Annotated in this window: 110 protein-coding genes and 3 pseudogenes (2 of these 113 cut by a window edge); 45 read left to right on the forward strand and 68 right to left on the reverse strand. The window is 71.6% G+C overall.

What is annotated here, in order from left to right:
• The 4 genes in view from ACQPZW_RS39315 to ACQPZW_RS39330 are tightly spaced (at most 51 nt apart) and all read left to right on the forward strand, a layout consistent with a single transcriptional unit that may run on beyond the window.
• Window positions 1–69: the 3' portion of an urease subunit alpha gene (locus tag ACQPZW_RS39315; RefSeq protein ID WP_433791101.1), read on the forward strand. The gene continues 1,650 nt to the left of window position 1, outside the view; the window shows 69 of its 1,719 coding nt (coding positions 1,651–1,719); the start codon falls outside the window, past its left edge; the stop codon is at window positions 67–69.
• A gap of 51 nt (window positions 70–120) precedes the next feature.
• On the forward strand, window positions 121–765 hold the full coding sequence (locus ACQPZW_RS39320; RefSeq protein ID WP_433791102.1) for an urease accessory protein UreF: 645 nt from the start codon (window positions 121–123) through the stop codon (window positions 763–765).
• A 40-nt stretch (window positions 766–805) separates the two neighbouring features.
• Window positions 806–1,504: an urease accessory protein UreG gene (gene ureG / locus ACQPZW_RS39325; protein WP_433791103.1), complete on the forward strand. Its 699-nt coding sequence runs from the start codon at window positions 806–808 to the stop codon at window positions 1,502–1,504.
• A 1-nt stretch (window position 1,505) separates the two neighbouring features.
• Entirely contained in the window at window positions 1,506–2,252 is a 747-nt protein-coding gene (locus tag ACQPZW_RS39330) for an urease accessory protein UreD (RefSeq protein WP_433791104.1), read from the forward strand.
• 122 nt (window positions 2,253–2,374) lie between these two features.
• Here the strand turns inward: ACQPZW_RS39330 and ACQPZW_RS39335 are convergent, their stop codons facing one another.
• The 8 genes and pseudogenes from ACQPZW_RS39335 to ACQPZW_RS39370 all read right to left on the reverse strand — a co-directional run bounded on the left by ACQPZW_RS39335 (window position 2,375) and on the right by ACQPZW_RS39370 (window position 12,902).
• Window positions 2,375–3,277 carry a sigma-70 family RNA polymerase sigma factor gene (locus tag ACQPZW_RS39335; RefSeq protein WP_433791105.1) on the reverse strand — a complete coding sequence of 301 codons (903 nt, stop codon included), beginning with the start codon at window positions 3,275–3,277 and terminating at the stop codon, window positions 2,375–2,377.
• 210 nt (window positions 3,278–3,487) lie between these two features.
• Window positions 3,488–3,742 carry a hypothetical protein gene (locus tag ACQPZW_RS39340; RefSeq protein WP_433791106.1) on the reverse strand — a complete coding sequence of 85 codons (255 nt, stop codon included), beginning with the start codon at window positions 3,740–3,742 and terminating at the stop codon, window positions 3,488–3,490.
• 245 nt (window positions 3,743–3,987) lie between these two features.
• Window positions 3,988–5,964, reverse strand: coding sequence for a protein kinase domain-containing protein (locus tag ACQPZW_RS39345; protein ID WP_433791107.1), 1,977 nt, complete (start codon window positions 5,962–5,964; stop codon window positions 3,988–3,990).
• 362 nt (window positions 5,965–6,326) lie between these two features.
• The gene (gene cphA, locus ACQPZW_RS39350) at window positions 6,327–9,056 is read right to left on the reverse strand and encodes a cyanophycin synthetase (RefSeq protein WP_433791108.1); all 2,730 of its coding nucleotides are present in this window, start codon (window positions 9,054–9,056) and stop codon (window positions 6,327–6,329) included.
• Complete coding sequence (locus ACQPZW_RS39355; protein ID WP_433791109.1) at window positions 9,053–9,859, reverse strand: cyanophycinase; 807 nt, start codon at window positions 9,857–9,859, stop codon at window positions 9,053–9,055. Before ACQPZW_RS39355 ends, cphA begins: the two co-directional genes overlap by 4 nt.
• A 54-nt stretch (window positions 9,860–9,913) precedes the next feature.
• Window positions 9,914–10,843, reverse strand: a complete 930-nt coding sequence (locus ACQPZW_RS39360) for an acyl-ACP desaturase (protein ID WP_433791110.1) — start codon at window positions 10,841–10,843, stop codon at window positions 9,914–9,916.
• Window positions 10,844–10,880: 37 nt separating this feature from the next.
• A pseudogene (gene hisS, locus ACQPZW_RS39365) lies at window positions 10,881–12,190 on the reverse strand (histidine--tRNA ligase).
• Window positions 12,191–12,203: 13 nt separating this feature from the next.
• Complete coding sequence (locus tag ACQPZW_RS39370) at window positions 12,204–12,902, reverse strand: MBL fold metallo-hydrolase (protein WP_433791111.1); 699 nt, start codon at window positions 12,900–12,902, stop codon at window positions 12,204–12,206.
• A 189-nt stretch (window positions 12,903–13,091) separates the two neighbouring features.
• Between ACQPZW_RS39370 and ACQPZW_RS39375 the strand changes: the two genes are divergently transcribed.
• Both ACQPZW_RS39375 and ACQPZW_RS39380 read left to right on the forward strand, forming a co-directional pair.
• The gene (locus ACQPZW_RS39375; protein ID WP_433791112.1) at window positions 13,092–13,973 is read left to right on the forward strand and encodes a peptidylprolyl isomerase; all 882 of its coding nucleotides are present in this window, start codon (window positions 13,092–13,094) and stop codon (window positions 13,971–13,973) included.
• A gap of 20 nt (window positions 13,974–13,993) precedes the next feature.
• Window positions 13,994–14,890: a peptidylprolyl isomerase gene (locus ACQPZW_RS39380; protein WP_433791113.1), complete on the forward strand. Its 897-nt coding sequence runs from the start codon at window positions 13,994–13,996 to the stop codon at window positions 14,888–14,890.
• Window positions 14,891–15,032: 142 nt separating this feature from the next.
• Here the strand turns inward: ACQPZW_RS39380 and ACQPZW_RS39385 are convergent, their stop codons facing one another.
• The 8 genes from ACQPZW_RS39385 to ruvC form a co-directional block, all read right to left on the reverse strand.
• The gene (locus ACQPZW_RS39385; RefSeq protein WP_433791114.1) at window positions 15,033–17,429 is read right to left on the reverse strand and encodes a RelA/SpoT family protein; all 2,397 of its coding nucleotides are present in this window, start codon (window positions 17,427–17,429) and stop codon (window positions 15,033–15,035) included.
• 134 nt (window positions 17,430–17,563) lie between these two features.
• Window positions 17,564–18,082, reverse strand: coding sequence for an adenine phosphoribosyltransferase (locus ACQPZW_RS39390; protein ID WP_433797749.1), 519 nt, complete (start codon window positions 18,080–18,082; stop codon window positions 17,564–17,566).
• A gap of 114 nt (window positions 18,083–18,196) precedes the next feature.
• On the reverse strand, window positions 18,197–19,366 hold the full coding sequence (secF, locus tag ACQPZW_RS39395; protein ID WP_433791115.1) for a protein translocase subunit SecF: 1,170 nt from the start codon (window positions 19,364–19,366) through the stop codon (window positions 18,197–18,199).
• Window position 19,367: 1 nt separating this feature from the next.
• Window positions 19,368–21,275 (reverse strand): protein translocase subunit SecD, encoded by a 1,908-nt coding sequence (gene secD, locus ACQPZW_RS39400; RefSeq protein ID WP_433791117.1) that lies wholly within the window; start codon window positions 21,273–21,275, stop codon window positions 19,368–19,370.
• Between the two features lie 161 nt (window positions 21,276–21,436).
• Window positions 21,437–21,829, reverse strand: a complete 393-nt coding sequence (gene yajC / locus ACQPZW_RS39405) for a preprotein translocase subunit YajC (protein WP_433791119.1) — start codon at window positions 21,827–21,829, stop codon at window positions 21,437–21,439.
• Between the two features lie 156 nt (window positions 21,830–21,985).
• A complete protein-coding gene (ruvB, locus tag ACQPZW_RS39410) occupies window positions 21,986–23,035 on the reverse strand; it encodes a Holliday junction branch migration DNA helicase RuvB (RefSeq protein ID WP_433791120.1) in 1,050 nt (349 codons plus the stop codon).
• Window positions 23,032–23,634 carry a Holliday junction branch migration protein RuvA gene (ruvA, locus tag ACQPZW_RS39415; protein ID WP_433791121.1) on the reverse strand — a complete coding sequence of 201 codons (603 nt, stop codon included), beginning with the start codon at window positions 23,632–23,634 and terminating at the stop codon, window positions 23,032–23,034. Before ruvA ends, ruvB begins: the two co-directional genes overlap by 4 nt.
• On the reverse strand, window positions 23,631–24,161 hold the full coding sequence (ruvC, locus tag ACQPZW_RS39420; protein WP_433791122.1) for a crossover junction endodeoxyribonuclease RuvC: 531 nt from the start codon (window positions 24,159–24,161) through the stop codon (window positions 23,631–23,633). The genes ruvA and ruvC overlap by 4 nt, the downstream gene beginning before the upstream one ends.
• A 101-nt stretch (window positions 24,162–24,262) precedes the next feature.
• Here ruvC and ACQPZW_RS39425 point away from each other — a divergent pair, with 101 nt between their 5' ends.
• Window positions 24,263–24,781, forward strand: a complete 519-nt coding sequence (locus tag ACQPZW_RS39425) for a hypothetical protein (protein WP_433791124.1) — start codon at window positions 24,263–24,265, stop codon at window positions 24,779–24,781.
• A 51-nt stretch (window positions 24,782–24,832) separates the two neighbouring features.
• Here ACQPZW_RS39425 and ACQPZW_RS39430 read toward each other — a convergent pair whose 3' ends face one another.
• Both ACQPZW_RS39430 and pdxT read right to left on the reverse strand, forming a co-directional pair.
• Window positions 24,833–25,585, reverse strand: a complete 753-nt coding sequence (locus ACQPZW_RS39430) for a YebC/PmpR family DNA-binding transcriptional regulator (protein WP_433791125.1) — start codon at window positions 25,583–25,585, stop codon at window positions 24,833–24,835.
• Window positions 25,586–25,603: 18 nt separating this feature from the next.
• Window positions 25,604–26,200, reverse strand: a complete 597-nt coding sequence (gene pdxT, locus ACQPZW_RS39435; protein ID WP_433791126.1) for a pyridoxal 5'-phosphate synthase glutaminase subunit PdxT — start codon at window positions 26,198–26,200, stop codon at window positions 25,604–25,606.
• Between the two features lie 147 nt (window positions 26,201–26,347).
• Between pdxT and pdxS the strand changes: the two are divergent.
• Window positions 26,348–27,242, forward strand: a pseudogene (gene pdxS, locus ACQPZW_RS39440) (pyridoxal 5'-phosphate synthase lyase subunit PdxS).
• A 1,067-nt stretch (window positions 27,243–28,309) separates the two neighbouring features.
• Here pdxS and ACQPZW_RS39445 read toward each other — a convergent pair.
• Genes ACQPZW_RS39445 through pgsA form a run of 4 tightly spaced genes read right to left on the reverse strand, consistent with a single transcriptional unit; the run spans window position 28,310 to window position 31,520 of the window.
• Entirely contained in the window at window positions 28,310–28,861 is a 552-nt protein-coding gene (locus tag ACQPZW_RS39445) for a hypothetical protein (RefSeq protein ID WP_433791127.1), read from the reverse strand.
• Between the two features lie 30 nt (window positions 28,862–28,891).
• Complete coding sequence (locus tag ACQPZW_RS39450) at window positions 28,892–30,028, reverse strand: glycosyltransferase family 4 protein (RefSeq protein WP_433791128.1); 1,137 nt, start codon at window positions 30,026–30,028, stop codon at window positions 28,892–28,894.
• Window positions 30,029–30,036: 8 nt separating this feature from the next.
• On the reverse strand, window positions 30,037–30,903 hold the full coding sequence (locus tag ACQPZW_RS39455; RefSeq protein WP_433791129.1) for a phosphatidylinositol mannoside acyltransferase: 867 nt from the start codon (window positions 30,901–30,903) through the stop codon (window positions 30,037–30,039).
• Complete coding sequence (gene pgsA, locus ACQPZW_RS39460) at window positions 30,900–31,520, reverse strand: phosphatidylinositol phosphate synthase (RefSeq protein ID WP_433791130.1); 621 nt, start codon at window positions 31,518–31,520, stop codon at window positions 30,900–30,902. The genes ACQPZW_RS39455 and pgsA overlap by 4 nt, the downstream gene beginning before the upstream one ends.
• 176 nt (window positions 31,521–31,696) lie before the next feature.
• Between pgsA and ACQPZW_RS39465 the strand changes: the two genes are divergently transcribed.
• The gene (locus ACQPZW_RS39465) at window positions 31,697–33,859 is read left to right on the forward strand and encodes an elongation factor G-like protein EF-G2 (protein ID WP_433791131.1); all 2,163 of its coding nucleotides are present in this window, start codon (window positions 31,697–31,699) and stop codon (window positions 33,857–33,859) included.
• On the opposite strand, the gene ACQPZW_RS39470 is transcribed toward ACQPZW_RS39465, so the two are convergent.
• Window positions 33,860–35,029 carry an FAD-dependent monooxygenase gene (locus tag ACQPZW_RS39470; protein ID WP_433791132.1) on the reverse strand — a complete coding sequence of 390 codons (1,170 nt, stop codon included), beginning with the start codon at window positions 35,027–35,029 and terminating at the stop codon, window positions 33,860–33,862.
• Between the two features lie 53 nt (window positions 35,030–35,082).
• Here ACQPZW_RS39470 and ACQPZW_RS39475 point away from each other — a divergent pair, with 53 nt between their 5' ends.
• On the forward strand, window positions 35,083–35,688 hold the full coding sequence (locus ACQPZW_RS39475) for a TetR/AcrR family transcriptional regulator (RefSeq protein WP_433791133.1): 606 nt from the start codon (window positions 35,083–35,085) through the stop codon (window positions 35,686–35,688).
• Here the strand turns inward: ACQPZW_RS39475 and ACQPZW_RS39480 are convergent.
• From ACQPZW_RS39480 to ACQPZW_RS39490, 3 genes are read right to left on the reverse strand one after another with little or no spacing between them, the layout of a single operon-like run.
• Entirely contained in the window at window positions 35,641–36,171 is a 531-nt protein-coding gene (locus tag ACQPZW_RS39480) for an HIT family protein (protein WP_433791134.1), read from the reverse strand. The two genes, ACQPZW_RS39475 and ACQPZW_RS39480, sit on opposite strands and share 48 nt — an antisense overlap.
• Before the next feature lie 60 nt (window positions 36,172–36,231).
• Window positions 36,232–38,229 carry a threonine--tRNA ligase gene (gene thrS / locus ACQPZW_RS39485; protein WP_433791135.1) on the reverse strand — a complete coding sequence of 666 codons (1,998 nt, stop codon included), beginning with the start codon at window positions 38,227–38,229 and terminating at the stop codon, window positions 36,232–36,234.
• Window positions 38,230–38,267: 38 nt separating this feature from the next.
• Window positions 38,268–39,194 carry an ADP-ribosylglycohydrolase family protein gene (locus tag ACQPZW_RS39490; protein WP_433791136.1) on the reverse strand — a complete coding sequence of 309 codons (927 nt, stop codon included), beginning with the start codon at window positions 39,192–39,194 and terminating at the stop codon, window positions 38,268–38,270.
• Window positions 39,195–39,290: 96 nt separating this feature from the next.
• On the opposite strand from ACQPZW_RS39490, the gene ACQPZW_RS39495 reads away from it, so the two are divergent.
• The 4 genes and pseudogenes from ACQPZW_RS39495 to ACQPZW_RS39510 all read left to right on the forward strand — a co-directional run bounded on the left by ACQPZW_RS39495 (window position 39,291) and on the right by ACQPZW_RS39510 (window position 44,029).
• Window positions 39,291–39,980 (forward strand): response regulator transcription factor, encoded by a 690-nt coding sequence (locus tag ACQPZW_RS39495; RefSeq protein WP_043525920.1) that lies wholly within the window; start codon window positions 39,291–39,293, stop codon window positions 39,978–39,980.
• A 2-nt stretch (window positions 39,981–39,982) separates the two neighbouring features.
• Window positions 39,983–41,403, forward strand: a pseudogene (locus tag ACQPZW_RS39500) (HAMP domain-containing sensor histidine kinase).
• A gap of 344 nt (window positions 41,404–41,747) precedes the next feature.
• A complete protein-coding gene (locus ACQPZW_RS39505; RefSeq protein ID WP_433791137.1) occupies window positions 41,748–43,868 on the forward strand; it encodes an RICIN domain-containing protein in 2,121 nt (706 codons plus the stop codon).
• 14 nt (window positions 43,869–43,882) lie between these two features.
• A complete protein-coding gene (locus ACQPZW_RS39510) occupies window positions 43,883–44,029 on the forward strand; it encodes a hypothetical protein (RefSeq protein ID WP_433791138.1) in 147 nt (48 codons plus the stop codon).
• On the opposite strand, the gene ACQPZW_RS39515 is transcribed toward ACQPZW_RS39510, so the two are convergent.
• Window positions 44,020–45,042 (reverse strand): adenosine deaminase, encoded by a 1,023-nt coding sequence (locus tag ACQPZW_RS39515; RefSeq protein WP_433791139.1) that lies wholly within the window; start codon window positions 45,040–45,042, stop codon window positions 44,020–44,022. The two genes, ACQPZW_RS39510 and ACQPZW_RS39515, sit on opposite strands and share 10 nt — an antisense overlap.
• Before the next feature lie 11 nt (window positions 45,043–45,053).
• Window positions 45,054–45,797, reverse strand: coding sequence for a methyltransferase domain-containing protein (locus tag ACQPZW_RS39520; protein WP_433791140.1), 744 nt, complete (start codon window positions 45,795–45,797; stop codon window positions 45,054–45,056).
• A 64-nt stretch (window positions 45,798–45,861) separates the two neighbouring features.
• Here ACQPZW_RS39520 and ACQPZW_RS39525 point away from each other — a divergent pair, with 64 nt between their 5' ends.
• Together ACQPZW_RS39525 and ACQPZW_RS39530 are read left to right on the forward strand one after the other, a co-directional pair.
• Entirely contained in the window at window positions 45,862–46,839 is a 978-nt protein-coding gene (locus ACQPZW_RS39525) for an aldo/keto reductase (protein ID WP_433791141.1), read from the forward strand.
• The gene (locus tag ACQPZW_RS39530) at window positions 46,833–47,063 is read left to right on the forward strand and encodes a hypothetical protein (RefSeq protein ID WP_433791142.1); all 231 of its coding nucleotides are present in this window, start codon (window positions 46,833–46,835) and stop codon (window positions 47,061–47,063) included. Before ACQPZW_RS39525 ends, ACQPZW_RS39530 begins: the two co-directional genes overlap by 7 nt.
• A gap of 126 nt (window positions 47,064–47,189) precedes the next feature.
• Here the strand turns inward: ACQPZW_RS39530 and ACQPZW_RS39535 are convergent, their stop codons facing one another.
• From ACQPZW_RS39535 to ACQPZW_RS39565, 7 genes are all read right to left on the reverse strand, one after another.
• The gene (locus ACQPZW_RS39535) at window positions 47,190–47,393 is read right to left on the reverse strand and encodes a cold-shock protein (protein ID WP_011905669.1); all 204 of its coding nucleotides are present in this window, start codon (window positions 47,391–47,393) and stop codon (window positions 47,190–47,192) included.
• 355 nt (window positions 47,394–47,748) lie between these two features.
• Window positions 47,749–48,021 carry a DUF4235 domain-containing protein gene (locus tag ACQPZW_RS39540; RefSeq protein ID WP_433791143.1) on the reverse strand — a complete coding sequence of 91 codons (273 nt, stop codon included), beginning with the start codon at window positions 48,019–48,021 and terminating at the stop codon, window positions 47,749–47,751.
• Window positions 48,021–48,386 carry a DUF3618 domain-containing protein gene (locus ACQPZW_RS39545; protein ID WP_433791144.1) on the reverse strand — a complete coding sequence of 122 codons (366 nt, stop codon included), beginning with the start codon at window positions 48,384–48,386 and terminating at the stop codon, window positions 48,021–48,023. The genes ACQPZW_RS39540 and ACQPZW_RS39545 overlap by 1 nt, the downstream gene beginning before the upstream one ends.
• 63 nt (window positions 48,387–48,449) lie before the next feature.
• Window positions 48,450–48,884, reverse strand: a complete 435-nt coding sequence (locus tag ACQPZW_RS39550) for a phage holin family protein (RefSeq protein ID WP_433797750.1) — start codon at window positions 48,882–48,884, stop codon at window positions 48,450–48,452.
• Window positions 48,885–48,932: 48 nt separating this feature from the next.
• On the reverse strand, window positions 48,933–50,114 hold the full coding sequence (locus ACQPZW_RS39555; RefSeq protein ID WP_433791146.1) for a mechanosensitive ion channel family protein: 1,182 nt from the start codon (window positions 50,112–50,114) through the stop codon (window positions 48,933–48,935).
• A gap of 123 nt (window positions 50,115–50,237) precedes the next feature.
• Entirely contained in the window at window positions 50,238–51,059 is an 822-nt protein-coding gene (locus tag ACQPZW_RS39560) for a DUF1206 domain-containing protein (RefSeq protein ID WP_433791147.1), read from the reverse strand.
• Between the two features lie 44 nt (window positions 51,060–51,103).
• Window positions 51,104–51,430, reverse strand: a complete 327-nt coding sequence (locus ACQPZW_RS39565; RefSeq protein WP_433791148.1) for a hypothetical protein — start codon at window positions 51,428–51,430, stop codon at window positions 51,104–51,106.
• Between the two features lie 42 nt (window positions 51,431–51,472).
• On the opposite strand from ACQPZW_RS39565, the gene ACQPZW_RS39570 reads away from it, so the two are divergent.
• Window positions 51,473–51,760, forward strand: a complete 288-nt coding sequence (locus ACQPZW_RS39570; protein ID WP_433791149.1) for a GNAT family N-acetyltransferase — start codon at window positions 51,473–51,475, stop codon at window positions 51,758–51,760.
• A 74-nt stretch (window positions 51,761–51,834) separates the two neighbouring features.
• Here the strand turns inward: ACQPZW_RS39570 and ACQPZW_RS39575 are convergent, their stop codons facing one another.
• Complete coding sequence (locus ACQPZW_RS39575) at window positions 51,835–53,448, reverse strand: glycoside hydrolase family 3 protein (RefSeq protein WP_433791150.1); 1,614 nt, start codon at window positions 53,446–53,448, stop codon at window positions 51,835–51,837.
• Between the two features lie 121 nt (window positions 53,449–53,569).
• On the opposite strand from ACQPZW_RS39575, the gene ACQPZW_RS39580 reads away from it, so the two are divergent.
• The 4 genes from ACQPZW_RS39580 (at window position 53,570) to ACQPZW_RS39595 (ending at window position 57,542) form a co-directional block, all read left to right on the forward strand.
• On the forward strand, window positions 53,570–53,695 hold the full coding sequence (locus ACQPZW_RS39580) for a hypothetical protein (RefSeq protein ID WP_275413259.1): 126 nt from the start codon (window positions 53,570–53,572) through the stop codon (window positions 53,693–53,695).
• Between the two features lie 15 nt (window positions 53,696–53,710).
• Window positions 53,711–54,661: a TIGR03557 family F420-dependent LLM class oxidoreductase gene (locus tag ACQPZW_RS39585; protein WP_433791151.1), complete on the forward strand. Its 951-nt coding sequence runs from the start codon at window positions 53,711–53,713 to the stop codon at window positions 54,659–54,661.
• A gap of 10 nt (window positions 54,662–54,671) precedes the next feature.
• Window positions 54,672–56,309, forward strand: coding sequence for a RecQ family ATP-dependent DNA helicase (locus tag ACQPZW_RS39590; RefSeq protein ID WP_433791152.1), 1,638 nt, complete (start codon window positions 54,672–54,674; stop codon window positions 56,307–56,309).
• Window positions 56,310–56,387: 78 nt separating this feature from the next.
• The gene (locus ACQPZW_RS39595) at window positions 56,388–57,542 is read left to right on the forward strand and encodes an LCP family protein (protein ID WP_433791153.1); all 1,155 of its coding nucleotides are present in this window, start codon (window positions 56,388–56,390) and stop codon (window positions 57,540–57,542) included.
• A 68-nt stretch (window positions 57,543–57,610) separates the two neighbouring features.
• On the opposite strand, the gene ACQPZW_RS39600 is transcribed toward ACQPZW_RS39595, so the two are convergent.
• On the reverse strand, window positions 57,611–58,285 hold the full coding sequence (locus ACQPZW_RS39600) for an MBL fold metallo-hydrolase (RefSeq protein ID WP_433791154.1): 675 nt from the start codon (window positions 58,283–58,285) through the stop codon (window positions 57,611–57,613).
• Window positions 58,286–58,298: 13 nt separating this feature from the next.
• Window positions 58,299–60,941: an ATP-binding protein gene (locus tag ACQPZW_RS39605; RefSeq protein WP_433791155.1), complete on the reverse strand. Its 2,643-nt coding sequence runs from the start codon at window positions 60,939–60,941 to the stop codon at window positions 58,299–58,301.
• A 96-nt stretch (window positions 60,942–61,037) separates the two neighbouring features.
• Between ACQPZW_RS39605 and ACQPZW_RS39610 the strand changes: the two genes are divergently transcribed.
• A complete protein-coding gene (locus ACQPZW_RS39610) occupies window positions 61,038–62,093 on the forward strand; it encodes a methyltransferase domain-containing protein (RefSeq protein WP_433791157.1) in 1,056 nt (351 codons plus the stop codon).
• Between the two features lie 274 nt (window positions 62,094–62,367).
• Window positions 62,368–62,871 carry a hypothetical protein gene (locus tag ACQPZW_RS39615; protein WP_433791159.1) on the forward strand — a complete coding sequence of 168 codons (504 nt, stop codon included), beginning with the start codon at window positions 62,368–62,370 and terminating at the stop codon, window positions 62,869–62,871.
• 378 nt (window positions 62,872–63,249) lie between these two features.
• Here the strand turns inward: ACQPZW_RS39615 and ACQPZW_RS39620 are convergent, their stop codons facing one another.
• The 7 genes from ACQPZW_RS39620 to ACQPZW_RS39650 form a co-directional block, all read right to left on the reverse strand.
• Window positions 63,250–63,657, reverse strand: a complete 408-nt coding sequence (locus ACQPZW_RS39620; RefSeq protein WP_433791160.1) for a VOC family protein — start codon at window positions 63,655–63,657, stop codon at window positions 63,250–63,252.
• Window positions 63,658–63,684: 27 nt separating this feature from the next.
• On the reverse strand, window positions 63,685–64,476 hold the full coding sequence (locus ACQPZW_RS39625; protein ID WP_433791161.1) for a helix-turn-helix domain-containing protein: 792 nt from the start codon (window positions 64,474–64,476) through the stop codon (window positions 63,685–63,687).
• Window positions 64,477–64,491: 15 nt separating this feature from the next.
• A complete protein-coding gene (locus ACQPZW_RS39630) occupies window positions 64,492–65,118 on the reverse strand; it encodes a response regulator (RefSeq protein ID WP_433791164.1) in 627 nt (208 codons plus the stop codon).
• A complete protein-coding gene (locus ACQPZW_RS39635; protein ID WP_433791165.1) occupies window positions 65,115–66,383 on the reverse strand; it encodes a sensor histidine kinase in 1,269 nt (422 codons plus the stop codon). Before ACQPZW_RS39635 ends, ACQPZW_RS39630 begins: the two co-directional genes overlap by 4 nt.
• A gap of 2 nt (window positions 66,384–66,385) precedes the next feature.
• Window positions 66,386–67,126, reverse strand: coding sequence for an ABC transporter permease (locus tag ACQPZW_RS39640; RefSeq protein ID WP_433791167.1), 741 nt, complete (start codon window positions 67,124–67,126; stop codon window positions 66,386–66,388).
• A 5-nt stretch (window positions 67,127–67,131) separates the two neighbouring features.
• Window positions 67,132–68,025: an ABC transporter ATP-binding protein gene (locus tag ACQPZW_RS39645; protein WP_433791169.1), complete on the reverse strand. Its 894-nt coding sequence runs from the start codon at window positions 68,023–68,025 to the stop codon at window positions 67,132–67,134.
• Window positions 68,026–68,107: 82 nt separating this feature from the next.
• The gene (locus tag ACQPZW_RS39650) at window positions 68,108–69,250 is read right to left on the reverse strand and encodes a glycosyltransferase (RefSeq protein ID WP_433791170.1); all 1,143 of its coding nucleotides are present in this window, start codon (window positions 69,248–69,250) and stop codon (window positions 68,108–68,110) included.
• A gap of 120 nt (window positions 69,251–69,370) precedes the next feature.
• Here ACQPZW_RS39650 and ACQPZW_RS39655 point away from each other — a divergent pair, with 120 nt between their 5' ends.
• Window positions 69,371–69,817 carry an SRPBCC family protein gene (locus ACQPZW_RS39655; RefSeq protein WP_433791171.1) on the forward strand — a complete coding sequence of 149 codons (447 nt, stop codon included), beginning with the start codon at window positions 69,371–69,373 and terminating at the stop codon, window positions 69,815–69,817.
• Here the strand turns inward: ACQPZW_RS39655 and ACQPZW_RS39660 are convergent.
• Both ACQPZW_RS39660 and ACQPZW_RS39665 read right to left on the reverse strand, forming a co-directional pair.
• On the reverse strand, window positions 69,790–70,668 hold the full coding sequence (locus ACQPZW_RS39660; protein ID WP_433791172.1) for a helix-turn-helix domain-containing protein: 879 nt from the start codon (window positions 70,666–70,668) through the stop codon (window positions 69,790–69,792). The two genes, ACQPZW_RS39655 and ACQPZW_RS39660, sit on opposite strands and share 28 nt — an antisense overlap.
• A 36-nt stretch (window positions 70,669–70,704) precedes the next feature.
• On the reverse strand, window positions 70,705–70,938 hold the full coding sequence (locus ACQPZW_RS39665) for a hypothetical protein (protein WP_433791173.1): 234 nt from the start codon (window positions 70,936–70,938) through the stop codon (window positions 70,705–70,707).
• Window positions 70,939–71,133: 195 nt separating this feature from the next.
• Between ACQPZW_RS39665 and ACQPZW_RS39670 the strand changes: the two genes are divergently transcribed.
• Window positions 71,134–71,349, forward strand: a complete 216-nt coding sequence (locus ACQPZW_RS39670) for a hypothetical protein (protein ID WP_433791174.1) — start codon at window positions 71,134–71,136, stop codon at window positions 71,347–71,349.
• Window positions 71,349–71,591, forward strand: coding sequence for a hypothetical protein (locus ACQPZW_RS39675; protein ID WP_433791175.1), 243 nt, complete (start codon window positions 71,349–71,351; stop codon window positions 71,589–71,591). The genes ACQPZW_RS39670 and ACQPZW_RS39675 overlap by 1 nt, the downstream gene beginning before the upstream one ends.
• On the opposite strand, the gene ACQPZW_RS39680 is transcribed toward ACQPZW_RS39675, so the two are convergent.
• Entirely contained in the window at window positions 71,557–73,119 is a 1,563-nt protein-coding gene (locus tag ACQPZW_RS39680) for a phytoene desaturase family protein (RefSeq protein WP_433791177.1), read from the reverse strand. The two genes, ACQPZW_RS39675 and ACQPZW_RS39680, sit on opposite strands and share 35 nt — an antisense overlap.
• Before the next feature lie 81 nt (window positions 73,120–73,200).
• Between ACQPZW_RS39680 and ACQPZW_RS39685 the strand changes: the two genes are divergently transcribed.
• Both ACQPZW_RS39685 and ACQPZW_RS39690 read left to right on the forward strand, forming a co-directional pair.
• Complete coding sequence (locus ACQPZW_RS39685; protein WP_433791178.1) at window positions 73,201–73,665, forward strand: SRPBCC family protein; 465 nt, start codon at window positions 73,201–73,203, stop codon at window positions 73,663–73,665.
• 79 nt (window positions 73,666–73,744) lie between these two features.
• Window positions 73,745–73,933: a hypothetical protein gene (locus tag ACQPZW_RS39690; protein WP_433791179.1), complete on the forward strand. Its 189-nt coding sequence runs from the start codon at window positions 73,745–73,747 to the stop codon at window positions 73,931–73,933.
• A 151-nt stretch (window positions 73,934–74,084) separates the two neighbouring features.
• On the opposite strand, the gene ACQPZW_RS39695 is transcribed toward ACQPZW_RS39690, so the two are convergent.
• Window positions 74,085–75,284 carry a hypothetical protein gene (locus ACQPZW_RS39695; RefSeq protein WP_433791180.1) on the reverse strand — a complete coding sequence of 400 codons (1,200 nt, stop codon included), beginning with the start codon at window positions 75,282–75,284 and terminating at the stop codon, window positions 74,085–74,087.
• Window positions 75,285–75,333: 49 nt separating this feature from the next.
• Between ACQPZW_RS39695 and ACQPZW_RS39700 the strand changes: the two genes are divergently transcribed.
• Entirely contained in the window at window positions 75,334–75,618 is a 285-nt protein-coding gene (locus ACQPZW_RS39700) for a hypothetical protein (RefSeq protein ID WP_433791181.1), read from the forward strand.
• Window positions 75,619–76,044: 426 nt separating this feature from the next.
• Here the strand turns inward: ACQPZW_RS39700 and ACQPZW_RS39705 are convergent, their stop codons facing one another.
• Window positions 76,045–76,500: a hypothetical protein gene (locus ACQPZW_RS39705; protein ID WP_433791182.1), complete on the reverse strand. Its 456-nt coding sequence runs from the start codon at window positions 76,498–76,500 to the stop codon at window positions 76,045–76,047.
• A gap of 394 nt (window positions 76,501–76,894) precedes the next feature.
• Between ACQPZW_RS39705 and ACQPZW_RS39710 the strand changes: the two genes are divergently transcribed.
• Complete coding sequence (locus tag ACQPZW_RS39710) at window positions 76,895–77,251, forward strand: DUF6401 family natural product biosynthesis protein (RefSeq protein ID WP_433791183.1); 357 nt, start codon at window positions 76,895–76,897, stop codon at window positions 77,249–77,251.
• A 164-nt stretch (window positions 77,252–77,415) separates the two neighbouring features.
• Here the strand turns inward: ACQPZW_RS39710 and ACQPZW_RS39715 are convergent, their stop codons facing one another.
• Window positions 77,416–81,390: a mechanosensitive ion channel family protein gene (locus ACQPZW_RS39715; protein ID WP_433791185.1), complete on the reverse strand. Its 3,975-nt coding sequence runs from the start codon at window positions 81,388–81,390 to the stop codon at window positions 77,416–77,418.
• Between the two features lie 530 nt (window positions 81,391–81,920).
• Here ACQPZW_RS39715 and ACQPZW_RS39720 point away from each other — a divergent pair.
• From ACQPZW_RS39720 to ACQPZW_RS39745, 6 genes are all read left to right on the forward strand, one after another.
• The gene (locus tag ACQPZW_RS39720; protein WP_433791186.1) at window positions 81,921–84,083 is read left to right on the forward strand and encodes an ATP-binding SpoIIE family protein phosphatase; all 2,163 of its coding nucleotides are present in this window, start codon (window positions 81,921–81,923) and stop codon (window positions 84,081–84,083) included.
• A complete protein-coding gene (locus ACQPZW_RS39725) occupies window positions 84,080–85,339 on the forward strand; it encodes a cation:proton antiporter (RefSeq protein WP_433791187.1) in 1,260 nt (419 codons plus the stop codon). Before ACQPZW_RS39720 ends, ACQPZW_RS39725 begins: the two co-directional genes overlap by 4 nt.
• A 144-nt stretch (window positions 85,340–85,483) precedes the next feature.
• The gene (locus tag ACQPZW_RS39730) at window positions 85,484–86,200 is read left to right on the forward strand and encodes a VOC family protein (RefSeq protein ID WP_433791188.1); all 717 of its coding nucleotides are present in this window, start codon (window positions 85,484–85,486) and stop codon (window positions 86,198–86,200) included.
• Between the two features lie 156 nt (window positions 86,201–86,356).
• On the forward strand, window positions 86,357–86,560 hold the full coding sequence (locus ACQPZW_RS39735; RefSeq protein WP_433791189.1) for a DUF3072 domain-containing protein: 204 nt from the start codon (window positions 86,357–86,359) through the stop codon (window positions 86,558–86,560).
• 127 nt (window positions 86,561–86,687) lie between these two features.
• A complete protein-coding gene (locus ACQPZW_RS39740) occupies window positions 86,688–86,924 on the forward strand; it encodes a helix-turn-helix domain-containing protein (protein WP_109589537.1) in 237 nt (78 codons plus the stop codon).
• 1 nt (window position 86,925) lies between these two features.
• Entirely contained in the window at window positions 86,926–87,546 is a 621-nt protein-coding gene (locus tag ACQPZW_RS39745) for a Clp protease N-terminal domain-containing protein (RefSeq protein ID WP_433791190.1), read from the forward strand.
• Between the two features lie 6 nt (window positions 87,547–87,552).
• Here ACQPZW_RS39745 and ACQPZW_RS39750 read toward each other — a convergent pair whose 3' ends face one another.
• On the reverse strand, window positions 87,553–88,059 hold the full coding sequence (locus ACQPZW_RS39750) for a GNAT family N-acetyltransferase (protein WP_433791191.1): 507 nt from the start codon (window positions 88,057–88,059) through the stop codon (window positions 87,553–87,555).
• A 66-nt stretch (window positions 88,060–88,125) separates the two neighbouring features.
• Window positions 88,126–88,590 (reverse strand): GNAT family N-acetyltransferase, encoded by a 465-nt coding sequence (locus tag ACQPZW_RS39755; protein WP_433791192.1) that lies wholly within the window; start codon window positions 88,588–88,590, stop codon window positions 88,126–88,128.
• A gap of 62 nt (window positions 88,591–88,652) precedes the next feature.
• On the opposite strand from ACQPZW_RS39755, the gene ACQPZW_RS39760 reads away from it, so the two are divergent.
• Genes ACQPZW_RS39760 through ACQPZW_RS39770 form a run of 3 tightly spaced genes read left to right on the forward strand, consistent with a single transcriptional unit; the run spans window position 88,653 to window position 91,260 of the window.
• Window positions 88,653–89,093: a MarR family winged helix-turn-helix transcriptional regulator gene (locus tag ACQPZW_RS39760; protein ID WP_433791193.1), complete on the forward strand. Its 441-nt coding sequence runs from the start codon at window positions 88,653–88,655 to the stop codon at window positions 89,091–89,093.
• Between the two features lie 5 nt (window positions 89,094–89,098).
• The gene (locus tag ACQPZW_RS39765) at window positions 89,099–90,049 is read left to right on the forward strand and encodes a pirin family protein (protein ID WP_433791194.1); all 951 of its coding nucleotides are present in this window, start codon (window positions 89,099–89,101) and stop codon (window positions 90,047–90,049) included.
• 14 nt (window positions 90,050–90,063) lie between these two features.
• Window positions 90,064–91,260: an aminopeptidase gene (locus ACQPZW_RS39770; RefSeq protein WP_433791196.1), complete on the forward strand. Its 1,197-nt coding sequence runs from the start codon at window positions 90,064–90,066 to the stop codon at window positions 91,258–91,260.
• A gap of 4 nt (window positions 91,261–91,264) precedes the next feature.
• Here ACQPZW_RS39770 and ACQPZW_RS39775 read toward each other — a convergent pair whose 3' ends face one another.
• Window positions 91,265–92,848: a phospholipase D family protein gene (locus tag ACQPZW_RS39775; RefSeq protein ID WP_433797751.1), complete on the reverse strand. Its 1,584-nt coding sequence runs from the start codon at window positions 92,846–92,848 to the stop codon at window positions 91,265–91,267.
• 99 nt (window positions 92,849–92,947) lie between these two features.
• Here ACQPZW_RS39775 and ACQPZW_RS39780 point away from each other — a divergent pair, with 99 nt between their 5' ends.
• A complete protein-coding gene (locus ACQPZW_RS39780) occupies window positions 92,948–93,073 on the forward strand; it encodes a hypothetical protein (protein WP_433791197.1) in 126 nt (41 codons plus the stop codon).
• Window positions 93,074–93,148: 75 nt separating this feature from the next.
• On the opposite strand, the gene ACQPZW_RS39785 is transcribed toward ACQPZW_RS39780, so the two are convergent.
• A complete protein-coding gene (locus ACQPZW_RS39785; protein WP_433791198.1) occupies window positions 93,149–93,712 on the reverse strand; it encodes a class I SAM-dependent methyltransferase in 564 nt (187 codons plus the stop codon).
• A gap of 85 nt (window positions 93,713–93,797) precedes the next feature.
• Here ACQPZW_RS39785 and ACQPZW_RS39790 point away from each other — a divergent pair, with 85 nt between their 5' ends.
• On the forward strand, window positions 93,798–95,051 hold the full coding sequence (locus ACQPZW_RS39790; RefSeq protein ID WP_433791199.1) for a sensor histidine kinase: 1,254 nt from the start codon (window positions 93,798–93,800) through the stop codon (window positions 95,049–95,051).
• A complete protein-coding gene (locus tag ACQPZW_RS39795) occupies window positions 95,048–95,689 on the forward strand; it encodes a response regulator transcription factor (protein ID WP_433791200.1) in 642 nt (213 codons plus the stop codon). The genes ACQPZW_RS39790 and ACQPZW_RS39795 overlap by 4 nt, the downstream gene beginning before the upstream one ends.
• Window positions 95,690–96,015: 326 nt before the next feature.
• On the opposite strand, the gene ACQPZW_RS39800 is transcribed toward ACQPZW_RS39795, so the two are convergent.
• The 4 genes from ACQPZW_RS39800 to allB are packed head-to-tail and all read right to left on the reverse strand — an operon-like array spanning window position 96,016 to window position 100,586.
• On the reverse strand, window positions 96,016–97,125 hold the full coding sequence (locus ACQPZW_RS39800) for a protein-L-isoaspartate O-methyltransferase family protein (protein ID WP_433791201.1): 1,110 nt from the start codon (window positions 97,123–97,125) through the stop codon (window positions 96,016–96,018).
• A gap of 55 nt (window positions 97,126–97,180) precedes the next feature.
• Window positions 97,181–98,308, reverse strand: coding sequence for a phosphotransferase family protein (locus ACQPZW_RS39805; protein ID WP_433791202.1), 1,128 nt, complete (start codon window positions 98,306–98,308; stop codon window positions 97,181–97,183).
• Window positions 98,305–99,276: an allantoicase gene (gene alc / locus ACQPZW_RS39810; RefSeq protein ID WP_433791203.1), complete on the reverse strand. Its 972-nt coding sequence runs from the start codon at window positions 99,274–99,276 to the stop codon at window positions 98,305–98,307. The genes ACQPZW_RS39805 and alc overlap by 4 nt, the downstream gene beginning before the upstream one ends.
• Window positions 99,276–100,586, reverse strand: coding sequence for an allantoinase AllB (allB, locus tag ACQPZW_RS39815; protein ID WP_433791204.1), 1,311 nt, complete (start codon window positions 100,584–100,586; stop codon window positions 99,276–99,278). The genes alc and allB overlap by 1 nt, the downstream gene beginning before the upstream one ends.
• 92 nt (window positions 100,587–100,678) lie before the next feature.
• Here allB and ACQPZW_RS39820 point away from each other — a divergent pair, with 92 nt between their 5' ends.
• Complete coding sequence (locus ACQPZW_RS39820; protein ID WP_433791205.1) at window positions 100,679–101,101, forward strand: glutaredoxin family protein; 423 nt, start codon at window positions 100,679–100,681, stop codon at window positions 101,099–101,101.
• Here the strand turns inward: ACQPZW_RS39820 and ACQPZW_RS39825 are convergent.
• Window positions 101,092–101,334 (reverse strand): hypothetical protein, encoded by a 243-nt coding sequence (locus ACQPZW_RS39825; RefSeq protein WP_433791206.1) that lies wholly within the window; start codon window positions 101,332–101,334, stop codon window positions 101,092–101,094. The genes ACQPZW_RS39820 and ACQPZW_RS39825 overlap by 10 nt on opposite strands.
• Window positions 101,335–101,485: 151 nt before the next feature.
• Here ACQPZW_RS39825 and ACQPZW_RS39830 point away from each other — a divergent pair, with 151 nt between their 5' ends.
• A complete protein-coding gene (locus ACQPZW_RS39830) occupies window positions 101,486–101,800 on the forward strand; it encodes a hypothetical protein (RefSeq protein ID WP_433791207.1) in 315 nt (104 codons plus the stop codon).
• 114 nt (window positions 101,801–101,914) lie between these two features.
• On the opposite strand, the gene ACQPZW_RS39835 is transcribed toward ACQPZW_RS39830, so the two are convergent.
• The 7 genes from ACQPZW_RS39835 to uraD all read right to left on the reverse strand — a co-directional run bounded on the left by ACQPZW_RS39835 (window position 101,915) and on the right by uraD (window position 108,483).
• A complete protein-coding gene (locus ACQPZW_RS39835; protein ID WP_433791208.1) occupies window positions 101,915–102,574 on the reverse strand; it encodes a hypothetical protein in 660 nt (219 codons plus the stop codon).
• A gap of 22 nt (window positions 102,575–102,596) precedes the next feature.
• The gene (locus ACQPZW_RS39840; RefSeq protein ID WP_433791209.1) at window positions 102,597–103,733 is read right to left on the reverse strand and encodes a DUF6986 family protein; all 1,137 of its coding nucleotides are present in this window, start codon (window positions 103,731–103,733) and stop codon (window positions 102,597–102,599) included.
• A gap of 57 nt (window positions 103,734–103,790) precedes the next feature.
• Entirely contained in the window at window positions 103,791–105,338 is a 1,548-nt protein-coding gene (aceB, locus tag ACQPZW_RS39845) for a malate synthase A (protein ID WP_433791210.1), read from the reverse strand.
• A 76-nt stretch (window positions 105,339–105,414) separates the two neighbouring features.
• Complete coding sequence (locus tag ACQPZW_RS39850) at window positions 105,415–106,764, reverse strand: 8-oxoguanine deaminase (RefSeq protein ID WP_433791212.1); 1,350 nt, start codon at window positions 106,762–106,764, stop codon at window positions 105,415–105,417.
• Complete coding sequence (gene pucL, locus ACQPZW_RS39855; protein ID WP_433791213.1) at window positions 106,761–107,612, reverse strand: factor-independent urate hydroxylase; 852 nt, start codon at window positions 107,610–107,612, stop codon at window positions 106,761–106,763. The genes ACQPZW_RS39850 and pucL overlap by 4 nt, the downstream gene beginning before the upstream one ends.
• A gap of 15 nt (window positions 107,613–107,627) precedes the next feature.
• Window positions 107,628–107,987, reverse strand: a complete 360-nt coding sequence (uraH, locus tag ACQPZW_RS39860; protein ID WP_433791214.1) for a hydroxyisourate hydrolase — start codon at window positions 107,985–107,987, stop codon at window positions 107,628–107,630.
• On the reverse strand, window positions 107,977–108,483 hold the full coding sequence (gene uraD / locus ACQPZW_RS39865; protein WP_433791215.1) for a 2-oxo-4-hydroxy-4-carboxy-5-ureidoimidazoline decarboxylase: 507 nt from the start codon (window positions 108,481–108,483) through the stop codon (window positions 107,977–107,979). Before uraD ends, uraH begins: the two co-directional genes overlap by 11 nt.
• Before the next feature lie 159 nt (window positions 108,484–108,642).
• Here uraD and ACQPZW_RS39870 point away from each other — a divergent pair, with 159 nt between their 5' ends.
• A complete protein-coding gene (locus ACQPZW_RS39870) occupies window positions 108,643–111,312 on the forward strand; it encodes an ATP-dependent RNA helicase (protein ID WP_433791216.1) in 2,670 nt (889 codons plus the stop codon).
• A 149-nt stretch (window positions 111,313–111,461) separates the two neighbouring features.
• On the opposite strand, the gene ACQPZW_RS39875 is transcribed toward ACQPZW_RS39870, so the two are convergent.
• A protein-coding gene (locus tag ACQPZW_RS39875) for a putative bifunctional diguanylate cyclase/phosphodiesterase (protein WP_433791217.1) crosses the window boundary here: on the reverse strand, window positions 111,462–111,662 show its final stretch. Its footprint extends 2,409 nt past the window's final position; the window shows 201 of its 2,610 coding nt (coding positions 2,410–2,610); its start codon lies beyond the right edge, outside the window; the stop codon is at window positions 111,462–111,464.

Consider the following 111,662-nt stretch of genomic DNA (forward strand, 5'->3'; position numbering starts at 1 on the left):
GACGGCCAGGTGATCGAGCCCGACCCGGTCGACGTGCTGCCGATGGCCCAGCGCTACTTCCTCTTCTGACATGCCGCGCCTCCCCCTCCACCTCGTCGCGGCGCGAACGGCGGTGGCGGCATGAGTCTTGCCGCGTTGCTGCTGCTCGCGGACGGACGCCTGCCCTCCGGTGGGCACGCGCACTCCGGTGGTCTCGAACCGCAGATCGCCGCCGGGCGGGTCCGGGACGTCGACGGGCTGGACGGGTTCCTGCGCGGCAGGCTCACCACCAGCGGCCTGGTCGCGGCCACCTTCGCGGCGGCCGCGTGCGCCGACGTGACGCGCGGCGCCGAGCTCGACGCCGGCCTGGACGTCCGGACCCCGTCGCCGGCGCTGCGCAGGGCGTCGCGGGCGCAGGGCCGGGCGCTGCTGCGGGCCGGGCGGGCGATGTGGCCGCTCCCCGTCATCGGCCGGGAACCCCACCAGCCGGTCGCGCTCGGCGTGCTGGCGGCGGCCGCCGGGCTGACACCGGCCGAGGCGGCGGTCGCCGCGGCACACGGCACGACCACCGGCTCGGCGAGCGCGGCGGTCCGGCTGCTCGGCCTCGACCCGTACGCGGTGCACGCCCTCCTGGCACGGCTCGCCCCCGAATGCGACCGGATCGCGGCGGTCGCGGCGGCCCGGTCCGGTGACCCGGTCGACGAGCTGCCGGCCGCGGGCGCACCCCTGCTCGACATCGGCGCCGAGCACCACGCCACGTGGGAGGTCCGCCTCTTCGCCTCCTGATCCCCATCCGCCACCCGCATCCCTGAAGGGCAGGAAGACCATGCATCCTGAACTGCACGAACACGGCCCCGACGAGGTGCCGCACACCCACCCCGAGCCGGGGGTGGACCCGCACGCGCCGCTGCACGGTGGGCCCCGCGCGCTGCGCATCGGCATCGGCGGCCCGGTCGGCTCGGGCAAGACCGCGCTGGTCGCGGCGCTGTGCCGGGCCCTCGGTGACGAGATCCGCCTGGCGGTGGTGACCAACGACATCTACACCACCGAGGACGCCGACTTCCTGCTGCGCAACGGCGTGCTCCCCCAGGAACGGGTCCGTGCCGTGGAGACCGGCTGCTGTCCGCACACCGCGATCCGCGACGACATCTCGGCCAACCTGGACGCCGTCGAGGATCTCGAGGAGAAGCTCGGCCCGCTCGACCTGGTCCTGGTGGAGAGCGGCGGCGACAACCTGACGGCGACGTTCAGCAAGGGGCTGATCGACCAGCAGATCTTCGTGGTCGACGTGGCCGGCGGCGACAAGGTGCCGCGCAAGGGCGGCCCGGGTGTGACCACCGCCGACCTGCTGGTGATCAACAAGACGGATCTGGCCCCACTGGTCGGCGCGGACCTGTCGGTGATGGACCGCGACGCGAAGGCGCGCCGCCACGAGCTGCCCACCGTCTTCCTGTCGCTGGCCGAGGACAAGCAGGCCACCCCGGTCGCCGACTGGATCCGCGGCCTGGTCGCGGCCCGGGTCTGAAGTGCGGGCGGAAGCCGGGATCGTCGCGGAGGACGACGGGCGGGGCGGAACCCGGCTCACCGTGCTCCGCGGCGAGTCGCCGCTGCTGCTGCGCCGGACCGGGCGGCCGGTCGACGGCGGGGTGACGGTTCATCTGGTCGGCGGCGCGGCGGGGCCGCTGCGCGGCGACGACCTGCGGCTCGATGTGGTGGTGGGCCCGGGCGCGCGGCTGGAGATCCTCAGCGTGGCGGCGTCGCTGGCGCTGCCGGGCCGGCCCGCGCCGCCGTCCCGGCTCACCGTCACCGTCTCGGTGGCGGCCGGCGGGACGCTGCGGTGGCTGCCGGAGCCGCTGATCGCGGCGGCGGGCTGCGACCACGACGTGGTGACACGGGTGGACGTGGCCGAGGGCGGGACGCTGCTGTGGCGCGACGATCTGGTCTGCGGGCGGCACCGGGAGGCGTCGGGCGCGGTTCGGGCGGACACCCTGATCCGGTACGCCGGGGTCGCCCTCTACCGCCACGAGCTGAGTGTCGGCCCGGGCGCTCCGGGCTGGGACGGCGCGGCGGTGCTCGGTGGCGGCCGGGCGATCGGCACGCTCGTCGCGGTGGGCGCCGACCTGCCCACGGCGGGCGTGCCCGCGCCGGACGCTGCGGTGATGCCACTGGCCGGGCCGGGTGTGCTCGCCACCGCCGTCGGCGACGACATCCGGGCGGTGCGGGCGGTGCTCGACCCCCTGTGCGCGCCTCGACAGGCCGCGGCCCTGCCCTGACCGGATCCGCCCTCAGCCGGTGACGCCGCCCGCGGCAGGACTGTCGAGGACACGGGGCGGTCCCCACACGTGACGCCGCCGCGGTTGGACCGGCGACCCGGTCCGCCCGCGGCGGGAGCGCGTCAGGCGGCGACCGCGATCGGCACGCCGTGACTGTCGGTCAGTGCCAGCCGTGTGTGCAGGCTGCCCTGCTGGGCCACCTTCGCGAAGTACTCGCTTCGGCGCCGTTGCAGGCAGCCCTTCCGGGTTCGGGGTCCACCCGCGGCCACGGTGAGCAGCTCCGGCGCGAGCGAGCTGTTCAGTCCCTCACGGAGCAGCCGTAGCGCCTCGGTGCGCAGCTGGGAGATCCGTGACTCGGTGACACCGAGCCGGGCCGCCACCTCGCTGAGCGGCTGTTCCTGCAGGAACGACTCCTGCACCACCTGGCGCAGGCGCTCCGGCAGCGCCTGGATGGCCTGGTGGAGGTAGCCGAGGCGCTCACGCTTGAGAAGCAGGTCCTCAGGGCCCTCGGACGTCTCCGGCACCATCTCCTCGGCAGCTCCGGTGGGGAAGCCCTGAAGGCTCAGCAGGGAGGCCTTCTGCACGTCGTCCTCGACGCTGGCCAGCTCGTTGACGCCGATGCCGAGCATCTCGGCCACCTCGGCGTCACTGGGCGTACGGCCGAGCGCGGCGGTGAGCTCCTGGCGGGCGGTGGCGGCACGCCGTGCCCGGGCCCGCACCGATCGGCTGGCCCAGTCCTGTCCGCGTAGCTCGTCGAGGAGCGCGCCCCGGATCCGGACCGCGGCGAAACGATGGAAGGGGATCCCGCGGGTCACGTCGAACGAACGAGCCGCCCCGAGCAGGGCCGCGAAGCCGGCTGACGAGAGGTCATCTGAGTGGACGTGGCCGGGCACCCGGTTGAGCAATTCCCGGACCAGATGGCCAACCATAGGCATGTTCTCGCGGATCAGGTCCTCGATGTCACGCGCGGACGGCGCATCGTGGATCATGCCGATGGTGGCGGGGAGTTCGGTCGTGGTGGTCACGTGGTCCTCCTCGCTGGTACTAACCGGCTGGTGAAACCGGCTTACGAGAAGAACAGTGGCCGTCTACGGGTGCAGCGTCAGGCGAACTTGGTTGCTTTTGTGGAGTTTTTTCATGAAAAACCTCAGGCCTGAGAGGACCACCACGGACCAATCAGGTTTGAACACGGAACCCGGCCGTGAAGCACGGCCGGGTTCGGTAGTTCGCCGACGTCAGTGCAGCACCGGGGCACGCATCGCCGACACCTCGGCCAGCTCCTCGTGAACCCACACCATCCGCTGCACCGCGATCTCCGGATGATCGCCGAACTCCTCCGCCACGCCGGCGGCACAGCCGTCACTGCCATACCGCAGGATCATCGCGGTGATCGCCTGCTCCACCGCCACCCGGGAGGGGCTCTGGGACGGCTGGAGATACGAGACGAAAAGCGCCTCGGCGGCCAGATCCTTCACTGCTGTGCTGATCATTTCTGTCGAACTCCCCGATGTCGACGACCTGCTTGAACTCGGCTGACACCATGACGTACCCGGGCTCTCGCCCATCATCCGCTCGGGTGCCAAACGGGCCGGCAGCCACGCCGTGCCAAAGTGCCGCAATCCGGACTCCCGGATCGGAGCAGAAGCGCCTGTCGGTCTCAGTTCACCGTAACGCGGATGTCGGACCTTCGGCCTCTGGTTTTCCGCCGCCGATCGGGTCTACTCCCCGTCCGTTCCTACGACCCGGTGATCGGGCACACGTCGACTTCGGCGTCGCAGTCGTCGTTCTTCGAGGGCGGCGGGGCGGGTGTGGTCGTGGTCTCGCCCACTCCCGGGTTGTCGGCGCTGGCCGGCGGCGCCGAGGGCGGCGGTGAGGGCGGCGGGGGCGTGGTCGTCGTCTCGGTGGTGCCCGGCGTCGTGGCGCTGGAGCCCGGGCTCGGGTTACCGGGAGGCTTGGCCGTGCCGGTCCGCGACGGCGAGGGATTGATGATCACGTTGCCGCTCGGGCCGATCGAGATCCCCGGCGACACCACCGGGTCACCGAAGCGGACGTCACCGTTGTCCAGGTGCTCGACCGGCAGGGACGGCTTGCCGGGCTCGGCCGACACATACGTCTCGCAGGTCTGGTCGTTGAGCTTGAACACCATCGGGGCCGCGTTGCTCTCGATGTAGCGCCCGGTGATCTGCATGGTGGTGGTGCGCTGCGGCTTGATCGAGGCCTTCGAGGTCACCCGGACCTCCCGGTCCTCCTGGGTGAGGGCGACCTTGCCGTTGCCGGAGAGCGTCTGGTCACCGGGCAGCAGGAACCACAGGTCCCACCGGTCGAGCGAGACCTCCGCACGGTTGGCCAGGGTCACCTGCGCCTTGAACTTGCCGCCGGTGTCCGACCAGACCGCGTAGCTGACCACACAGTCCCCGGTCGCCGGGACGACGGCGGGACCGGGAGTGCCCGCGGCCTGCGGTGTGCCGGTCCGGGGCTGGCCCAGAGCCGTCCACCCGTAGGTGAGCGCGCTCAGCACGGCGACCGTGCCGGCGACCACGACGATCCGCCGGGCCCGCGCCCGGGTGCGGCTCGGCGGCCGGCCGGCGGGTGGGGCCGTCGACGGGCCACCGGCGCCGGGCCGCAACGGCGGAGTCGCCGACGGGGTACGGGCGGGCGGCGCCGAATACGGCTCGGTCCCGGCGGTGGCGAGCTGCTGCACCGGCTCGGGAGCGGTGGCCGCGTCCGTGCCCACGGTGGGCTGCCCACCGGCCGCCATGCTCGCGGCGGCGGCCGCCGGGCCGAACCCGGAGTACGGATACCCGGAAGGCAGGATGAAGGTGTCCTCGCCGTCCTCCCAGGCCGCCTCGAACCCGGAGGTGACCAGTGGCGCGCCGGCGGAGATGGTGGCCAGCACGCCGGCCAGCTCCGCGCTGGACGGCCGGTCGCCGGGGTGCTTCTCCAGGCAGCGGGCGATCAGCGCGTCGACCGACCGGGGCAGGCCGTCGACCGGGGGCAGCGGCTCGGGCTCCACATACTGGTGGGCGCGCAGCAGGGCGGTGGTGGTGCCGACGTCCCACGGCAACTGGCCGATCAGCATCCGGTAGATCAGCAGGCCGACCGCGTAGACGTCGGTGGCCGGGCTGACCTGGCCGCCCTCCAGCCGCTCGGGGGCGAGGTAGGCCGGGGTGCCCATCAGGCTGCCGTCGGGGTCGGTGTCGTTCTCCCCGATCAGGGCCGAGATGCCGAAGTCGACCACCTTGGCGCCGGACGGGGTGAGCATCACGTTGGCCGGGGTCACGTCACGGTGCACGATGCCCCGCGCGTGGGCCGACGCCAGGGCGGCCGCGACCTCGGCGGCGATCCGGGCCGCGGTGGGCCACGGCAGCGTCCGCACCCGGGCCAGGACGGCAGCAAGCGACTCGCCGTCCACGAGCTCCATCACGACGTACGGCACCGGCTCGCCGTCGACGGTGGTGGCCTCGCCGTAGTCGTACACGTTGGTGATGTGCGGATGGGTGAGCCGCGCCGCGGCCTGTGCCTCCGCGCGCAGCCTGCGCCGGAACGACGGGTCGGCGCTGGTCGACGGTGGAAGGACCTTCACCGCGACCTGGCGACCGAGGACTTCGTCGAACCCTCGCCACACCACTGACATCCCGCCGGCGCCGAGGCGCTCGACCAGTCGGTATCGACCGGCGAGCAATCCCGAGCCGGGCAGGTCCGCCGTGCTCATGTGCCCCCACATGCGCGCTTCAAGAGGAAACGCCGGACTGCACCGCCATGCCGTCCGACGCCGGGCGAGTCGGGCCCGACCACCGGACTCCGAGCATCCCCCATCGACGGCGAGGATGTTAGTCCCTAACAGCCGTCAGTTCGAGCCGTCACTACGCGGCCGACCTGCGCGTCATCACCCTCCGTCGGCCTGCATGATGCCCCCTATAGAGGGACGCTACGAGCACAGAGTGACCGACGGGGCACCTAATGTCCGCTTCGTCAGAACTTCCGCTCTCCACCAATCGGGTGAGCACCGGACAGAAGGCCTCACCCGGGGTCAATGGATCACTACCCAGCGAGATCAAGTCTGTCCATGATCTGTCAACCGCGAACGGGTGCTCCGGTGCGCCGCAGTGCCGGATGCCGGGACGGCAGCGCCGCCACGCCGGCCCGCACCGGCATCCCCGGCGCCGGGACCGCTCCCAGCTCGGTCAGGCAGGCCCGCATCGGCGCCCACTTCTCATAGATCACGAGGACCACCTCGCCGGGGACGGCGAGCCGCAGCGCCGCGGTCACGGCGTCGCGGTAGCCGTCCGCCCGGACCGCGGTCAACTGCGGGCGGCGGGCCCGCATCTCGCGTTCCACCAGGCCGGACACCTCGCCCGGCGCGCGGCCCCGCGGGTCGGCGTCGTCGTAGAGCACCACCCGGGTCAGGCCGTCGGCCAGCACCTGCGCCGAGGCGGCCAGCAGGTCGTCGCGACGGTCCCCGGGCAGCGTCACCGCGGCCACGCAGCGCTCCGGGCCCCACAGCCGGTGCAGGGTGCGCAGCGTGGCGGCCAGGGCGGCCGGATTGTGCGCGTAGTCCACGAACAGCGAGACGTCGCCGAGGCGGAACAGGGTGCCACGGCCCGGGTTCGCGACGGCGGGATCGAACTCGGCGAGCCGGTCGGCCAGATTCTCCGGGCGTGCGCCGAGCGCGCGGGCGGCGGCGATCGCGGCGAGCGTGTCGGCCGCCACGTGCAGAGCCGCTCCGCCGTACGCCCCCGGCACCTCGGCCAGCCGCACCAGAGGCATCCGCCGCGCCCCGGTGGCCTGCACCAGCCAGCCGTCGTGCAGAACGTAGGCGGCCCCGCCCCGGGCCATGTGCTCGGTCAGCACAGGGCTCTGCGCGTCCAGCGAGAACCAGATCAGGCGCTTGCGGTCGGCTCGCACCCGGGGACGGCCGGCGATGCTGCGTACCCACGGGTCGTCGGCGTTGAGGACCAGCGTCCCGCCGTCCCGGACCCGCTCGGCCACCACCGCCTTGACGTGCGCGAGGTCCTCCACCGAGTCGAGCCCGTCCTGGCCGAGGTGGTCGGCGGTGATGTTGGTGATCACCCCGACGTCCGACCAGTCGTAGCCGAGACCGCGCCGGAGCAGGCCGCCACGGGCCGTCTCGAGCACCGCCACCTCGACGTGCGGGTCGCCGAGCACCATCTGCGCCGACCGTGGACCGGTGGCGTCGGCGACCTGGACCGTACGCCCGTCGATGACCACCCCGTCGCTGCTGGCCACCCCGGCCCGCATGCCGCTGCCGGAGAGCAGGTGGGCGACCAGCCGGGTGACCGTCGTCTTGCCGTTGGTGCCGGTGACCGCGACCGCCGGGATCCGCCCGTCCGAGCCGCCGGGGAACATCGCCCGCACGATGGCGTCGCCCACGTCCCGGGCCCGGCCGTGCGCGGGCGCCAGGTGCATGCGCAGCCCCGGCACGGCGTTGACCTCGATCACCCCGGCGGTGACCGGCTCGGTCCCGGGCTGCAGCGGGTCGCCGATGTCCGGCAGCCGCAGGTCGATGCCGGCGATGTCCAGGCCGGTGAGGGCGACGATCCGCTGGCACAGCCGGGTCACGTCCGGATGCACCTGGTCGGTGACGTCGCGGCTGGTCCCGCCGGTGGACAGGTTCGCGGTGTCGCGCAGCCACACCGTGGCGCCGTCGGCCGGGACCGACTCTCGGGTCAGCCCGGCCCGCCGCAGCACCCGGTCGGTGACGCCGTCCAGGTCGATCCGGGTCAGCACCCGGGAGTGCCCGGGCCCGCGCCGTGGATCGGCGTTGACCTGTCTCACCAGCTCGGCGACGGTGGCCGTGCCGTCGCCGACGACGTGCGCGGCGACCCGCTCGGCGGCCGCCACCACCTCGCCCGAGACCACCAGCACCCGGTAGTCGCGGCCCTCGAGCTGCTCCTCCACCACGGCCTCGCCACCGACCGCGGCGAACGCCTCGGCCACCTCGTCCGCGGTGGTCAGGTGCAGGGCCACATCGCGGCCCTGGCGGCCGTGCCGGGGCTTCACCACGACCGGCGCGGTCAGCTCGCCGAACAGCCGCAGAGCGTCCTGGACGGTGGCCGCGGCGCCGCCCGGGGCGACCGGGATGCCGGCCTCGTCGAGCAGCCGCCGGGTGACGTGCTTGTCCCCGGCGATGTCCACCCCGACGGCGCTGGTCCGGTCGGTCATCGCGGCCCACGCCAGCCGCCTGCGGTGGCCCCAGCCGAGCCGGATCAGGCTGAGGTCGTCGAACCGCTCCACCGGGATGCCGCGGCGCCGGGCGGCCGCGATGATGGACCGGGTGCTCGGCCCGGTGGCCTCGCGCTCGGCCAGGTCGGCGAGGCCGGTGAGCCGGCGGGTCAGCACGGCGGCGGACGGGCCGACGCCCCCGTGCACCTCGAGGACCAGGTCGATCGCGGCCCGCAACAGCTCACCGGGCACCGGCGACTCGGGGGACTCGTCGACCGGGCACTCCATGATCACGTCGTAGGCGCCCGTCTCCCCGGCGCCGACGGTCCGGCCGAAACTGACGTCCCGCCCGATCAGCTGGGAGAGCTCGATGGCCACGTGCTCGCAGACGTGCCCGAAATAGGTGCCGCCGCGCAGCCGGCTGACGAAGCCGCCGGGCACTCCGGCGGCGCAGTGGTGCTCGGCGAGGCCCGGCATCGCCCGCAGCAGGCGCTCGGTGAACCCGGTGACGTCGGAGGTCTCCACCCCGGCCAGGTCGCCGAGGAGGAGCCGGGCCACCACGGCGGGCCGGGAGAGGTAGACGTTGGGGCCGCGTAGACGGCGCAGGCTTTCGATCTTCATGCGGCTCGTTCCCGTTCTGGGGAAGGCGGGCCGGTGACCGGTCGGCGGCCCGTGAGGTGAAAGGTGCAGCCGGCCGGCAGCACGTGGATCCGGGCTCCGGCGAGCGCGATCGGCCCGGACGGCGGAACCTGGATGTCGGTGGCGGCGCCGGCGTCGACCACCGTCACCGCCCCACTGCCGAGGACCTCGAAACTGTCGCCTCCGGTCAGGATGGCGGTGTCCTCGTCGATGCCCACGCCCAGCTCATGGGGGTAGCGGGCGACCGCGCTGAGCAGCCGGTTGATCCGGCCGCGCTCGGCGAAATGCTGGTCGATCAACACGCACGGCAGGAACTCGAGGCCCGGCCCGGTGCGCACGCTGTCCGCGGCCACTCCCGGCCGGTCCCCACCGGTGATCATGGTGGCGGACATCATCGCCGCGCCCGCGCTGGTCCCGGCCAGCACCACCCGGCCCTCGCCGACCAGCGCGTGCAGGAGGGTGTCCACGGCGGTGCCGCCCAGGGCGGTGATGATGCGCTCCTGGTCCCCGCCGGTGAAGAAGACCCCGGTCGCCTGCCGCAGCACGGCCTCGGCCCCGGGGGCGTTCGCGTCGGCACGGCAGGCGAGTCGCAGGGCACGGACGGCGCCGGCGCCGAGACCCTCGAACCTTTCGCGGTACGCCTTCTCGGTCGTCTCCGGCGATTCACTGGCCGTCGCGATCACGACGATCCGGGCGTCGGCCGACCCGGCCAGCTCGACGAACCGGCCCAGCAGGGCGGGGCCGGCAGCTCCGCCCATGATCAACAGCCGGCTGTTCCCCTCCACACTGCTGAGGTTAATCGGAACAAAACCGAAACATCCGGTCAATACGAATGCGGCTCAGCTTTCGCCGTGCTTCTTCCGCCGCGCCTCGCGCCTCTCCTCGAACCGCGCCGCCTGGGTCTCCAGCTCGCTCATCTGCGCGGCCAGCTCCTCGCGGGCCCGCTCGCCGTCACCGCGCAGATCGGTGCGGTCCCACACGTTCCACTGACGCAACACCGGCGCCAGCACCTCGTCACGGTGCTGGCGCAGGTCGTAGATGCCGGCCAGCGCGATCAGGACCGCCTTGCGGCCGAACCCGGCGATGTTCGCGCCGGGCATCTGGAAGTTCGCCGTCACGTTCGCCACCGCACGCATCGCCTGGTCCGGCGCCAGCTCGAAGGCCGCCGCGAGCAGATTGCGGTAGAAGACCATGTGCAGGTTCTCGTCGGCCGCCACCCGGGCGAGCAGCTGCTCGGCGATCGGGTCCCCGGTCGCCTTGCCGGTGTTGCGGTGCGAGATACGGGTGGCCAGCTCCTGGAACGCCACGTAGGCGAGCGAGTGCATGATCTCGTGGCCGTGGACGTTCACGTACCCGGCCTGCATGTGGTCCATCCGGGCCCGCTCCAGCTCGGCCGGGTCCACACCGCGGGTGACGGTCAGGTAGTCACGGATCGCGATACCGTGCCGCCCCTCCTCCGCCGTCCACCGGTGCACCCACGTGCCCCAGGCCCCGTCCCGGCCGAAGAGCGTGGCGATCTCGTGGTGGTACGAGGGCAGGTTGTCCTCGGTCAGCAGGTTGACGATCAGCGCGGTCCGCGCCACGTCCGGCAGCTTCGAGTCGTCGGTCCGCCACGGCTCCCCGCCGAGCAGCCCGTCGAAGGTGCGCCCCTCGCTCCACGGCACGTACTCGTGCGGGAACCACTCCTTGGCGAGCGCCAGGTGCCGGTCGAGGTTGGTCGCGACGACGGGCTCCAGCTCGATCAGCAGCGCGGTCTGGTCCAGCGGCATCCGCTCACGGTAACCGCCGGACCCGACTTACGCAGCGTCAGCGCGCTGACACGCCCGGATAGAGATCATCGGCCGGCGGCGCCCAGGTCGCCGGGTCCGCCTCCACCTGCTCCCCGGAGCGGATGTCCTTGACCGTGTCCGGCTCCCCGGGGAACCAGACGAACGGGATCCCCGGCGGTCGGCGTACTGGATCTGCTTGCCGAATTTCGCCGCCGTCGGCGCCACCTCGGTCGCGATGCCCCGGCGGCGCAGCGACGACGCGATCCGGTCGCACTCGACCCGCTTGTCGTCACTGGCCAGGGCGATCACGACACACGTCGGCACCGACCGCGAGACGGTCAGCGCGTCCTGGCCGAAGAGCAGGCCGAGCAGCCGCGACACCCCGATCGAGATGCCGACGCCCGGGAAGCGGGTGTTGCCCACCGAGGCCAGGTTGTCGTAACGGCCTCCGGAGGTGATCGAGCCGAACCGCTCGTACCCCTGGAGCATCGTCTCGTAGACCGTGCCGGTGTAGTAGTCCAGCCCGCGCGCGATCTTCAGCTCGGCGCGGACCAGGCCGGGCGCGTGCTCGTTGGCCGTCTCGACGACCTGGAGCAACTCGGCCAGACCCTCGTCGAGCAGCGGGTCGGTGACCCCGAGAGCACGCACCCGGTCGGCGAACGAGCCGTCGGTCGCCGAGATCTCCGCCAGGGCCAGGCACGCGGCGGCCTGGGCGTCGGTGGCGCCGGCCGTCTCGACCAGGGCGGCGGCCACCTTCTCCGGGCCGATCTTGTCGAGCTTGTCGACCGTACGCAGAACCTGCGCCGTGTCGGCGAGGCCGAGGCCCCGGTAGAAGCCCTCGCAGACCTTGCGGTTGTTGACCAGGATCGTCGCGGCCGGGATGGGCAGCGACCTGAAGACGTCACCGATCACCAGCGGCATCTCGGTGTCGAAGTGGAACGGCAGGGTGTCCCGGTTCACCACGTCGATGTCGGCCTGCAGGAACTCGCGATAGCGGCCCTCCTGCGGGCGCTCCCCGCGCCACACCTTCTGGATCTGGTAGCGCTTGAACGGGAACTGCAGCTTCCCGTGGTTCTCACCGACGAACCGTGCGAACGGGACGGTCAGGTCGAAGTGCAGCCCGAGCTGGTCCTCCCGCTTCGCGTTCTCCTCCTCCTGGAGGCGGTGCAGCAGGTAGACCTCTTTGGAGGTCTCGCCCTTGCTGAGCAGGGTCTCCAGCGGCTCGACGGCGCGCGTCTCCAGGGACGCGTAGCCGTACAGCTCGAAGGTGGACCGGATCTTGTCGAGCACCTGCTGCTCGATGATGCGCTGGGACGGCAGCCACTCGGGAAAGCCGGAAATGGGCACTGATGTCTCTTCTCTACAGGAAGCGACCGGGCGCGGCGATCAGGTCCCGCAGGTACGGGTTGGACGCGCGCTCACGGCCGATGGTGGTGGCCGGTCCGTGGCCGGGCAGCACGACGGTGTCGTCGGCCAGCGGCAGGACCTTGTCCCGCAGGCTGGCCATCATCGTCGGGGTGCTGCCACCCGGCAGGTCGGTGCGCCCGATCGAGCCCGCGAAGAGCACGTCCCCGGAGAGACAGAGCTCCTCCGCATCCCACGAGGAGCCCGCGCCCGGCAGGCGGAACAGCACCGACCCGCCGGTATGGCCCGGCGCGTGGTCGACGGTCACCTCGATGCCCGCGATGGTGAGGACCATGCCGTCGGCCAGCTCCGCCACGTCGTCCGGCTCGGTGTAGGGCAGGCGTCCGCCGAACATCGAGGTCAGATCGGCGCTCAGGCCCTTCGCCGGGTCGGCCAGCATCTCCCGGTCGCCGGGGTGCACGTAGGCCGTGATGCCGCGTGCGCCGCAGACCGGCGCCACCGAGAAGGTGTGATCCAGGTGGCCGTGCGTGAGCAGGACCGCCGCCGGCGACAGGCGGTGCTGCGCCAGGGTCTGCTCGAGCTGGTCGAGCACGCCGATGCCCGGGTCGACCACCAGACACTGCTCTCCCGGACCGGCGGCGACCACGTAGCAGTTGGTGCCGAAGGCCTGGGCCGGAAAGCCGGTGACGAGCACGGTGGCAACCTCTCAGCGATCGGGTGCGAATCGTAACGAGAGTAGCCGGGCGGGCGCACGCCACTTTCTCAGGAGGTACCCGTACACTCTTGCGGGCGTGTGGCGTGCCGCACCCCTTGACATACAGAGGTGCTCCTGTGATTCCGGGCAGGCGTTCCTGTGATCCCAGGTAGGGAAGGACAGCGTTCGGTGGCTTCCAGCAAGGACCGGCAGCGCAAGCTCGCGCGGGCCAAATTCGACCGGCAGTCGGCGCGCCGGGCCGAGCGTGAGCGCCGCCGTCGCCGGGTCATGGCGGGCGTCGGCGCGACCCTCGCGGTCCTGCTCATCGCCGCCGGCGGCGCCTGGATCGGCGGGGCCTTCGACGACGAGGCCGGGCCGACCGACCCCGCGGCCCTCGACCAGTGCCTGTGGACGCCGCTGGGCGTGGAGACCAACGCCGAGCTCAAGGACGTCGGCACACCGCCCACTAAGGACCTTCCCGACTCCGGCACCGAGACCATGACGATCACCACCGACAAGGGTGCCCCGATCGTGGTCGACGTCGACGTGACGGCGTCCACGTGTGCCGCCGCCAGCTTCTCGTATCTGGCGGGCAAGAAGTTCTTCGACAACACCGAGTGCCATGAGCTCACCACCGAGGGCGCGCTGCGCTGCGGTGACCCGAGCGGCACCGGGCAGGGCGGGCCCACCTACACCTACTACGACGAGAACCCGCCGCTCGTTCCCACCCCGGAGCCGAGCGCCTCGGCCGCGGCGCCCTCCGTGCTCTACCCCAAGGGCACCGTCGCCGTGCTGGGCAACCCGAAGGGCGTGAACGGCAGCCAGTTCCTGATCTTCCACAAGGACTTCGCCACCGCTGACCCGCAGTACTCGATCCTCGGCAAGGTCACCGGCGGGCTGGACACGCTCGCCGCCATCGCCAAGATCGAGACGGTGGAGAACAGCGCAGGCGACAAGGTCAAGCCCAAGGACAAGATCACCATCAAGACGCTGACCATCGGTACGGCAGCCACCGGCACGGCACCTTCCGCCGCCGCCAGCGCTGCTCCGTCGACAGGCGCCCAGTCGTGAGCGAAGGTAGAGACAGCAGCATGGAGGAGACCGTGTCGTCGACGAAGGACCGGCAGCGCGCGGCGGCGCGGGCCCGGCTCGAGAAGGAGATGGCCGAGCGTGCCTCGGCCGCCCGCAAGCGCCGGCAGCGACAGGCGATCATCGGATCGGCCCTCGCGGTCGTCGTCATCGCGGGCGCGGCCTTCTTCGTCGTCCAGGCGCTGAAGGACGACAAGGGCACCGAGACCGCGGCCGCTCCGGAGGCCTCCAGCAGCACCGGCGCCGACCCCGCGGCCAGCCTGCCACCGGCCGGCCCCGGCACGGTGAACTGCGTCTGGACCCCGGCCGACGCGGCCGGCGGCGGCAAGGTCAAGGACGTCGGCACCCCGCCGTTCAACGTGCCGAACACCGGCAAGTCGACCCTCACGTTCGAGACGAGCCTCGGCGCCATCTCGGCCGACATCGACCTGAGCAAGGCCCCGTGCACCGGCGCGAGCTTCAAGCACCTGGCCGAGAAGAAGTTCCTCGACAACACCAAGTGCCACCGGCTGGTCAACAAGGACGGCTTCAAGGTCCTCCAGTGCGGCGACCCGTTCGCCACCGGTGCGGGCTACCGCGACACCGACGGCACCGGCGGGCCGAGCTACACCATGGTCGAGGAGAACCTGCCGACCAACGCCGAGAAGCCGTACCCGGCGGGCTCGATCGCGATGGCCAACACCGGCGCGCCCGGCAGCACCGGCAGCCAGTTCTTCATCTGCTCCGAGGACACCGTGCTCCCGGCCAACTACACGCTGCTGGGCACGATCAACAAGGGCCTGGACATCGTCCGTAACGTGGTCAAGGCCGGTGACGACGGCGCCTTCGAGCCCTCGCCCGGCGGCGGCCGCCCGAAGACCGAGGTCGTCATCAAGACGATGACGCTCACCGCGGCCTGACCCGATAGAACATCCCGGGCCGGCGCCGAGGTTCACCCCTCGGCGCCGGCCCGGTCGCTTTCCGGCGCCGGCCCGGTCGCTTTCCGGCAATAGAGAAGCGGGCGAGCCTCCGGTGGGAGGCTCGCCCGCTTCTCTTGTGCCGTCAGGCGCCGGACGTCACGCGGTAGGCGTCGAAGACACCGTCCACCTTGCGGACCGCCGCGACCAGGTGACCCAGATGCTTCGGGTCGGCCATCTCGAAGGTGAACCGGCTCACCGCCACCCGGTCGCGGGTGGTCGTGACCGTCGCGGACAGGATGTTCACCCGCTCCTCGGAGAGCACCCGGGTCACGTCGGCCAGCAGTTTGTGCCGGTCGAGCGCCTCGACCTGGATCGCCACCAGGAACGTGGACGCCGATGTCGGTTTCCAGCTGACCTCGACCATCCGCTCGGACTGGTCGCGCAGGTCCTCGGCGTTGGCGCAGTCGTCGCGGTGCACGCTCACCCCACCGGAGCGGGTGACGAACCCGAAGACCGCGTCGCCGGGCACCGGGGTGCAGCAGCGGGCCAGCTTGACCCAGACGTCCGAGACGCCCTTCACCACCACACCCGGGTCCTGTGCCTGACTCCGGTTACGGGGTGGACGGGTCGCGACGGCGGTCTCGGCGATGTCCTCGACCGCGCCCTCCTCGCCGCCGAACCCGGCCACGAGTTTCTGCACCACCGACTGCGCGGAGACCGCGTTCTCGCCGACCGCGGCATACAGTGACGCCACGTCCGGCAGGTGCAGATCGCGGGCGATCGTCATGAGGTTCTCGCTGGTCAGCATGCGCTGCAGGGGCAGGCCCTGCTTGCGCATCGCCTTGACGATCGCCTCCTTGCCGTCCTCGATCGCCTCCTCGCGGCGCTCCTTGTTGAAGTACTGCCTGATCTTCGTCCGGGCGCGCGGGCTCTTCACGAAGCCGAGCCAGTCCTGCGTGGGACCGGCCGTCGCCGACTTGGAGGTGAAGATCTCGATCACGTCGCCGTTGGACAGCGGGGACTCCAGCGGCACCAGCTTGCCGTTGACCCGTGCGCCGATGCACTTGTGCCCGACCTCGGTGTGCACCGCGTAGGCGAAGTCCACCGGGGTCGAGCCGGTCGGCAGCGGGATCACGTCGCCCTTCGGCGTGAAGACGTAGACCTCCTGGCTGGAGAGGTCGAACCGCAACGCGTCCAGGAACTCGGACGGGTCACTCGCCTCCCGCTGCCAGTCGAGCAACTGCCGCAGCCAGGTCATCTCGTCGATGTGCGCCGGCGGGCCGACGATCGTCGCGCCCTTCTGCTCCTTGTACTTCCAGTGCGCGGCGATGCCGAACTCGGCGGTCCGGTGCATCGCGAACGTCCGGATCTGCATCTCGACCGGCTTGCCGGTCGGGCCGATGACCGTCGTGTGCAACGACTGGTACATGTTGAACTTCGGCATCGCGATGTAGTCCTTGAACCGGCCCGGCACCGGCTGCCAGTTCGCGTGGATGACGCCCAGCGCGGCATAGCAGTCGCGGACCGTGTCGACCAGGATGCGAACGCCGACCAGGTCGTAGATGTCGTTGAAGTCGCGGCCCCGCACGATCATCTTCTGATAGATCGAGTAGAGGTGCTTCGGGCGGCCGGTCGTCTCGGCCTTGATCTTCGCCGACTTGAGGTCGAGGCTCACCCGGTTGGTGACCTGGCGCAGCAGCGCCTCACGCTGCGGCTGGTGCTCCCCGATCAGGCGGTTGATCTCCTCGAACCGCTTGGGGAAGAGCGTGCCGAAGGCCAGGTCCTCCAGCTCCCACTTGATCGTGTTCATACCGAGGCGGTGGGCCAGCGGGGCCAGGATCTCCAGCGTCTCCTTGGCCTTCTGCTCCTGCTTGGCGCGGGGCAGGAAGGTCAGGGTGCGCATGTTGTGCAGCCGGTCGGCCAGCTTGATCACCAGGACGCGCGGGTCCTTGGCCATGGCCACGACCATCTTGCGGATCGTCTCCGCTTTCGCCGCGTCGCCGAGCTTGACCCGGTCGAGTTTCGTCACGCCGTCGACCAGCAGCGCCACCTCGGCGCCGAAGTCGTTGCGCATGCTCTCCAGCGAGTAGTCGGTGTCCTCGATGGTGTCGTGCAGCAGCGCCGCGACCAGGGTGGTGGTGTCCATGCCGAGGTTGGCCAGGATCGTCGCGACCGCGAGCGGATGCGTGATGTACGGGTCGCCGGACTTCCGATACTGACCGGAGTGCCACCGGGCCGCGACGTCGAACGCCTTCTGCAGCGCGCGGCCGTCGGCCTTGGGGTGACTGGCGCGATGCGTCGCGATCAGCGGCTCGAGGACCTCGCTGACCTGCGTGCTCTGCCACGGAGCGTTGAACCGGGCGAGACGTGCGCGGACCCGCCGCCCGGTCGGCGCGCTCGCCAGACCGGCGAAGCCGCCACCGGCCTCGTCTGCGGGCGCGGGTGGCTGGGTGGTCTCGGGATCGCCAGTCGGGCTGTCGCCCGAGCTCTGGGTCGGTTGCACCGTGCCCTCCGCCGGAGGGGCGACGTCGCTGGACACCGGCCTCCTCACACGTTCGCCGGGATCATCTGGTCTGTTCGGAACGCCCATCCTACCCGCACCGCCTCACCGAATACCCCGGCCGAACCTACGAACTAAGCAGGGCCGACCGGGCGAATAACATCGAAGACGGATCAAACGGTCAACAGCGCGTGTACCTTACGCGGGCTGAGCCGCTCACGGCCGTCCAGGAAGCCCAACTCCATCAGCACGGTGAAGCCCGCGACCACCCCGCCGGCCCGCTCGACCAGATCCATGGTCGCGCCCGCCGTGCCGCCCGTGGCAAGCACGTCGTCGACCACCAGAACGCGCTGTCCGGGCACGAACGCGCCCTCGCTGACCTCCAGGGTGGCCTCGCCGTACTCCAACCCGTACGACGCGGAGAAGGCGGGCCGTGGCAGCTTGCCGGCCTTGCGGACCGGGACCACGCCGGTGCCGGTCGCATACGCGACCGCCGCCGCCATCACGAAGCCGCGCGCCTCGACCCCGGCCACCACGTCGAACGACCCGGCGCCGTAGTGCGCCACGATGCCGTCGATCACCTTGCGGAACGTCGGCCCGTCGCCGAAGAACGGCATCAGGTCCTTGAAGACGATGCCCGGTTTCGGGAAGTCCGGCACGTCGACGGTGCCTCCGGCGACCAGGGCCGCCATCTCCGGCCCGCTGTCACCGGTCACCAGGGGGATCTCGCTACTCACGGCGGACAGCCTAATGGAACGGCCCGCCACCCCCTGAAGGGCGGCGGGCCGTCGACCCGTACCGAGAGATCAGCGGCGCTTGCCGCCGGGCCGGTTGCCGGCCCCACCCTGGCGCTTGGGCACCGGGCGCGCGCCCGGCCGCGGGGTGGTGCCGCCGGCGAACGCCGGGACCTCGTCCGACGCGGTGCGGTTGCCGAGGCGGGCACGGTCGCCACCGGCCGCCACGTCCTCGGACCGCTGCGCCCGGCGGGCCAGCACCCGGGCGTTGTGGGACTTGATCCGCGGCTCCTGGTCCTTCAGGTAGCTGAGGACCGGGGCGGCGAACACGATCGAGGAGATGACGCCGACACCCATGCCCACGAAGAGCACCAGGCCCAGGTCCTTCAGGGTGCCCGCCTTCAGCAGGCCGGCGCCGATGAAGAGCACGCCACCGACCGGCAGCAGCGCCACCAGACCGGTGTTCAGCGAGCGCATCAGGGTCTGGTTCACCGCGAGGTTGGTGGCCTCGGAGTACGTCCGGGTGCTGCCGCCGGTGATGCCACGGGTGTTCTCCCGGACCTTGTCGAAGACCACGACCACGTCGTAGAGCGCGTAACCGAGGATCGTCAGGAAGCCGATCACCGTGTACGGCGTGACCTCGAACCCGACCAGCGAGTAGACACCGGCGGTGACCATCAGGTCGAGCACCAGCGACGCGAGCGCCGCCACCGCCATCCGCCACTCGAAGCTGACCACCAGGTAGGCGGTCACCAGCACCAGGAAGATGGCCAGGCCGAGCAGCGCCTTGTTGATGACCGCACCACCCCAGGCCGAGGAGACCTGCTGGTCGCTGATGTCGGTCTCGGCCACCCCGAGGTCGGCGGCGATCGCGGCCTTCACCTGGGTCATCTCGGCCGGGGACAGCGCCGCGGAACGGATCTTGAAGTTGGCCTCCGCGCCACTGCCGACCTGCTGGGCCGCGTTGACCTGCGCGTTCGGCTCCACGGCCTGCACCGCGACCTTCACCGCGTCGAAGACCTCGGTCTGGGTGAGGGTCTTCCCGGCCACCTGCGACGGGACCGCGAACTCACTGCCACCGGCGAACTCGATGCCCAGGTGGAAGGACCGGAAGAAGAAGCTGCCGATCGCGATCAGCACGAGGACTCCGGCGATCGTGAACCACATCTTGCGACGGCCCACGATGTTGATGTTCGCCTCCCCCCGGTAGAGGCGGTTGGCGAGACTCGAGGAATTGGCCATGTCAGGCCTCCTTCACGCGCGAGGAGACGGGCTCCTCGGTCTGGCTGCTGCGCAGAACGCGGCCGAGGCCGCTGACCCTGGGCGACAGGAACGCCTTCGTGCTGGCGAGAACCGTCATGATCGGGTGCCGGAACAGGAACACCACGAGCAGGTCGAGCACGGTCGAGAGGCCGAGCGCGAAGGCGAGACCCTGCACCTGGCCGATCGACACGATGTAGAGAACCACGGCACACATGATCGTGATGGCGTTCGCCGAAAGGATCGTGCGCTTGGCCCGCTGCCACGCCCGCGGAACCGCGCTGCGTGGGCTCCGGCCCTCGTGGATCTCGTCCTTGAGTCGCTCGAAGTAGATGACGAACGAGTCCGCCGCCACACCGAGCGAGACGATGAAGCCGACGATGCCCGCCAGCGTCAGGGTGAAGCCGATCGAGCGGCCCAGGAAGACCAGGGCGCCGAAGGTGAGCAGGGCGGAGAGGCCCAGGCTCAGGAAGATCACCAGGCCGAGCAGGCGGTAGTAGAAGAACGCGTAGATCGCCACCAGGCCGAGGCCGATCGCGGCGGCGAGCAGGCCCGCCTCCAGCTGCTGGTCACCGACGGTCGCGGTGATCGTCTGGGCCGGGCCGGCCTCGAAGGTCACCGGGATGGCGCCGAAGTTGAGCTGGTCCGCCAGCTCCTTGGCGCTCACCGCGTCGAAGTCGCCGGTGATCTGCGACTGGCCGGTGAGCACGGCCTGGATCTGCGGGGCGGAGATGACCGTCTTGTCGAGGACCACGGCCACCGAGCAGTGGACCTCGCCGGAGGAGCCGAACGCACTGGCCGCGATGTAGCAGGGCTCGGACGCGCCGGCCGTGAACGCCTTGCGGGTCAGCGCGGCCCACTTGGTCTGGCCCTCGCTCTTGAAGTCGAGCGAGACGACCCACTGGCCGGTGGTGCTGTCCAGCTGCGGGGCGGCCTCGTCGATGTCGTCACCGACCACCTCGGCCTTGTCCAGCATGACCTTGGCGCCCTGGTAGCAGGCGACGACCTCGGAGGTGATGTCGTCGATCGCGCCGTTCGGCCGCTGGTCGAGCTGCTCGCAGCTGATCGTCGGCACGTTGAACTGCATCTTCGGGTCGAGCGCGTTCACCTCGGCGCCGGTCAGCGACGCGAACGCCTTGAACGGCAGGCCCGCGGCCGGGTCGGTGGTCAGCTCCACCGGCGCGGTCAGCTTCTCGGCCGCGGCCCAGGCCGGGCCGACCTTCTTGGCGATCGCCTCGCGCTGCGCCTTGACGTCCGCCGTGACCGGGGCCGGAGCGGCGGCGGACGCCGACGGGGCGGGAGCCTCCGCGGACGGCGCGGCCGACGGGGGAACGCTCGGGGCCGGCGCCTCGGCGCCGCCACCCTGGCCACCGGTCGACGCCGAGTTGGCGACCTCCGGAGCGCCGCTCGCGCCGATCGACGGCTTCACCGACGGTGCCCCGGAGGCGGCGCCGCTCGCCGATCCGCTCGGGACCGGGGCCGCGCTCGGCGGGTTCACCGCGGTCGCGGCGACGTCGCCGGTCACCGCGGTCAGCAGGCGGAACCGCATGTTCGCGGCCTTGCCGAGGCTCTTCAGCTGCTCATTGGCCTCACCGGCGAGCGAGACGACGATGGTGTCGTTGCCCTGGATGACCACCTCGGCCTCGGAGACGCCCAGGGCGTTCACCCGGCCCTCGATGATCTCCCGGGCCTTCTCCATGGCGTCCGGCGCGGGCGTGCCGCCGGCCTGCGACGCGATGTAGGTGGCCTGCGTGCCGCCGATCAGGTCGAGGCCCAGTTTCGGCTCCAGGCGGTCCTTCCAGCTGCCCGACGCGCCGGCGCCGAAGAAGACGAGCAGATAGAGGACTGCGAAGACCAGACCGAGCACGCCGAGTTGGCGTCCAGGATGCATTTGTCCCTGTGGTGGTCGTGCCACGGCGTTTGGTCTCCCTGTGTTCCGGCCGCGCGACGCGGCAGCATCTGTCTGTGACCGGCCGTCGACTGTCGAACGGCGGGCTGACGCACCGGCCCGTCATAACCTCAACGCGGCCGGTGCGTACGGGGAAATGCGGGTCAGTCCTGCTTGCGGGTCTCGGTGACGGGGCTCTCCGGCTCGTCGACGTCGTCCGCGGCGGGCGCGGGAACGTCGGGCTCCGGAATGACCTCGCCGGACTTCTGTACGACCTTGGCGATCGCCGGACGCGCGAATCGCACCTCGACGCCGGGCGAGATCTCCAGAAGGACCTCGCCGTCGGCCACGCCGGTGACGGTGCCGTGCAGGCCGCCGATCGTCACGATCTGGTCGCCCGGACCGAGCGAGTTCTGCATGTCCTGGGCCTCACGGCGCCGCTTGGACTGCGGCCGGATCATGAAGAAGTAGAAGACGGCGAAGAACAGCGCGATGATCAGGAAGAACGAGAAATCACCACCGCCGCCGGCGGCTTGGGCATAACTTGCCTCGAGCACGAAAAAGGCCTTCCGTCAGCCGCCGGCGCAACGAGTGGGCGGGCGCCGCGGCGATATGCGAATCCGGATGGAACGGCGGCGAGTCTAATAGGTCAACCTGGAGATAACGAATGCGGCACACGTCACGTTCACATCACGGGGGATAAGTAACGCGGATCACGCGTCCCGGGCGAACAGGTCACCCTGGAAGACACCATGGCGACCGTCCGTAGGCGGAACCTTGCCCAGATGCGCCCAGCCGGCCTCGGTGGCGACCCGGCCACGCGGGGTTCGAGCCAGCAGACCGGCCCTGACCAGGAACGGTTCACAAACCTCCTCCACCGTGTCGGACTGTTCGCCAACCGCTACAGCGAGTGTCGACAGACCGACCGGGCCGCCCTTGAACGACTCGATCAGCGCACGCAGCACCGCCCGGTCCAGCCGGTCCAGGCCGAGGGCGTCGACGTCGTACACCTGCAGGGCCGCCCTCGACACCTCCTCGGTCACGATGCCGTCGGCCCGCACCTCGGCGAAGTCACGCACCCGGCGCAGCAGCCGGTTGGCGATCCGCGGCGTGCCCCGGGAACGGCGGGCGATCTCGGCCGAGCCCTCCGGGGTGATCTGCACCCCGAGGATCCGCGCCGAACGGTGCAGCAGCGCGTCCAGATCCTCGTGCGAGTAGAAGTCGAGATGGGCGACGAAACCGAACCGGTCACGCATCGGCCCGGACAGCAGGCCCGCCCGCGTCGTCGCGCCGACCAGCGTGAACGGCTCCACGTCCAGCGGGATCGCCGTCGCGCCCGGGCCCTTGCCGACCACCACGTCGACCCGGAAGTCCTCCATGGCGCTGTAGAGCAGCTCCTCGGCCGGCTTGGCGATCCGGTGGATCTCGTCGATGAACAGCACGTCGCCCGGCGCCAGACCGGTCAGGATCGCGGCCAGGTCACCGGACCGCTCGATCACCGGGCCGCTCGTCGTCCGGATGCCGGTGCCCAACTCGGCCGCCACGATGTTGGCCAGGGTCGTCTTGCCGAGGCCGGGCGGCCCCGAGAGCAGGATGTGATCCGGCGGGGTGCCCCGGCCCATCGACGCCTTGAGCAGCAACTCCAGCTGGTCGCGGACCCGGTGCTGGGCGATGAAGTCGGCCAGCCGGCGCGGCCGGACACTGGCCTCCGCGTCGAGATCCTCGTCGAACGGGTCCGGAGAAACGAGCTCGCCGTCGGTCATCGGGTCTTGCCCAGCAGACGGATCGCCTGGCGCAGCAGCACCGGCACGGGCGGGGCCTCACCGTCGATCGTCTCGGTGACCGCGGCCACCGCCTGATCGGCCTGCGACGCCGTCCAGCCGAGCGCCAGCACACCCTGCCGGACCTGCTCCTGCCAGCCGCCGTTCAGCAGCCCGGCCGAACCCGTGCCGATCAGATGGACCGGGCCGATCTTGTCCTTCAGCTCGACGATCATCTTCTCGGCGCCGCGCTTGCCGATACCCGGGACGGCGGTCAGGACCGCGACCTCACCACCGGCGAGCGCACGGCGTACCACATCGGGTTGATGAACCGCGAGAACCGCCTGCGCGATCCGCGGCCCGACCCCGTTGGCCGTCAGGAGCAGCTCGAAGAGCTGTTTCTCGTCCTCGTCGGCGAAGCCGAACAGGGTCAGCGAGTCCTCGCGGACGATGAGCGTCGTCGCGAGCCGCGCCTCGGCGCCGATGCGCAGCCCGGCGAGCGTGCCCGGCGTGCAGAGGACCCGCATGCCGACACCGCCCACCTCGACCACGGCGCTGTCATGGAGGATCGCGGTGACCACACCGCGCACGCTGGCGATCATCGGCTGCTCCTGCGGGCGGCGGCGGCCACCGCCGCGGCTTGTTGAAGAGCGCGGGTGCCCCCGCGCCAGATGTGGCAGATGGCGATGGCGATGGCATCGGCCGCGTCCGCCGGCTTCGGTGGGGCGGACAGTTTCAGCAACCGGGTCACCATAGCGGTGACCTGGGCCTTGTCGGCGGTGCCCGAGCCGGTGACGGCCGCCTTGACCTCACTCGGCGTATACGTCTGGACCGGCAGCCCGGCCCGCGCGCCGGCCAGGATCGCCACCCCGCTGGCCTGCGCCGTGCCCATCACCGTCCGCGCGTTGTGCTGCGAGAACACCCGCTCCACGGCGACGCTCTCCGGCTTGTACTGCTCGACGAGGGTGGCCAGTGTCCGGTCCAGGTGCAGCAGGCGCTCGGCGATGTCGTCGTCCGGATCGCTGCGCACCACGGTGTAGCCGATCAACTTGCCCGGCCGCCCCGGCATCCCCTCGACGACGCCGACGCCGCATCTCGTCAGCCCCGGATCGATGCCGAGCACCCGCACAGACAGCCTCCCCCTCGCGAACGTGTGTTCGACACCCTAATACGCGTTCCACTTGCGGCCTCCGCCGACACGCCTCGACGATGGAGTCCGGGAGGCCGGTCATGCACCTCATTCCGCCGATGGACGACGAGCCGCCAGCCGACTACGTCGCATTCGTCACCCTGCACGCCCCCGGGCTGCGCGCCGAGGCCGCCCGGCTGGTCGGCGGGGCACCGGTGGCCGAGCAGATCTATCTCGCGGTCCTCACCGACCTGGCCGGCCGGTGGCGTCGGCTGCGTCTGCTGGGGCGGACCGAGAGCCACATGCGGCAGCGCCTCACGGCACGGACCGCGCAGTGGCGCGACGATCAGGTCTACGAGGTCGAGGTCCGCGTCCTTCGGCCGCCGGATCCGGTGGTCCCGGTCTTCAGCGCGGGCGGCAGCCTGGCACTGCGCAAATCGAAGATCCTCGGGAGTACGGCCAGAGCCGACCTGGACGCGCTGGCCGACGCCGAGATCGCGTGGGTGCACGCCTACCTGAGGTCCCAGTGGCGCCGCCTGCTCCGCTACGTGATCGGCAGCGTCCTGCTCCTGGCCGCCATCGTCCAGTACGTCACCTGGCTCGGCGTCGACCCCGTCTGAGACGTGTGAAGCCGGTCCCCCACGGAACCGGCCTCACACGACGGCGACGGATCACTCGTCGATGGCCGCCAGGACCTCGTCGGAGATGTCGGCGTTGGAGTAGATGTTCTGGACGTCGTCGCAGTCCTCGAGGACGTCGATCAGCTTGAGCACCTTGCGGGCCGCGTCCTCGTCGAGCGGCACGGTCATCGTCGGCACCAGCGACGACTCGGCCGAGTCGTAGTCGATGCCCGCGCCCTGCAACGCCGTCCGCACCTTGACCAGGTCGGTCGGTTCGCTGACCACCTCGTACGCGTCGCCCAGGTCGTTGATCTCCTCGGCGCCCGCGTCCAGGACGGCGAGCATCACGTCGTCCTCGCTGGAGCCCGCCTTCGGGATGATGATCACACCCTTGCGGTTGAACAGGAACGTCACCGAGCCCGCGTCGGCGAACGAGCCGTGATTGCGGGTGAGCCGGGTACGCACCTCGGTGGCCGCCCGGTTCCGGTTGTCGGTGAGGCACTCGATCAGGATGGCGACACCGTTCGGGCCGTAACCCTCATACATGAACGACTGCCAGTCGGCGCCGCCGGCCTCCGCACCGGAACCCCGCTTGACCGCGTTGGTGATGTTGTCGTTCGGGACCGACGACTTCTTCGCCTTCTGGATGGCGTCGTAGAGCGTGGGGTTACCCGACGGGTCACCGCCGCCGGTCCGGGCCGCGACCTCGATGTTCTTGATCAGTTTGGCGAACATCTTGCCGCGCTTGGCGTCGACGACGGCCTTCTTGTGCTTGGTCGTCGCCCATTTGGAGTGGCCGGACATGCGTAACCTCCGCTGTGATCAAAGGGCCTGGCGGACCATCTCGACGAAGTACCGATGGACACGAAGGTCGCCGGTGAGCTCCGGGTGGAAAGCCGTGGCGAGCAGGTTCCCCTGCCGAACGGCCACAATCCTACCGGCGGTGTCCCCTTCAGCCACGCGCCCCAGCACCCGCACGTCGCGGCCGATCTCCTCGACCCACGGCGCGCGGATGAAGACGGCACGGAACGGGCCGCCCTCGATGTCCTCGATCTCGACCGGCGCCTCGAACGAGTCCACCTGCCGGCCGAACGCGTTACGCCGCACGGTCATGTCGATGCCCTGGAACGACTCCTGGTCCGGACGGCCGTCGAGCACGCTCGCGGCCAGCATGATCATGCCGGCGCAGGAGCCGTACACCGGCATGCCGTCGGCGATCCGCTTGCGGACCGGGTCGAGAAGACCGAAGGAGACCGCGAGGTTGCTGATCGCCGTCGACTCGCCGCCCGGGATCACCAGCCCGTCGACGTCGGCCAGCTCCTCGGGCCGGCGGACCGGCCGGGCCAGCACGTCCGACTCGGCCAGCGCCGACAGATGTTCACGCACGTCGCCCTGAAGGGCCAGCACTCCGATGTTCACCGGCCCACCATATAAAGCAGGCCACCAGCCGTCCGATTGGCTATCGGAACAGGCGGCCCGGCTTCGTAGCATCCGTTACGTCAGCCCGTTCCCGCACTCAACGCCATCCCGCTGTCAACGCCATCCCGCACTAGGAGCCGAACCCACATGTCTGAGAACCAGCCCGCCATCGGAACCGCCCGTGTCAAGCGCGGCATGGCGGAGATGCTCAAGGGCGGCGTGATCATGGACGTGGTCAACGCCGAGCAGGCCAAGATCGCCGAGGACGCGGGCGCCGTCGCGGTCATGGCGCTGGAGCGCGTCCCGGCCGACATCCGGGCGCAGGGCGGCATCTCCCGGATGTCCGACCCCGACATGATCGAGAACATCATCAACACGGTCTCCATCCCGGTGATGGCCAAGGCCCGGATCGGCCACTTCGTCGAGGCCCAGGTGCTGCAGTCACTCGGCGTCGACTACGTCGACGAGTCCGAGGTGCTGTCCCCGCCGACTTCGCCAACCACATCGACAAGTGGCAGTTCACCGTGCCGTTCGTCTGCGGCGCCACCAACCTGGGCGAGGCCCTGCGCCGCATCACCGAGGGCGCCGCCATGATCCGCTCGAAGGGCGAGGCCGGCACCGGCGACGTCTCCAACGCCACCACCCACATGCGCAAGATCCGCGCCGAGCTCCGCCGCCTCCAGACCCTGCCCGAAGACGAGCTCTACGTCGCGGCGAAGGAGCTGCAGGCCCCGTACGAGCTGGTCAAGGAGGTCGCCGAGGCCGGCCGCCTGCCGGTGGTGCTGTTCACCGCGGGCGGCATCGCCACCCCGCCGACGCCGCGATGATGATGCAGCTCGGCGCCGAGGGCGTCTTCGTCGGCTCCGGCATCTTCAAGTCCGGCAACCCGGCCCAGCGCGCCGCCGCGATCGTCAAGGCCACCACGTTCCACGACGACCCCGACGTGATCGCCAAGGTCTCCCGCGGCCTCGGCGAGGCCATGGTCGGCATCAACGTCGACGACGAGCCGGTCCCCCACCGCCTCTCCGAGCGCGGCTGGTAGTCCCACCCCGCGTCACCAATCGCCACCCCTCATCACCATCGTCACCGATCGTCACCCTGAAGGCCCCGCTTCTCGGCGGGGCCTTCGGTCTTCCTCCCCCGCCCCACCTTCGCCTCCGCACCGCGGGCCGTCCTTCACCGCGGACCGCCCTCACCACGGGCCTTCCCTCGCCTCCGATCCCTCCCTCGCCGCGGGCCTCCCCTCGCCGTAGACCCCTTCGCTTCCGGCGACCAGCCGCTTCCAGGTCCCACCCTCATCTTGTGCGAGACGCGACGCCCTCCAAGCGCATGAATCGCCGCCCCGGACTACACCGCGGCCATCTGCCCGCCCACCACCGAAACGCGGGCGCCGGGCTGGTTGCCCACTCACCGCCCGTGACAGGGGCCGTACCGCCTCGAACGCCGCTATCACCTCGCATCGCCATCACGCCGCCTTGTATCCGGCACCGGCCCCTGGTCGGATTCGTCACCGCCCGACCGCCGCACCAATCCAGACCCCGACGCCACCCACCACCCGCCGTCATCACCGGCTGGGCGGCCACCGCGTCGGCGTGAGTTGTGGGAGTTCGTCGCGGCAGACCGCTGAGCATCTCGGTGGGGCGACAAACAGCACCCACTGCGTCCCGTGTATGCGGGCAGCGCCCTTTGGCGGGCGGTAAGCGCATCCAGCGCCGACAATGGGTTGGCGAAGCGCCTCTGCGCCGTCCCGATCAGACCGAAACCGACGATCGGCCCCGCGAACGACGGTAAACGCACCCGATCGGCGAACGGGGTCACGGGCGGGGGGCGGGCACCCGGCCACGAGCACCAGCCACAAACGGCGAAGCCCGCAAGCATCAGCCGCAAACGGCGAAGGCAGGCGAGCACCAGTCATGACGCCGAACCCCCGCAAGCACCAGCCACAAACGGCGGAGGCCGGCGAGCACCGGCCGCAAACGCGGAAACCCCGGCGAGCAAAAGCCGCGAACGTCGAATCCCGCGCGAGCACCAGCCGCGAGCGGCGAAACGCCGCGGGCACCGGCCGCGCATGGGGAGGGGCCGGCGGGTGCCGGCCTTGAGGGGCGCGGGTCAGAGGGCCTTGGCCGGGAGGGCGTCCTCGGGTGGGGCTGTCGGGATCGGGACGGCGACCAGCGGCGGCAGGTCGGGGAGGGCGGGCTCGACGATGTCGAAGTACTCCGGGCGGGGGTAGCTCCGGGCCAGGCGGAGCAGGCGGACGATGAGCCGGCGGCGGGCGCTGAGCGCGTCGCGTACCAGATCGGTGTGCACCTGCCGGGCCAGGACGACGCGGCGGCTGGTGGCGATCAGGGTGCGCACCGCCGGGTCGGACGGTTTGAGGGGTACGGCCTGCAACTGGCGGGTGAGGTCGTTCTCGGCGGACTCGCGTTCGCCGGGTTCGGCGTCGAGGGCGAGCCGGGCGGCGGCGTACAGCTCGACCGTCTCGGCCTGCTCGGCGACGACCGCGGCGGCGGCCGCGCGGCGCATCAGATGCGCGTCGAGCGAACGCTCGGCCGACTGGGCACGCGTGTGCAGGCGCTCCACCCGCTGGGCGGTCCAGCCGATGTACGCCGAGAAGATCGCGGCCAGCACGACGACTCCCACCACCCACCACATGCGGGGCATCGTAGTGCCCAACGTTTACACCGCCAGTGGTCAGGACCACTCGTCGTCGAAAACTCTCCCGTCGGTGGCTTCGATGGCGGTGGCGTAGACCTCGAGCACCCGGTTGGCCACACTCGGCCAGTCGAACGCGCCGACCGCGAGCCGGGCGCACGATGCCAGCTCGGCCCGGCGTGCCGGATCATCCAGCAGCTCACCCAGCAGCCGGGTGAGAGATGCCTGGTCACCATTGGGGAAGAGGGCTCCGGCGCGGCCGCCGTCGAGGACCCGGCGGAACGCGTCGAGGTCGCTGGCGGCGATCGTGGCGCCGGCCGCCATCGCCTCGGTGAGGATCATGCCGAAGCTTTCGCCGCCGGTGTTCGGGGCGACGTAGACGTCGACGCTGCGCAGCATCCGGGCCTTGTCCGGTTCGGAGACGAGGCCGAGGAACTCCACCCGGTCGTGGAGCTCCTTGGGGATGTCGTCGTAGAGGTCGTCGCGGTCGCCCGGCCCGGCCACGAGCAGCCGCAGGCCGGGCCGTTCCCGGGCGAGCGCGACGTACGCCGTACGCAGCAGGGGGAAGCCTTTGCGGGGCTCGGTGAAACGGCCGAGGAAACCGAGGGTGCCGCCGTCGCCGGGCCATCCGGGCAATGGCGCAGCCGAGGCGAACTTGCGGACCGCGACGCCGTTGGGGATCTCGACCGCGCCGCCGCCGAGGTGTTCGACCTGGACCTTGCGGGCGAGCTCGCTGACCGCGATGCGGGCGGTGATCTTCTCCATCACCGGCTGGAGGAAGTTCTGCAGGCCGGCGAGGGCCCGGGAGCGGGTCATCGCGGTGTGGAAGGTGGCGACGACCGGGCCGCGGGCGGAGAGCACGGCCAGGAACGACAGGCTGGGCGAGAACGGCTCGTGCACGTGGAGCACGTCGAACTCGCCGTTCTTGAGCCAGCGCCGGACCCGGGCCGTGGAGATCGGGCCGAACGAGATCCGGGCGACCGACCCGTTGTAGGGCAGCGGCACGGCCCGGCCGGCGGACACCACGTAGGCGGGTAGTTCGGCGTCGTCGTCGGCGGGCGCGAAGACGCTGACCTGGTGACCGAGTTCGATCAGGGCCTCGGCCAGGTCCATGATGTGGTTCTGCACACCGCCGGGGACGTCGAAGGAGTAGGGCGAGACGATCCCGATCCGCACCGGACCTCCTAGAGCCAGAGCTTCTGGAGCATGTGCCAGTCCTGCGGATGGTCGGCGATGCCGGCAGCGTACGCGTCGGCGAGCAGCTGGGTCGTCCTCTTGACCCGCTCGTCGAGGGGTCCGTCGGTGGGCGGGACGACCTCGCGCATCCGGGCCATGGTGCGCTGCTCGTCGAACCACAGGTCGACCGCGTAGAGCGGCGAGCCGGTACGGATGGCGAGGATCGCGGGCCCGGCGGGCATCCGTGTGCGCCCGCCGAAGAACCGCACCTCGACGCCGTTCTTGGACAGGTCACGGTCGCCGAGGAGCGCGACCACCCAGCCTTTCTCGAGGTGTTCGGCGAGCACGTCGAGTGGGGGCCGCTGTCCACCGGTGAGCGGGAGCACCTTCATCCCGAGCTTCTCCCTGTACTCCAGGAAGCGCTCGAACAACGTCTCGGGTTTGAGCCGCTCGGCCACCGTGATCAGCGGCCAGTCGTGTGAGACCACCCAGGCGCCGGCGACGTCCCAGTTCGCCACGTGCGGCAGGGCGAGGATCACGCCACGGCCGTCGGCGGCGCCCTTCTTCAGTTTCTGGTAGCTCTCCGGGACCATGAAGAACCCGTCGAGGAAGTCGGCCCGGCTCTGCGACGGCAGGCGGAACGCCTCCATCCAGTACCGGGCGTACGATCGCAGGCCGTCACGGACCAGTGTGTCCGGCATGTCCTCGCCGACGATCTGGCGCAGGTTGCGGCGCAGGCGCTGGGTGGCCGGCCCGTTCCCCTTGTAGGCACGGTCGGCGGCGGCGCGGAACAGCTTCTTCGCGATCGGCAGCGGTAGCGCGCGCACGATCCCCCACCCGGCCGAGTAGCCGAGGTCGATCAGTCGGTCCTTCACTCGGAGGGCACCTTCGGCTCGGTCCGGGCGGCGTGGATCAGCCGTTGGAAGGCGGTGATCACGGCGAGGGCGGCGAGCACCCACAGCGCCGCCGGCAGGCCCCAGTCCTGGCCGGCCGCGCCGAGCAGGCCGCCGACTCCGACGATGAGCAGCCGTTCCAGGCGCTCGGCGATGCCGACGTCGGCGTTCAGGCCGAGGCTTTCGGCGCGCGCCTTCACATATGACACCACCTGTCCGAAGACCAGGCTGATCAGCGCCGCGACCACCCCGCCGTACGGGTTGCCCTCGGTCGCCAGGTAGTAGACGACGGCACCGAAGACCGCTCCGTCGGCGATGCGGTCCATGGAGGAGTCGAGGAGCGCCCCGAACTTGCCGGAACCGCCCCTCATCCGGGCCATTGTGCCGTCGAGCACGTCGGTGAGCGCGAACGCGGTTACGATCACGGTGCCCCAGAAGAGGTGGCCCTGCGAACCGAAGTACGAGCCGATCAGCACACCGACGGTGCCGGCGACGGTGACCGCGTTGGGCGACACGCCGATCCGGAGCAGGAAACGGGCTAGCGGGTTGACGCCGTACGAGACGACGGCACGGGCCGTTGTTTGAACGATCTTTGCCATGGCTGTCTCACCATAACGGCGCGCGACCAGCGGCGGTACGGCCCGGCCCCGGGTTGGCCGTATCGTCACCATCCGGCACCTTTGGAGGGCTGAGGGTCCTTGCGACCTCTACCGCGCCGGGTGTGGGATTCAGACAACAGCGGCGTAACACAGAGGAAACGACGGGAGCGCTCGGCATGGCGCAGAAATCTTCGGAGAAAGGGCTTGCCGGCGCCGGTGCGCCGGTGGTGACCGAGCCCGGCAGAGTTCGCAACGTGGTGCTGGTGGGCCACTCCGGCTCCGGGAAGACGACCCTGGTCGAGGCGCTGCTCGCGGCGACCGGGACGATCCCGCGGGCCGGTGGTGTGGCGGACGGCACCACGGTGACCGACCACGACCCCGCGGCGATCCGGCAGCAGCGCTCGGTGGCGCTGGCCTGTGCGCCGCTGCTGCACGGCGACGTGAAGATCAACCTTCTGGACACTCCCGGGTACGCCGACTTCGTCGGGGAGCTGCGGGCCGGTCTGCGTGCGGCGGACGCGGCCCTCTTCGTGGTCTCCGCGGTCGACGGTGTGGACGATTCCACCGTCGCGCTGTGGGAGGAGTGCGCCGCGGTCGGCATGCCGCGCGCCGTCGCGATCACCAGGCTCGACCACCCCCGAGCCGACTACGAGGAGGCCCTGCAGGACTGTCAGGAGGCGTTCGGCGACAACGTGCTTCCGGTCTTCCAGCCGATGCTCGGTGACGACGGTCAGTCGGTGGCCGGGCTGCTCGGCCTGGTCACGCTGCGGGTGCTGGACTACTCGGCGGGCTATCCGCCGGTCGCCCGGGAGGCCGAGCGGGAGCATCTCAACCCGATCGCCGACGACCGCAACACGCTGATCGAGGGCATCATCGCCGAGAGCGAGGACGAGACCCTCATGGACCGCTACGTCGGCGGTGAGCTGATCAGCACCGACGCGCTCATCCCGGACCTGGAGAAGGCGGTCGCGCGCGGCAACTTCTACCCCGTCATCCCGGTCTGCGCGCACACCGCCGTCGGTCTGGACGCCCTGCTCGATCTGCTGGTCAGCGGTTTCCCGTCACCGCTGGAGCACGATCTGCCGGTGGTGACCGGGGTGGACGGCTCGCCGCGGTCCCCGCTCACCTGCGACCCGGACGGACCGCTGGTGGCCGAGGTGGTGCGTACCACGATCGACCGGCACGTCGGCCGGGTGTCGCTGGTCCGGGTCTTCTCCGGCACCCTGCGGCCGGACCAGACGCTGCACGTCTCGGGGCACGGCATGGCCCAGCGCGGCCACCCGGACCACGACGCCGACGAGCGGGTCGCGCACGTCTACTCCCCGCTCGGCGCGCAGTTGCGGGAGGTGCCGCAGGCGATCGCCGGTGACATCTGCGCGATCACCAAGTCGGGCAGCGCCGAGACCGGTGACACACTGTCCGGTAAGGACGATCCGCTGCTGATGTCGCCGTGGTCGATGCCGGAGCCGCTGCTGCCGATCGCCGTGGTCGCCAAGACCCGCTCCGATGAGGACGCGCTCGCCAAGAACCTGGCCCGGCTCGTCGCCGGTGACCCGACGCTGCGGCTGGAGCGCAATCCGGAGACCCATCAGCAGGTGCTCTGGACGATGGGCGAGTCGCACGCCGACGTGGTCCTCGACCGGCTCCGTTCCGGTGGGGTGGAGCTGGACACCGAGCCGGTGAAGGTGGCGCTGCGGGAGACGTTCGGCTCGACGGCCAAGGGGCACGGGCGGCACGTCAAGCAGTCCGGCGGTCACGGCCAGTACGCGGTCTGCGACATCGAGATCGAGCCGCTGCCGCGCGGCGAGGGCTTCGTCTTCGTGGACAAGGTGGTCGGTGGCGCGGTGCCGCACAACTACATCCCGTCGGTGGAGAAGGGTGTCCGCGCCCAGCTGGAGAAGGGCATCGCGGCCGGGTATCCGGTGGTGGACCTGAAGGTGACGCTCTACGACGGCAAGGCGCACAGCGTCGACTCGTCGGACGCGGCCTTCCAGACGGCCGGGGCGCTGGCTCTGCGCGCCGCCGCCGAGCAGGGCGCCATCACTCTGCTGGAGCCGGTCGACGAGATCGAGGTCCGGGTGCCGGAGGCCTTCGTCGGCGCGGTGATGAGCGATCTCTCCGGCCGGCGCGGCCGACCGATGGGCAGCGAGTCCGGGGGTACGGGCGAGGCGAGCACGGTCCGGGCCGAGGTCCCGGCGATCGAGCTGGTGCGGTACGTGGTGGAGCTGCGCGCCCTCACGTCGGGCACCGGCACGTTCACCCGCCGGTATGTCCGGCACGAGCCGATGCCCCCGCACCTGGCCGAGGCGGTCCGCAAGGAGCACGCCGCGGCACGGTGATCAGATGGCGATGGCGTTGGCCGCCTCGTGCATCGGTGCGAGGATCCTGTCGATCATCTGCTCCTTGCGCGGGTGGTATTTCAGGGTCCGCATGCCGTAGTTGCGCAACGCGATGCTGAGGCGGCCGCCCGGCACCATGTCCTTGGCCATCTTGCGGCCGAAGGCGAGGTTCTTCTCCGTGTACGGCCGCATCTCGCGCTCGTAGGCGGCGAACCCGCCGGGTGCGCCGAGGTGCTTGCCGAGCACGTACGCCCCGACCAGGGCCAGGCTGGTGCCCTGGCCGGAGGCGGGCGCCGGGCAGTGGGCGGCGTCGCCGAGCAGCGCGACCCGCCCGGACGACCAGCTGGGCAGCTCGACCTGGCTCATCGCGTCGAAGTAGAAGTCGGGGGCGGCGTCCATCGCCGACAGGAAGTCGCCGACCCGCCACCCTTGACCGTCGAACGCCTGCCGGACCAGGTCCTTCTGCGCGGCGACGTCGTGCCGGTCGTAGTCGAGCCGGGGTGCGGCGAAGGTGAGCCCGACCCGGGCGGGCTGGTCGCGGTCCATCGCGTAGGCGAAGACCAGACGGCCGGGCCGCGAATACATGACCTCCTCGCGCTCGATGCCGAGCAGGTTGGGCACGGTGTAGATGGCGATGTAGGCCCCGAGGTGGTTGAGCGGGGTCTCACCCATCACCTTGCGACGGGTCGACGAGTGCAGGCCGTCGGCGCCGACCACGTAGTCGAAGCGGCCATCCGCGCCGGACTCGAAGGTGACGTCGACCCCGTCCGGGCCGTCGTCGAGGGTGGCGATGGCGTCGCCGAACACATACTCCACCCGGTCGGCGGTGGCGTCGTGCAGGATGCGACTCAGGTCCCACCGCATGATCTCGAGGTCGTCGCCGCGGCGGCCCATCAGCAGGTCGGCCGGGAGGGCGGCGATCCGGCCGCCGTCGCTCTTGACGTAGGTGATCTGCCGCATGCCGGTGTCGGCGGCCTGGCAGGCGGCGAGCAGGCCCATCTTGCGCAGCACCTCGGTGGCCGAGCCGCGCACGTCCACCTTGTAGCCGGCCTCCCGCAGCCCGGCGGCCCGCTCCACGACGGTGACCTGGAAGCCCCGCCCGGCCAGCCAGTAGGCGAGGGCCGGTCCGCCGATGCCGGCGCCGGAGATCAGTACCCGGGAGTTCGTCATGCGCTTACTATACAAACGTCTTACACGTTTGTATAGAAGTTAGGATCGCGACCATGGGTCACCGCGAGGAGCTGCTGCGAGGCGCCAAGAAAGCGCTGATGGAGAAGGGGTATGCCCGGACGACGGCTCGCGACGTCGTGGCGCTGTCCGGCACCAACCTGGGCTCCATCGGCTACCACTACGGGTCCACCGAGGCCCTGATGACCGCCGCGATGCTCAGCGCGATCGAGGAGTGGGGTGACGCGCTCGGCCGAGCGCTCGGTACGCCCGATCCGGACGAGGACGACACCGCCGATCCGATGCTGCGGTTCTGGCGGCGGGTGATCCGGTCGATCCAGGCCGACCGGCAGCTCTGGCTGGCCAGCATCGAGGCGATGCTCCAGGCCGAGCACAATCCGGCGCTGCGCGAGCAGATGGCCGGTGGCATGCAGGCCGGCCGGTCCGGCATGGCGGCGCTGCTCACCGGCATCCCCGAGGATCGGATCGACGCGGAGACCGTGCGCTCGCTCGGCTCGGTGCAGATGGCGCTGATGTCCGGGGTGCTCACCCAGTGGCTCACCGACCCGGCGAGCGCCCCGTCGGCGGAGGAGGTGGTCGCCGGGATCCGCGCGCTAGGCGGGCCAGGCTTCGGCCAGCAGGTCGCGGGTGTCGGCGAGTAGTTGCGGCAGCACCTTCGTCAGGCCGATCACCGGCATGAAATTGGCGTCGCCACCCCACCGCGGCACGATGTGCTGGTGCAGGTGGGCGGCGATGCCGGCGCCCGCGATGGCGCCCTGGTTCATCCCCAGGTTGAAACCGTGCGGGCTGCTGACCGTGCGCATCACCCGCATCGCGGTCCGGGTGAAGGCCGCCACCTCGACGGTCTCCTCCTCGGTCAGGTCGGTGTAGTCGGCGACATGCCGGTACGGGCAGACCATCAGGTGACCGGGATTGTACGGATACAGGTTGAGCAGCGCGAACACCAGCTCACCCCGGGCCACCACCAGCGTCTGCGCCTCGGCCAGCGCGGGAGCCAGGCAGAACGGGCAGCCGGTGGGCTTCTCGTAACCGCCCTCGGGCCGGTCCTCCCCCTGCACGTAGGCCAGCCGATACGGCGTCCAGAGTCGCTCCAGCCCATCCGGATCGCCCGCCCGCTCGCTCACGATCGCATCCTATGCGCAGGCGGCCGGTTCCCCATGGCGGGAAACCGGCCGCGGCGAAGATCAGGCGGCGGACGGCCCGATGTTGGTACGGGAGCGGACCACCTCGACCACGTGCGCGACGGCCTCGTCGATCGAGACGCCGTTGCGCTGCGAGCCGTCCCGGTAGCGGAACGACACGGTGCCACCGCTCACGTCGTCGTCGCCGGCGATCGCCATGAACGGGATCTTCTGCTGCTGCGCGGTCCGGATCTTCTTCTGCATCCGGTCGGTGGAGTAGTCCACCTCGGCACGGATGCCGGCCTTCTTGAGCTTGTCGACGAACTCGGCCAGGTAGTCGGCGTGGTCGTCGCGGATCGGGATGCCGACCACCTGCACCGGCGCCAGCCAGGCCGGGAACGCGCCCGCGTAGTGCTCGACCAGCACACCGAAGAACCGCTCGATCGAGCCGAACTTCGCCGAGTGGATCATCACCGGCTCCTGGCGGGTGCCGTCGGCCGCCTGGTACTCCAGACCGAACCCGGCGGGCTGGTTGAAGTCGTACTGGATGGTCGACATCTGCCACGTACGCCCGATCGCGTCCTTGCACTGCACGCTGATCTTCGGGCCGTAGAAGGCCGCGCCGCCCGGGTCCAGGACCAGCTCGAGGCCGGACTCCTCGGCCACGTCCGACAGGACCTTGGTGGCCTTCTCCCACTGCTCGTCGGTGCCGATGAACTTGGAGCTGTCCGGGTCGCGGGTCGACAGCTCCAGGTAGTAGTCGTCCAGGCCGAAGTCGTCGAGCAGCGAGCGCACGAAGTTCAGCAGGTGCTTGATCTCGGCCGGGGCCTGCTCGGCGGTCACGTACGAGTGCGAGTCGTCCTGGGTCAGGCCGCGCACCCGGGTCAGGCCGTGCACCACACCGGACTTCTCGTAGCGGTAGACCGTGCCGAACTCGAACAGGCGCATCGGCAGCTCACGGTAGGACCGCCCGCGCGACCTGAAGATCAGGTTGTGCATCGGGCAGTTCATCGCCTTGAGGTAGTAGTTCGCCCCTTCCAGCTCCATCGGGGGGAACATCGTGTCCTTGTAGTACGGCAGGTGGCCCGAGGTGTGGAACAGGCCCTCCTTGGTGATGTGCGGCGAACCGACGTACTGGAAGCCCTCCTCGATGTGGCGGGCGCGGACGTAGTCCTCCATCTCGCGCTTGATCACGCCACCCTTCGGGTGGAAGACCACCAGACCCGACCCGATCTCATCGGGGAAGGAGAAGAGGTCCAGCTCGGTGCCCAACTTGCGGTGGTCACGGCGCTCGGCCTCGGCAAGACGGGTGAGGTACGCCTTGAGCTCGTCCCGCGACGGCCACGCCGTGCCGTAGACCCGCTGCAGCTGCGGGTTCTTCTCCGAGCCACGCCAGTACGCGGCGGCCGACCGCATCAGCTTGAACGCCGGGATGAGCCGGGTCGACGGCAGGTGCGGGCCGCGGCACAGGTCGCCCCACACCCGGTTGCCGTCCTTATCGAGGTTGTCGTAGTGGGTCAGCTCGCCGGCGCCGACCGCCGCGGCCTCCGGGTCCACGTCACCCTTGATGTCGACCAGCTCGAGCTTGAACGGCTCGTCCTTGAGCTCCGCCTTCGCCTCGTCGAGGGAGGCGTACTCACGCCGGCGGAAGGTCTGACCGGCCTTGACGATCTCCTGCATCCGCTTCTCGAGCTTCGCCAGGTCGTCGGGCTGGAACGGCTTCTCCACATCGAAGTCGTAGTAGAAACCGTCCCGGATCGGCGGGCCGATGCCGAGCTTCGCCTCCGGGAACACGTCCTGCACGGCCTGCGCCAGCACGTGCGCCGCCGAATGGCGCAGCACGTCGAGGCCGTCCGGAGTGTCGATGCCGACCGGGGTCACCTCGGTGTCGGCGGCCGGCGCCCAGGCCAGGTCGCGCAGCCGGCCGTCGGCCTCGCGGACCACGACGACCGCCTTCGGCCCGTGGGCGGGGAGCCCGGCGGCGGCCACCGCGTCGGCCGCCGTAGTCCCGGCCGGGACGACTAGGGGGTCGGCCGCGACGGGTGTACGGGGTGCAGACACGGTGATCTCCATTCAGACGGTGATGAGTCGCCCTGATGCTATCCGCCTGCGGATTGCTCCCCACTCGCGGCGGCAAGCCACGCCGGGAGCGGCTCCCGGTGGGCGATCCAGTCACCCGGGATGCCGTCGATCCCGGTGTACGCCGCCACCACTCCCCCGACGATCGCGGCCGTGGTGTCGACGTCGCCGCCCGCGACCACGCACGCCGCCACGGCCGCGGGGAAGTCGTCCAGGTAGCGGTCGGCGACCCAGAGCGCGAACGGCACGGTGTCCTGCGCGGTCGCCTGGCCGCCGTTGCCGAGCCGCTCGGCCGCCTCCTCGACACCGCCCCGGACGGTCGTGGTGAGCCCGTCACGGACCACACTCGGCGCGGTGTGCGCGGCCGCGGCACGCAGCAACCGGCCCGGGTCGGGACGGTGGCCGTTGAGGCGGGCGGCGGCGGCGTACGCGGCGGCCACCGACACCGCCACGCCACCCGCGATGCCCTCCGGGTGCGCGTGGGTGACCTCGGCTGCGCGTACCCCCTGAATCGCCGCATGGGCCAGGGAGTCCGCATGCCAGGCGCCCAGCGGCGCGGCCCGCATCGCCGCGCCGTTGCCACAGGAGCCCTGCCCGTTGAACGCCGCGGCGGCGGCGATCGGCCAGGGCAGGCCCTCCCGGATCTCCCGGAGCATGACGACCGCGCCCGGCCCGTAGCCGCGGTACGGCTCGAACCGCTGCGCCAGCAGCTCGGCGAAGGCGTCGCGGTCGAAGTCGCCGTCGGCCAGCGTGGCCACCAGGCAACAGGCCTGTTCGGTGTCGTCGGTCCACTCCCAGGGGGCGGCCGGCACCCGGGCGTCGAGGAGGTCGGAGGGCTTGTTGCCGGGCACGAAGTACTGCGCTCCGAGCGCGTCACCGACGCTGAGGCCGGCGAGGCTGTCCAGGGCGAGGGCGAGGCGGGTACCGGGGAAAAGTGTGAATGACATCGGTACTTCGGATCGTATTCCATCACTGAGCGTCATCAAAGACTCTCGTTCGATCACCCTTTAGGTTCTCGTTGCCGGGGACGCTAACGTCTTCGCATGGCCACGGTGTTGCTCGTCGAAGACGACCATGTCGTGCGCGGCGCCATGCTCCGTTCGCTAGCCGACCGGGGGCACGCCGTGCACGCCGTCGGCACCGCCCTGGAAGCGCTCCGGCGGGTCGCCGCCGAGACGCCCGACCTGGTCGTTCTCGATCTCGGGCTGCCCGACCTGGACGGGTCGGACGCATTGCGCATGCTCCGCGGCATCACCGACGTGCCGATCATCATCGCCACCGCGCGCGACGACGAGCAGACCGTCGTGCGCCTGCTGCGGGCCGGCGCCGACGACTACATGGTCAAGCCGTTCACCGGCGCCCATCTGGACGCCCGGATAGCCACGGTGCTACGCCGTGTCGGCCGGGCCAGCCGCGCCGCGCAGCCGGCCGTGCACGAGGTGGGCGAGTTGCGCGTCGACGTCGGCGAGCGCAGCGCCACCCTCGGCGATCAGCCGCTGGCGCTGACCCGCAAGGAGTTCGACCTGCTGGCCTACCTCGCCGCCCGCCCGGGCCGAGTGGTTTCCCGTCGTGAGCTGTTGGAGGAGGTATGGCGACAGCCATCGGTCGGCGAGGACCAGACCATCGACGTGCATTTGTACTGGCTTCGCCGGAAACTGGGCGAGTCCGCGGCGAAGCCCCGCTACCTGCGCACCGTGCGGGGGGTCGGATTCCGGTTGGTGGCGCCGGACTGAGGTTGCGGCTGGCGTACACCACCGCCGCCACGACCGCCGTCGCCGCGCTCGTCTTCCTGGTCCCGCTCGGCTGGGAGCTGCGCAACGACCACCGCGAGGCCGCCCTGGCCGAGGCCGCCCAGCGCACCTCGACGGTGGCCGGCGCGATCGCGGCCGGCGCCGGTGAGAAGGGTGTCGCCGCCGCGGTCGCCGCGGCCGGTGGCTCCCCGGTCGTGCACACTCCGGGCCTGGCCGCCTCCACCGGCGGGCGGGCCGACGCCGGGCTGATCGACCGGGCCGCGGTCGCGCCCGAGCCGACGACCGAGGACGTCGACGGCGGCATGGTCCGGCTCCAGCCGGTGACCGTGGGCTCCAAGACCCTGGTCGTCGAGGCCTTCGTGCCGGACGCGGAGCTCGACCACAACACCGCGCGTGACTGGTGGCTGCTGCTCGGCCTGGCCGTGGTGCTGGTCGGCGGCGCCGTCGTGGTGGTGGACCGGCTGGCCCGCGGCGCCGTGAACTCGGCACGCAACCTGGTCGACGCCGCGCTGGCGGTCGGTGACGGCGACCTGGAGATGCGGATCCAGCCGTCCGGCCCCGGGAACTGGCCGAGGCCGGTTACGCCTTCAACCGGATGGCCGACCGCCTGGTCACCTCCCGGACCGACGAGCGTGAGCTGGTCGCCGACCTGTCGCACCGGCTGCGGACCCCGCTGACCGCGCTGCGACTGGACGCCGAGGCCCTCGACCCGGACGACACCCAGATCATCGATCTCACCGCCGACGAGGTGGACCGGCGCCGCGGCATCCGGCGGATCCGGACCGCCATCGCCACCCTGGAGGACGAGGTCAACCACCTGATCACCACCACCCGGCAGGCCGTCGCGGACCGGGTCGCCGCCGAGCCGGAGGACGGGCTCTGCGACGCCAGCGAGGTGGTCCGCGAGCGGATGATGTTCTGGTCGGCGCTCGCCTCCGACCAGGACCGGCAGTACCGGGTGGTCGGCGCGCACCTGCGCATCCCGGTCCCGGTGGCCCGCGCCGAGCTGGCCGCCGCGCTGGACGCGGTGCTGGGCAACGTGTTCCGTTACACCCCGCAGGGCACCGCCTTCGAGGTGGCGCTCTCGCGCCGTGACGGCTGGGTGGCGCTGCGCATCGACGACGCCGGCCCGGGCATCCCGGACCCTGAGAGAGCGTTGCGCCGCGGCCAGAGCGAGCAGGGTTCCACCGGTCTGGGGCTGGACATCGCCCGCCGGGTGGCTCAGGCTACCGGCGGCTCGTGCAGTCTGGACCGGGCCGCGATGGGTGGGGCGAGCGTGGTGATGCTGCTGGCGGACGCGGACGCCACCCCGAAACAGCCGAGCCGGTTCGGGTTGGTCGGGCGGGGCCGGCCGACACGCGACCGCGATCCGGTACGACGACGCTGGCAACGAGGACGGGAATGAGCAAGGGCTTCCATCGCCACGAGGACCGTGTCCCCCGAAAGACACAGCGCTTGCTTATATCTGCTTTAAGAAGGTTCCCCTTCTCGGCGCAGGCTGGCAATGTTCCGTTCGATCCCATCCGGCCCCCCGGATCGCAACCCACAGCGCGTCCCCATCGCCGCGATCCGCGAGGCCAGCGCGCGGTGGGAGGCGGTCACCCCATGGACCCCTCCCACCGCCAACCCGCTCGACAAGGAGACGCCGTGTCCGCGCATCGCCGGCCGACGTTCCGCGGGTCGCCGTCTGGACGGCGCCGCGCGGCGGGGACCCCGAAGCCGCCGCAGGCACGCTCCGCTACCTTCCGGATGCTTCCGGTAGCCCTCGGCCTGGCGCTGCTCGGCGTCGGCGGGGTGGTCGGCCCCAGCGTGATCAACTACGGGCCGCCGAAGGACGACTACTCGCTGACCGCGCTGCCCACCGACGCTCCCGAGCAGGGACTCGTCTACAGCGGGCTGAAGCTGGCGTCGTCCGGTTCGGTCTGCGCCGGGGCGTACCTGGTGTTCGAGGAGACCTGCACGCACGGTCCCGACCCGGCGCCGGACGGCCTCTCCGTCCGCCGTGCCGTCGCCCCGGTGACCGCGGGCAGCGACGAGGTGACCGTGGTCCGCCGGGAGACCGGTGGCGTGCCCGGCGACGCCGAGATCGCCCGCGACGAGGGCGGCAGCGCGATCACCGCGGACGCGCCGGCCCTGATCCCGGACGCCGCGCCCGGTCAGGCCGACTTCATCCTCGGCCCGGACGACGTGGCCTGCGCCGGCGACGGCCGTACCGGCAAGCGGGTGCAGCTGCTCTACCTGCACGAGTCGGCGTCGGCCAGCCGGTACGGCAGGTTCCTCAACTCGTTCCGTACCTGGGCCGCCGGGGTCGACGCGATCTACGACGCCAGCGCCGGCGAGACCGGGGGCTCGCGCCACATCCGGTACGTGACGACGCCGGAGTGCCGCCCGGACGTGGCCGAGGTCCAGCTGCCGGACGGCTCGCTGCGCTCGTTCGCCTCGACCATCGACGCGCTGCGCAGCCTCGGCTACAACCGCACCGACCGCAAGTATCTGATGTTCGCCGACACGAACCTCTACTGCGGCATCTCCACCTACCTCAACGACACCCGTCCCGGCCGCGGCAACCGCAACAACGGCGGCCCGTCGTACTCCCGGGTCGACTCGGGCTGCTGGAGCGCCGCGATGGCCGCCCACCAGCTGACCCACGCCCTCGGCGCGGTGCTGACCGACTCGCCCAACGCGACCGGCGCGGGCAGCTGCCTCGACGAGTACGACCTGCTCTGCGGTCGGGACCGGACCGGCAAGCCGGTGAAGAACGTGTGCCCGAAGAAGAACGACAACCGCCTCGACTGCGGTCACGACGACTACTTCAGCACCAACCCGGAGCCGGACAGCTACCTGGCGACGCACTGGAACGTGGCGCTCAGCGAGTTCCTGCTGCGCAGCGACGGCGGCGACGACATCCCCGACGTGCCCGGCGCCGCAGTGCCGGCCCAGGAGGCGCCGGCCCCGCAGCCGTCGGTGGCCCCGTCGGCGAGCGGCCCCGCGGCCGGTACCCCGGCGCCCGGCGCGAGCGTCTCCGTCTCCCCGAGCCCGAGCGGCTCGGCGACCGTGCCGGCCATCCCGGACCCGGCCGCCTCGGCGCCAGGCCCGAAGATCGCGGTGACCCCGGTCGCCCAGCAGCGCCCGACCGCCGGTCCTCCCGGCGGCACCGGTGATGGCGGTGTCGGCGCGCCGCCCGGCGTCACCAACGACGGCGCGCAGGCGGTCCTGGAGATCCGGGAGGCGACCAGCGGATCGGTCCGGCTGATCTGGAGCGCCGCCGGCAAGGACACCGACTACGAGGTCATGGTCGACGGTGAGCCGGTGGCCACCACCCGCGCCACCCGGGCCCGCCTGATCGGCCTCAAGCCGGACGCGAAATACCTGGTGCAGGTCCGGAACCGCAAGCTCGACTACCTGGCCAAGGGCACCGCGCAGACGGCGCCGGCGGCCAGCCCCGTGCAGAACTCGTGGTTCGTGCTGACCAACTCGCTGACCGGCGGCGCGGCCGACCTGTACGCGGCCCGCTCCACCGACGGCACGCCGGTCACGCTCGGCAGCGACGAGGGCGGCACCCAGCAGCAGTGGCAGCTGGTGCCGGCCGGCAACAACACGTACTCGCTGGTGTCGAAGGCGAGCAACCGTTGCGTGATACCGCTCGGCGGCGACGTGATCGCCGGGGCGCCGCTGGTGCAGGGCGACTGCAGGTCCGGCACGGCGGCCCGGTGGGCGCTGCGGGCCTCCGCGTACGGCTTCACGATCCGCGCCGCCTCCGGTGACCTGGTGATCGGGGTGGGCGCCCAGCGCTTCGGCACGCAACGCGTGCTGGTACTGCAGAAGGACACCGAGCAGCGGCACCAGAGCTGGACTGCTGTCCCGGACTGACGGGAGAAGAAGCGATGCCCGATGTGCTGAGTAAGCGCGGGACCGAGCCGGACGACAATCCGGCCCGGTTCACCCGGCGGCGACTGGTGAGGTGGCTGACGATCCTCACCATCGGCACCCTGACGATGGTCGCCTGCTGGCAGGATCCCCTCTACCCCTGAGCGGCGGCGTAGGCGTCGATCTCGGCGAGCAGCGCGGCCTTGCCCTCGGGCGAGCGGAAGCTGTGCCGGACGGCGTCGCGGGCGAGGTCCGCGACGCCGGTGGTGTCCAGCTTCAGCAGCCGGGCGGCCGTCGCGTACTCCTGCTCCAGGGTGGTGCCGAACATCGGTGGGTCGTCGGAGTTGACGCTGACCGGGACCCCGGCGGCCACGAGCGTGACGATCGGGTGCTCCTCGATGTCGGCGACGGCCCGGGTCCGCAGGTTGGACGTCGGGCACACCTCGAGCGGGATCCCGTGCTCGGCGAGGTGGGCCATGAGCCGCTCGTCCTGCGCGGCGGCGATGCCGTGGCCGATCCGCTCGGCGCCGAGCTCGCGCAGCGCATCCCAGATGGTCTCCGGGCCGGTGGTCTCGCCGGCGTGCGGGACGCTGTGCAGGCCGGCCGCGCGGGCCTCGTCGAAGTACGGCTTGAACTGCGGCCGCGGCACCCCGATCTCCGGCCCACCCAGTCCGAAGCTGATCAGACCGTCGGGTCGCTCGCCGAGGGCGATCCGCAGGGTGTCCTCGGCCGCCGCCAGACCGGCCTCGCCCGGGATGTCGAAGCACCAGCGCAGGTCGACCCCGAAGTCGCGGGCGGCCCCGGCACGGGCGTCCTCGATCGCCTCGCAGAACGCCTTGGCCGCGATGCCCCGGCGCACGCTGGAGTACGGCGTGACGGTCAGCTCCGCATACCGCACGTTCTGCCGGCTCAGCTCCCGCCCGATCTCGTAGGTGAGCAGCCGGACGTCCTCGTCGTCGCGGATCAGGTCGACGACGCTCAGGTAGATCTCGATGAAGTGCGCGAAGTCCCGGAACTCGAAGTAGTCGGCCAGCAGCGCCGGGTCGGCCGGCACCGGTGAGCTGCCCTCGTGCCGGGCGGCCAGCTCGGCGACGATCCGCGGCGACGCCGAGCCGACGTGGTGGACGTGCAGCTCGGCCTTGGGCAGGCCGGCGATGAACGACGTCAGGTCGGTCAAGAGTGTTCCCCCTACTGAATAGAAGCCACCACGAAGATACGGCGGAACGGGAACGCCACGAGGCCGTGGCGCACCGGATGGTCGGCGATGATCCGGTCGGTCAGCGCGGCGCGGAACGCGGCCCAGGCGTCGTCGTCGAGGGCCGCGCGGACCGGGCGCAGGGCGGTCCCCTCCATCCAGCGCAGCACCGGGTGCTCCGGCCCGTCGGCGGGAAGCAGGTGCAGGTAGGTCGTCTCCCACGCGTCGACTGCCGCCCCGGCCGCGGTGAGGATCTCGGCGTATCCGGCGGCGTCGGAGACCGGGTCGGCCCGCAGCTCGACCGGTGACAGCTCGCGTGCGGCCCGATGGCCGGGGCTGTCGAAGTTGCCCGGCACCTGCATCGCGAGCCACGCCCCGGCCGGCAGCTCGCGTGCCCAGCGGGCGAGCATCTCCTGATGCCCCGGCACCCACTGGAGGGCGGCGTTGGTGACCACGACGTCGACGTCCGGCTCCGGGCGCCAGCCGGCGATGTCACCGAGCCGGAACTCGGCCGGCCCGGGCTCGGCGGCGGCCTTGGCGATCATCTCGGCGGATGAGTCGATCCCGGTGACCCGGGCGCCCGGCCAGCGCTCGGCGAGGGTCCGGGTGAGCTCCCCCGGACCGCAGCCGAGGTCGGCGACGGCCCGGGGCCGGTCCGCGCCGATCCGGGCGACGAGGTCGAAGAACGGGCGGGAGCGCTCGGCGCCGAAACGCCGGTAGACGGCGGGGTCCCACATGGCAGCCTCCTAAACCGTACGTACGTCTTGTTTGAACCTATCAGCTGAGCGGTAGGGTCACGAGGTGGAAAAACGAAGCTTCCGTAGGCTGGGCCGGACCGTCGGCGTCGTGGGACTGGGCGCCTGGCAGCTCGGGGCGGACTGGGGTGACGTCAGCGAGGCCGACGCGCACGCCACCCTGCAGGCCGCCGTCGACGCCGGGGTCACCTTCATCGACACCGCGGATGTGTACGGTGACGGCCGCAGCGAGCAGATCATCGGCTCGTTCCTCTCCGACCACCCGGGCCTGACCGTCTTCACCAAGATGGGCCGCCGGCTGCCCCAGGAGCCCGCCAACTACAGCCTGGACAATTTCCGGGCCTGGACCGACCGCTCCCGGGCCAACCTCGGTGTGGACACGCTGGACCTGGTGCAGCTGCACTGCCCGCCCACTGCGGTGTTCCACTCCGACGAGGTCTACGACGCTCTGGACACCCTGGTCGAGGAGAAGCGGATCGCGGCGTACGGGGTGAGCGTCGAGAAGGTCGACGAGGCCCTCGCCGCGATCGCCCGGCCCGGTGTCGCCAGCGTGCAGATCATCCTCAACGCGTTCCGTCTCAAGCCGCTCGAGCGGGTGCTGCCGGCCGCCGCCGCCGCCGGGGTCGGCGTCATCGCCCGGGTTCCGCTCGCCAGCGGCCTGCTCTCCGGGCGCTACGACGAGAGCACCACGTTCAGCACCGACGACCACCGCAACTACAACCGCCACGGTGAGGCGTTCGACGTCGGCGAGACCTTCTCCGGTGTGGACTTCCGGGTCGGCCTGGAGGCGGTGGGCCGGCTGCGGCCGCTCGTCCCGGCCGGCGCGACGATGGCGCAATTCGCCCTTCGCTGGATCATCGATCAGCCGGGCGTCACCGCCGTGATCCCGGGGGCCCGTAACCCGGAACAGGCGCGGGCGAACGCCGCGGCGGCCGATCTTGCCGCACTCTCGCCGGAAACCCGAGAAATGATCACTGCGGTCTACGATGAGTTGATTCGCCCGCAGGTGCACGACAAATGGTGAACAATGAAACCGAGCCGCCGCAGTTGAGAGGCTGGCTCACCATGGCTCTGGGTCTGGTCGCCCTCGTACTCGGTGGTGTGTGGACGCTTCAGGGTCTGGACTACCTCGACGACAGCCTGATGAGCGGGCAGACGGTATGGGCGGCGATCGGTGGCACGCTGATCGTTGTCGGTCTGCTATTGATCATCTTTGGCATGCGCCGGCGGTCCCGCGGGCAGGGCTGAGCCCGGCGGGTCCGGACCCCTGCACGAAAGAGGCCCCGCAACCTCGTGGAGGGTGCGGGGCCACGGTCGGGCCGGCCTCCGCCAGGCGGCCGGCGAACCGGTCTCACGACCGGCTTAGATAAGGTCTCAGAGCGGGCGAACCTGCTCCGCCTGCGGGCCCTTCTGGCCCTGGGCGATCTCGAACTCGACCCGCTGGTTCTCCTCCAGAGTGCGGTAACCGCTCGTCTGGATGGCCGAGAAGTGGACGAACACGTCAGCACCCCCGCCGTCGACGGTGATGAAGCCGAAGCCCTTGTCTGCGTTGAACCACTTCACGGTTCCTTGCGCCATGCTGAACTCTCCTTCTGAAAATGCCGGCCCGCCCAACCACGGCAGCGCGGGGCCGATGACCGTTTTCGAGCAGCGGTACCGCGAGGCGGCCTTTCAGAGGACGTCCCATCCACACGGCCCTCGTGACACCTGTCGACCCTCCCGGGATGGGGCCGACGTCGCGCGGGCCTAGCAGAAGCTAGCGAACCACGTACGCAAAAACTGGCCACACTGTACCCGAAAAACGGGCCGTAAAGCTGCCCCTCGAAGGAATCCAATAATGGATGACCGATATGGAAAAGGCCCCCCACTTCTACCGAACGAGTCGGGATCGAAGCGAGGGGCCGCCAAGACACTTGTCTATACAACAGATGATCTAGTCGGGCCACGTGCCCGTCAGTTTTTGGGTGGTGATGGCGCCACCACGGTGGACCGCCGCCTTCACGACCGCGAAGATCGCGCCCTGCAACGCGGCCGCGGTGAGGATCTCGCCCCAACTACGATCCGGGTCGCCGGCGTCGGGGGCGTCGTCCTCTCCGGCGACCAGCTTCCACACTTCTTTGAAGAGGAAACCGGCGGCCGCACCGGCGGCGAAACCCATCGCCACGTTGACCGGCTTCAGTGCGACCTTCGACAGTTTGCCCGCCATCAGCGCCTCCCCCGAATGATCAGGATGATCCCGGCCGCCGCCGCCAGACCGGCGATCAGCAGCATCGTCGGCATCGGATTGGAGCGCACCCGCTCCCCGGCCTGCTGAGCCAGCTCCCGCGGCGGTGTCTCGCGGACCCGGTCGGTGGCGCCGGCCGCGGCCTCGCGCACCCGTCCGGTCATCGCGGCGGCCTGCGTCAGCACCCGCTGCTTGGTCTCCTGCACCTGCTCGCGGGCGCGAGCCTTCACATCCGCACGTGCGGCCAGCGCCTGCACCGTCTCACCGAGATCGGCACGGGTCTGTCTGATGTCCTGCCGCAGCGCCACCAGGTCCGGCTTGGCGGCGGACCCGTTCTTCTCACTCATGGCTCTCCGCCTCTCCGGGTTTGAGAACGCTGACAGGTACGGGCGCGGTCGCCCGTCGATCACTCATGCCCTGCCACGCTCCTTGACCGCATGTTTCACTTCGTCGACATCGGCCTTGACACTCTCGATCGCGGACAGCGGCTCCGGCGGAACCGCCCGGCTGATCTGGCTCTTGCCGAGCAGCGCCAGCACGCCCGCGATCACGAAGAGCACCACCGTGACGATCAGCGCGGCCAGCCAGAGCGGCAGAACCAGATCCAGGGCGATGATCCCGGTCGCGATCGCCGCACCCAGCCCGTACATCGCCAGCACGCCCGCGCCGCCGAACAGGCCGGCGCCGATGCCCGCCCGCTTGCCCTTCTCCGCCAGCTCGGCCTTGGCCAGGGCGATCTCGTCCCGGACCAGACGGCTCAGCTGCTCACTGGCCTGTTGCACCAGCTCCGCGGTCGACTTCTGGGCGGTCGGCCGGACGGGAACGCCGTTCACGACATCGGCCATCATGTCCCCCTTTCCGTGTGATCGGGGTATGCCCTGTTCAGAGCTCCCTCAATCCTTGCTCTCGGACGCAACCGGGACGGGCCCCCCGAAGACCACACCACGGGCGTCACCGTCCAGGCCGCCGCTGAAGACGCGGCCCGCCTCGGAGTCGGCGTCCGAGGTCTCGTCCGGGTCGTGCCGCGGCGCCGGCGCGACCGGCGAGGGCGGGGCCTGTCCGACCTCGGCGCGCATCCGGGGCACCGCGGCCCGCTGGTTCTGCCAGATCCAGCCGACCAGCCGCTCGCGGACCAGACACCGCAGGTCCCACAGCGCGCCGGCGTCGTCGGCGCTGACCAGCGCCCGCAGCCGGATCCGGCCGTCGATCGCCTCGGTCACCTGCAACACGCAGACCTTGCCGTTCCACAGGTCCGACTCCTCACAGACCTGTTGCAGCTCGGCCCGTACCGGCTCGACCGGGGTAGCCCAGTCCACGTCGATCTCGGCCGTGCCCAGCACCGCCGACGACGTCCGCGTCCAGTTCTGGAACGGCTTGGTGGTGAAGTACGAGGTCGGGAGGATCAGTCGCCGGTCGTCCCAGATCTGCACGACCACGTAGGTCAGGGTGATCTCCTCGATCCGGCCCCACTCCTGCTCCACCACGACCACGTCGTCGACCCGGATCGCGTCGCTGAAGGCCAGCTGCAGCCCGGCGAACACGTTGCCCAGGGTGCTCTGCGCGGCCAGGGCGGCGACCACGCTGATCAGGCCGGCCGAGGCGAGCACGCTGGCGCCGAGCGCCCGGATGTCCGGAAAGGTCATCAGCATGACGCCGATGGTCAGCACCACGATCGCGGCCACCGTGACCCGGCGCAGCATCACCACCTGGGTCTTGATGCGCCGGCTCTTCAGATTGTCCGGCACGTCGGTGCGCCACCGGGCCAGCGCCATGTCCTCCAGCACCAGCAGGGTGGCGCCGACCAGCCAGGCGGCGGCAGCTATGCAGAGCAGCACGAGCGCGTGCACCACGCCGGATCGGCCGGGGAAGTCACCGGCCCAGATCCGGACGGCCTGCTGGACCGTGGTCAGGGTGACGGTCGCCAGGAACGGCCGGTGCATCGTGCGGGCCAGATCGGCGGCGAGCGCGGACCGGCGCCCGATCCGTTTGACGATCCAGTGGACGATCTCGCAGAACACGATCGCCACCACCGCGGCGCCGGCGACGGCGAGCGGAGCGGTCACAACGCTGGACAATTCGTTTCCTTCCCACGGACGCTGTTACGGCCGGCATCCAGCCTTGCCCGTGGGGCGGACGAGAGACACGGCAGCGGCGGATGTCAGAGATAGCTCACATCCGCCGCCGGGGTTCCGCCAGTGTCAGATCTTGCGGTACTTGGCCTGCGCGAGGCAGTAGACGCCGAAGGCCGCGATACCGGCGGCGATCAGAGCCAGGAGCCAGACGCCCCAGGAGTATCCGGCCAGCGTCTTCAGCGCGGCGTCCAGGCCACGGGCCTTCTCCGGGTCGTAGTTGACGGCGGCGATCACCACGAGGAGACCGGCGATGGCGTAGGCGACGCCCTTGCTGATGTAACCGGCCATGCCCAGGCGGATGATCGTCTGGCGGGAGCCGGCCGGCATCTGCTGGGTGTTCAGGTGGCGGGTGAACTTCTTCTTGTAGCCGTAGTAGGCCATACCGACACCGATGCCGAGGACCACCAGGCCGATCAGACCCACCAGCAGGCGGCCGCTCTGGGAGTCCAGCAGGCCGGAGGCGTTGCTCGAGTTGCTGTCGCCCATCGAGGACTTCGCACCCTGGATCACCTTGATGGCGTTCCAGGCGAGGTAGCCGTAGAGGATCGTGCGGGCGCCGGAGAGGACTCGCTCGGCCATCGCCCGGCGGTCCTGTGGGCCGCTCTCGCCGATCGCGGCCTCGAAGGCCTGCCAGATCGCCATCGCGATCAGGCCGACGGCGATGATGATCAGCAACGTCTTGCCGAACGGCTGCTGAGCGATGGTCTGCAGGGCTCCGGACTGATCACTGTCCTGTCCGGAGCCGCCCATGGCCACCTGGAGCGCGATCCAGGCGAAGAGCAGGTGGATGATGCCGTATCCGATGAAGCCGCCTCGAGCGAGAAGCTCCAGGGGCTTGCTCTCGGCGGCCCGTGACGCGGTGTGCTTGACGTTCGAGGCTGCGGTCATGCCCACCAATGTGACCAGCGGCGACGATCGTCAAACGTAGGGCGTCAGCGGGACACTTCGATCTGAATGTTGTCCTGCGTCACGCTCGACAGCGAGACCTGGAGGCCACCGACGTCGACGGCCTGCTGGCCCTTGGTGAGCTGGATCTGCTCGCCCGCAACGTCCAGGGTCACCGTGTTGTCGTCGGCGGAGACGAACTTGGCCTCCACCCCGAGCACCTCGACGCTGGCGTTGGTCTCGCGGGCGATGGTCACGGTGCACTGGTCGAGGCCACAGCTGACGTCGTCACCACACCCGGTGAGCAGGCCGAGGCCGAGGACGGCCGAGGCGACGGCGGTGGCGATGCGGCGGCGCGGCATAGAGATCAACACCCTTTCACGGTACGGGGTACGAGCAAACCTAAGGTGACAAGAGTGAGCGATTACCTGGTCCGCGACAACAGCGCCGAGCACCGATTCGAACTCGTCGTCGACGGCGAGGTGGGCGCGCTGGCCACCTACCGTCTGCGCGACGGCGTGGTGAACATCCTGCACACCGAGACCGCGCCACCGATGCGCGGCCGTGGCCTGGCCGGCGAGCTGGCCCGGCAGACCCTCGACCAGATCCGCGAACGCGGGGACCGGGTCATCCCATCCTGCCCATTCTTCGCCAAGTGGATCGGCGAGCACCCCGACTACCGGGATCTGGTGGCGACCCGCTGAAGAGAGGTATGGCGCTCACCGGCGTCCCGGGCACGCTGGGACACGGGTGAGCGCCATACCCGGGGATGGGAGGCTCAGGCGGCCACCGGCTGCGGCGCCGGCTCGGGCACGTCCACGCCGGCGATGATCTCGGCAGCGGCCCGGCCCAGCGCGCGCGTCGCGCCATGGGTGGCGATGTGCACGCCGCCGGCGACCGTGACCGGGATGCCCATCTCGACGACGATCGCGTCCGGCCGGACCGCGAGGACGCCGGCCAGCGTCCGCTCGATCCACGGGTGGCGGTGCACGTCACGGACCACCAGGACCAGCGGGCGGTCGCCGGAGCCGGCCAGCACCGGCACCGCCGGGTCGGCCAGCGGCTCCAGGTCGCCGGCCTCGAAACGGACCGCGGTGGTGCCGGGCAGCAGCTCGGCGAGCGGGTCGCCGACACCCCACGGGGTCTCGCTGCCGATCGCGATGTTGCGGGGCGGCGCGAACTCGACCACGTGCGGGATGCCGGAGACCGGCAGAGCGGGGCCGGCGTCCGTGCTGGTCACCCGGACCGCCCGGCGCGCGGCCGCGTAACCGACCGTCGAGCCGAGCTCGGGGACCTCGGCGCCGGGCGCGAAACCGAGCGTCGAGCCGAGCACGGCGACCTGGGCGCTCGCCGCGGCGTCGGCGATCGCGCGGGCGCCGGTCGCGACCTGGGTGCGGGTGGTCCAGGCGGCCAGCCGGCGGACCCGGGCGACGGCGTCGCGCAGCCGCTCCTCGGGAAGCTCCCCGGACCGGACCGCGGCGACGATCGCGTCCCGCAGCCGGACGGCGGTCTGCTCGTCGGCGTGGTCGCCGCCCACACAGATCGCGTCGACCCCGGCGGCGAGCGCGCGGACGGTGGCGCCCTCCAGGCCGTAGCGCCGGCGCACACCCTGCATCTCGATGCCGTCGGTGACGATCAGGCCGTCGAAGCCGAGCTCCTCGCGGAGCAGACCGGTCAGGATGCGCGGGCTGAGGGTGGCCGGCAGCTCCGGGTCCCAGGCCGGGACCAGCAGGTGGCCGGTCATCACGGCCTGCGCGCCGGCCGCGATCGCCGCCCGGAACGGGACCAGCTCGCAGGCGGCCAGCTCGGCCTCGGAGCGGGCGATCACCGGCACGTCGTGGTGCGAGTCGACAGCGGTGTCGCCGTGACCGGGGAAGTGCTTGGCGCAGCCGGCGACCCCGGCGGACTGGAGCCCGCGGATGAAGGCCGAGGTGTGGCGGGCCACCAGTCGAGGCTCGGCGCCGAATGCCCGTACCCCGATGACCGGGTTGTTGGGGTTGCTGTTGACGTCGGCGTCCGGGGCGTAGTCGAGCGTGATGCCGGCGTCGGCCAGCTCCCGGCCCAGATCGCGGGCGACCGCCTCGGTCAGCTCGGCGTCGTCGACCGCCCCGAGCGCCAGATTGCCGGGGCGGGAGCTGCCGTGCCGTGACTCGAACCGGGTGACGTCACCGGCCTCCTCGTCGATGGCAACGATCACATCGGGGTATTCGGAGCGGAGCTGCGCGGTGAGGGCGGCCACCTGTGTGGGTGACTCCACATTGCGGGCGAAGAGGGCGACTCCCCCGAGCCCGGCGCCGAGCCAGCGGCGGACCCAGTCCGGCGCGGTCGTCCCCGCGAAGCCCGGTTGCAGTACTGCAGCTGCCAGTTCCGGCAATTCGCCGTGAATGGACATGAGCCCCCGTACCTCCGATGCGTTCGGTCCCCCGTTACGGGACCTATGGTCACACCCCCCGCAGACTTTAGTCAACAAACCTTTCTATTTGCTGTGACGTCCCGATCGCTAGGATGTGCACGTGCTCACTCCACTCGCCGCAACAGGTGTCGACTGGTCCGAGGTACACGCCGTCCGCCTCCTCGGCATCGCCCTCGCCGTCCTCTTCCTGCTCTGGGCGATCCGCCGCATGTTCGGAGGCAAATAGGGGTACCGGGGCGCCATGCGCATCGGATACTTCCTGTCGAGCGAGGAATACTCGCCCGCCGAGCTCATCGAGCAGGCGAAAGGCGCGGAGCGCGCGGGCTTCCGAAGTCTGTGGATCTCCGACCACTACCACCCATGGGTGGACGCCCAGGGCCAGAGCGCCTTCGTGTGGTCGATGATCGGCGCACTGAGCCAGGCAACGAGCCTGCCGATCACCACGGCGGTCACCTGCCCGACCGTCCGCATCCACCCGGCCGTCATCGCCCAGGCCGCCGCCACCAGCGCGGTCCTCACCGGCGGCCGCTTCCGGCTCGGCGTCGGCACCGGCGAGGCGCTCAACGAGCACATCTTCGGTGACGCGTGGCCCGAGACGGACGTCCGGCTGGAGATGCTGGAGGAGGCCGTCGAGATCATGCGTGGCCTCTGGACCGGGAAGAGCTTCTCCCACCACGGCAAGCACTACACCGTGGAGAACGCCCGGATCTACACGCTGCCGGAGCAGCCGGTCGAGATCCTGGTGTCCGGTTTCGGGCCGAAGGCGATCGAGGTCGCCGGCCGGATCGGTGACGGCTACGTCAGCGTCATGCCCGACGGCGGCATGGTCGAGCAGTTCCGCAAGGCCGGCGGCGGGAGCAAGATCGCGCAGGGCGGCTTCAAGGCGGCGTTCGCCGACACCGCCGAGGAGGGCGCACGGATCGCGTTCGAGAAGTGGCCCAACGCCGGCGTGCCGGGCGAGCTCTCCCAGGTGCTGCCCACCCCCAAGCACTTCGAGCAGGCGTCGCAACTGGTCACCCAGGAGATGGTGGCCGAGACGTTCGTCTGCGGCAACGACCCGGAGAAGCACCTCGAGATGATCGGCCAGTACGCCGACGCCGGCTTCGACGAGATCTACGTCGCCAACTCCGGCCCGCACTACCAGGGCCTTTTCGACCTGTACGCCCGTGAGATCCTCCCGAAGATCGGATAGCCTCCCCTCGATGAAACTGCCGATCTACGGCCCCCGCCTGCGCCGGGTCGCCCGCAACCAGTTCGGCTGGCGCACACTGCGGCCCGGCCAGTTCAAGCCGATGCGCGCCGTGCTGCGCCGCAAGGACGCCCTCGTGGTGCTCCCGACCGGCGCCGGCAAGTCGGCGATCTACCAGATCCCGGCCGTGCTGCTGCCCGGCCCGACGGTGGTGATCTCGCCGCTGCTCGCCCTCCAGCAGGACCAGATCGCCGCCCTCAACGACCGCGGCGACACGAAGGTGCGTGCGGTCCGGGTCAGCTCGCAGGAGACCCCCAACCAGCAGCGCGAGGCGATCGAGGCGGTCCGCCGGGGTGAGGCGGAGTTCCTCTTCATCACCCCGGAGCAGCTCAGCAACCCGGAGCGGCAGGCCGAGGTGCGGGCGCTCAAGCCCGGCCTGGTGGCGGTCGACGAAGCGCACTGCATCTCCGCCTGGGGACACGACTTCCGCCCCGACTATCTCGCGCTCGGCGACATGATCAAGCAGATCGGCCGGCCACCGATCCTGGCGCTCACCGCGACCGCGTCGCCACCCGTCCGCGAGGACATCATCGCCCGGCTGCGCCTGAACAAGCCGGAGATCCACGTCTCGGGCCTGGACCGGCGCAACCTGTTCCTCGAGGTCGCGTACTGCCCGGACGACAACTACCGGTGGCGCAAGCTGACCACGATGCTCGACGAGGAGCAGCGGCCCGGCATCATCTACGTCGCCACCCGCCGCGCCGCCGAGGAGCTCGCCGAGCGTCTCACCTCGTCCGGATACCCGGCCGCCTACTACCACGGCGGTATGGCCTCCGGCCTGCGCGAGCAGCGCCACGAGGAGTTCCAGGACGACAAGGTCGACATCATGGTGGCGACGTCGGCGTTCGGCATGGGCATCGACAAGCCGAACATCCGGTGGGTCGCGCACGTCGCCCTGCCCGACTCCCCGGACAGCTACTTCCAGGAGATCGGCCGGGCCGGCCGCGACGGCGAACAGGCCCGCGCGCTGCTGCTGTGGCGCTCCGAGGACGAGGCGATCCAGCGGTTCTTCCAGGGCGGCTCCCCCGACATCGACGAGCTGCGCGAGCTGGCCGGCGAGCTGCACAAGGGACCGGCCTCCAAGACCGCGCTGCAGAAGGCGACCGGCCTCGGGCCCCGCAAGCTCGCGCAGTACCTCAACCTGCTCGAACAGGTCGGTGCGGTCCGGGCCGGCTCCGGCCACAAGCTGACCGTCCCGGCGCGCGCGCCACTCCCGGCCGCGGCGGCCGAGGCCGCATGTACGGAGTACGAGCGGCAGCAGACGGTCATGCGGTCCCGGACCGACATGATGCGTGGCTTCGCCCAGTCCCGGCAGTGCCGCACCGAGACGCTGCTGGCGTACTTCGGTGAAGACCTGAAGAAGCCGTGTGGCCACTGTGACAACTGCGCCGACGGCACCGCCCAGGAGATCGCCGACGCCGAGCCGGAAGGCCCGTTCCCGGTGCACGCGCGGGTCGTGCACGGCGAATGGGGCGGCGGCATGGTGATGAACTACGAAGAGGACCGGATGACGGTGCTGTTCGACTCCGTCGGCTACAAGACCCTCTCCGTCCCGGTGGTGGTGGAGCAACAACTCCTGACCGTCGAGTAGTCACCGGGCCGGAAGCGCTCCCACCGTGTTGCGCGGGTGTGCCATCATGCGCACGATGCCGGTACGGGGGAGGCGGACATGGCTGCGTCGACCAAACGACGATCGCCGTTGTGGGCTCGGATCTGCGTCGGTGTGGGCGCGGTGGTGCTGCTGGCCGGTGGCGGGGCCCTCGTCGCCGGTCAGGCTCTCGTCGCGAAGTACACCGACAAGGTCACCGACGAGAGCCTGCTCGCCCCGATCGTGGCCAAACCCGCTCAGGCCGCCGAGGCCGCCGAGGTCGAGTCCGACATCGATGGAGCGGTCAACATCCTGCTCGTCGGCATCGACCCGCGTGACGAGCAGACCGCGCCGCTGGCCGACTCGATCGTGATCGCGCACATCCCGCGGGACAGGCACAGCGCGTACCTCTTCTCGATGCCCCGTGACCTGCGGGTGGACATCCCGGCTTTCGCGAAGTCGGGCACCGGCGCCGACCGGACGAAGATCAACGCCGCGATGGCGTACGGCAGCCGCCTCGGCGACGGCAAGTACAGCGCGGCACAGGGCTTCCAGCTGCTCGCGACCACCGTCGGCACGGTGACCGGGATCAAGAAGTTCGACGCCGGCGCCATCGTCAACTTCGGCGGCTTCAAGAAGATCGTCGAGGCCATGGGCGGCGTCGAGATGGTCATCGACATGGACGTCCGGTCCGAGCACCTCAAGCCGGACGGCTCGACCCGCGACCGGATCCCCCGCTGCCGATACGACCACACGTCGGCCGCCTGCATGCGGCCCTACACCGGGCCGCAGAAGATGTACAAGAAGAGCGCCGAGCCGGTGCGGCTGCAGGCGTGGGAGGCGCTCGACTACGTGCGCCAGCGGTACGGCGAGGACATGACCGACTACGACCGGCAGCGGCACCAGCAGCAGTTCATCAAGGCGATGGCGAAGCAGGCGATGAGCCGGGACGTCCTCACCAGCCCGGGCACGCTGCTCGACGTGATGGACGCGGCCGGCGACTCGCTCACCTTCGCCGGCGGCGGCCACACCATCGTGGACTGGGCGTTCGAGCTCAAAGCGCTGAACATCGACGACATGATCACGGTGAAGCTGCCGGGTGAGGGCGTCTACGACGGCGGCTACCTGGGTGAGCGGTTCCTGCCGGGGGTCGACGAGTTCTTCAAGGCGGTCACCGAGGACCGGGTGGCGGCGTTCCTGATGGACCATCCGACGTACATCAACGAGACGAACTGACCCCCCGGGCCCCGCGCGGCCTCCCAGGCGCGGCAGGGGACGGCAGGCGGCCCGCGGTCCTTCAGGTCTCAGCCGGCGACGGCCTTCCGGAAGGCTTCGACGGCCAGGCCGGAGACGGCTCCTCCGTGGCCGAAGACGGCGTGGTCGAACTCCAGCTCGGCCAGGCGGGCCAGGCTCTCACCGGCCCGGACCGGATCAGCCGTCACCGCCCTCGGCGGGGCGGACACCCGGCCCCGGCTGCTGCCCGCGGCGTCGCCGGCGAAGAGGACACCACCGGCCCGGTCCAGAAGGAACGAGACGTGGCCGCGGGTGTGGCCCGGCGTGTGCAGAGCGGTGAACCCGGGCAGCGGCTCGGAGCCGTCGGCGGTGATCAGCTGGTCGACCTTCGTGGGCTGGACCGTGCCGATCAACCGGGCCGCCAGCTTGGCCAGGACGCCTGTCGGCTGCACGGGCGGGATGTGACCGCCGATCCACGGGACCTCGGCGGCGTGCGCGATCACCCGGGCGCCGGTCTGCTCGCGCAGGGCGGCCAGGCTGCCGACATGGTCGGGGTGATGGTGGGTGACCAGGATCGCGGTCACCTCGCCGAGAGAACGCCGGATGCCCTTGAGGCCACGCTCGATCAGCGGTGACCGGCCCGGCAGCCCGGTGTCGATCAGGACCACACCGTCGTCGGTGACGACGACGTGCACGTTGACATAACCCACGCGGAGCTCGAAGACCCCGTCGACCACCTCTCGCACGACGACGATTCTCTCAGCCGTCCCGGGGCTCGCCCAGCCGGGCGGCGGGCAGGAGCCCGAGAGCCCGTGCGCGCCCCACCGCCTCCCGGCGGGTACGGGCCGCCAGTTTCGCCATGACCGCGGCCACGTGGGCGTCGACGGTGCGGACCGAGAGGACCAGGCGGCCGGCGATCTCCGGGTTGCTCAGCCCGTCGGCGAGCAGGCGCAACACCTCGGCCTGACGACCGGTCAGCCCGGCCGGATTGTCACGGGTCGCCGGTTGCGGGCCGCGCGGGATCCGGGCGACGCCACGGTCCCGCAGGTCGGCGCGGATGTGACGGGCCAGCGCGGTGGCGTCCAGCGAGTCGAGGATCCGGATCGCGCCGAGAAGGTCCTCCGGGGCGGGACTGCACCCGAGCGCGACGGCCTGCTCGTACCGGCAGCCGGCCGCACCCCAGCGCGCCGCCGCCGCCCGCGCACCGGCAGCCGCGCGATCAGAGGACGGACGATCGGCCGCCGGTCTATCGGGTGCCAGTAGGTCGTACGGCGCAAGGATGTGGATGTCGGCGCCCAGCCGATGCAGCCAGAAGCTGAACGCGCCGAGCCGCCGCCCGCCCTCGCTGGAGAGCGTCCGCTGGAAGACCGGCGTCAGCCGGTCGGCGACCGACGGATCACCGCGCAGCCAGGCGGCCTCGGCCATCGCCGCGCCCGCCGGGCCGATCCGCTGCGCCTCGCCGATGCCGCGGGCGATCTCCCACGCCTCCGCCAGGCGCGTCTCGGCGCCGGGCAGGCCACGGCGGGCCCGGATCAGGCCGAGCACCACGAGCGCGGGCGCCCGCATCATGGTGGGCGCGTTCTCCTCCCAGCGGGCGTGGCGTTCGGCGTCGTCCCATTCGCTGAGGTGCAGGTGCACCATCGAGCGGGTGATGTGCAGGTAGCGCAGGAACCCGAGGACCTCGGTGCGCTCCGCATACGCCATCCCTTCGTCGAGCAGCTCCCCTGCCTCCCGCAGCCGCAGGTCGTCGATCAGATGCCAGGCCAGGTTGGTGTAGGCGCGGCACGCGTGGTCGGTCTCGCCGGCGGCCCGGGCGACGGCCAGGCTCTCCTCCAGCAGGTCGCGGCCGCGCGGGTCGTCGCGGTCCCAGAGCGCGTAGCCGACGTTGTTCAGCGCGTGCGACAGCACCCCGGTGGAGCCGGTGGCCCGGGCCAGGGCGATGGCCCGCTCCCCCGCGACCACGGCGGCGTCGGTCTGGCCGCCGAGGGCGTGCAGCTGTGACTGGTTGCTGAGACCGAAGGCGAGGGCGGCGTCGTCACCGGCCGTCTCCAGCACCTCGACGGCCTCGGTGGCGGCGGTCTCGGCGGCCGGGCGGTCGCCCCAGTACCAGTTGACGCGGGACAGCCGGCGCAGCGCCAGCCCGAGAGCGACCGGGCCGGGCAGGGCGCGGCGCAGGGCGACCGCCTCCCGCTGGGCGGTGACGGCCGGTTCGGCCTGCCCGAGGGTGTAGCACTCCTCGGCGTAGGCCTCCAGCAGATCCGCCCGCCCGGCCGGCGGGAACGCCGCCCGGTGCTCCAGGACCAGCCGGTAGTGGGCGGCCGCCTCCCGGTGTGAGCCGGCCGCGGACGCCTCCGCCGCGGCGGCCGGTGCATAGTGGACGATCAGGCCGGTGTCGCCGGACTCGGCGGCGTGGTGCACGAGCCGGGACAGGTCGGCGTCACCGTGCTCGCGCAGGGCGGTCAGCACGGCCCGGTTCGCGGCGATCCGGCGGGTGGCCGGCATCGACGCGGCGACCGCGCGGCGCATCAGCTCGTGACGGAACTGCACACGCGCCGGGGTGACCGTGAGCATGCCGCGCTGCTCGGCGGCGGCCAGCACGTCCAGCCCGCCCGGCAGCACGGCGTCGACCAGCCAGCGCTCCACCGCCGACGGGATGACGGCGAGCAGCGACAACGCCTCCCGGCAGGGCTCGTCGAGGGCCTCCAGCCGGGAGTGCACGGCCTCGGTGACGGTCGCCGGGACGCCGTCGGTGTCGCCGGTGCCGAGGACCTCGGTGACGAAGAACGGGTTCCCGGACGTGACCGCGTAGACCCGCTCGGAGTCCAGGCCACGGCCGCCGACGAGACGGCGTACCGCCCCGGCCGACAGCCGGGCCAGCGGCAGCCGGCGCATCGGTGTGCCGGCGGCCAGGCCGAGCAGCCCGCGCAGCGGATGGCCGGCGACGATCTCCTCGTCCCGGTACGTGCCGACCATCACCACCGGCAGCGCCGCGATCCGCCGGATCAGGAACCGCAGCACGTCCAGAGTGGCCTCGTCGGCCCAGTGCAGGTCCTCGACGACGAGCACGGTCGGGTGGCCGGGCCAGTCGAGCTCGGCACGGAACGCCTCGAACACCCGGGACCGGTCGCCGGAGCCGAGCGCCTCGGTCAGGCCCGAGCCGACCTTGCCGACCAGATCCCGCAGCGGCCCCAGCACCCGAGGGGTGGCCAGGTCGTCGCAGTAGCCGACGAGCAGCCGCCCCTCGGCCGGCAGCACCGAGCGGAGCGCGTCGACCAGACTGGACTTGCCGATGCCGGCCTCGCCGGTGATCAGCACGACCGAGCCGTGGCCGTCGAGGGCCCGCCGGGCGACCGCGGCGAGCTCGCTCAGCTCGTGCTCACGCTCCAGCAGCGCCCGGGTCATGCCGCGGAGTCTAGGTGCCGGTCTAGGTATCCCCGGCCGTCGAGCTAGGTAGCCGACACGGATTTCCCGGGCCGCCGCCGCCCCTAGAAAGAACGCATGACAGTCAACGAAGCGAAACTGATGGAGTTCGTGCACAAGTTCGTCGGCGACCTGGGGGCGACGATGGCCGCCGGCGGGATCGTCGTCGGTGACCGGCTCGGCCTCTACCGTGCCCTGGCCGGGTCACCCGCCCTGCCCGAGGAGCTGGCCGAGCGCACCGGGACCGCGGCCCGCTACGTCGAGGAGTGGCTGCGCGGGCAGGCCGCCGGCGGGTATGTCGAGTACGACCCGTCGACCGGCCGCTACTCGCTCACCCCGGAGCAGGCGTTCGCGCTCACCGACCCGGACGGGCCGATCTTCGCGCCCGGCGCGTTCCAGCTGGCGCTGGGCGCGCTCAAGGCCGAGCCCCGGATCACGTCGGCGTTCCGGACCGGCGAGGGCCTCGGCTGGGGCGAGCACGACGAGGACGTGTTCACCGGCTGCGAGCGGTTCTTCCGGCCCGGATACAGCGCCCACCTGATCACCGAGTGGCTGCCCGCCCTCGACGGCGTCGTCGCCCGCCTGGAGGCCGGTGTGCGGGTCGCCGACGTCGGCTGCGGGCACGGGGCGTCGACGACGCTGATGGCGCAGGCCTATCCGCGGTCGGTGTTCACCGGGTCCGACCGGCATCACGGGTCGGTCGACCAGGCCCGCAAACGGGCCGCCGACGCCGGTCTCGACGGTCGGGTCAGCTTCGAGAACGCCGGCGCCCAGGGCTTCGGCGGCGGCCCCTACCAGTTGGTGACCACGTTCGACGCGCTGCACGACATGGGCGATCCGCTCGGCGCGGCCCGGCACGTGCGGTCCCAGCTCACCCCGGACGGCTCCTGGATGATCGTCGAACCGGCGGCCGGCGCGTCCGTCGGCGACAACCTCAACCCGGTCGGGCGGGTCTACTACTCGTTCTCGGCGTTCCTGTGCGTGCCGAGCGCCCTCTCCCAGGAAGGCGGCTATTCGCTGGGCGCGCAGGCCGGTGAGGAACCGGTCCGCCGCCTGGTCACCGACGCCGGTTTCAGCGTTTTCCGGCGCGTCGCCGAAACCCCGTTCAACATCGTCTACGAGGCGAGACCCTGAGGGGGTACGCCGTCCGCCGTCCCCGACCGCACCCGTCGTGTCGCGCCGCCACACCGCGACGGGGCTGCCGGCCACGGCCGAAACGCGACCGCCGGGCTGAGGCCCCGGGTCACCGCCACCCCTGCCCCGTGGCTTCCACCGGCCACACGGGGTCGGGGCGGGACATGCCGGTGATCGTCACAGGATGCAACGACGGCCGAAAGGGGTAGGTAAGAATGCTGACGGCCGCCGACTGCTGCGTGCGGCGGCCGGCCGATGCGAGAAGGGGACAAGCGTGACCGATCGACCGCTCTACGCCGAACTGGGGTTCACCGACGCCGAGTGGGGGCTGCTGACCGGCCTGCCGCAGTCGGTGCTGACCGCCGCCAGCGCCGCCAGCCCGGACAGCGCGCGCAAGACCCGGGCCGAGAGCGCGGCCGGACTGGATCGCATCTCGGACGCCCGGTCGTCGGCGAGCACGCTGGTCGCGGCGGTCGCCACGGCGGCGGTGGCCGAGGCCGGCGACCCGGAGATCGGTGAGGAGCCGCCGGTGATCCAGCCGGGCGACCCCGCGGGCTACGCGGCGGACGTGGTGGCCCGGGCCGGTGAGGTGGCGGCGCTGCTGGCCGCGAAGGCGTCCCCGGCCGACGCCGAGACCTACAAGCACTGGCTCGTGGAGATCGCCGACGAGGTGGTGGGCGCGGCCTCCACCGGCGGGCTCCTCGGCATCGGTGGCGAGACGGTCACCGAGAGCGAGCGCACGTTCCGCGACGAGCTCGCCAAGGCTCTCGCCCGCTGATCGCTCCGTTCACCGTTCACCGGCCGACGGCCGTCGCCGAGCCCGGTTCCGCACCCGCAGAACCGCGCCCCGCGACGCCCGGCGGCCGGCGGCTGGCGGCCCGATCGGCGCCCAGCCATACCGGCCTCACCGCACGACCGCGTCCCGCGACGCCCGGCGGCCCGGCAGTCACCCGGCCACACCGCACGACCGCGTCCCGCGACGCCCGACGGGCCGGCCGTCACCCGGCCACCCCCGCCATACCGGACCACCGCGCTCCGCGACGGCGGGGATGGGGTGACGGTGACCGGCGGCTTCCGCCCGTGAGGCGCGGTGGCGGGCGGGAGTGTCGCCCGCGTCGCGGGGACAGCCACGGGACTCCGCGTGGTCCGTACCGAATCAGTGGGGTTCTCCGCGGTAGGTGCCGAAGCTCCAGAGGTTGCCCTCGGGATCGCGCGCGGTGAAATCGTGGGATCCGTAATCGGTCATGGCGGGCTTCCGGACGATCTCGGCCCCGGCGGCCACCGCGCGGGCGTGCAGCGCCTCGATGTCGTCGGCGACGACGTAGGCGCCGAACGTGCCCGGCTGGAGGTTCCACGGGTCGTCCGGATCGTCGCGGACCGAGCCGAGCATGACGCCCCCGCCGAGGGGCCAGCGGAGCTCGGCATGGGCGACGAGATCGCCCTCGCCGTGCACGGCCGTCGGCACGAAGCCGAAGGCGTCGGTCAGGAAGCGGATCAGGGCGCGGGCGTCGGTCGCCTTGAGCGTCGGCCACACCTGCGGCGGCGGGGTTCTCGTGTCGGTCATGGTCTGATCGTGGCGGGTGGACGGGCGTCAGGCTTGGACGAAACCGAACTCGTCGGCCAGCCAGCGTGACGGCGCGCAGCCGGCGAACGCCCGGAAGTCGCGGACCAGGTGCGACTGGTCGGCGTAGCCGTGTGCGGCGGCGACGTCGGCGAGTCGCACGCCCGGCCGGATCGCGCGGCGGGCCCGGTCGAAACGGGCGATCCGGGCGGCTTCCTTGGGCCGGATGCCGAGCTCGGCGCGGAACCGGTCGGTCAGGTGCCGCCCCGTCCAGCCGACCCGCGCGGCCGCCGCAGCGACCGAAGCACCGCCGTTGACCAGGTGGTACGCCTCCGTGACCGCGGCCGGGCCGGTGGTGTCGCGCAGCCGGCCGCCGAGCGCCCGGTCGACGACCGCGAACCGGGCCGGCCAGTCCGCGGCCTCGGACAGGCGCTCCCGGACCTCGCCGACGAACGGCTCGCCGAGGACGGCTGCGGCGTCCACGTCGAGGTTCGCGACCGCGGCGGCCGGGAGGCCGAGCAGCGCCCGGCAGCCTTCCGGCCGGACCGCCACCTGCACTCCCGACTGGCTGCCGTCGTGGCTGATCAGCGCGGGCGTCAGGTGCAGGCCGCCGAGCAGCGAAGCGTACCGCCCGGGCGCCTGAGCCGGATCGGGGTGGGCCGCGATGACCAGCGGCTCGTCCAGCGTGAAGATCAGGGTCAGGTACGGCGACGGCAGCCCCCGGTGCAGAGCCGGGGCAAGCCCGCGCTGCCGGTAGCCGGAGTAGAACGCGACATGCGGCCGCAGCGCCGGGGCGGGCCGGGCCTGCGCGTACTCGTCCATCCCCCGATTCTGCCCTCAGTCCCGGCGGATCAGGCCCTGCTCGATGGCGGTCGCCACGGCGGCGGCCCGGTCGCGGACGCCGAGTTTGGCGTAGGCGTGCAGCAGGTGCGTCTTGACGGTGGCCTCGCTGATGAAGAGCCGTTTCGCGGTCTCCCGGTTGGAGCAGCCCCGGGCGATGAGCGTGATGACCTCGATCTCGCGCTGGCTGAGCGGCTCCTTGGCGGGCGACCGGAGCCGGCCCATGAGCCGGCCCGCGACCGCCGGGGAGAGGACCGACTCGCCGCGGTGTGCGGCCACGACGGCCCGGAAGAGCTCCTCGCGCGGGGTGTCCTTGAGTAGGTAGCCGGTGGCGCCGGCCTTGATCGCGGGCAGCACGTCGCTGTCGGTGTCGTAGGTGGTCAGCACCAGGACACGGGCGGCGGAGCCCCGGGCCTTGAGCTCGCGGATGGTGGTGACGCCGTCCATGACCGGCATCCGCAGGTCCATCAGGACCACGTCGGGGGTGACCGCCTCGGTGACCGCCAGGGCCTCGCGCCCGTCGCCGGCCTCGCCGAGGACGGTGAACCGGTCGTCGCCGGCGAACATGCCGCGCAGCCCGTCCCGGACCACCGGGTGATCGTCCACGATGACGATCCTGATCATGCGGCTCCCCCTAGGGCCAGTGCCGGTACGCACGCTGAGATGGCGGTGCCTCCGCCGGGTTCGGACTCGACCTCGAGCGTGCCGGCGATCCGGGTGAGGCGTTCCCGCATGGCGTGCAGGCCGTATCCGCCGTCCTCGGTCACCTCCCGCGGGGCGTCCGGGTCGAAGCCGGCGCCGTCGTCGCGGACGTCCAGCGTCACCACGTCCTCCATGTAGGACAGTGTGAGCCCGACCCGGCCGGCGGCGGCGTGCCTGGCGACATTGGCGAGAGCCTCCTGGGCGGTACGCAACAGTGTCGTCTCGATCTCCGGCAGCAGCGGCCGGGCCGTCCCGGTGGTGGTCAGGTCGGCGCGGACGCCGTGCAGCTCGGACCAGCCGTGCAGCACCTCGCCGAGGGCCTCCGGCAGGCGCGCCGCGTCGAGGTGCTGGGGCCGCAGCGCCTGCACCGAGCGGCGGGCCTCGGTGAGGCTCTCCCGGGCGAGACGCTTCGCCGCGGTCAGGTGCCGGTCACGGTCGCCGGGGTGGGCCTCGGCCGCCTCCAGCTGGGTGACGATGCCGGTGAGGCCCTGGGCGAGGACGTCGTGGATCTCGCCGGCCATCCGCTGCCGTTCGTTGTGGACGCCCGCCTCGTGGGCCTGGACGAGGAGCTGGGCGTGCAGTCCGGCATTTTCCTGGAGGGCGGCGGCGAGTTTGGCGTTGGCCTCGGCGAGCTGGTCGATCCGGCGGACCCGGGTGTCGGCCACCCGCCCGTCCCGCAGCGTCACCCACGTCATGGTCCCGGCGATCAGCAGGTTGCAGAGCAGGACCGCCAGGTAGATCACGTATCCGTCGTCCTCGTCGGCGAAGGTGCTCCATCCACCGATCTGGGACATCGCGTTGATCGCGGCGACCGGCACGGTCCCGGCCAGCTGCCAGCGGCCCGGCACCGCATAGCCGAGGAAGATGTAGCCGGTCCAGGTGAAGACACCGAAGAGCGGACTGCACGCGACCAGCGCGGAATTGAGGGCGAGCAGCCCGATCAGGAAGACCAGCATCAGGCCCCGGCGCCGCTGCCAGGCCGGATGCAGGTCCACCCACCAGGCGATCCACGCCGCGGTCACGAGCGTGACCGCGGTGGTCGTGCCGAGGTCACGCTGGGGCAGGTCCTCGACGCCCCGGGTGACCACGGACAGCAGCAGCGAACCGAACAGGGTTCCGTACGACAGCCCGGTGATCCAGAACTCCCGGGATGCGGCCGGCCGCTCCAGCGCCTCGGGCTTCTGCATCGTCACTCCCAGCGGAACAGCTTGACCGCGGCGGCCCCGCAGATCACCAGGTATCCCACCAGAACCGTAATGGAGAGCAGCGCCGGCGACTGTCCCGTGAGGGCGTCGGTCATCAGGTCCTGCCCGGCGGCGAGCGGGGTGAAGTCACCGATCCGCTGCAGGATCTCCGGCATCAACTCGCGGGGCGCCCACAGGCCGGCGAAGAACATCAGCGGGAAGAACAGGAACGTGCCGATCGCGTTGGCGGTCTTGCCGGTCGGCGCGATCGCGGCCAGCAACAGTCCGATGGAGAACGCGCCGGCGCAGTTGAGCAGGACGGCGAGCAGGAACAGGGCCGGGCTCTGCGGGAACGGCACGTCGAAGGCGAGGATCGCCACCGTGTAGACGAGCACCATGGAGACCAGCACGGTGATCAGGTTCATCACCAGCTGGGCGGCGAGCAGGATCGCCGGGCGGGCCGGGGTGGTGGCGAGCCGGCGCAGGATGCCGCGCTCACGGTAGGTGGCCAGCACCGACGGCAGGCCCTGCAACCCGATGATGCCGATGGCCAGGCCGAGCGCGAGTCCGGCGTACAGGTCGATGACCCGGAGACCGCCGAGCTCCGGCGGGGCCTCCTTCATGGTCGGCACGTTACCGAGGATCAGCAGCAGCAGGACCGGGAAGAACAGCGTGAAGAAGCCGTAGAGCGGGTCGCGGAGGGTGAGCCGGAACTCGGTCAGCGTCAGCTTGGTGAAGACGGACATGTCGGTCACTCCTTGCCGGTCAGGTGGACGAAGGCGTCGTCGAGAGTGGACTGCTCGAGAGTCAGCTCGGCGGCCACGACGCCGTTGCGGGCCAGCACGGAGACGACCGCGTGCAGCAGGTTGCCACTGCCGATGATCTCGATCTTGGGCCCCTGGCGGCGCAGCTCACGCACCTCGGGCAGCACGGTCAGCAGCTCGTCCTCGATGGGGGTGGACGGACGGAACCGGATGCGCTGCTCGTTGCCGGTCCGCTCGACCAGCCCGGCCGGGGTGTCCAGAGCCGCCACCGCACCCTTGTCGATCACCACGATCCGGTCGCAGAGGCGCTCGGCCTCCTCCATGAAGTGGGTGACCAGCAGCAGCGTGACACCGCGGTCGCGGATGCCGGAGATCAGCTCCCAGGTCTCCCGGCGCGCCTGCGGGTCCAGGCCGGTGGTCAGCTCGTCCAGGATGGCGATCTCCGGGTTGCCGATCAGGGCGAGCGCGATCGACAGGCGCTGCTTCTGACCGCCGGAGAGCTTGCCGAAGCGGGACCTCAGCTTCGGCGTCAGGCCGAGGTCGTCGGCGAGGGCACGCCAGTCGGCCGGGTCGGGGTAGAAGCTGCTGTAGAGCTCCAGGGCCTCGCGGACGGTGATCTTGTCCTGCAGCTCGCTCTCCTGCAGCTGCACGCCGATGCGGGAGCGCAGGGCCGGATCGGAGGCGGGGCGGCCGAGGACGGTGATCGAGCCGGAGTCGGGGGTGCGCAGGCCGGCGATGCACTCGACGGTGGTGGTCTTCCCGGCGCCGTTCGGGCCCAGGATGCCGAAGATCTCACCGGCTTCGACACTGAAGGACACGTCCCGTACGGCGACGGTCTCGCCGTACCTCTTCGCCAGGTTCTCGACCTCGATGACTGTCATGCATAGAGCGTCACCCGGACGCCCCGTCGCCCGAATCGAACAGCGGGCGACGGATCCGGTCCACCGATCGGTTGATGCCGCCCTACACCGGGTCTTCCACCACGGCGGCCGGGGTACGCCGCAGGCTCGCGTAGACCGAGCCGACCTGCGCCGCCACCCGCTTCCACGAGTACGCCTGACGGGCCCGGTCCAGGGCGGCCGTCGCGTACGTGAACCGCCGCACCTTGTCGTTGACCAGCCGGCGCAGCGCGCCACCCAGCGCCCGCGGATCCCGCTCCGGCACCAGGTCGCCGGTCAGCCCGTCGACCACGGTCTCGGTGAGCGACCCTGCGGCCGGGCCGACGATCGGCACGCCACAGGCCATCGCCTCCAGGGCGGCCTGCTCCTCCCAGGGGGTCGCGACCAGCACGTCGGCGGAGCGGTACCAGCTCGGCAGGTCCCGGTGCGGCACCGAGCCGATCAACCGGAACCGGTCGGCGACGTGGAACTCCTCGGCCATCGACCGGAGCAGCCGGGCGCCCGGGTCACCGGACAGCTGATCGGGGGACGGGCCGCCGACCACCACCACCTCGGCGCCGGGCACATATCGCATCGCCTGGATGACGTCGCCGAAGCCCTTGCGCTCGACCAGCTTGCCGACCGACAGGATGCGCGGGCGCTCCGGGTCGCGCTGGACGGCCGGGCCGTCCGGGGTGAAGGTCTCACTGTCCACGCCGGCCGGGACGACGGTCAGGCTGGCGCGGGGCACGCCGATCCGGACCAGTCCGCGCACCTCCTCCTGGGTCTGCGCGACCACCCGGTCGACCGCGCGGCCGAGCGCCCGCTCGTATCCGGACCGGGACGGACCGTGCGTGGACTCACCGAGCTCACCGAGCTCGTGGAACGACTGCACGACCGGGATGGCGAACTGCTTGGCGGCGGTCACCGCGGCGAGGCCGCTGGTCCAGAAGTGGGCGTGCGCCACGTCCGGTTGCCAGCCGTCGCGCCACTGCTCGCTGAGGATCCGGGCGAACTCGCCCATGTACGGCAGCACCAGATCGGAGGGCAGCGGCCGGGCCGGGCCGGCGGCGATCTGGACAACGTGCACGCCGCTCGGGGTGATGACCACCTCGGCGACGTCCGGGTTCTCGCGGCGTGTGTAGATCCGCACGTCGTGGCCCAGTTCGGCCAGCGCGGCCGACAGGTCGGCGACGTCAGCGTGCTCGGAGATCATCGCAATGTGCACGGGGTCTCCTCCAGCGGGCCGGGGTCAGGTACACGCAGCAGTTGCCCCGCAGCACGAACCGTAAACATGGTCCGCTCGTTACAGACTCTCTGAGCAGGGTAAACCGACACCGTGGCTATCGTGGAGCGAACCGTTCAAGCATCACCCGACCAGGTCTTCGCCGTCCTCGCCGACGGTTGGACATACAGCGACTGGGTGGTCGGCACCGTACACATCCGCGACGTCGAGCCGGCCTGGCCGGCACCCGGCGCGAAGCTCCATCACAAGGCCGGGCCGTGGCCGCTGTCGCTGCACGACTCGTCGACCGTCCTCGCCTGCGAGCCCGGCCGCTCGCTGAAGCTGAACGCCGGGCTGTGGCCGCTCGGCGCGGCCGAGGTCGACATCCGGCTCACCCCGGTCGGCGACGGCGCCACCCGGGTGGAGATCGCGGAGGACTTCACCGAGGGCCCGCTGCTGTGGGCGCGCAACAAGCTCAACGACCTGCTGCTGCACCGGCGCAACGTGGAGAGCCTGCGCCGCCTCGCCGACATCGCCGAACGTCAGCGGCGGGCGGACAACCCGAGGTAGAGGTCGGCGTACCTGTCCAGGATCGGCGTGATCTCGGTGGTGGCGGACGAGGCCAGGATGTCGAAGATCCTGCGGTACGACCGGAGGTCCGACACCACCTCGGCGGTGAACGAGACAGTGTACAGGTCGATCAGCACGTACGCGTCGTCGAGCAGCTCGAAACTGTGCATGAGCGGGAAGGTCAGCGGCACGTCCGCCGGGATGATCGCGATCGTGACGTTGTCCCGCTGGGCGAGCTCGCGGATCTTGCGGATCTGCGCCAGCATGTCCTCGGGGTTGCCCAGCCGGTGGCTGAGGGTCGCCTCGGCCAGGATGAAGTGGAACGACCTGCTCGTGACGGTGAGGATCCGCTGCCGCTGCAGTCGTGCCGCCACGGCGGCGATCAGATCGGCCTCGGCCTCCGGGCCGGAGTCACCGAGCTCCTCGTACCACGGCCGCATCACCGCCTCGGCATAGCCGCTCACCTGGAGCAGGCCGGGGACGATCGACGGCTGGAAGACCCTGATCTCGAGGGCCGCCGATTCGGCCTGCTGGAGTTCCACCTGCTTGCGTGCGACCTCGCTGAAGTGGTCCACGCGCCAGTCGTTCGCGTCGGCGCCGGACCGGGACTCGGTCGCCAGCCGGACCAGCTCCTCCACCTCGCCGGGCGTCATCCGCATCGCCTCGGCGAGCCGGCGGACGTCCTCCGGGTTCGCGGCGGTGTGCCCGGTCTCGATCCGGGACACCTTGGACTGGGTGAGGCCGGCTCGGGAGGCCAGCGTGCTGCCGCTGAGGCGCAGCCTCTCGCGGCGGGCCCGCAGGAGGGCGCCGACGGTCTGCGGCGCGGAACTGGGCCCCTGGTCGTCACTCATGAGCCCAGCCTTTCCCGTACGTCTTCGTGCTCCGGCTCAGGGCTGCTCCACCAGTCGCGCGGTCTCGGCGAACAGCGACAGCGGGATCTCCACCATCTGCTCGCCCTCGGGCATGTCGACCCCCGCGGCCCGCGCCTGCTCGGCCGTGACGGTGTAGCCCTGGATCATGACGGTCCCGCGGTTGGTCGTGTAGGCGGTGGGACAGGTGCCGTTAGCACACGAGAAAGCAATCGTCTCCAGGACAAGGCCTGAAATATCGGTATTCGGCATGCCTCATCCAACCACCGTTGACAGAATTCAATGCAGGGTACCCCGAGCGCATAGCCGGCGGACGCTACGGGCCCGCGAGTCACTTCACTCATCCGTCTATGCATTGCATTGACCATGATGTGCATTGCACCATTGGGTCAGGTCGACCTCACGCCAGCGCTGGCGCATTGCATCCCTCCGCGACAGGAGGCCACCATGCCGACACCCGACCTGTCCCTCGGACTGCACAGCGGCAGTCTCCTCTACCTGATCATCGCGGGAGCCTGCCTGCTCCTGGCCCTTCAGCTCCTCAAGCGCGCCATCGCCCCGATCGGCGCGCTCGTGCAGGCGGCCGCCGCCCTCGCCGCCGTCGGCCTGGCCGTCGGCACCGCGCTGGTCCTCATCGCCGCGGCACTGGTCGGAGGCCTCTGATGATCGTCGCCGTCGTCGCCCTGCTGGTGCTCTTCTTCCTGTTCGTGGAGCTGGTGGCCGCGATCGCCCCGGTTCTGATCATCGTGACGCTCGTGCCCCGCGAGGACCGCCCGGCGCTGGCCCACCTGCTCGCCCAGGTGGACAGCTCCCGGCGGCTGCGGATCTGGCCGGCACTGCGGGCCGCGACCGCTCAGCGCCGCGAGACGCTCAGCGGTAGATCACCCGGTGGGCCGCGCCGATGACGGCCGGATAGAGCGGATTGCCGTCCCTGGCCAGCGCGGCCCGCGCCGCGTTGGCCCCCGGCGCCCCGTGCACCCCGCCGCCCGGATGCGCCGACGAGCTGCCCATGAAGAGCCGGTCGACCGGGGTGTCGGCCCGCCCGAGACCGGGCACCGGCCGCAGGAACAGCTGCTGGAAGGCCGCCGCCGTTCCGCCGCCGAGCGCGCCCCCGACCAGTGACGGATTCTCCCGCTCGATGTCGCCGGGCGCGAACACGTGGCGGGCCACGACCTCGCGCCGGAACCCGGGGGCGTGCTCCTCGACGACCGCCTCCATCCGCTCGACGTGCTCGGCGATGTCGTCGGCCGACCAGGACGCGCGGTGCGGCAGATGGGTGTACGCCCACAACGACTCGGTCCCGTCCGGCGACCGGGTGGCGTCGGTCGTGGTCATCTGCCCGAGCAGCAGGAACGGCTTCGGCGGGATCTCGTCGGACGCCAGGTGTGCGGCGTATCTGGTGAGCCCGTTCATGTCCGCGCCCAGGTGCACGGTGCCCGCGCCGGCGGCGGCCGGGTTCGTCCAGGGCACCTTCGACCGGACCGCCCAGTCGACCTTGACGGTGGCGCCGTCCCACCGGAAGTGGGCCAGGTCCTCGGTGAGCCGCGGTGGCAGCCAGCGCTCGCCGACCAGGTCGAGGTAGAGCGCCGGCGCCGGCACGTCGGCGATCACCGCCCGGCGGGCCCGCCAGTCGCGGCCGTCCGCGGTCCGCACGCCCATCGCCCGGCCGCGGGCCACCAGCACCCGGGTCACCGGCGCGTCGTAGACGATCTCCCCCGGGAAACGGCGGACCAGCGCCGAGGTCAGCTCCTGCGCGCCACCGACCGGGGCCGGCCAGCCGACCTCCTGGCCGAGCATGGCGAGCAGCCAGCCGTACACCCCGCCGCCCGCCTCCTCCGGGGACAGATCGGTGTGCAGGGCGCAGCCGGCCAGCGCCAGCGACGCGCCCTCCCCCGCGAAGAGCTCCGACCCCAGCTCGCGCACCGACAGCACGAGCCGCCGAGCGAGCCGCAGAGCCCCACCCAGCTGCAGCCGGCGGAGCAGCCCGGCGCTGCTGCGGACCGGTGGGAACGGCGTGAACAGGGTGTCCAGCATCGGCCCGGACACGGACCGCCAGTCGTCGTAGGCGTGACGCCACCGCTCACCGTCACCGGGCGCGAACTGCTCCATCGACGCGGCGGTCCGGTCGACGTCCCGGCTGACCGTGGCGGCCCGGCCGTCCGGCAGCAGATGCGTGAACACGTCCGGCGCATGCGTCCAGCGGATGTCGAGGTCCAGCCGTTTCAGCACCGGGGAGGCGTACCCGAGCGGATAGAAGGCACTGAACAGGTCGGAGAGGTAGCCGGGGGCGGTGATGTGCCCGGAGCGGACCGCCCCGCCCGGTTGCGGGGTGGCCTCCAGCACCCGGACCGTCCACCCGGCATCGGCCAGCAGGTTCGCCGCGACGAGGCCGTTGTGCCCGGCCCCGACGACGATCGCGTCCACGTCGTCCACGCTCCGCAAGCTACCCCGTGTTTAGGGCATCCACTCCCGGGCACCCCAGTGATCGTGACAAGCAACTGAAGGGAGAACCTCGTGAGCACGGTCACCGAGTTCGTTGACGTCAACGTCCCGGTTCGCGCCGCCTACAACCAGTGGACCCAGTTCGAGGAGTTCCCCCGGTTCATGGAGGGGGTCAGCGAGATCCGCCAGCTCGACGACACCCACACGCACTGGAAGACGGAGATCGCCGGCATCAAGCGCGAGTTCGACGCCGAGATCACCGAGCAGCTGCCCGACGAGCGGGTGGCCTGGCACTCCACCGACGGCGAGAAGCAGGCCGGCGTGGTGACGTTCCACCGGATCGACGACACCCACACGCGAGTCACCGTGCAGATGGACTTCGACCCGCAGGGATTCGTCGAGACGGCCGGCGACAAGCTCGGCGTCATCGACCGGCGGGTGAAGGGCGACCTGCACCGCTTCAAGGAGTTCATCGAGAGCCGCGGCGGCATCGAGACCGGCGCATGGCGCGGCCAGGTCGACCGGCCCGGCATCTGACACGTCGACTCACCCGGAGACGGCCGCCACGCGGCCGTCTCCGTCGTTTCCGGTGCTTCACGGCGGGTATGCGACGGTCATGACCGATTCACGCGACAACGAGACCTGGCGCGACGAGGAGCGGCTTCCGCTCAGCGAGCTCAACAAGGCGATGGCGACCTGGGACACCGACGGCCAGAACGACGCCACCGACAACGACGCCGGCGCGGAGCCCGTGGTCACCGCGGGCGAACGCCCCAGCACCACCGGACACACCGGACCACACTGATTCGGTACGACTACGCGGGGCCCCCTCCGCTACGACGGCCCGGTGGGCGAGACACCGGGCCGAACCGAGCCGCCGGGCTGATGCGACGGTAACCGTCACGGCCGCCGGCCCGTCACCGCTCCACGGAAGCCACCCCGGTCGTGGTCGTCCTTCACGGCCGCGCCGACCTGCCTGACACCGCCTGTTCACCGGCGGTCATAGCTCGACGGGGCGGGCCACCGGGCGCCGGACCGGGCTCTCCCGTCGTGCCGGCCCGGTCCGGGCGCACGGATGCCGCACGTTTTCCTGGACGGCCGGATGCGCCAACCCGGCCGGGCTCCCGGGCTACCGCGCCCGGGCTCGATCCACCCGGCTCCCGGCTGACGACACCTCCGCTCGGCTTCTGGCCGGCCGTACCCCGGCCCGGCTTCTGACCAGCCGTACTCCGGCCGGGCTTCTGACCCGCCGTACCTCGGCCCGGCTTCTGAGCAGCTACGCCCCGGCTCGGCCCGGCTGATGTCGGGGTCCGGCGGGGATGCACTGGCGTACCGGTCCGGCGCGGCTCCGATCCTCCGCCCCGCGCGTCCGGTGCGGGGTCGGGTCGCCGGACGGTCGGCCCCTCCGCGGCAGATCCCGGGCCCGGCGGCCGGACGACCGCGTTGGGTGCGTCCGCCAAGGGCTCGGCATCCGACGGACGGCGAACCACGAGGGCGCCGATCCCCCCGTCCGCCCGGATCGCATACCGGTCGTGGGCCGGTGGAAACGCCGGTTCCCGGAGGACGGTGCCGGCGGCGGTGCCGTTGTTGGCGATCCAGGGGGTCTCCACCGACCCGGCGCCCTGCGTCAGATGGATCCGGACCGGGGTCCCGCGTCGCACGGACACCACCGCGGTGCCGATCCCGCCGGTGAAGACGATCGGAACCGTGCCGTCGGGTTCCGGCAGCCACACCTCGGCCAGTCCGGCGGCCCCCACCTCGACCCGCTGCACCCGTCCGTCACGCAGGTTCAACTGCTGCTCCCCGGCACCGGCCGGGAGCCGGATGTCCCACCGGACACTGCGGTTCAGGACGATCCGCACCTCGTCCAGCCCGTCCCCGGCGGACTCGTTCAGCCGCAGCGTCACCCGGCCGTCACGGAGGCTGACGACCGGCACGACACCCGCGTCGGAGGCGGTGCTGATCCGGTAGAGCAGGCCCGGGAGGCGCGCGAACCTCACCCGTACCCGCGCCGCGGCATCACCCACAGTGAGCCACGCGGCGGTCCGCCCGTCGAGCGGCCCGGCGACCACCCGCTCGTCGGCCGCCGGGCCGACGGTCGGCGAACGCGGCGCGGGAGGCGCCGGCCAGACCATGACGACGCAGCCCACGGCCAACGCCACAACCCCGGCAGCGACAACAATTGAGCGACGGAGACGCAAGTCGGTGGGCACCATCGGACAACTGAGAATCGGCCGAACGGGTGACGGCGATCCGCACATATCGCGCCAGACTTTCCGAGTGCGATCTATCGGGTTCCTCTCTGAGCGCCAGCGCCGCTTCGCCTGGGTCGGCTTCCTCCTAGCCGCCTTCCAGGCTCCCCTGGCAGCGAAACTGGTCGATGACGCGTCCTGGTTCTTCGCCGTAGTGGTCGCGCTGGTGGTCGCCACCGTGATCATCGCGGATGACGCCGAGCGCCGTCGCCCGGAAACGGTCAGCTACACGGAGTAACCCTCCCGGCTACCGCTCTACACCGGGGCCCTCGCCACGCGGCCCCGTCACCGTTGCTTCCGACGGCCCTCCACCGCCGACGACTTCACGGTCGCGGGCGGCCGGACAAGCTCCCACCCGGCGCCGACCCGCGTCGGGTGGTCTGCGGTCCGCACCGGCATCTCACCGTGGGCACTCCGCGGCTCGGCAGCGTCCGGCCCCGGGCCGGCGCTGCCTTCAGGAGTGCGCTGGCACCACCCGGAGATCCGGACCGCCCGCCTCCGCCTCCCGCCGTCAGCATTTCTGCGTGCTCGGGCGAACCGGATCCGTTCGGCTTTCCTGCCTTCCGGGCGGCTTCTCCCCTGGGCCCTCTCAGCCCCGCAGAGTCTGGGCCCTCTCAGCCCCGCAGAGTCTGGGCCCTCTCAGCCCCGCAGAGTCTGGGCCCTCTCAGCCCGCAGAGTCCCCGGCGTGTCCGGGCCGCGCCTCGTGACCGGGCCGGCCGTGGGTGCGCCGGCGTTCCTTGAGTTCCGCCTCGTAAAGATGCCGCCGCCCACCGGCGAGCCGCATCCGGGCCTCGCGCTCCAGCGCACGGAACTCGGCGTAGTACCCGTCGTCGAACTCCTCGACGATCTGGAACGTCCAGTGCCCCGGAATGACGTTGCGCCCGATCAGCTCCCGCTCGATGCGCTCGGCCATCTCGGTCTGCCCCGCCTGCATGAACAACGAGACCGCCTCGTCCAGCGAGAAGTCCGCTTTCCCGACGAGCTGATGCGCGCTGTACAGATGCCCGCGTACCCGCTCCACCGTCTCCAGCGCCTCGCTGAGCTTCCCGAGAGCCTCGACGGTCACGTCGTCCAGCCCGTCCGGCCGCCGATGCGCCGAATCCGGCCCGCCATCCACCACAGCCGGTTCCGGTTCCGCGCCACCGGCATCCCCTGCTGCACGCCGATCCGCGAGACCCGACTCCGCGCCACCGGCATCCCCCGCCGCACGCCGATCCGCCGAACCCGACTCCGCGCCACCGGCATCCCCCGCCGCTGCGCGCCGATCCGCCACGTCCATCACCGCTCCTTCCGTGCCGTCACCCGGAAACGCTCCGGCGGCTGCTCCTCGCCGTTCGACCACCGGACCGCCCCGGGATCGCCCGGCCGGTCGCCTCCGGGTGGACGAAGGCCCGTGCCACGTCCGTTGGCCACACGGTCCAGCGCAGAGGCAATTTCCCGCGCCCGGCGAGTTCAACCGGCCTGCAACGGTGAGGGACCCGTAGTCAACCCTGGGCTCCTTAACGTTTCGTCTCATGAATGGCCTGTTCAGCAACGCCGCCGCTCGCGCTGCTCAGCGCTCCGCCCACGCTTCGCTCGTCGACCTGACCGCCGCTGTCGGCGTGACCGGTCTCGCCGCCGCCCAGGAGAACCCCGGCCTCATGTCGGTGATCGACCAGCACGCCGCCGGCGTGCGGGACAGCCTCAACGCCGACTCCCGTCCGCTGACCGCGATCCTGCTCGCGGCCTACGCCGAGGGTGTGCGCGACGCCGCCTTCCAGCACGGCTGGACCGCCCCCGAGGGCGACATCGACTGGTCCGACAACGACTGGGTCCTGCGCCGCCTGCTCGCCGTCTGCATGCTGGCCAGCACCCTGCCGGCGCCGCGCTGACCCTTCCCGGACGGAAGCGGTGGTAAAGGATCCCCCGAGATCGGACGCCGGTGTGACCGGCGGCCACCACCCGTGACAGTCCCGGCCGGCTGATTCGGCCGTCCCTTCAGCCCCGAATCCCCGACCACGCGGGCCGGCACCGGAACCCCGGTGCCGGCCCTCCGTCATCCACCCCTCGGCCGCGAACCTTCGACCGTGGGTTCGTCGTCCTCCGGTCCCGCTCGTCCCGGACCCGGCGAGACATTCCCGTCGGCGCCACCCCGCAAAGCCTCCGGCGACGCATCCCGGTCAGCGGCCGGTTCATCCCCGCCCGCAGCCGAAGCACCCACCCGGTCAGCATCCGGCCCGTCGGATTCCCCCACCCGAACCGCCGCACCGCCCACCCGATCAGCACTCGGCACGCCCGGCTCGCCCACCACGGCCGCCGAGGCATCCACCTGATCAACACCCGGCTCGCTCACCTCGGCCGCCGAAGCATCCACACGATCAGCACCGGGCACGCCCGCCTCGCCCACCCCGGCCACCGAGGAACCCACCTGATCAGCGTCCGTAAGCGTGGGGTCGTCCACCCCTGCCCCCAACGCGCCTGGCTGTTGCAGGTTGGGCACAGTGGTGTCGTCCTGTCCCGCCCCCGCGCCTTTCGACCCGTCCACATTCGGAACCGTGCGATCCTCTGCCACGGCCGGAACGTCGGGCAGCGGAACCACCGCCTCGGTCCGAACGTCGACCGGCACGATCCGAGTGCTTTCCTCGTCGATCACCACAGCCGAGTCCGGTCCGGGTGCGGAGATGACGGTCGGGTCCTCGCCGACGTCCGCCCCGCGCGTGATGATCGTGGTGGTCGGTTCCTCCAACCCTGGCACCGAGGCCGTCGGCTCGCCCCCGACCGAAACGAACGTCGTCGGCTCGTCGTCGCCGACGGGATCCACGGTCGCCCCGGATACCGGAGATACCGTCGGTCCATCACCGCCCGACAGACCGGCAGGCAAGAGGAAGGCCGTCGACTCATCACCACCGGGCAGACCGGAAGGCGAAAGGAAAACCGTCGGCTCGTCACCCTCCGGCAGACCGGCGGGCGAAAGGAACACCGTCGACTCAGCACCCTCCGGCTGACCGGCAGGTGATAGGAACACCGTCGACCCATCACCCTCCGGCAGACCGGTAGGCGAAAGGAAAACCGTCGACTCACCACCGCCCGGCAGAGCGGCCAGCGAGATCACGCTCGTCGTCTCGTCGTCGGCCAGAGGTTCGGCAGGCGAAGTCGCGGTCGGCTCATCATCGGCCGGCAGTCCGGCGGGCGAGACCACGGTCGTCGTCTCGTCTCCGCTCGGCAGTTCGGTGGGCGAGAGGAAAACCGTCGGCTCGTCACCGGTCGGTCGGCCGGCATGCGAGAGGGACGCGGTCGGCTCATCATCGCCTGCGGAATCGACGGCCGCCGTGGGTGCCGGAGACGACGTCGAGTCGCCGCTCGGTGATGAGTCCTGGGTTGTGCCGGAAGAAGTCCGCTGAGGGCGCACGCCGGGAGTGAGCAACGCGGTCTCGGCTGATCCGATTCGCACGAAGACCGTGTCGTCCTCGTCGCCGTGACCCGGGTCGGTCGGTGGTTCGTCGTAGCGGTCGAAGCCCGGGATCATGTGGGGCCGATCGTCCCTCGGCGGAACGATGACCTGCGTCTCGTCGCTGTCGTACTCCCGTGCCCGGCGTTCCTCCTCGGCCCATCGGGTCTCCCACGCCCAGTCGTCGGCCTCCTCCGGATATGCCGAGTGGGGCGCCGCGTCAGCATCCGGACCGGGTGCTGGACCGGCCGGACCGCCCGAGCTACCGGCAGAACCACCCGAACTCTCCTGCCCGCCCGCTCCCGCCGAACTGATCGACTCGGCCGACCGCCCCGAGCCGGCCGCCTCCGCACCGGCCAATCCCGTCGGTCTGCCCAGGTCAGCCACTCCGGCGGGCCGTTCCAGACCATCCACTCCGGGAACAGCAGCTCCCGCCGGCCCTGCCGAACCGCCAAGTGCCGAACCAGCCGATCCGGCCGGCCCTGCCGAACCACCGGATCCCGAACCAGCCGACCCCGAACCGGCCGACCCCGAACCGGCCGACCCCGAACCGGCCGACCTGGCCAGGCCCGCCGAACCGCCGGATCCCGAACCACCCGATCCCGAACCGGCCGACATGGCCGGCCCCGCCGAACCGCCGGGTTCCGAACCAACGGACCCCGCTGGCTCTGCTAGATCGGCCGAACCGGAAGATCCTGATGCGGACGACCCCTGCGGTTCAGCGGGCCCACGCCCACCGCCGGATGTGGAACCGCTGGTGAACACCTCGGTGGGCAGACTTTCGAGGTTGGGACGTGACCCGCTGCTCCTCGGAGAGGGAGCAGGAGCAGCCGGAGAGGAAGAATGACCGTCGTCCGCAACAGGTCGCGTCTCGTTCGCCGGGACGTCGTCCGCGGCGGCTTCGACCACGCCGGCCGTTTCGGCCTGATGGTCTACCGAAGCACGTTGCATCTCGGCAGCCAGGTCGGCCTCACCCGCACGGCGCGCCTCGCCCGCACGGCGCCGATCGTCGGCGATCCGTTCCCCCGCGGCGGGCGTCGAGTCGGTCACTCCATTTCCGGTGGGCTCCGGTCTGTCGTCAGCCTTCGCGGCCCCCTGAGCGTCCCCGGCTACGCCTGAAACCGAGTCCGGATCGCCGGAGTCGGCGGGGACCGCCGCTGATTTCGCCGGGGTGGGTGGCCGACTGACAGCAGTGGGCCCGGGCTCGAAATCGGCGGAAGCCGGGCGGGGAGTAGCGGCAACGGCAGAGACGACACCAGGGGGGACGTGGTCCGCGCGACCGTCGCCGGCTGGGCCGGAAGCAGAGCCGGCAGGTTCTTGGGAAGCGCGGCCGGAGGGGGCAAGCCCCGTGGGTTCGGCCGCCGAGAAGTCGTGAGTCTCCGGGTCGGCGGCTACGGATCCGACTGGACTCGAAGCAGCACCGACAACACCGGGAACATGACCACGGCCGGAGTCGGCCGGGCTGGAAGCCGAGCCGGCTGGGCCAGGAGCACCCGGCACTGCGAGTACGGGATCGCCCGGGCCCGATACGGAACGGTCGGGGCTAAAAAGCCCGTGGCCCGCGGAGCCGAGACCAGAGGAGGTGGGGCCCGCAGAGGTGGGGCCCGCAGAGGTGGGGCCCGCGGAAGGCGCGGAAGGCGCGGAAGGCGCGGAGCCCGCGGAAGGCGCGGAAGGCGCGGAAGGCGCGGAAGGCGCGGAGCCCGCGGAAGGCGCGGAAGGCGCGGAAGGCGCGGAGCCCGCGGAAGGCGCGGAAGGCGCGGAGCCCGCAGAGGGCGCGCTCGTCGGGGACGAGCTGGCAGAGCCCGAGCCCGAGCCCGCGGAGGCGGGGCCTGTGGGGGCGTCCGCCGATGGGTCGTGGGGGTGGTCGGTGGCTCGGCGGGAGCGCTGTTCGGCGTAGGCGCGGGCCTGCGAACGGATGACCGCCGACTCGGTGGCCGCGCGGTCGAGCCAGCTCTCCCAGCGTTGTTGCATGGGGCGGATCAGGCCGCCGCCGACACCGACGATGATCACGCCGGCGACCGTGGCGAGGATGGTGATCAGGAGGGGGCGGGTCACCGAGGTGGCGATGCCGATCTGGTCGAGGCCGGCGATCGCTCCGAGGGTGACGATGACGGCTGCGGCCGCCTTGGCGAGGACGGCCCCATACGCCAACCCGCCCAGGACGGCCAGGAGGAGGTCGTGGGCGGCGCGGGCGATGGCCGCGGTGACGACCACGATGACGATGGCGACGAGCACCTGCGGCAGCCACGAGATGAGGGCGGTGATCAGGTCGCTCGCCGGGTTGGGCCCCCAGATGCCGAACGCGGCCTGCAGCGTGAACAGCAGCACCACCACGAACACGAGCCGGGCGCAGACGTCGGTGACGCCCGGCGCGCCGGGTCTCAGGAGACGCCCGGCCGGGCCGCTCTGGACGAGCCGGTCGAAGCCGGCGCGCCGCAGGGCCTTGGCGGTGAGGGTGCGGGCCAGACGGGCCAGCAGGTAGCCGACGATCAGGATCACCACGGACACCAGGACCGTCGGCAGGTAGAGCACCACGGATCGCCACATGTCGTTCAGGCTGCGGGTCAGCCCGTCTCCGGTCATCCGTCCTCCCTGACTCGGCGAGGCGGGACGCCGGACACCGCCTCACCGAAGGAGTACCACGCCCCCCTGACATTCGGGCGCGCCCCTGCGCAAAGCGGCATACCACCCGGCCGATTCGGGCAGTGGCCCAGACCTCGGACCACCAGGGCGGTGGGACACCCTTGAAGTCTGGGCCCGTTTCGGCACGGCTTGCCCGGGGTGGCACCCGATCGGTGGTTCGGGTCGGCTCGGCGCTCTCGGCAAGGGCCGGGGGCGGTTCGCGCACGCGAAGGCGGCACTGGGCCTCGATCACCGCCGGATGGACGGGGCGGCAGAAGTGCCGGATGGACGGGCGGCAGAAGTGCCGGATCCGGCATCGGGTGCGCCCGTACCGGCGGGGCCTCATCGCATACGGGCCACTCACTCACGGTGACCGCAAGCGCGGATCGTCGAAGGCATCCACACCGGAGCAACACCGGGTAACGGTCATTAACCGGACGGACGGCCGGTGGGGCATCGTACAAACGGACCACACGGGATAGGCTTTCCGCATGGTCGGGTCGGGAGGTCTCGGGGCGGGCGGTCTTCATCCGTCCCCGGTCACCACGCTCCCCGTGCAGACCGCCGGTGTGCAGCACGCCGGCCTGGGCTGTTCGGCGCTGGTGCACGCCTTCGACTGGTCGGCCACCTCGCTCGGGCCGATCACGCGGTGGGATCCGGCGGTCCGCGCGGCGGTCGAGTTGGCGCTCTCCTCACCGGTCCCGATGCTGCTCACCGTCGGTGACGATTTCGTGGTCATCTACAACGACGCCTACGCCGAGGTGCTCGACGGGCTGCATCCGGCGGCGCTGGGCCGTCCGGCCGCGTCGGCTTTCGGCGCCGCGTGGGATCAGCCGGGCCTGGGTGACGTGATCCAGCAGGTGCACCGGAGCGGCCGGTCGATTCTCGAGCCGGAGAGTCAGGTGCAGTTCGCGCCGGGCCGCACGGAGCCGGCGTTCTACACCCGGGGTCACTCGGTGGTCCGCACGTCGCGGGGCGCGGTGGCCGGGGTGCTGACGGTGGCGGCGGAGACCACGCACGTGATCCACCGGCTGCAGAGTCTCGGCGAGCTGACCGCGCGGCTCGCCGGCGCGCTCACCATCGATGATGTCACGCGCGTCGTCCTCGCGTACGCCATGGCATCTTTTGATCTTGATCATTGCGTCCTGGCCGTCGACGACGGGCTGACCTACCGCTATGTCCGCCGCATCCGGGGCGAGATGCTCGACGAGGCGGACGAGCGGCTGCCACCGGTGTGGCGGCGCATCAGCGCCGATCCGGAGGCGCCGGCGGTGGCGGCGGCGGAGACGGGACGTGCCACGTTCGTCTCCGACGGCGAGCCACTCGCGGCGGTCGCGTCCGACCGGCATGAGCGGAGGGTGCGAGCGCTGGCCGCGCTGCCGCTGCGGGCGCCGTCGCTGCGGGGTGCGCTGACCGTCGGGTTCCGGCGCGCGCACGTCTGGCTGCCTGCCGAGCGGGCGCTGCTGACGGCCGCGGCGGAGCTGGTGGCGCAGGCGGCGGAGCGGGCGCGGCGGTTCGAGGCCCAGCACGGCACGGCGCAGTTGCTCCAGCGCAGCATGCTTCCCGAGCATCTGCCCGAGTTGGAGAGGTTCCGGATCGCCGCGCGGTATGACGTGGGCGTCGACGGCAACGCCGCGGGCGGCGACTTCTATGACGCGTTCCATCTGCTCGACGGGCGGCTGGCGATGGTGCTCGGTGACGTGGCCGGTCACGATGTGCGGGCCGCCGCGGTGATGGGCCAGGTGCGGGCCGCGCTGCGGGCGCTGGCGCTCACCGATCCGGCGCCGCCGAGCGTGCTCGCCGGGCTGGACAGGCTGGTCGGCTCGCTGGGCGCGGAGTCGCGCAACGAGGAGATCTTCGTGACGGTCGTCTACGGGGTGCTCGACCCGTCGGACGGTTCGATCACGCTGGCCAGCGCGGGCCATCCGCCACCGGTGCTGCGCCGGGCCGGCCGGGCGGTCGGTGAGCAGGCCACCGCCGAGTTGGTGAAGGTGCCGCCGGGCGCGCCGCTGGGCCTGGGCGGCCGCTGGCAGACCGGTGCGGTGCGGCTGGAGCCGGGCGACACGATCCTGATGTTCAGCGACGGCGTGGTGGAGCGCCGCGACCGGCCGCTCAACGACGGGCTGGACGCGCTGGTCAAGGCGGCCGCCGCGTCGCCGAGCGGCGACCCGCGCAACCTGTGCTCGCTGGCGACCGCCGCCGTGGAGGGCACGACCGACGACGACGTGGCGGTGCTGGCGGTGGAGCACGCGCTGGCGATGAGCCGGTCGGCGACGTTGCAGGTGGCGGCCGAGCCGACGAGTCCGAGCCGGGTGCGGCAGTGGATGACGACGCGGCTGCGTGAGTGGAGCGTGCCGGAGACGGTGATCGGTGCGGCGATCCTGTGCACGAGTGAGCTGACGACCAATGCGCTGCTGCACGCGGGCACCCCGGCGCAGGTGCACATCGACCTCAACGCGGAGCGTCTGTTGGTGTCGGTGGCCGACACCGGCACCCGGGGCAGTGTGATCCGGGCGCACGCCGACACGCTGGCCAGCCGGGGTCGAGGCCTGGGGCTGATCGAGGAGCTCAGCGACTCGTGGGGCACCGATCCGACGGTGCGGGGGTCGACGGTGTGGTTCGAGATGCTCTTGGCGGGTAAAGCGCGGGCATGATCTCCCCGGGCATACAGGTGCCCGATTTACTGTTCGCGCTGTTCGGGACGGGCGCTCTGCTCGCCGGGATTCTTCCGCGGGTGCTGGAGCGGCGGCCGCTGTCCATGCCGATGGCCTTCCTCGGGTTGGGCCTGCTGTTGTTCGGGTTGCCGCTGGGCTTGCCGGAGGCCGATCCGCTGGCGCATCCGAAGCTGACCGAGCACCTCACCGAGGTGTGCGTGATCGTGGCGCTGATGGGCGCGGGGCTGAAGATCGACCGGCCGTTCGGGCGCCGGCGGTGGGCGTCGACGTTCCGTCTGCTGATCATCGCGATGCCGGTGACGATCGCGGCGACGGCGCTGCTGGGCTGGTGGTGGGCCGGGCTGGTGCCGGCGTCGGCGCTGCTGCTGGGCGCGGCGATGGCACCGACCGATCCGGTGCTGGCCGCGGATGTGCAGGTGGGCGAGCCGACCGACGAGGAGGACTCGGAGGACGAGGTGCGGTTCGCGCTGACCTCCGAGGCGGGACTGAACGACGGGCTGGCGTTCCCGTTCGTCTACGCGGCGATCGCGATCGCGTTGCACGGCCTCGATCCGGCCGGCTGGCTCGGCGAGTGGGTGCTGGTCGACATCCTCTACAAGGGTGTGGTCGGCCTGGTCGGCGGCATCGCGATCGGGAGGTTCCTCGGCAAACTGTTCTTCCGGGTCAAACGGGACTCACTGCGGCTGGCCCGGCATTCCGAGGGCTTTCAGGCCCTGGCGGCGACCTTTCTGGCGTACGGGCTGGTCGAGGTCGCCGGCGGCTACGGTTTCCTGGCCGTGTTCGTGGCGGCGCGGGCGATCCGGGCGGCCGAGCGCTCGCACGAGTACCACCAGGTGCTGCACGATTTCGCCGAGCAGATCGAGCGGCTGTTGACCGTACTCCTGCTGCTCCTGCTCGGTGGCGCCGTGGTCGGTGGCCTGCTGGCGCCGCTCACCTGGCAGGCGGCCCTCGCCGGCCTCGCGCTGATCTTCGTGGTGCGCCCGCTGGCTGCTTTCGCCGCCCTTCGGGGAGCCCCCGGTCGCCCATCGGAACACTGGGTGATCGCCACGTTCGGTATCCGTGGCGTCGGCACCTTCTATTACCTAGCGTATGCAGTGACACATGCCGATTTTCCGAACGAACCGCTCATCTGGGCGACGGCCGCATTCGTCGTCGTCGTGTCCGTAGTGCTGCACGGCGTAGCCGCGACGCCGGTGATGCGTCACCTGGATCACACACCCGCTTACCAAGAGTAGTTTAAAACTGCTCTAAACCAGACAATGAACCGGCTGGTGGTGACGAAGCGTTATCAGTGCCGTAGAGTACGAAGGTAACTGGGGATGTCCACCATGGAGCGGCTCATGCGGATCAGAGGCTATGCACCCTTGACACCTTGCTGGGTGGAACTGGCGAGTGCGGACCCCGCACGCGCGGCACAGTTCTACGGAGAGTTGTTCGGCTGGGAGTCGGCGGGTGATCGGTTCAAGCTCGGGGGGCGTGCTGTCGCCGGCCTCACCCGCAGTCAGTACGACAGGCCCGACGGCTGGCTCACCCACCTGAGCACACCCGACCTCGAGGAGACGCTCGAACAGGTCGCCCTTTCCGGCGGCCACTGCCTGGTCCACCCGACCGAGGCGCACGGCGGCCGGCGCGCGATCGTCGCCGACCCGAACGGCGCCATCATCGGCCTGTGGCAGGCGTACGACTTCGCCGGCGCGCAGGCCGGCGGCGAGCCGGGCACGATGTCGTGGCCGGAATTGATTACTGATGACCCGGACGGCGCGGCCCGTTTCTACGGCTCGGCGTTCGGCTGGCTGCTCAACCAGCAGTTCGGCTCCGGCGAGTGGCTGAACCAGGCTCACGACGCCGTCGCCGGCCTCGCCCCCGGTTACCGCGGCGCCTGGTGGCGTGCGGCCTTCCAGGTCGAGGACATCCGGATCACGGCCGACCACTGCGAGCGACTCGGCGGCGCGATCATCATGGAGCCGGTGGAGGCCGGGCTGACCGCCCTCGCCGAGCTGCGTGACCCGTTCGGCACCCGGTTCACGGTTGCCGCGCCGGTGCACCACCCGGTCGAGCTGACCGTCTCACTCGGCACGCTGCCCGCCTGGGACTGACCGATACAGATCAGTTGCGTGTTTCTCGGAAGAGGCCGACCCCGAGGGGTCGGCCTCTCCGTGTTCCCCCCGCGGCTCCCCCGTGCGAGGCGTGTGAAACGAGCCCGGACGGGTAATGGCACAGGCGTTCGACACTCGCGACGAGAGGACGGCGTGATGACCGACCAGACGGACGCCGGCAATGCCATCAAGGATCCGCAGGACTGGACCACGGGTGACCAGCCGGCCACCGGGGCGCAGGAGTCCTACCTGCACACTCTCGCCACCGAGGCGCACGAGGACGTTCCCGAGGGGCTGACCAAGGCGGATGCGTCCCGCAAGATCGACGAACTGCAGGAGAAGACCGGCCGCGGCGCCTGATCGCGTACCGGCCGGGCCCTGTGCGGCTCCACCGTCGTCTCGACGGGGAGAGCCGCACAGGGCCTTTTCTTCGCCCGTGTCGTCAACTTCAGTTGACACCACCGGGTTGTCAACGTAAGTTGACGTCATGACCGAAGCTACCGATCTCGCCGCCGCCGCCGGCAGCACCGACCCACGGGTGGGGCTGCGGGCGGTGGTGGCGCTGCGCCGGCTCCTCGAGGGCCTGGAGCGCCTGCAGGTGGCGAATGCCCGGGCCAGGGGCTGGTCCTGGCAGGAGATCGCCGACGCGCTGGAGGTGACCCGCCAGGGCGTCCACAAGAAGCACGCCCGGCTGCTGCCGATGCCGGATCCACGGGAGGACTGAGATGTTCGAGCGATTCACCAAGGCGGCCCGCGAGGTCGTGATCGGGGCGCAGGCGAAGGCCCGGCTGCTCGGGCACGAGACGATCGGCACCGAGCACACGCTGCTGTCGCTGGTCTCCGGGGAGAACGGCGCGGTCCGGGAGGCGCTGCGGGGCGTCGCGGGCGAGGTCGACGAGGCGTATGTCCGGGAGGCGATCATCCGGCACGTCGGCGACCGCAGTGAGACCGCCGTCTTCGCCGACAGGGACGCCGAGGACGCGGCGGCGCTCAAGTCGATCGGCATCGACCTGGATGCGGTGCGGGCCGCGATCGAGGAGAACTTCGGGGCCGGGGCACTGCACCTGCCCCGGCCAGCGCCGAAGCGAAAGGGCATCCTCGGGCGGTTCACGCCGACCGCGGCGACCGGGCACCGGCCGTTCTCGGCGCGCAACAAGAAGGTCCTGGAGCTGTCGCTGCGCGAGGCGATCCGGCTCAAGCACAACTTCATCGCGCCGGAGCACATCGCGCTGGGCATCCTGCGCGAGGGTCAGGGTCTGGCCATGCTGATCCTGGCCGAGCGCGGGGTCGACTTCGACGCCGCCCGCGAGCGGCTCGCCCAGTCGCTGAACACCCCGGCCGCGTAGCGTCGGTCAGCGGGTCGCGGCGTAGAGGAGACGGTCCCGCCACTGCCCGCGGATGTGCAGGTAGTCCTTGAGGCGACCCTCGTACGTCAGGCCCGTCTTCTCCAGGACCCGGCGGGAGCCGGTGTTGGCCGGGTCGCACGTGGCGGCGACCCGGTGCAGGCCGGCACGGTCGAAGGCGAAGGCCAGCACCGCGGCCGCCGCCTCGGTGGCGAGGCCCCGGCCCCAGGCGGAGCGGGCCAGGGCGTAACCGAACTCGCCGCGGGCGTGGATGTGGTTGGTGACGCGGAGCTCCACGGCGCCGACCACATGACCCTCGTGCTCCACGGCGAACAGGTGGACGCCCTCGGCCGGGTCGGCGGCGTCGGCCACGAAGGCCTCGGTCTCGGCGAGCGTGTTCGGGCCCCAGTCCATGTAGCGGACCACCTCGGGGTCGCTCGCGTAGGCGTGCACGGCCGTGACGTCGCCGGGCTCGAAGGGGCGCAGCAGGAGACGGGCGGTCGTCAGTTCGCTCACCGGGTCACGGTAGCCGGGGCGGAGTCCTCGTGGATCGGGCGCGGGTGGCCGTACCGAAGCGGGGTCTCAGAGGCGCATGCGCATCGCGGGGTCGGACGTGCGGGCGAACCCCAGGGATGTGTAGAGCGGCTCGCCGTCCGGCGAGGCCTTCAGGTCCGCGGTGCGCACGCCCTGGTCGCGGAACCATTGCAGGAGCGCCTCCATGCAGGCGCGGGAGTATCCGCGGCGGCGCATGCCGTGGTCGGTGATCACGTTGAAGACGTAGCCGACGCGGCCGTCGGCGCTGTGCGGGTTGCCGAGGTGCTCGTCGATGACGCCGACCGCGCACGCGGCGAGGCCCGGACCGTCGGGATTCTCCACGACGAAGGCGGCCAGCACGGGCTCGGCCGCGCTGAGGCGGCGCAGCAGGGAGGCCCGGGCCGGGGCACGCCAGTCGTCGTTCCAGTCGTCGCGCGGGAACGCCCGCAGCATGATCGCGCGGAGGCGGACGAGCTCGTCGACGTCCTCGGGGGTGGCTTGGCGAATCTTCACGGGAGAAGCCTAACCTTATTTCAGATTTGAAGTTTCAGATTTGAAGGAGTACGGTTCGGGTCATGGCCGAACCGCTGACCGGGACGCAACTGGCGCACTGGCGCACCTTCCTCGAGAGCTCGTGGGCACTGCACACGCGCCTGGAGGACGAGTTGCGCGCCGCCACCGGGTTGAGCATGAACGATTACCACGTGCTGGTCGTCCTCGCCGAATCGCCCGGGCGGCGGATCCGGATGGGCGAGCTGGCCAGCCGACTCGTGCTGTCGCCGAGCCGGATCACCTACCAGATCAACTCCATGGTCAAGCGCGGCCTGGTGCGCAAGGAGAGCTGCCCCGACGACGGGCGCGGTCAGGAGGCCGTCCTCACCGAGGAGGGGCTGACCGTGCTGCGCGACGCCGCGCCGGCACATCTGACGACCGTGCGCGAGAGCTTCATCGATCATCTCGACGACGAGGAGCTGGCCGTGATCGGCCGCGTCTTCGCCAAGATCAGGAAGGTGTGAGACCCATGCCCGCCATCACCGTCGACGACGTCCTCGTCCTGCCCCGCCTGCCGCGACTCGACCCGGTCTCGACCGAGTTCCGTGCGGTCAAGCGGCTGACGACCGCCCCTCAGGGCTACGAGGGCGAGGGCTTCCCGGTCCGCCGGGCCTTCGCCGGGGTCCCGATGTCCGAGCTCGACCCCTTCATCCACCTGGACCAGATGGGTGAGGTCGACTACGCGCCCGGCGAGCCGAAGGGCACCCCCTGGCACCCGCACCGTGGGTTCGAGACGGTCACCTACATGATCGACGGCATCATGGACCACCAGGACTCCCTCGGTGGCGGCGGCTCGATCTCCAACAGCGACACCCAGTGGATGACGGCCGGCTCCGGGATCCTGCACATCGAGGCGCCGCCGGAGCAGCTGGTGGTCAGCGGCGGGCTCTTCCACGGGCTGCAGTTGTGGGTCAACCTGCCGCGGGCGGCCAAGATGATCGACCCGAAATACCAGGACATCAGGGGTACGAAGGCGGGCCTGCTCACCACACCCGACGGCGGTGGGCTGATCCGGGTGATCGCCGGTGAGATCGCCGGGCACCGTGGCCCGGGGTCGACGTTCACACCGATCAACCTGGCCCACATCACCCTGCAGCCGGGTGCGGGGCTCGACCTGCCGTGGCAGACCGACTACAACGCGCTGGTCTACACGCTCTCCGGCGAGGGCTGGGTCGGCACCGACATGCGGCCGGTCCGTCTCGGGCAGCTCGCCACCCACGGGCCGGGCGAGGCGATCCGGGTCGAGGCGAAGACCGAGCTCGACCTGTTCGTGATGGGCGGGCAGCCGATCCGGGAGCCGATCGCCCACTACGGGCCGTTCGTGATGAACACACAGGCCGAGCTCAAGCAGGCGTTCGAGGACTTCCAGAAGGGACGGCTCGGCGTCATCCCGGCGGCGCGCGTACCGCACACCGACTGACTACGCTGAGCGGTATGGACCGCATCGAGCGATTCGCCGACGTCGTGGTCCGGGCCGGCGTCAACGTCCAGCCCGGGCAGGGAGTCATTCTTCGTACGGACACCGCGCACCTGGAGATCGCCCGGGCCGTCGTGGCCGCCGCGTATGCGGCCGGGGCGGCCTGGGTCGAGCCGATCTGGTCGGACGGCCCGATGCGCCGGGCCGCCGTCGATCACGCCAGCCTGGAGTCCCTCTCCGCCAGCCGTGGCTGGGCGCTGCAGCGCATCCGCGAGTGGGCCGAGCAGGGTGTCGCGTCGATCGCCCTGCACGGCGACGCCGACCCGCACCTGCTCGACGGCGCCGACCCGGTGCGCGCCGCCGCCTTCCCGGCCGAAGAGGTGCGGGCCATGCGCGAGCACGTGATGGGCAGGCTCCGCTGGACCATCGTCGGCGCGCCCAACCCGGGCTGGGCGAACCAGGTGTTCGGCGAGCCGGACACCGAGCGGCTGTGGGAGGCGGTGTCGACGGCGATGCGCCTGGACGCCCCGGACCCGGCTCTGGCCTGGCGGGAGCGGGCCGCGACGCTGGCCGATCGTGGAGCGCGGCTCGACGCTCTGGAGCTGACCTCGGTGCGCTATGCCGGGGCCGGCACCGACCTGACCGTCGGCCTGATCCCGGGGTGCCGGTGGACGGGCGGCGGGCTGGTCGACGCCGCCGGAGTGCCGTACATGCCGAACATCCCGACCGAGGAGGTCTTCACCAGCCCCGACCGGCATGCCGCGGACGGGGTGATCCGGGTGACGAAACCGCTCGTGCTCAACGGCAGTCTGGTCCTCGGCCTGCGCCTGGAGCTCTCCGGCGGGCGGATCGTCGACGTCTCCGCGGACTCCGGCGCCGACGTCGTGCGGGCCCAGCTGGAGACCGATCCGGGCGCCCGGTCACTGGGCGAGGTGTCCCTGGTGGACTCGGACAGCCGGATCGCCCGTACCGGGATCGTCTTCCACAACACGCTCTTCGACGAGAACGCCGGCTGTCACGTGGCCTGGGGGTCGAGCTTCCCGTTCGCCGTCCCGGGCGGCACCGCGATGACCGTCGCCCAGCGCGAGGAGCTGGGGCTGAACACCTCGGCGGTGCACACCGACGTGGTCATCGGCGGCGACGGCATCACCGTCACCGGCACCGGGCCCAAGGGCACCGTGGAGATCATCCGCAACGACGAGTGGGTGCTCTGACCCGTCACCAGCGTCCGTGGCGGCGGTCCCGCCACGGACGGCCGTCCGGGTCATAGACCAGGCGGTACGCGGGGAGCGCCCACAACCGCTGATGCCACGGCAGGCGCTCCGTCTCGTGCGGGATCAACCGGCCCGGCGGGCGGGGGCCGACCCGGCCGCCGTCGCGCCAGTCCCGCAAGCGGTCCGCGGCCTCGGTCATCGCCGCCACGGCGCCGGCCGGGTCGAGCAGGTCGGCGTCGTCGCCCTCGGCCCGGCCCAGGTGCTCCCGCATCAGGGCCAGCCGCAGCTCCCGGGGGAACCGCCGGGCGCCGTCACCGAGCCCGGCCGGGTCGCGGGGTTCCCGCTCGTCGCGGGTGTCGTCGAGAACCGCGCAGGAGAGCTCGCTGTCGTGCGTCCACGAACGACGGTTGAAGTTGTCACTGCCGACACTGCACCAGACGTCGTCGATCACGCACATCTTCGCGTGCACGTAGATCGGGGTTCCGGCGTCGTTCTCCAGGTCGAAGACGTGCACCCGGTCGCCGGCGGCCCGTCTGCACAAATCGATGGCCTGCTCGCGGCCCACCTGGTTGGGTGGCAGGGCGAAACCGCCGTCCACGTCCGGGTGGCGCGGCACCACGGCGATCAGGTGCAGCTCCGGCTCGTCGCGCATCTCCTCGGCGAAGAGCTGGGCCACCTCCTTCGACCAGAGGTACTGATCTTCCAGGTAGATCAGGCGGCGGGCCCGTTTGATCGCCTTGGTGTAGCCGCGGGCCACACTGCGCTCGCCGAGCTTCGCGAAACCGTACGGCGGGCGCATCGCCGGGTAGGTCCGCAGCACCTGGACGGTGTGCGGGCCGCACTCCGGCGGGTCGGGCGGCTGCTCGGGCAACGGGTCGGGACTCATGTCCTCGTGGCGCAGGGTGTCGGTGATCGTCGCGATCGGGCCGTTCTGGTCGAGCGGGACCCGGTCACACCACCGCTCGCGGAACGACTGGTCGAGAGTGCCGACCACCGGGCCGCGCAGGGCGAGCTGGATGTCGTGCCAGGGCGGGTTCGGACCGTACGCCGACGCCATCTGGACGGCCTGCGGATCGCCGTGGTGCTCGGCGTCGTCCCGGCGGCTGTGGCACAGGTCGATGCCCCCGGCGAAGGCGATGTCCAGCTCGGGACGGCCCGGATGGCGCAGGACCACGAGCTTCTGGTGGTGTGACCCGCCACGCCGGACCCGCTGGTCGAGCAGCACCTCCCCACCGGCCGCCTCGATGTCGTCGCTGAGGTTCCGGTTCTCCTCCTCGCTGTATGCCAGCTTGTCGAGGTGGGAACGCCACAGCAACCCCTTGACGACCACTCCGCGCGCGGCGGCCGCCGAGAACAGCTCCGCCACGGTCGGGCCGTCGTCGCTGGTGCGCTCGTCGGGGTCGCCGCGCCAGTCGGTGAAGAACAGGTGGTCACCCTGTTTCAGCTGGCTGACCTCGGTCACCAGCCGATCGAAGTAACTCTGCCCGTGAATAAGCGGCTCGACCGTGTTTCCGGTGTTCCATATGGGTATGGAGGTGTCCGGGTTGCCGCGTTCGGCAGCGGAGAGAAGCCATTCCTGCGGCGGCACTACAGCCCCTTCGAGGTCGACGACGCCCTCACGGTAAGCCTCCCGCACGCCGCCCGCATCCGGAGCGCCAACCCCCGACCCCCGCGGAGGACAGGACACATGAGCAGCGAGCCACTGACCACCACGCCCGTCGCCGACGCCACCGACACCGCTGAGAAAGGTCTGCTCATCGCCGTCCTGCTCCTGGTGATCCTCGGCACTACCGCGATGCTGTCGATGCTGTGACCGCGAACATCGTCGGGATCGGCTCGCCGCCCTCGACGAACCCCTCGAACCGCAGGCCCGCCTCCAGGAACGCGGTCAGCAGCCCGGCCAGCGGCCAATGGCTGGCGCCGACCTTGTCCCGGACCCCCGGTCGGTCCAGGACGCCTTCGTCCAATAGCCATCGAGATATCCGGTACGGACGACGACCGCGGCCGGATCGCTGCGGTCGGCGAACCCACCACAGAACGCCGGGTGCACACCGATGTGAACGAACCGCCCGCCCGGGCGCAGGACCCGGCTCACCTCCCGCAACACGGCGGGGTAACCGGGCATGTCGGTGTGCGCCATCACCGTGATCGCCGCGTCCACCGAGCCGGTCCGCAGCGGCAGCCGGGTCGCGTCGGCGCGGGCGATCGGCAGACGGCCGGAGGCGTGCCGCAGCATGCCGGCGGACAGGTCGACACCGACCGGGCTCCAGCCGAGCTCCCGCAACTGGGCGGCGTGGACGCCGGTGCCGCAGCCGACCTCCAGACAGCGGCCGGGGCCGGGGCCGAGCTGCTCGGTGACCGCCCGCCGCACGCCGAGCGGGTCACCGGGCAGGCTGCCCGGCAGGAACTCGGTCTCATACCAGTCCGCGATCTCGTCGTAAGCCGCTCTCATCCGTAGAAAGGTATACCCAGCACTACCCCGGAAGGTGTCCCTGAACGGCTGGGCCGGGTCCCGTGCGGCTGGCTACGGTGAGCCGGTGCTGATCGATGACCTGAAGGACCGCCGCTATCTGATCACGGCCGCGCCGTGGCGGTCGCTGCTGCACCTGGCGGTGACCGCCGTCATCGCGGCGCCGATCGGGTTCGGCTTCTGGATCCTGCTGCTGCCCTGGCTCGTCGTCGGGCAGGAGATCACCGAGGGCCGCGAGCCACGGGCGGCCGGGGTCGTCCTGATGCTCGTGTCGGCGGCCCTCTTCGCCGTCGCCGCGCCGGCGGTGGCGCTGCCGCTCGCCGCGCTGGAGCGGCGCCGGCTGGGGCTGCGCGCCCCGCACCGGCCGCTGACCTCCGGTCCGGTCGCCTGGTTCACGGCCCGCTACCGGGAGGAGTCGACGTGGCGGGCCGTCGCCTACGCGGTGGTGCTGGCTCTGGCCGCTCCCCTGCTGTGGCTCGGCGCCGCCCTGGCCGTCGTCCTGCAGGTGGTGCTGCTGCTGAGTCCATGGATCGCCGAGTGGCAGCTCGGCGACCTGGTGATCCACGGCGGCCCGGCGTCGGTGCCGTTCCAGATGCTCGGGCTGGCCCTGCTCCCGGTGATGCTCTACCTCACCGGCGCCGTGGCGGCGCTGCACACGGCACTGGCCCGGCGGCTGCTCGGCGGCGCCGACGGTCTGCGCCACCAGCTGACCGAGGTGTCGCTGTCCCGGGCCCGGCTGGTCGACGCGTTCGACGCCGAGCGCCGCCGGATCGAGCGTGACCTGCACGACGGTGCCCAGCACCGGCTCACCAGCCTCACCCTCCAGCTCGGCATGGCCCGGCTCGACCTGCCCGGCGACTCACCCGCCGCCGAGCCGCTGGGCCGGGCCCACGACCAGGCCAAGGAGCTGATGGTGGTGCTGCGCGACCTGGTGCACGGCATCCGCCCGCAGACGCTCGCCGACGTGGGGTTGCCGGCCGCGCTGTGGGAGCTGGCGGCGAATTCGCCGGTGCCGGTGACGATCGACGCCGACGGGATCACCGGGCGCCTGCCGGAGCGGGTCGAGACCACCGCCTACTTCGTGGCGGCCGAGGCCCTGACCAATGTGGCCAAGCACGCGCACGCCACATCGGTGCGGCTGGGCCTGGCCCGGGCCGGTGAGACAGTGGTGCTGGAGGTCCTCGACGACGGCCGGGGCGGCGCCGACCCGGCCCGCGGCTCCGGGCTGACCGGGCTGGCCGACCGGGTGTCCGCGGCCGGCGGCAAACTGCTGCTGGCCAGCCCGCCCGGCGGCCCGACCCTGCTGCGGGTCGAGCTGTGACCCGGGTCGTCCTCGCCGAGGACGGGGTGCTGCTGCGCGAGGGCCTGGTCGGGGTGCTGGTCCGGTTCGGGTTCGAGGTGGTCGCCGCCGTCGGTGACGCCGCCGAGCTGATGGCCGCCGTCGAGCGGCACGACCCGGAGCTGGTGGTGACCGACATCAAGATGCCACCGTCCTTCCAGGACGAGGGTCTCCGGGCGGCGGTCCGGCTGCGCAAGGCCCGCCCCGGCCTGCCGGTCGTCGTGCTCAGCCAGTATGTGCAGCAGGACTACGCCGCCGACCTGATCGCCACCGGCGACGGCGTCGGCTATCTGCTCAAGGACCGGGTCGCCGACATCACCGAGTTCGTGACCGCGCTGCGCAACGTGGTCGCCGGCGGCACGGTCGTCGACCCCGATGTGGTCCGCCGCCTGATCAGCCGTCCGCAGGATCCGCTGGCCGGGCTGTCCGGGCGCGAGCGCGAGGTGCTGGCGTTGATCGCCGAGGGCCGGTCCAACTCGTCGATCGCGGCGGCCCTGTTCATCAGCGACCCGGCGGTCGGCAAGCACGTCGGCAACATCCTGGCCAAACTGGGCCTCCCCCCGACCGACGACACGAACCGGCGGGTGCTGGCAGTCCTGGCCTTCCTCCGAGCCCGATGATCCGCTCACCACGGTCCCGCCGCGCGGCTACGCCACCGCGCACCGGCGGGGTCGCGCCGCGGGCAACGCCACCCGCACCACAGCCGGGCTCCCACCGCCGGCATCGCCACCCGCGCCACCAGCCGGGCTCCCACCGCGGGCAACGCCACCGCGCCACCGGCGGGGTCGCGCCGCGGGCAACGCCACCGCGCCACAGTCGGATTCCCACCGCGGGGCATCGCCACCCGCGCCACCAGCCGGGCTCCCAGCGCGGGCGGCGCCACCGCGCCACCGGCGGGTCCGCGCCATCAGCGGGTCCGCGCCACCAGCGGGTCCGCGCCGCGGGGTTACGCCTCCGGGGGTGCGGGGTCTTCCGCGGCGGTGGCCAGTGTCCAGCTGTTCGGGGACCAGATCGGCGTGGCCGGGTCGCCGACCTGCGCGAAACCGATCCGCCACGCACGTATCGGTGGCCGGTTCAGCGACCACCAACGGTCCGACAGGGCCGTGCCCACGGCCACGCACCGCTCCGCCTCCGGCCCCGCGGCGAGGATCGCCCCGTCGGCCAGCACCACCGCGCCGCCCGCCCCGCTGTCGTCGAGCACCGCGAAATAGCTCTGCTCCCGGCCGGGGATCGAGGCGTGACTGACCCGATGATGCCAGGCCGCGGCCGCGAACCAGAGACCGCGATAGGCGTCGACGTCCAGGGCCGGCCGCCAGCGGGCCGGCGACACCTCCTCCAGGTTGTCCAGAGCGACGGCGACCGGCGGGTGGCTGTGCGGATGCCGCGCGCCGAGTGGACCGGCGGCGCCCATGAAGCCGGCCGCGCAGACCACGGTCGCGGTCAGTGGGCCGGGGCGGACGTCGAGGACCGGGTGGATGCCGCCGTGCGCGACCGGGACGATCAGCCGGCCGCCGGGCGCCAGCCGGTCCAGCCAGTGCGGGGAGATCCCGGCGACACCGACGGTCACGATGATGCGGTCGTAGCGGTCGGGCGGGCCTCCGGTGTATCCGTCGGCGGCTTCGACGCGTACCCCCGCTATGCCCGCCCGGGCCAACGCGGACCGTGCGCGGGCCGCGACGTCGGCCTGAACGTCCACGGTGGTCACCACGGCGCCCAGCGAAGCGAGAAGCGCCGCGTTGTAGCCGGTGCCCGCGCCGATCTCGAGAATCCGCATGCCGGGCGCCACGTCGAGCGCCTCGATCATGGCGGCCATCAGCGACGGCTGGCTCGACGAGCTGATCGGGACGTCACCGGCCAACTTGGTGACCAGCACGTCGTCGCTGTAGACGGTCGGAAGGTACTCCGGGTCGGCGGGCACTACCCACTGGCCGTCGCGGCGGTGGAACCCGTCGGGCACGAAGATCTCACGTGGCACCGTCGCGAACGCCTCGGCCAGCGCGGGCGAGAGGTTGCCGCCGCGGATCTGCTCGAGGTAACGCCGCCGGACGTCTTCCATGACTGACACGGTACGGAAAACGCCGCCGGTACGGTGAGACTCGTGAATGCGATGTTCACCGGGAGGCCAGGTCGACAGCGGTCTGAAGGCATCGGCGGACGTCGGTGGCGTGGTATGGCCACTCGGACGGCTCGATCGCGGCCATGAACCCGTCGTAGACGACCGCCTGCCGCAGGAGCTCCACCGGGCGCAGCAGTTCCGCGGCCCGCAGGGCGTCGTGGTCCGGCCAGAGCTTCGCCCACGCGGCCCGCACCTCGGGGTCGCCGGGGATCCGCACGGCGTCGTAGGCCGGATTGCCGATCACCGCGTCTCCCCAGTCCACGATGGTGTGCCGGTCGCCGTCGCTGATCACGTTGCCCATGTGCAGGTCGCCGTGGACCAGGGTGTCCGGGAGGCCGCACTCGTCGACTTCGGCGAGCCGGCGCGGCAGGCCGTCGAGCAGGTCCGCCAGTCCCGGGACGTCCGAGAGGTACGGCCGGGCGATCCGTGGCAACCCTTCCAGCGACAGCGTCGGGACACCGGCCGCTCGTAGCTCGTCCACCCGTCCGGCGAAGCGCCGCTGAACCGGGTGGAGGGCGGCGAGCATCGCGGTGCGCAGGTCCGGCCCCGCCTCGTAGCAGTCCTCGCCTGCCACGTGCGCGATCAGAGCCCGGCCCTCGTCGCCGGCGGCCAGCACATACGGCACCAGGTCCGGCGCGACGTCGCCGACCAGCCGCAGCACGGCCGCCTCGTGCGCGAAGAACGGTGGCACCTGCTTGAGCCAGGCCACCGGCGTGCCGGCCGGGTCGTCGAACCGCCAGATCGCCGACAGGTTCCAGGTGCGCTGCTGCCGGGCGGTCAGGCCGGTCAACCCGGCACGGTCGAGCGCGCCCGCCGCCCAGGCCAGCGACGCGGTCACTCCCGCCGCCTCGGCATAGGCCGCGCGCAGCGGATGCGGGGCCAGGTCGACGTCGGCCGGCAGCAGACCGGCCGGCTTCTCGTGCGTCATCGCCAGATAGGTGACGTGGCCGCCGGGTGGTTCCCGGTCACCGTGCAGCAGCCGCAGCACGGTGACCTCGACGCCGGCGCCGGCCACCACGCCGGCGACGTCCTGCCACCAGGGCGCCGCGACGGTGAAGGGTGGCAACCGGCCGAGAAGCTCGCCCGCCGGATCGACGAGCACGAGAGAGACGGTACGGCTCACCGGCCGAGTCTCGCACGCAGGAAATTCCGGTCGGCCCGCCCCAGCAGCCGGAGCCGGGCCATGCCGCCGTCCGGGAAGATGTCCAGCCGCACCTGTGTCACCCGGGGTGCCTCGAGCAGCGCGAACCGGTGCGGGGTGTCGGGGCGCAGCGCCACCCGGGGCAGCAGGTCGTGGGCGAAACCGTCGCTGTCGAAACCGGTCAGCGTGGCCCAGCCGGGAGCGTTTCCCTTGAAGTGGCTGGTGTCCAGGTCGGCGAAGCGCAGCTCGGCCGGGGCGGCCAGTCGCACCAGCACCCAGTCGTTGCCGTCGTCGCGGCGCCGGGACGTCTCCCAGCCGTCGCCCATGTTGCGGGCCAGGCCGGGCATCAGCATCCGCTGCGGGTTGCCGTAGAACATGTTGCTGCAGTCGACGACCGTGGCGCCGTACTCGGCGGCGGCCACGTCGAAGATCTTCGGCAGCAGCTCCGGGTCGGGCACCACCTCGCCGTGCACGCGCAGGCGGGCCACCCCGCCGTCCGGGAAGATGTTGAGCCGCACGTGCGTGAACCGGCGGCGGTCGTCCACCGGGTACAGGTTGCGGCCGTCGCCCTTCAACCGGGACTTCGGCAGGATCTCCACCCAGTCGGCGGCGGCCAGCTCATCCGGGCCCGGATAGCCGGACAGCTCGACGGCGTCGACCGACGCGTGCGGCGGGAAGTTGCCGGTGAAGAACGCGGTGTCGATGTCGACGCCGTGCACGATGCCGGGCGCGCCGAGCCGGACGATCGCGAAGTCGTGACCCGGCGACCGGCGGCGGCGCGTCTCCCACCCGTCGTAGACCTGTCCCTTGTGGTCGAACGTCCTCGGCGCGTGGCCCGGCACGTCCGGCAGCACCAGGTGGTCGGCGGCGGCGAAGAACTCGTCGTTGGCGTGCACGACGCCTCCGCCGAACGCCCGGGACGCGAGGTCGGGCAGCGCGCTGAAGTCCATCAGATCTCCCTTGCCAGGAACTTTCCGCCGGGCTTGTCGCCGGTCACGACGCCTCCGCGCAGCCAGGTGGTGCGGACCACACCCCTCAGGACCTTTCCGGCGTACGGCGTGACGGGGTTGCGGTGGTGCAGCGCGTGCGCGTCGACGACGAACGTCTCGTCCGGCTCGAACGCCACCAGATCCGCGTCCGCGCCGACCGCGATGCGGCCCTTGTGGCGCAATCCCACCAGATCGGCGGGGCGGCGCGCCATCCACTTCACCACGTCCGCGAGGGTATGCCCCCGCTCGGCGGCCGCGGTCCAGATCACCGGAAGACCCAGCTGCACCGAGGCGATCCCGCCCCACGCGGCCGCGAAGTCGCCGGTGTCCTGCCGTTTCAGGTCGGGCGTGCACGGCGAGTGGTCGCTCACCACGCAGGTGATCAGGCCGTCGGCCAGCGCCTCCCACAGTCTGTCGGCGTTATCGGTGTCACGGATCGGCGGGCAGCACTTGTACTCGGTGGCGCCGTCCGGGATCTCGGCCGCGTCCAGGGTCAGGTAGTGCGGGCAGGTCTCGGCGGTCACGCGTACCCCCTCGATCCTGGCCCGGGCGATCAGCGGGAGGGCGGAGGCGGCGGAGAGGTGCAGGATGTGCGCCCGACGGCCCGCGGCGCGGGCCACCTCGACGGCGGTCGCGACCGCGGCATGCTCGGCGTCCTGCGGGCGAGAGCTCAGGAAGTCGGCGTACGCGGGGGAGCTCGCCGCCTCGCGCAGGTGGTCCGGGTCCTCCGCGTGGATCACGAAGAGAGCGTCGACCGCGTTCATCGCCTCGGCGAGTTGCGTGGCGTCGACCGGCGGGAACTCGGGCACCCCCGAGTCGGCGAGGAACGACTTGAAACCGAAGACACCGGCGGCGTGCAGGCCCGGCAGGTCACCGGCGTTGCCCGGGATCGCGCCGCCCCAGAAGCCGACGTCGACGTGGCACTGACCGGTCGCGGCCGCCTGCTTGATCCTCAGCGCTTCGGCGTGCACGGTCGGCGGCAGGCTGTTGAGCGGCATGTCGATGATCGTGGTGACGCCGCCGGCCGCCGCCGCCCGGGTGGCCGTGGCGAACCCCTCCCACTCGGTGCGGCCCGGCTCGTTGACGTGCACATGCGTGTCCACCAGGCCGGGAAGCAGCGCGGTGTCACCGAGGTCGACCTCCTCGGCCGCCTCGGTCACGGCGTCGTAGGGCAGCACCGCCGTGATCTTCCCGTCCGTCACCACGACCGCCGCCGCCCGCTCCCCGTCCGGCGCCGTCACGCGCCGCGAGCGCACTACAAGATCAGCCATGGGGCGACCCTATCGGCGGTTTGTTTCGGCCGGCGGCGATCCGGTCCGTCAGGGATGCCGTTACGGCGGGTAGCGGAGTACCGTGCCGCTCCATGGTGCGACGATGGAGCGTGGCGGCCCTGGCCGCCCTCTGCGGTGTGCTGATCGCCGCGGCCCGATTCGGCGACGGCGCGCCCGGCACCGCCGCGCTGCTGTTGGCCCTGTTCCTGGTGCTCGCGTTCGTGCTGTCACCGCTCGTGTTTCCGCGCGCCGCGGCCGCGGACGACCGCCCGGTCGTCTACTGGCGGCCGGGCTGCGTCTTCTGCCTGCGGCTACGGGCCCGTCTCGGCCCCGACGCGGACCGGCTGCGCTGGGTCGACATCTGGCAGGACCCGTCCGCGGCCGCCGCGGTCCGGGAGATCACCGGCGGCGACGAGACGGTGCCGACGGTGGTGATCGGCGGCCGGGGCCACGTGAACCCCGACCCGTCCTGGCTGCGCGACCAGATCGTCCCGACGACGCCGTCTCAGGCCTGAATCAGTTGCCCGTCGGTCCACCGCAGGAACCGGTCGAACAGCTCCATCGGCGGCCCCGGTGGCAACTCGGTCATGGCCCGGTCCAGGTGGCCCCACATGTACATGGTCAGCAGCACCCGATCCGCGCCGTCCGACAGCGACACCCGCGCCGGGGTGCACGGCCAGGGGTCGCCGCACGCCCGGCACTTCCACGACGGCCGCTCACAGACATGCTCGATATCACTCTGAGTCACACTATCGATCACTGAACGACACTCCCTCGCGTTGCGCGCGGTCCCGCCTCGTAGTACTCCCCACAAGCATCGAAGGTTCGATCCACACCGGATTTGCCGGTGCCACTATGGTTCGACTCACCGACATCGACCATCACGGAAGGCAACCGGCGTGACGAACCAGCAGCCCGCGATGAACACCGGACCGAACATCCTCCTGCGCGGCGCCGCCGTCGCGGTCCTGGCAGTCGTCGTTCTCGCCTTCGCCACACTGGCGGTCATCGACCCGGCGTCGCTGATCAGCCTCGCGCCCGATTGGTTCGGCGAGCCGGGCGCCGCCTCGATCCTCGCCCGCACCGGTCTCGTCGGGCTGATGGCGGGCGTGCTCTACAAGGCGGTCCGCGAAGGCAATCGCGGCCACGAGGAGATCGCCACCTGGCTGACACTGGCTGCGCTCCTCATCGTCCCGGTCTTCTCGATGGTCTGAACACGGGGGTACGGCCACACCTCCCCCACCGCACCACGGGGAACCCCGCCTCCGGCGGCTACCGCCGGCTTTCCCACCGCGCCCGTCCCCACCGATCGGCGCCCGGTCGGCGGCTCATCCCGGAACCGGCTCGAAGCCGTTCGCGGTGGCAGGGCCCCGATCGTGGATCTCCCCCGCTCCGCTCACCGTGAAGACGTGATTGCGCCGGGTCCGCGCCTCGAATCGCTCCCACTGCCCGCTCCCCCATTCGTCGGGGCATCGCGCGTCGATGTCGCCGTGGTCCGGCCAGACGACCAGCCGGATCACGTGCACGACGTTGTCGCGCACCTCGATCCGCCACCGGTCGTCCTCCTCGTCGCCCTCCGCCGTGATCACCCCGTTGAGCACGTGATCACAGGTGAAGTGCTCGAACACCGCCGGCCGCAACCACGTCGCCGGCAGGTCGCCGCGGATCTCCGCCCCGGGCGCCAGGAACGTCTCCACCAGGTAGGCGAGCCAGATCTCCGCGTCGTAGAACTTCTCCCCGCCGCTCCAGATCAGCGCGTCACCGGCAGCCGTCGGCACCCATTTGCACCAATATCCGGGGTGCTCCGGGCCGGGTTCGCCTCCCCCGTACATCTCACCGGGCTCCAGCCCGTTTCCGCTCACCACGAAGGGGCCCGCAGCCCGCGACTCGTGCCGCGTCTCGGCGAATCGGTCGAGATATTCCACCTCGTGTGGATTCAGCGGCGGAACGATGGTCACCTGTCCCGTGAACTCGGTGTCGTAGCCCACTGTCCGTCCTCCGCCGCTCGTCTCAGGCCAGGGTGGTCAACTGCTCCCGCGGGAACCCGGCGTCGGTCAGAGCCCCGCAGTCCAGGCCGCGCAACAGATAGCCGGCGAGCGCACGGGCGGTGGCCGGCTCGTCGGCGATGCCGCTGTCCTGCCGGTCCAGGTATCGCCGCAGACGTGTGACGGCCGTGTCCCGGCCGTCCCGGAAGAACTCGTAGGTCGCCGCATACCGGGTCGCCAGCTGGGCCGGATGCAGGTCCCAGCCCTGGTAGTAGCCACGTTCCAGAGACCGGCGGACCAGTCGCCGGTGCAGCTCCCAGGCGGCGTGCACGTCGGCGGTGTCCCCGACCGGGAGCACGTTGGTCGACCCGTCGGACAGGCGCACCCCGGTCTGGGCGGCGGCGGCCTGCATCACCGCCTTCGCATAGTCGGCGGCCGGATGCTCCATCGACTGGTAGGCGGCGGCCACCCCGGCGGCGGCGCTGTAGTCGTAGGTGCCGTAGTGCAACCCGGTGCACCGGCCGGCGGCCGCGGTGATCAGGCGCGCGACGGCCGCTGTCCCGTCGGCGGCGAGCACGGCCGACGGCAGTTCGATCTGGATCTCGAACGTCAGGGTGCCGGCGCTCAGGCCGTACGATCGCTCGAGTCTCTCGCAGAGGGTGACCATGGCGGCGACCTGGTCGGAACCGCTGACCTTGGGCAGCGTGATCGTGAAGAGGCCCTGGTAGCTGTCGAGGAACAGGTCGAGCGTGCGCAGCGACCGGCGCCGGGTCGCGGCCTCCAGCGACTTGATCCGCAGCCCGGTGAACGGCGGCCGTGGGCCGTCGGCGAGGATCGCGGCGGCCTTGCGGACGGCCGCGTCCTCCTGGTCGTCGTCGCGGACGCCGTAGCCGTCCTCGAAGTCGACGCGCAGGTCCTCGATCGGCTCGGTGGCGAGTTTGGCGCGGACCGCCGGGTCGGGCCAGGGGAAGTCGTGCCGGTCCATCGTGTCGAGGGCGATGCCACCCCAGTCACGGAATCCGTCGAGGCGGTCGGCCGGGACGTAGACGGTGTGGACCGGCTGCCGGCCGGGCCGCTCACCCGGATAGCGGGCCTGCAGGAACGCGTCGTGTGCGGCGAGTCCGGCGTCGATGTCGGCGTAGTCGTCCTCGTTCAGGCGCAACGGTCGGCCCTTCCTCGCGGGGGTGTGCGGCCGGGCCGGGCCCGGCCGCACCGTGGCTCAGTCGATGGAGTCGTAGGCGGCGGTGGTCAGGAAGTCGGCGAAGTCGTCGGCCAGGGCGACCCGCTCGAAGAGCTTGCGGGCGTCGTCGTAGCGGCCCGCGGTCCAGGCCTCGTCGCCGACGCTCTCGCGGATCTTCGCGAGCTCCTCGTCCTCGATCTGCCCGACCAGCTCGGCGGTGATCGGCGTGCCGTCCTCGAGCTTCACCCCGTTGTGGATCCACTGCCAGACCTGGGAGCGGGAGATCTCCGCGGTGGCGGCGTCCTCCATCAGGTTGTGGATCGCCACCGCGCCGTTGCCGCGCAGCCACGCCTCCAGGTACTGCAGGGCCACGTTGACGTTGTTGTGCAGCCCGGCCCGGGTGACCGCGCCGCCGGTGCCGGCCACGTGCAGCAGGTCGGAGGCGTCGACCGCGACGTCCGGCCGCTTCCTGTCGACCTGGTTGGCCTTGTCGCCGAGCACCCGGTCGAAGATCTCACGGCAGACCGGCACCAGATCGGGGTGGGCCACCCAGGAGCCGTCGAACCCGTCGCCGGCCTCTCGCTCCTTGTCCTCACGAACCTTGGTCAGGGCCACCTCGTTGACCGCCGGGTCGCGACGGCTCGGGATGAACGCGGCCATGCCACCCATGGCGAACGCCCCGCGCTTGTGACAGGTGGAGACGAGCAGTTCCGAGTACGCCCGCATGAACGGCGCGGTCATGGTCACGGCCGCCCGGTCCGGAAGGATCATGTTCGGGTTGTCGCGGAAGTACTTGATGATGCTGAACAGGTAGTCCCAGCGGCCGGCGTTGAGACCGGAGATGTGCGGGCGCAGCGCGTGCAGGATCTCCTCCATCTCGAACGCGGCCGGGATGGTCTCGATCAGGACGGTGGCCCGGATGGTGCCGACCGGGATGCCCCTCTTCTCCTGGGCGTAGGTGAAGACGTCGTTCCACAACTCGGCTTCCTTGTGGGACTCCATCTTCGGCAGGTAGAAGTAGGGGCCACTCCCCCTGCTGATCAGCTCCGCAGCGTTGTGGAAGAAGTAGAGGCCGAAGTCGACCAGGGCGCCGACGGCCGGCTCGCCGTCCACCGGCAGGTGCCGCTCGTCGAGGTGCCAGCCACGCGGGCGCATCACGATCGTCGGGTACGGTCCGCCGTTGAGCTCGTAGGTCTTCTTCCCGGTCTCGAGGGTGATCGTGCGCCGGATCGCGTCGTAGAGGTTCTGCTGCCCGTCGACGACGTTCGACCAGTGCGGGGTGTTCGCGTCCTCGAGGTCGGCCAGCCACACCTTCGCGCCCGAGTTCAGCGCGTTGATCGTCATCTTCCGCTCGGTCGGGCCGGTGATCTCGACCCGCCGGTCCTGCAGGTCGGCGGGTGCGGGCGGGGCGGACCACTCGGCGGCGCGGATGTCCGCCGTCTCGGCCAGGAAGCCCAGCGTGGCCCCGGCCGCGATCTCCGCGCGACGCGTGGCACGCGCCTGGAGGAGCTCGTTACGGCGAGGCCGGAATCGCCGGTTCAGGTCGGCGACGAACGCCACGGCCTCGTCGGACAGGATCTCGGTCATCGTTGACGATTCCTCTCAGTGTGGTTACTCCCCCGTACCGTAATCGAGCATTATTCATGGTCCTTCCCCGTGATCGTCAGGAGGCCGCCATCAGCCTGCGGTGAGCCCGCCGGGCCTCGGCCGTCAACGTGTCCGCGTCCGCGTTGACCAGCTCGCCACGCTCGACGATCGGGCGGCCACCGACCAGGGCCAGCTCCACCCGGGCGGGCGGGCCGAAGACCAGCGCCGCGACCTTGTCGTCGATGCCCTCGTGCCCGAGACCGTCCAGCCGCCACATCACCAGATCGGCCAGCTTGCCCGGCTCCAGCGAGCCGATGTCGTCCTGCCGGCCCAGACAGCGGGCCCCGCCGATGGTGCCGAGCCGCAGCGCCTCCCGCGCGCCGAACGACTTCGGGCCCTGCCGCTGCCGTGCCGTGTAGAGCGCCTGCCGCAGCTCGGCGCCCAGATGCGACACCTCCTGCGAGGCCGCGCCGTCGACGCCCAGACCCACCGGCACACCGTTGTCCAGCAGCTCACGCACCCGGGCCGAGCCGGTGCCGAGTCGCGCGTTCGAGCTCGGGCAGTGTGCCACGCCGGTGCCGGTGGCCCCGAGCTTCGCGATCGCCGAGTCGTCCAGGTGCACGCCGTGGGCCAGCCAGACGTCGTCGCCGAGCCAGCCGACGCGCTCCGCGTACTCCACGGGGGTGCAGCCGAACTGCTTGAGGCAGAACTCCTCCTCGTCGTCGGTCTCGGCGAGATGGGTGTGCAGGCGGACCCCCCTGCGCCGGGCCAGCACCGCCGCCTCCTCCATGAGACGGGTGGTGACCGAGAACGGCGAACAGGGCGCCACCGCGATCTGCAACATCGCATCCGGCGACGGGTCGTGCCAGCGGTCGATCGCCGCCTCGGTGGCCGCGAGCGCCTCGTCGGTGTCCTCGACCACGTGGTCCGGTGGCAGGCCGCCGTCCTTGCGGCTCAGGTCCATCGAGCCGCGGGTCGGATGGAACCGCAGGCCGATCGTCCGGGCCGCCTCGATCTCGGCCGCCAGCACGTCACCGCCGTCACGCGGGAACACGTAGTGGTGGTCCATGCTCGTCGTGCAGCCGGACAGCGCCAGCCAGCCCAGCCCGGCGCCGGCCGCCGCGCCCACGATCCCGGCGTCCAGCCGGCCCCAGATCGGGTAGAGCGTGGTGAGCCAGCCGAACAGCGTCTCGTCCAGCGCCAGGCCACGGGTCGCCCACTGGTAGAGGTGGTGATGTGTGTTCACCAGACCGGGCGTGATCAGGCAGCCGGTGCCGTCCACACGCCGGCCCCGGTGGCTCTCGTCGGCCCGGCCCGCCCCGACCGCGACGATCCGGCCGTCGTCGCCGACCACCACGTGACCGTCGGGGAACTCGGTGCCGGCCGCGTCGACCGTCGCGACGGCCGCGTTCTCGATGATGATCACAGCCACCACTCCGCGGTCGCGGCGGGCGCGTCGTCCCGGATCACACTGCCCTCGATCAACCCGTACGGCCGGTCGCCGGCGATGAACACCTCACCCGGGTTGTCCAGCCCGAACGGCGACAGGTCGGCCAGGTAGTGATGCCTGTTCGGCAGCGCGAGCCGCACCTCGGCGACCTCCGGACGCTCCTCCAGCACCCGCGCGCCCATCGCGTAGAGGGTCTGCTGCAACGAGAGGCTGTAGGTGCCGACGAAAGCCCGCACCAGCGCATCGAGCGCACCCTCGTGCGACGAGGCCCAGTCGGTGTCGTCACCGGCATGCCGCCAGCGGGCTTCCACGGCCGTCGCCAGGATCCGGTCGGTCGTCGGCTTCAGGGTCGTGTAGTCGTCCTCGACGAAACCGTGGAACTCCGAGTCCGCCGAGTTCAGCAGCACCAGCCCGGACACCCCGGACACCACCTGCGCCGTCTCGCGCGTCACCGAGACCACCGTGGTACGCACGTGGTCGCCCCGCTTACGGAACGAGTGCGGGCCCAGCCTGTCCCACGTGAACGACTCGACCGACACCTTCGCGGCGTGCACCTGTGGCTGGGTGCTCACGAAATGCCGGGCCAGGAGCAGGGCGAACACCTCCGGCTCGCCGACACCGTGCTCCTTGGCGAACGCGTACACCGTGTTCTTCATCGTGTCGGTCGGCAGGACACCGGAGTTGTCGCCGGTCAGATGGGTGGCGGTCAGGTCGCCGGAGAGCGCGATGCTGACGTTGAAGTCCACCAGGCCGTGCGAGTCACCGTCACGGTGCACCCGCACCAGACGTGTCTCCGCCTTGCCGTAGCGGTTGGGTCCGAGCACGATGCCCAACGGTCGTCAGCTCCCTCGATAGGTGGTGTAGCCGTACCGGCTGAGCAGCAGCGGCACGTGGTAGTGGCGATTCGGGTCGTGGACGTGGAAAGCGACCGTGATCTCCGGGAAGAAGCAGTCGCCGCCCAGATAGGGCTCGACGTAGAAGAACAGGCGATAGCCGCCGGCCTGCCACTCGTGCAGCGCCACCTCGTAGCGCAGCCGGCCGTCGCCGTCGGTGCGCCCCTCGGAGACGGTGCTCCAGCCGTCCGAGTCGCGGCGCTCCAGCCGCACGTAGACGTCCTTCGCCGGGTCACCGGTCACCGTGTCCAGAATGTGCGTCGAGATGCGGGCGTGGAACGCCGCGGTGACACCGTCAGAGGGCATCGAGCACCCGCTCCAATCGCAGCCGCGCGATCCTGCGCAGCTCATCCGTCACGATCGACCGCTCGGCCGCGTCGTCGTTGCCCAGTCGCTCCCGGGCCGCGGCCAGGATCTCGCTCTGCGACCGGCCGCTCGCGAAGATCAGGAACACGTGCCCGAACCGTTCCTCATACTCCCGGTTCGCCGCGATCAACTCGGCTTTCGCCGTGTCGTCGGCGCTCTGCGCGGCCGTCGACTGCTCAGCGCGCGACCAGGCGGCCTCCTTGGAGTCGCCGGCGGCCCGCTCGCCGATCCGTGGGTGCGCGGCCAGGCCCTGCAGCACCTCCGGCCAGCTCAGCTCACGACTCGCGGCGTCGGCCGCGGCGAGGATGCCGGCCCGGTCCGCGAACGGCCTGCCCGCCGCGACGGCCGTGCCCCAGGCGGGCGCCGCGCAGCAGGCGAGCAGCTCGGCCTCCAGACGCTCCGCGGGCAGAGCGTTGAAGGAATCCACCGCGCCCATCGGTCACCCCCCTCGTCGATGTCGATCAGTCAAGCAGGCCCGAACCGCGACCCGCACCGACGAACCGAAGAATTAACAAGCGCCACCCTGCCACGAATCGCAGCCGGAAATCTCGCCGTCCGTCCAGCGCTGTGGACGACCGCGTGGGTCACCGTCGGCATGGGCCAGACTGGGCGCGTGCTCATCCCCGTAGGCTCCCTGCCCGATCTCCCGGTCCGTCCCGTGCTGCCCGAGGTGACCGCCACCCTCGCCGGCTCTGGGGCCGCCGTCCTGGTCGCGCCGCCCGGCACCGGCAAGACCACGCTGGTCCCGCTCGCTCTGGCCGGGGCGGGGAGCCGGGTGATCGTGGCCGAGCCGCGCCGGGTCGCCGCCCGCGCCGCCGCCCGCCGGATGGCCACGCTGCTGGGCGAGCGGACCGGTCAGCGGGTCGGCTACGCGGTGCGCGGTGAGCGGGAGGTCTCCCGTGACACCGTCGTCGAGGTCGTCACCACCGGTCTGCTGGTCCGCCGGCTGCAGGCCGACCCCGAGCTGGCTGGTGTCACCACGGTGATCCTCGACGAGTGCCACGAGCGGCACCTCGACTCCGACCTGGCCCTGGCCTTCCTCGTCGAGGTGCGGGCCGCGCTCCGGCCCGACCTGCGGGTTCTCGCCACCTCGGCGACCGCCGACGCCGAGCGGCTCGCGACCGTCCTCGGTGAGCCCGGCCGGCCGGCGCCGATCGTCACCGCCCACGCCCGCCACCACCCGGTCGAGGTGATCTGGGCGCCACCGGCCGGGCCGATCGCCCCACCGCTGGGCCTCCGTGTCGACCCGCGCCTTCTCGACCATGTGGCCGCCACGACCCGGCGTGCCCTCGCCGAGGGGGACGGGGACGTGCTCGTCTTCCTTCCCGGCGCGGGCGAGATCGCCACGGTCGCCGCCCGGCTCGGCGGCCTCGACGCCGAGGTGGTGTCCCTGCACGGCCGGCAGACCGGTGCGGCACAGGACGCGGCTCTGCGTGCCGGCCCGCGCCGCCGGGTCGTGCTGGCCACCGCGGTCGCCGAGAGCAGCCTGACGGTTCCGGGCGTACGCGCGGTGGTCGACGCCGGGCTCAGCCGGGTGCCCCGGATGGATCACGGCCGGGGTCTGGGCACCCTGGCCACGGTGCCGGTGTCCCGCTCGTCGGCCGAGCAGCGCGCCGGACGGGCCGGGCGCGAGGCGCCCGGCCGGGTCTACCGCTGCTGGCCGGCGGCCCTGCACGATCGGCTGCCCGCCCAGCCCGAGCCGGAGATCGTCGCCGCCGACCTGACGGGGTTCGCCCTCGACCTGGCGCTGTGGGGGCACCCCGACGGCGACGGCCTCGCCCTGCCCGATCCGCCGCCGTCCGGCGCGCTGCGGGCCGCCGTCGCCACCCTGCACGACCTGGGCGCCGTCGACGCCGGCGGCCGGATCACCGCCCGTGGCCGCGTGCTGGCCGGCGCCGGTCTGCATCCCCGGCTGGCACGCGCCCTCATCGACGGCGCCGTCACCCTCGGAGCGGGCCGCGCCGCCGAGATCGTCGCCGTCCTCGACGACGACCGCACCACCACCGGCGACGTGGTCACCGTCTGGCGGACCGGCCGCGACGAGCCCGGCCGCCGAGCCGAGGTGCGCCGCCTCACCCGTGCCCTGGACCGCTCCCCCGCCCCACCCGTCGACCCCGGCCCCGCCGCCGCACCGACCGCCTCGCCGCCGCCCACACCGACCACCCCGCCGCCGCCCACCGCGGCCGGCCCGCCGAACACAGCGGCCGCCCCGCCGAACACAGCGGCCGTCCGGCCGGACACGAGGGCGCGGTCGGGGAGCAGTCCGGGCAGGACGCGGCCGGCACGGCTCAGCGACGACCTGGCGGCCGGCCTGGTGGTCGGGCTGGCGTATCCCGAACGGGTCGCGCGGGTGCGGGAGCCCGGCGGCCGGGCCTACCTGATGGCCGGAGGCACCGCGGCCGAGTTGCCCACCGGCAGCCCGTTGACGGGAGCGCCGTGGCTCGCCGTGGCGGGCGCGGACCGGGCCGCCGGAGCCCGGGTGGCCCGGATCCGCAGCGCCGCTCCCCTGGACGAGGAGATCGCCCTGGAGGTGGCGGCGCCGATGCTCACCGAGGGCACCGAGATCGGCTGGATCGACGGTGACGTGGTGGCACGGCGGGTTCGCAAGCTCGGGGCGATCACGCTGGTCTCCGCCCGGCTCGCCGACCCCGATCCGGCTCTGCTCCGGGCGGCGCTGGTCACCGGTCTCCAGAAGGAGGGGCTCGGCCTGCTGACCTGGAGCCGGAACGCCGAGGAGCTGCGCAGACGGCTCGCGTTCGCGCATGCGGCGCTGGGAGATCCGTGGCCGGACGTGTCCGACGCCGCGCTGCTGGCGAGCCCCGAGGACTGGCTCGGCCTCGGATCGGCCCGGCGGCGGGCCGACCTGGCGAGAGTCGACGTGGCCGGCGGGCTGCGGCGGCTGCTGCCCTGGTCGGTGGCGGGGCGGCTGGACGATGTGGCGCCGGAGCGGCTTCCGGTGCCGAGCGGATCGCAGGTGCGGATCGACTACAGCGATCCGGCGGCCCCGGTGCTGGCGGTCAAGGTGCAGGAGGCGTTCGGCTGGCGGGCGGCGCCACGGCTGGCCGACGGCCGGATTCCCGTGCTGCTGCACCTGCTCTCCCCAGCCGGGCGGCCGGTCGCCGTCACCGCTGACCTCGCCTCGTTCTGGGTCCAGGGCTATCCCCAGGTGCGCGCCGAGATGCGCGGGCGCTACCCGCGTCACCCGTGGCCGGAGGACCCGGCCACCGCCGAGCCGACTCGCCGCGCCAACCCGCGCTCCCGCTGACCGGCGGACACCCGCCCCGGCGCCGGTGACCGGCGAGACCCTCCCTGCCTGTGACGGCGCCGGTCAGGAAGCCGGTCGGGAAGCCGGTCAGGAAGCCGGTCACGATGCCTGTGACGGCGCCGGTCAGGAAGCCGGTCGGGAAGCGCCGGTCAGGGAGCGGATCCGGGCAGACGGGTAAGGGGCACCGGGGCGCCGTAGAGGTAGCCCTGGCCCTGCGGGCAGCCGAGAGCGGCCATAGCGCCGGCCCGCTCCTCGGTCTCCAGGCCCTCGGCGACCACGGTGATGCCCAGCTCGGCGCAGATGGCCAGCACCGAGCGGCACAGGGCGCCGGCCCGGTCCGGGGAGGTGTC

This window comes from Actinoplanes sp. CA-252034 (genome assembly GCF_050956125.1).
Classification (GTDB): domain Bacteria; phylum Actinomycetota; class Actinomycetes; order Mycobacteriales; family Micromonosporaceae; genus Actinoplanes.

Bases quoted from the DNA above. Each gene is read 5' to 3' on its own strand.
- ACQPZW_RS39390 (WP_433797749.1), bottom strand. From the start codon at position 18,082: ATGGCGGCCCTGGTCGCCGGAGGCACCGTCGACGTGCCGGACTTCCCG.
- ACQPZW_RS39545 (WP_433791144.1), bottom strand. From the start codon at position 48,386: ATGAGTGAGAAGAACGGGTCCGCCGCCAAGCCGGACCTGGTGGCGCTG.
- ACQPZW_RS39770 (WP_433791196.1), top strand. From the start codon at position 90,064: ATGGACCGCATCGAGCGATTCGCCGACGTCGTGGTCCGGGCCGGCGTC.
- ACQPZW_RS39505 (WP_433791137.1), top strand. From the start codon at position 41,748: ATGCTTCCGGTAGCCCTCGGCCTGGCGCTGCTCGGCGTCGGCGGGGTG.
- ACQPZW_RS39585 (WP_433791151.1), top strand. From the start codon at position 53,711: ATGCGCATCGGATACTTCCTGTCGAGCGAGGAATACTCGCCCGCCGAG.
- ACQPZW_RS39550 (WP_433797750.1), bottom strand. From the start codon at position 48,884: ATGGCCGATGTCGTGAACGGCGTTCCCGTCCGGCCGACCGCCCAGAAG.
- ACQPZW_RS39870 (WP_433791216.1), top strand. From the start codon at position 108,643: ATGGGCCAGACTGGGCGCGTGCTCATCCCCGTAGGCTCCCTGCCCGAT.
- ACQPZW_RS39510 (WP_433791138.1), top strand. From the start codon at position 43,883: ATGCCCGATGTGCTGAGTAAGCGCGGGACCGAGCCGGACGACAATCCG.
- alc (WP_433791203.1), bottom strand. From the start codon at position 99,276: ATGGACTTCAGCGCGCTGCCCGACCTCGCGTCCCGGGCGTTCGGCGGA.
- ACQPZW_RS39780 (WP_433791197.1), top strand. From the start codon at position 92,948: ATGAGCAGCGAGCCACTGACCACCACGCCCGTCGCCGACGCCACCGAC.
- ACQPZW_RS39475 (WP_433791133.1), top strand. From the start codon at position 35,083: ATGGGTCACCGCGAGGAGCTGCTGCGAGGCGCCAAGAAAGCGCTGATG.
- ACQPZW_RS39735 (WP_433791189.1), top strand. From the start codon at position 86,357: ATGACCGACCAGACGGACGCCGGCAATGCCATCAAGGATCCGCAGGAC.
- ACQPZW_RS39470 (WP_433791132.1), bottom strand. From the start codon at position 35,029: ATGACGAACTCCCGGGTACTGATCTCCGGCGCCGGCATCGGCGGACCG.
- ACQPZW_RS39800 (WP_433791201.1), bottom strand. From the start codon at position 97,125: ATGGAAGACGTCCGGCGGCGTTACCTCGAGCAGATCCGCGGCGGCAAC.
- ACQPZW_RS39670 (WP_433791174.1), top strand. From the start codon at position 71,134: ATGCCGACACCCGACCTGTCCCTCGGACTGCACAGCGGCAGTCTCCTC.
- cphA (WP_433791108.1), bottom strand. From the start codon at position 9,056: ATGAAGATCGAAAGCCTGCGCCGTCTACGCGGCCCCAACGTCTACCTC.
- ACQPZW_RS39595 (WP_433791153.1), top strand. From the start codon at position 56,388: ATGGCTGCGTCGACCAAACGACGATCGCCGTTGTGGGCTCGGATCTGC.
- pgsA (WP_433791130.1), bottom strand. From the start codon at position 31,520: ATGGCAAAGATCGTTCAAACAACGGCCCGTGCCGTCGTCTCGTACGGC.
- ACQPZW_RS39610 (WP_433791157.1), top strand. From the start codon at position 61,038: ATGACAGTCAACGAAGCGAAACTGATGGAGTTCGTGCACAAGTTCGTC.
- ureG (WP_433791103.1), top strand. From the start codon at position 806: ATGCATCCTGAACTGCACGAACACGGCCCCGACGAGGTGCCGCACACC.
- allB (WP_433791204.1), bottom strand. From the start codon at position 100,586: ATGGCTGATCTTGTAGTGCGCTCGCGGCGCGTGACGGCGCCGGACGGG.
- ACQPZW_RS39465 (WP_433791131.1), top strand. From the start codon at position 31,697: ATGGCGCAGAAATCTTCGGAGAAAGGGCTTGCCGGCGCCGGTGCGCCG.
- ACQPZW_RS39645 (WP_433791169.1), bottom strand. From the start codon at position 68,025: ATGACAGTCATCGAGGTCGAGAACCTGGCGAAGAGGTACGGCGAGACC.
- aceB (WP_433791210.1), bottom strand. From the start codon at position 105,338: ATGACCGAGATCCTGTCCGACGAGGCCGTGGCGTTCGTCGCCGACCTG.
- ACQPZW_RS39345 (WP_433791107.1), bottom strand. From the start codon at position 5,964: ATGAGCACGGCGGACCTGCCCGGCTCGGGATTGCTCGCCGGTCGATAC.
- ACQPZW_RS39675 (WP_433791175.1), top strand. From the start codon at position 71,349: ATGATCGTCGCCGTCGTCGCCCTGCTGGTGCTCTTCTTCCTGTTCGTG.
- ACQPZW_RS39725 (WP_433791187.1), top strand. From the start codon at position 84,080: ATGATCTCCCCGGGCATACAGGTGCCCGATTTACTGTTCGCGCTGTTC.
- ACQPZW_RS39445 (WP_433791127.1), bottom strand. From the start codon at position 28,861: ATGCCCCGCATGTGGTGGGTGGTGGGAGTCGTCGTGCTGGCCGCGATC.
- ACQPZW_RS39715 (WP_433791185.1), bottom strand. From the start codon at position 81,390: ATGACCGGAGACGGGCTGACCCGCAGCCTGAACGACATGTGGCGATCC.
- ACQPZW_RS39490 (WP_433791136.1), bottom strand. From the start codon at position 39,194: ATGTCATTCACACTTTTCCCCGGTACCCGCCTCGCCCTCGCCCTGGAC.
- ACQPZW_RS39820 (WP_433791205.1), top strand. From the start codon at position 100,679: ATGGTGCGACGATGGAGCGTGGCGGCCCTGGCCGCCCTCTGCGGTGTG.
- secD (WP_433791117.1), bottom strand. From the start codon at position 21,275: ATGCATCCTGGACGCCAACTCGGCGTGCTCGGTCTGGTCTTCGCAGTC.
- ACQPZW_RS39590 (WP_433791152.1), top strand. From the start codon at position 54,672: ATGAAACTGCCGATCTACGGCCCCCGCCTGCGCCGGGTCGCCCGCAAC.
- ACQPZW_RS39605 (WP_433791155.1), bottom strand. From the start codon at position 60,941: ATGACCCGGGCGCTGCTGGAGCGTGAGCACGAGCTGAGCGAGCTCGCC.
- ACQPZW_RS39495 (WP_043525920.1), top strand. From the start codon at position 39,291: ATGGCCACGGTGTTGCTCGTCGAAGACGACCATGTCGTGCGCGGCGCC.
- ACQPZW_RS39425 (WP_433791124.1), top strand. From the start codon at position 24,263: ATGCACCTCATTCCGCCGATGGACGACGAGCCGCCAGCCGACTACGTC.
- ACQPZW_RS39560 (WP_433791147.1), bottom strand. From the start codon at position 51,059: ATGACCGCAGCCTCGAACGTCAAGCACACCGCGTCACGGGCCGCCGAG.
- ACQPZW_RS39740 (WP_109589537.1), top strand. From the start codon at position 86,688: ATGACCGAAGCTACCGATCTCGCCGCCGCCGCCGGCAGCACCGACCCA.
- secF (WP_433791115.1), bottom strand. From the start codon at position 19,366: ATGGCCAATTCCTCGAGTCTCGCCAACCGCCTCTACCGGGGGGAGGCG.
- ACQPZW_RS39720 (WP_433791186.1), top strand. From the start codon at position 81,921: ATGGTCGGGTCGGGAGGTCTCGGGGCGGGCGGTCTTCATCCGTCCCCG.
- ACQPZW_RS39640 (WP_433791167.1), bottom strand. From the start codon at position 67,126: ATGTCCGTCTTCACCAAGCTGACGCTGACCGAGTTCCGGCTCACCCTC.
- ACQPZW_RS39360 (WP_433791110.1), bottom strand. From the start codon at position 10,843: ATGCCGCTGGACCAGACCGCGCTGCTGATCGAGCTGGAGCCCGTCGTC.
- ACQPZW_RS39760 (WP_433791193.1), top strand. From the start codon at position 88,653: ATGGCCGAACCGCTGACCGGGACGCAACTGGCGCACTGGCGCACCTTC.
- ACQPZW_RS39625 (WP_433791161.1), bottom strand. From the start codon at position 64,476: ATGGACGAGTACGCGCAGGCCCGGCCCGCCCCGGCGCTGCGGCCGCAT.
- ACQPZW_RS39630 (WP_433791164.1), bottom strand. From the start codon at position 65,118: ATGATCAGGATCGTCATCGTGGACGATCACCCGGTGGTCCGGGACGGG.
- ACQPZW_RS39690 (WP_433791179.1), top strand. From the start codon at position 73,745: ATGACCGATTCACGCGACAACGAGACCTGGCGCGACGAGGAGCGGCTT.
- uraH (WP_433791214.1), bottom strand. From the start codon at position 107,987: ATGCCCTCTGACGGTGTCACCGCGGCGTTCCACGCCCGCATCTCGACG.
- ACQPZW_RS39430 (WP_433791125.1), bottom strand. From the start codon at position 25,585: ATGTCCGGCCACTCCAAATGGGCGACGACCAAGCACAAGAAGGCCGTC.
- ACQPZW_RS39535 (WP_011905669.1), bottom strand. From the start codon at position 47,393: ATGGCGCAAGGAACCGTGAAGTGGTTCAACGCAGACAAGGGCTTCGGC.
- ACQPZW_RS39540 (WP_433791143.1), bottom strand. From the start codon at position 48,021: ATGGCGGGCAAACTGTCGAAGGTCGCACTGAAGCCGGTCAACGTGGCG.
- uraD (WP_433791215.1), bottom strand. From the start codon at position 108,483: ATGGGCGCGGTGGATTCCTTCAACGCTCTGCCCGCGGAGCGTCTGGAG.
- ACQPZW_RS39320 (WP_433791102.1), top strand. From the start codon at position 121: ATGAGTCTTGCCGCGTTGCTGCTGCTCGCGGACGGACGCCTGCCCTCC.
- ruvA (WP_433791121.1), bottom strand. From the start codon at position 23,634: ATGATCGCCAGCGTGCGCGGTGTGGTCACCGCGATCCTCCATGACAGC.
- ACQPZW_RS39520 (WP_433791140.1), bottom strand. From the start codon at position 45,797: ATGTGGGACCCCGCCGTCTACCGGCGTTTCGGCGCCGAGCGCTCCCGC.
- ACQPZW_RS39745 (WP_433791190.1), top strand. From the start codon at position 86,926: ATGTTCGAGCGATTCACCAAGGCGGCCCGCGAGGTCGTGATCGGGGCG.
- ACQPZW_RS39765 (WP_433791194.1), top strand. From the start codon at position 89,099: ATGCCCGCCATCACCGTCGACGACGTCCTCGTCCTGCCCCGCCTGCCG.
- ACQPZW_RS39575 (WP_433791150.1), bottom strand. From the start codon at position 53,448: ATGTCCATTCACGGCGAATTGCCGGAACTGGCAGCTGCAGTACTGCAA.
- ACQPZW_RS39340 (WP_433791106.1), bottom strand. From the start codon at position 3,742: ATGATCAGCACAGCAGTGAAGGATCTGGCCGCCGAGGCGCTTTTCGTC.
- ACQPZW_RS39530 (WP_433791142.1), top strand. From the start codon at position 46,833: ATGGTGAACAATGAAACCGAGCCGCCGCAGTTGAGAGGCTGGCTCACC.
- ruvB (WP_433791120.1), bottom strand. From the start codon at position 23,035: ATGACCGACGGCGAGCTCGTTTCTCCGGACCCGTTCGACGAGGATCTC.
- ACQPZW_RS39665 (WP_433791173.1), bottom strand. From the start codon at position 70,938: ATGCCGAATACCGATATTTCAGGCCTTGTCCTGGAGACGATTGCTTTC.
- ACQPZW_RS39785 (WP_433791198.1), bottom strand. From the start codon at position 93,712: ATGAGAGCGGCTTACGACGAGATCGCGGACTGGTATGAGACCGAGTTC.
- ACQPZW_RS39710 (WP_433791183.1), top strand. From the start codon at position 76,895: ATGAATGGCCTGTTCAGCAACGCCGCCGCTCGCGCTGCTCAGCGCTCC.
- ACQPZW_RS39620 (WP_433791160.1), bottom strand. From the start codon at position 63,657: ATGACCGACACGAGAACCCCGCCGCCGCAGGTGTGGCCGACGCTCAAG.
- ACQPZW_RS39635 (WP_433791165.1), bottom strand. From the start codon at position 66,383: ATGCAGAAGCCCGAGGCGCTGGAGCGGCCGGCCGCATCCCGGGAGTTC.
- ACQPZW_RS39660 (WP_433791172.1), bottom strand. From the start codon at position 70,668: ATGAGTGACGACCAGGGGCCCAGTTCCGCGCCGCAGACCGTCGGCGCC.
- ACQPZW_RS39380 (WP_433791113.1), top strand. From the start codon at position 13,994: ATGGAGGAGACCGTGTCGTCGACGAAGGACCGGCAGCGCGCGGCGGCG.